The 113,498-nt window shown below is 73.1% G+C and carries 99 protein-coding genes and 1 pseudogene (1 of these 100 running past the window's edge); 55 read left to right on the top strand and 45 right to left on the bottom strand.

The features are described from left to right. Positions 1–476, top strand: the 3' end of a protein-coding gene (locus ACIO6U_RS34535) for an MFS transporter (protein WP_401725223.1). Its footprint begins 1,117 nt before the window's first position; the window shows 476 of its 1,593 coding nt (coding positions 1,118–1,593); its start codon lies beyond the left edge, outside the window; it ends in the stop codon at positions 474–476. A 243-nt stretch (positions 477–719) separates the two neighbouring features. Continuing rightward, a complete protein-coding gene (locus ACIO6U_RS34530) occupies positions 720–1,919 on the top strand; it encodes an acyl-CoA dehydrogenase family protein (RefSeq protein ID WP_401313503.1) in 1,200 nt (399 codons plus the stop codon). Between the two features lie 153 nt (positions 1,920–2,072). On the opposite strand, the gene ACIO6U_RS34525 is transcribed toward ACIO6U_RS34530, so the two are convergent. Then, positions 2,073–2,516 (bottom strand): cell division protein SepF, encoded by a 444-nt coding sequence (locus ACIO6U_RS34525; RefSeq protein ID WP_188283772.1) that lies wholly within the window; start codon positions 2,514–2,516, stop codon positions 2,073–2,075. Positions 2,517–2,974: 458 nt separating this feature from the next. Here ACIO6U_RS34525 and ACIO6U_RS34520 point away from each other — a divergent pair, with 458 nt between their 5' ends. The 5 genes from ACIO6U_RS34520 to ACIO6U_RS34500 all read left to right on the top strand — a co-directional run bounded on the left by ACIO6U_RS34520 (position 2,975) and on the right by ACIO6U_RS34500 (position 9,267). After that, the gene (locus ACIO6U_RS34520; RefSeq protein WP_401313505.1) at positions 2,975–4,216 is read left to right on the top strand and encodes a DUF5685 family protein; all 1,242 of its coding nucleotides are present in this window, start codon (positions 2,975–2,977) and stop codon (positions 4,214–4,216) included. Between the two features lie 588 nt (positions 4,217–4,804). Then, the gene (locus ACIO6U_RS34515; RefSeq protein ID WP_401725218.1) at positions 4,805–5,881 is read left to right on the top strand and encodes an FMNH2-dependent monooxygenase; all 1,077 of its coding nucleotides are present in this window, start codon (positions 4,805–4,807) and stop codon (positions 5,879–5,881) included. Positions 5,882–6,095: 214 nt separating this feature from the next. Beyond that, positions 6,096–6,839 (top strand): DUF1684 domain-containing protein, encoded by a 744-nt coding sequence (locus ACIO6U_RS34510; RefSeq protein WP_401725215.1) that lies wholly within the window; start codon positions 6,096–6,098, stop codon positions 6,837–6,839. 239 nt (positions 6,840–7,078) lie between these two features. Beyond that, positions 7,079–8,104, top strand: a complete 1,026-nt coding sequence (locus ACIO6U_RS34505; RefSeq protein ID WP_355333459.1) for an alpha-lytic protease prodomain-containing protein — start codon at positions 7,079–7,081, stop codon at positions 8,102–8,104. Positions 8,105–8,277: 173 nt separating this feature from the next. Further along, positions 8,278–9,267 carry a helix-turn-helix transcriptional regulator gene (locus ACIO6U_RS34500; protein WP_401725212.1) on the top strand — a complete coding sequence of 330 codons (990 nt, stop codon included), beginning with the start codon at positions 8,278–8,280 and terminating at the stop codon, positions 9,265–9,267. Between the two features lie 7 nt (positions 9,268–9,274). Here ACIO6U_RS34500 and ACIO6U_RS34495 read toward each other — a convergent pair whose 3' ends face one another. The 3 genes from ACIO6U_RS34495 to ACIO6U_RS34485 all read right to left on the bottom strand — a co-directional run bounded on the left by ACIO6U_RS34495 (position 9,275) and on the right by ACIO6U_RS34485 (position 11,436). After that, entirely contained in the window at positions 9,275–10,198 is a 924-nt protein-coding gene (locus ACIO6U_RS34495; RefSeq protein WP_401725209.1) for a transglutaminase family protein, read from the bottom strand. Positions 10,199–10,291: 93 nt separating this feature from the next. Further along, positions 10,292–10,759 (bottom strand): PPOX class F420-dependent oxidoreductase, encoded by a 468-nt coding sequence (locus ACIO6U_RS34490; RefSeq protein ID WP_401725206.1) that lies wholly within the window; start codon positions 10,757–10,759, stop codon positions 10,292–10,294. Further along, on the bottom strand, positions 10,759–11,436 hold the full coding sequence (locus ACIO6U_RS34485) for an ArsR/SmtB family transcription factor (RefSeq protein WP_401725203.1): 678 nt from the start codon (positions 11,434–11,436) through the stop codon (positions 10,759–10,761). The genes ACIO6U_RS34490 and ACIO6U_RS34485 overlap by 1 nt, the downstream gene beginning before the upstream one ends. Before the next feature lie 80 nt (positions 11,437–11,516). On the opposite strand from ACIO6U_RS34485, the gene ACIO6U_RS34480 reads away from it, so the two are divergent. Then, on the top strand, positions 11,517–12,893 hold the full coding sequence (locus ACIO6U_RS34480; protein WP_401725200.1) for an MFS transporter: 1,377 nt from the start codon (positions 11,517–11,519) through the stop codon (positions 12,891–12,893). Here the strand turns inward: ACIO6U_RS34480 and ACIO6U_RS34475 are convergent. The 4 genes from ACIO6U_RS34475 to ACIO6U_RS34460 form a co-directional block, all read right to left on the bottom strand. Beyond that, a complete protein-coding gene (locus ACIO6U_RS34475; RefSeq protein ID WP_401725197.1) occupies positions 12,777–13,340 on the bottom strand; it encodes a 2'-5' RNA ligase family protein in 564 nt (187 codons plus the stop codon). The genes ACIO6U_RS34480 and ACIO6U_RS34475 overlap by 117 nt on opposite strands. Before the next feature lie 90 nt (positions 13,341–13,430). Next, complete coding sequence (locus tag ACIO6U_RS34470; RefSeq protein ID WP_401725194.1) at positions 13,431–16,586, bottom strand: error-prone DNA polymerase; 3,156 nt, start codon at positions 16,584–16,586, stop codon at positions 13,431–13,433. Between the two features lie 136 nt (positions 16,587–16,722). Continuing rightward, positions 16,723–18,264: a DNA polymerase Y family protein gene (locus ACIO6U_RS34465; protein WP_391048551.1), complete on the bottom strand. Its 1,542-nt coding sequence runs from the start codon at positions 18,262–18,264 to the stop codon at positions 16,723–16,725. A gap of 6 nt (positions 18,265–18,270) precedes the next feature. After that, the gene (locus tag ACIO6U_RS34460) at positions 18,271–18,969 is read right to left on the bottom strand and encodes a hypothetical protein (protein ID WP_401725191.1); all 699 of its coding nucleotides are present in this window, start codon (positions 18,967–18,969) and stop codon (positions 18,271–18,273) included. 435 nt (positions 18,970–19,404) lie between these two features. On the opposite strand from ACIO6U_RS34460, the gene ACIO6U_RS34455 reads away from it, so the two are divergent. Beyond that, entirely contained in the window at positions 19,405–20,265 is an 861-nt protein-coding gene (locus ACIO6U_RS34455) for an esterase/lipase family protein (protein ID WP_401725188.1), read from the top strand. Here the strand turns inward: ACIO6U_RS34455 and ACIO6U_RS34450 are convergent. Further along, positions 20,258–20,632, bottom strand: a complete 375-nt coding sequence (locus ACIO6U_RS34450; RefSeq protein ID WP_391048546.1) for a cupin domain-containing protein — start codon at positions 20,630–20,632, stop codon at positions 20,258–20,260. The genes ACIO6U_RS34455 and ACIO6U_RS34450 overlap by 8 nt on opposite strands. Before the next feature lie 86 nt (positions 20,633–20,718). On the opposite strand from ACIO6U_RS34450, the gene ACIO6U_RS34445 reads away from it, so the two are divergent. The 4 genes from ACIO6U_RS34445 (at position 20,719) to ACIO6U_RS34430 (ending at position 24,429) form a co-directional block, all read left to right on the top strand. After that, positions 20,719–21,165, top strand: a complete 447-nt coding sequence (locus ACIO6U_RS34445; RefSeq protein ID WP_401725185.1) for a MarR family winged helix-turn-helix transcriptional regulator — start codon at positions 20,719–20,721, stop codon at positions 21,163–21,165. A 67-nt stretch (positions 21,166–21,232) separates the two neighbouring features. Further along, complete coding sequence (locus ACIO6U_RS34440) at positions 21,233–22,894, top strand: carboxyl transferase domain-containing protein (RefSeq protein ID WP_401725182.1); 1,662 nt, start codon at positions 21,233–21,235, stop codon at positions 22,892–22,894. A 36-nt stretch (positions 22,895–22,930) separates the two neighbouring features. After that, positions 22,931–24,061, top strand: a complete 1,131-nt coding sequence (locus ACIO6U_RS34435) for a methyltransferase domain-containing protein (protein ID WP_355333424.1) — start codon at positions 22,931–22,933, stop codon at positions 24,059–24,061. Continuing rightward, entirely contained in the window at positions 24,058–24,429 is a 372-nt protein-coding gene (locus tag ACIO6U_RS34430) for a GntR family transcriptional regulator (RefSeq protein ID WP_188283791.1), read from the top strand. Before ACIO6U_RS34435 ends, ACIO6U_RS34430 begins: the two co-directional genes overlap by 4 nt. Positions 24,430–25,152: 723 nt before the next feature. On the opposite strand, the gene ACIO6U_RS34425 is transcribed toward ACIO6U_RS34430, so the two are convergent. After that, positions 25,153–26,322, bottom strand: coding sequence for a DUF5925 domain-containing protein (locus ACIO6U_RS34425; RefSeq protein ID WP_355333418.1), 1,170 nt, complete (start codon positions 26,320–26,322; stop codon positions 25,153–25,155). Positions 26,323–26,712: 390 nt separating this feature from the next. Between ACIO6U_RS34425 and ACIO6U_RS34420 the strand changes: the two genes are divergently transcribed. Beyond that, a complete protein-coding gene (locus ACIO6U_RS34420) occupies positions 26,713–26,976 on the top strand; it encodes a hypothetical protein (protein WP_188283793.1) in 264 nt (87 codons plus the stop codon). Between the two features lie 277 nt (positions 26,977–27,253). Here the strand turns inward: ACIO6U_RS34420 and ACIO6U_RS34415 are convergent, their stop codons facing one another. The 5 genes from ACIO6U_RS34415 to ACIO6U_RS34395 form a co-directional block, all read right to left on the bottom strand. Then, entirely contained in the window at positions 27,254–28,522 is a 1,269-nt protein-coding gene (locus tag ACIO6U_RS34415; protein ID WP_401725178.1) for a type ISP restriction/modification enzyme, read from the bottom strand. A gap of 14 nt (positions 28,523–28,536) precedes the next feature. Next, a complete protein-coding gene (locus ACIO6U_RS34410) occupies positions 28,537–29,283 on the bottom strand; it encodes a GntR family transcriptional regulator (RefSeq protein ID WP_355333412.1) in 747 nt (248 codons plus the stop codon). Then, a complete protein-coding gene (gene hmgA, locus ACIO6U_RS34405; RefSeq protein WP_401725175.1) occupies positions 29,280–30,620 on the bottom strand; it encodes a homogentisate 1,2-dioxygenase in 1,341 nt (446 codons plus the stop codon). Before hmgA ends, ACIO6U_RS34410 begins: the two co-directional genes overlap by 4 nt. A gap of 67 nt (positions 30,621–30,687) precedes the next feature. Continuing rightward, on the bottom strand, positions 30,688–31,491 hold the full coding sequence (locus tag ACIO6U_RS34400; protein WP_401725172.1) for an SGNH/GDSL hydrolase family protein: 804 nt from the start codon (positions 31,489–31,491) through the stop codon (positions 30,688–30,690). Between the two features lies 1 nt (position 31,492). Further along, positions 31,493–32,908 carry a DHA2 family efflux MFS transporter permease subunit gene (locus ACIO6U_RS34395; protein ID WP_401725169.1) on the bottom strand — a complete coding sequence of 472 codons (1,416 nt, stop codon included), beginning with the start codon at positions 32,906–32,908 and terminating at the stop codon, positions 31,493–31,495. Positions 32,909–33,050: 142 nt separating this feature from the next. On the opposite strand from ACIO6U_RS34395, the gene ACIO6U_RS34390 reads away from it, so the two are divergent. From ACIO6U_RS34390 to ACIO6U_RS34370, 5 genes are all read left to right on the top strand, one after another. After that, on the top strand, positions 33,051–33,704 hold the full coding sequence (locus ACIO6U_RS34390; RefSeq protein ID WP_391048525.1) for a TetR family transcriptional regulator: 654 nt from the start codon (positions 33,051–33,053) through the stop codon (positions 33,702–33,704). Positions 33,705–33,711: 7 nt separating this feature from the next. Continuing rightward, a complete protein-coding gene (locus ACIO6U_RS34385; protein WP_401725166.1) occupies positions 33,712–34,317 on the top strand; it encodes a TetR/AcrR family transcriptional regulator in 606 nt (201 codons plus the stop codon). A 211-nt stretch (positions 34,318–34,528) separates the two neighbouring features. Further along, complete coding sequence (locus tag ACIO6U_RS34380) at positions 34,529–36,769, top strand: molybdopterin-dependent oxidoreductase (RefSeq protein WP_401725164.1); 2,241 nt, start codon at positions 34,529–34,531, stop codon at positions 36,767–36,769. 318 nt (positions 36,770–37,087) lie between these two features. Next, a complete protein-coding gene (locus ACIO6U_RS34375; protein WP_401725273.1) occupies positions 37,088–38,488 on the top strand; it encodes an aldehyde dehydrogenase family protein in 1,401 nt (466 codons plus the stop codon). A 266-nt stretch (positions 38,489–38,754) separates the two neighbouring features. Further along, the gene (locus tag ACIO6U_RS34370) at positions 38,755–39,837 is read left to right on the top strand and encodes a zinc-binding dehydrogenase (RefSeq protein ID WP_401725161.1); all 1,083 of its coding nucleotides are present in this window, start codon (positions 38,755–38,757) and stop codon (positions 39,835–39,837) included. A 97-nt stretch (positions 39,838–39,934) separates the two neighbouring features. On the opposite strand, the gene ACIO6U_RS34365 is transcribed toward ACIO6U_RS34370, so the two are convergent. Both ACIO6U_RS34365 and ACIO6U_RS34360 read right to left on the bottom strand, forming a co-directional pair. Continuing rightward, positions 39,935–40,480, bottom strand: a complete 546-nt coding sequence (locus ACIO6U_RS34365) for a DUF402 domain-containing protein (RefSeq protein WP_401725158.1) — start codon at positions 40,478–40,480, stop codon at positions 39,935–39,937. A 71-nt stretch (positions 40,481–40,551) separates the two neighbouring features. Next, complete coding sequence (locus ACIO6U_RS34360) at positions 40,552–41,205, bottom strand: TetR family transcriptional regulator (protein WP_391161271.1); 654 nt, start codon at positions 41,203–41,205, stop codon at positions 40,552–40,554. Positions 41,206–41,294: 89 nt separating this feature from the next. Here ACIO6U_RS34360 and ACIO6U_RS34355 point away from each other — a divergent pair, with 89 nt between their 5' ends. Continuing rightward, positions 41,295–42,449: an acyl-CoA dehydrogenase family protein gene (locus tag ACIO6U_RS34355; protein ID WP_391048517.1), complete on the top strand. Its 1,155-nt coding sequence runs from the start codon at positions 41,295–41,297 to the stop codon at positions 42,447–42,449. A gap of 186 nt (positions 42,450–42,635) precedes the next feature. Beyond that, positions 42,636–43,250, top strand: a complete 615-nt coding sequence (locus ACIO6U_RS34350; protein WP_391048514.1) for a TetR family transcriptional regulator — start codon at positions 42,636–42,638, stop codon at positions 43,248–43,250. A gap of 55 nt (positions 43,251–43,305) precedes the next feature. Here ACIO6U_RS34350 and ACIO6U_RS34345 read toward each other — a convergent pair whose 3' ends face one another. Both ACIO6U_RS34345 and ACIO6U_RS34340 read right to left on the bottom strand, forming a co-directional pair. Next, positions 43,306–43,767, bottom strand: coding sequence for a MaoC/PaaZ C-terminal domain-containing protein (locus tag ACIO6U_RS34345; RefSeq protein ID WP_391048511.1), 462 nt, complete (start codon positions 43,765–43,767; stop codon positions 43,306–43,308). Positions 43,768–43,960: 193 nt separating this feature from the next. Continuing rightward, positions 43,961–45,400: an amidase gene (locus tag ACIO6U_RS34340; RefSeq protein WP_401725154.1), complete on the bottom strand. Its 1,440-nt coding sequence runs from the start codon at positions 45,398–45,400 to the stop codon at positions 43,961–43,963. A gap of 338 nt (positions 45,401–45,738) precedes the next feature. Here ACIO6U_RS34340 and ACIO6U_RS34335 point away from each other — a divergent pair, with 338 nt between their 5' ends. Both ACIO6U_RS34335 and ACIO6U_RS34330 read left to right on the top strand, forming a co-directional pair. Then, entirely contained in the window at positions 45,739–46,482 is a 744-nt protein-coding gene (locus ACIO6U_RS34335) for a class I SAM-dependent methyltransferase (RefSeq protein WP_355333380.1), read from the top strand. A gap of 223 nt (positions 46,483–46,705) precedes the next feature. Next, on the top strand, positions 46,706–49,480 hold the full coding sequence (locus ACIO6U_RS34330; protein WP_401725151.1) for a penicillin acylase family protein: 2,775 nt from the start codon (positions 46,706–46,708) through the stop codon (positions 49,478–49,480). A 60-nt stretch (positions 49,481–49,540) separates the two neighbouring features. Here ACIO6U_RS34330 and ACIO6U_RS34325 read toward each other — a convergent pair whose 3' ends face one another. Next, the gene (locus tag ACIO6U_RS34325; protein WP_401725149.1) at positions 49,541–51,091 is read right to left on the bottom strand and encodes a serine-threonine protein kinase; all 1,551 of its coding nucleotides are present in this window, start codon (positions 51,089–51,091) and stop codon (positions 49,541–49,543) included. A gap of 210 nt (positions 51,092–51,301) precedes the next feature. Between ACIO6U_RS34325 and ACIO6U_RS34320 the strand changes: the two are divergent. The 4 genes and pseudogenes from ACIO6U_RS34320 to ACIO6U_RS34305 form a co-directional block, all read left to right on the top strand. Then, positions 51,302–52,063: pseudogene (locus ACIO6U_RS34320) on the top strand (SDR family oxidoreductase); the annotation flags it as partial. A gap of 158 nt (positions 52,064–52,221) precedes the next feature. After that, positions 52,222–53,886 (top strand): AMP-binding protein, encoded by a 1,665-nt coding sequence (locus ACIO6U_RS34315; protein ID WP_401725147.1) that lies wholly within the window; start codon positions 52,222–52,224, stop codon positions 53,884–53,886. A 112-nt stretch (positions 53,887–53,998) separates the two neighbouring features. Beyond that, positions 53,999–54,622, top strand: coding sequence for a TetR/AcrR family transcriptional regulator (locus ACIO6U_RS34310; RefSeq protein ID WP_355333369.1), 624 nt, complete (start codon positions 53,999–54,001; stop codon positions 54,620–54,622). Between the two features lie 18 nt (positions 54,623–54,640). After that, positions 54,641–55,624, top strand: coding sequence for an NADPH:quinone oxidoreductase family protein (locus ACIO6U_RS34305; protein WP_401725144.1), 984 nt, complete (start codon positions 54,641–54,643; stop codon positions 55,622–55,624). 108 nt (positions 55,625–55,732) lie between these two features. Here the strand turns inward: ACIO6U_RS34305 and ACIO6U_RS34300 are convergent, their stop codons facing one another. After that, positions 55,733–56,953, bottom strand: coding sequence for an acyl-CoA dehydrogenase family protein (locus ACIO6U_RS34300; RefSeq protein ID WP_391048496.1), 1,221 nt, complete (start codon positions 56,951–56,953; stop codon positions 55,733–55,735). Positions 56,954–56,959: 6 nt separating this feature from the next. Further along, the gene (locus tag ACIO6U_RS34295) at positions 56,960–58,039 is read right to left on the bottom strand and encodes a phosphotransferase family protein (protein ID WP_355333362.1); all 1,080 of its coding nucleotides are present in this window, start codon (positions 58,037–58,039) and stop codon (positions 56,960–56,962) included. 175 nt (positions 58,040–58,214) lie between these two features. Between ACIO6U_RS34295 and ACIO6U_RS34290 the strand changes: the two genes are divergently transcribed. Beyond that, the gene (locus ACIO6U_RS34290) at positions 58,215–59,522 is read left to right on the top strand and encodes a glucarate dehydratase family protein (protein WP_355333359.1); all 1,308 of its coding nucleotides are present in this window, start codon (positions 58,215–58,217) and stop codon (positions 59,520–59,522) included. 64 nt (positions 59,523–59,586) lie between these two features. Here the strand turns inward: ACIO6U_RS34290 and ACIO6U_RS34285 are convergent, their stop codons facing one another. Continuing rightward, positions 59,587–60,981 carry a gluconate:H+ symporter gene (locus ACIO6U_RS34285; RefSeq protein WP_401725139.1) on the bottom strand — a complete coding sequence of 465 codons (1,395 nt, stop codon included), beginning with the start codon at positions 60,979–60,981 and terminating at the stop codon, positions 59,587–59,589. A 74-nt stretch (positions 60,982–61,055) separates the two neighbouring features. Further along, positions 61,056–61,574, bottom strand: coding sequence for a gluconokinase (locus tag ACIO6U_RS34280; RefSeq protein ID WP_401725136.1), 519 nt, complete (start codon positions 61,572–61,574; stop codon positions 61,056–61,058). Positions 61,575–61,688: 114 nt separating this feature from the next. On the opposite strand from ACIO6U_RS34280, the gene ACIO6U_RS34275 reads away from it, so the two are divergent. Both ACIO6U_RS34275 and ACIO6U_RS34270 read left to right on the top strand, forming a co-directional pair. Further along, entirely contained in the window at positions 61,689–62,408 is a 720-nt protein-coding gene (locus ACIO6U_RS34275) for an FCD domain-containing protein (protein WP_355333351.1), read from the top strand. A 44-nt stretch (positions 62,409–62,452) separates the two neighbouring features. Then, positions 62,453–63,337, top strand: a complete 885-nt coding sequence (locus tag ACIO6U_RS34270) for a hypothetical protein (protein ID WP_401725133.1) — start codon at positions 62,453–62,455, stop codon at positions 63,335–63,337. Between the two features lie 77 nt (positions 63,338–63,414). On the opposite strand, the gene ACIO6U_RS34265 is transcribed toward ACIO6U_RS34270, so the two are convergent. The 4 genes from ACIO6U_RS34265 to ACIO6U_RS34250 form a co-directional block, all read right to left on the bottom strand. Further along, positions 63,415–63,774 (bottom strand): DUF202 domain-containing protein, encoded by a 360-nt coding sequence (locus ACIO6U_RS34265; RefSeq protein WP_401313565.1) that lies wholly within the window; start codon positions 63,772–63,774, stop codon positions 63,415–63,417. Further along, entirely contained in the window at positions 63,771–64,166 is a 396-nt protein-coding gene (locus tag ACIO6U_RS34260; RefSeq protein ID WP_188283850.1) for a YidH family protein, read from the bottom strand. The genes ACIO6U_RS34265 and ACIO6U_RS34260 overlap by 4 nt, the downstream gene beginning before the upstream one ends. A 74-nt stretch (positions 64,167–64,240) precedes the next feature. Continuing rightward, positions 64,241–64,378 carry a hypothetical protein gene (locus ACIO6U_RS34255; RefSeq protein WP_355333343.1) on the bottom strand — a complete coding sequence of 46 codons (138 nt, stop codon included), beginning with the start codon at positions 64,376–64,378 and terminating at the stop codon, positions 64,241–64,243. Beyond that, positions 64,365–65,525: a hypothetical protein gene (locus tag ACIO6U_RS34250; protein WP_401725130.1), complete on the bottom strand. Its 1,161-nt coding sequence runs from the start codon at positions 65,523–65,525 to the stop codon at positions 64,365–64,367. Before ACIO6U_RS34250 ends, ACIO6U_RS34255 begins: the two co-directional genes overlap by 14 nt. A 28-nt stretch (positions 65,526–65,553) precedes the next feature. On the opposite strand from ACIO6U_RS34250, the gene ACIO6U_RS34245 reads away from it, so the two are divergent. Then, a complete protein-coding gene (locus ACIO6U_RS34245) occupies positions 65,554–65,886 on the top strand; it encodes a hypothetical protein (protein WP_401725128.1) in 333 nt (110 codons plus the stop codon). A 12-nt stretch (positions 65,887–65,898) separates the two neighbouring features. Here ACIO6U_RS34245 and ACIO6U_RS34240 read toward each other — a convergent pair whose 3' ends face one another. Next, complete coding sequence (locus ACIO6U_RS34240) at positions 65,899–66,441, bottom strand: NUDIX hydrolase (protein ID WP_401725125.1); 543 nt, start codon at positions 66,439–66,441, stop codon at positions 65,899–65,901. A gap of 126 nt (positions 66,442–66,567) precedes the next feature. On the opposite strand from ACIO6U_RS34240, the gene ACIO6U_RS34235 reads away from it, so the two are divergent. The 3 genes from ACIO6U_RS34235 (at position 66,568) to ACIO6U_RS34225 (ending at position 69,840) form a co-directional block, all read left to right on the top strand. Further along, positions 66,568–68,490, top strand: coding sequence for an acyclic terpene utilization AtuA family protein (locus ACIO6U_RS34235; protein WP_355333335.1), 1,923 nt, complete (start codon positions 66,568–66,570; stop codon positions 68,488–68,490). Positions 68,491–68,559: 69 nt separating this feature from the next. After that, positions 68,560–68,751: a hypothetical protein gene (locus ACIO6U_RS34230; protein WP_188283824.1), complete on the top strand. Its 192-nt coding sequence runs from the start codon at positions 68,560–68,562 to the stop codon at positions 68,749–68,751. A 120-nt stretch (positions 68,752–68,871) separates the two neighbouring features. Further along, the gene (locus ACIO6U_RS34225) at positions 68,872–69,840 is read left to right on the top strand and encodes a pirin family protein (RefSeq protein WP_401725121.1); all 969 of its coding nucleotides are present in this window, start codon (positions 68,872–68,874) and stop codon (positions 69,838–69,840) included. A gap of 83 nt (positions 69,841–69,923) precedes the next feature. On the opposite strand, the gene ACIO6U_RS34220 is transcribed toward ACIO6U_RS34225, so the two are convergent. The 3 genes from ACIO6U_RS34220 to ACIO6U_RS34210 all read right to left on the bottom strand — a co-directional run bounded on the left by ACIO6U_RS34220 (position 69,924) and on the right by ACIO6U_RS34210 (position 72,916). Beyond that, complete coding sequence (locus ACIO6U_RS34220) at positions 69,924–70,985, bottom strand: ABC transporter substrate-binding protein (RefSeq protein WP_401725118.1); 1,062 nt, start codon at positions 70,983–70,985, stop codon at positions 69,924–69,926. Between the two features lie 172 nt (positions 70,986–71,157). After that, on the bottom strand, positions 71,158–72,063 hold the full coding sequence (locus ACIO6U_RS34215) for an ABC transporter permease subunit (protein ID WP_391048469.1): 906 nt from the start codon (positions 72,061–72,063) through the stop codon (positions 71,158–71,160). A gap of 28 nt (positions 72,064–72,091) precedes the next feature. Then, on the bottom strand, positions 72,092–72,916 hold the full coding sequence (locus ACIO6U_RS34210; protein WP_391048467.1) for an ATP-binding cassette domain-containing protein: 825 nt from the start codon (positions 72,914–72,916) through the stop codon (positions 72,092–72,094). A 271-nt stretch (positions 72,917–73,187) separates the two neighbouring features. On the opposite strand from ACIO6U_RS34210, the gene ACIO6U_RS34205 reads away from it, so the two are divergent. The 5 genes from ACIO6U_RS34205 to ACIO6U_RS34185 all read left to right on the top strand — a co-directional run bounded on the left by ACIO6U_RS34205 (position 73,188) and on the right by ACIO6U_RS34185 (position 79,350). After that, positions 73,188–74,402 carry a transposase domain-containing protein gene (locus ACIO6U_RS34205; protein WP_401725115.1) on the top strand — a complete coding sequence of 405 codons (1,215 nt, stop codon included), beginning with the start codon at positions 73,188–73,190 and terminating at the stop codon, positions 74,400–74,402. A 285-nt stretch (positions 74,403–74,687) separates the two neighbouring features. Next, positions 74,688–77,552 carry a nitrate- and nitrite sensing domain-containing protein gene (locus tag ACIO6U_RS34200; protein WP_401725112.1) on the top strand — a complete coding sequence of 955 codons (2,865 nt, stop codon included), beginning with the start codon at positions 74,688–74,690 and terminating at the stop codon, positions 77,550–77,552. A gap of 99 nt (positions 77,553–77,651) precedes the next feature. Further along, positions 77,652–78,074: a roadblock/LC7 domain-containing protein gene (locus tag ACIO6U_RS34195; RefSeq protein WP_355333321.1), complete on the top strand. Its 423-nt coding sequence runs from the start codon at positions 77,652–77,654 to the stop codon at positions 78,072–78,074. 49 nt (positions 78,075–78,123) lie between these two features. Further along, complete coding sequence (locus tag ACIO6U_RS34190) at positions 78,124–78,486, top strand: DUF742 domain-containing protein (protein ID WP_188283832.1); 363 nt, start codon at positions 78,124–78,126, stop codon at positions 78,484–78,486. 96 nt (positions 78,487–78,582) lie between these two features. Next, positions 78,583–79,350 carry a methyltransferase domain-containing protein gene (locus tag ACIO6U_RS34185; RefSeq protein ID WP_355333319.1) on the top strand — a complete coding sequence of 256 codons (768 nt, stop codon included), beginning with the start codon at positions 78,583–78,585 and terminating at the stop codon, positions 79,348–79,350. Positions 79,351–79,362: 12 nt separating this feature from the next. On the opposite strand, the gene ACIO6U_RS34180 is transcribed toward ACIO6U_RS34185, so the two are convergent. From ACIO6U_RS34180 to ACIO6U_RS34150, 7 genes are read right to left on the bottom strand one after another with little or no spacing between them, the layout of a single operon-like run. After that, positions 79,363–79,818: a carboxymuconolactone decarboxylase family protein gene (locus tag ACIO6U_RS34180; RefSeq protein ID WP_401725108.1), complete on the bottom strand. Its 456-nt coding sequence runs from the start codon at positions 79,816–79,818 to the stop codon at positions 79,363–79,365. Between the two features lie 11 nt (positions 79,819–79,829). Next, on the bottom strand, positions 79,830–80,384 hold the full coding sequence (locus tag ACIO6U_RS34175) for a DUF6917 domain-containing protein (RefSeq protein ID WP_401725105.1): 555 nt from the start codon (positions 80,382–80,384) through the stop codon (positions 79,830–79,832). Continuing rightward, positions 80,378–81,316 (bottom strand): Gfo/Idh/MocA family protein, encoded by a 939-nt coding sequence (locus tag ACIO6U_RS34170; RefSeq protein WP_401725102.1) that lies wholly within the window; start codon positions 81,314–81,316, stop codon positions 80,378–80,380. The genes ACIO6U_RS34175 and ACIO6U_RS34170 overlap by 7 nt, the downstream gene beginning before the upstream one ends. Continuing rightward, the gene (locus ACIO6U_RS34165; RefSeq protein ID WP_401725099.1) at positions 81,313–82,419 is read right to left on the bottom strand and encodes an Ldh family oxidoreductase; all 1,107 of its coding nucleotides are present in this window, start codon (positions 82,417–82,419) and stop codon (positions 81,313–81,315) included. The genes ACIO6U_RS34170 and ACIO6U_RS34165 overlap by 4 nt, the downstream gene beginning before the upstream one ends. Beyond that, positions 82,403–83,869: a M20/M25/M40 family metallo-hydrolase gene (locus tag ACIO6U_RS34160; protein WP_401725096.1), complete on the bottom strand. Its 1,467-nt coding sequence runs from the start codon at positions 83,867–83,869 to the stop codon at positions 82,403–82,405. Before ACIO6U_RS34160 ends, ACIO6U_RS34165 begins: the two co-directional genes overlap by 17 nt. Beyond that, a complete protein-coding gene (locus ACIO6U_RS34155) occupies positions 83,866–84,813 on the bottom strand; it encodes a sugar phosphate isomerase/epimerase family protein (protein ID WP_401725093.1) in 948 nt (315 codons plus the stop codon). The genes ACIO6U_RS34160 and ACIO6U_RS34155 overlap by 4 nt, the downstream gene beginning before the upstream one ends. Continuing rightward, positions 84,803–85,849: a Gfo/Idh/MocA family oxidoreductase gene (locus ACIO6U_RS34150; protein ID WP_401725090.1), complete on the bottom strand. Its 1,047-nt coding sequence runs from the start codon at positions 85,847–85,849 to the stop codon at positions 84,803–84,805. The genes ACIO6U_RS34155 and ACIO6U_RS34150 overlap by 11 nt, the downstream gene beginning before the upstream one ends. Before the next feature lie 410 nt (positions 85,850–86,259). Here ACIO6U_RS34150 and ACIO6U_RS34145 point away from each other — a divergent pair, with 410 nt between their 5' ends. Together ACIO6U_RS34145 and ACIO6U_RS34140 are read left to right on the top strand one after the other, a co-directional pair. After that, positions 86,260–87,462 (top strand): DegT/DnrJ/EryC1/StrS family aminotransferase, encoded by a 1,203-nt coding sequence (locus tag ACIO6U_RS34145; RefSeq protein WP_401725087.1) that lies wholly within the window; start codon positions 86,260–86,262, stop codon positions 87,460–87,462. Next, a complete protein-coding gene (locus ACIO6U_RS34140; RefSeq protein WP_401725084.1) occupies positions 87,459–88,718 on the top strand; it encodes a DegT/DnrJ/EryC1/StrS family aminotransferase in 1,260 nt (419 codons plus the stop codon). The genes ACIO6U_RS34145 and ACIO6U_RS34140 overlap by 4 nt, the downstream gene beginning before the upstream one ends. Positions 88,719–88,742: 24 nt before the next feature. On the opposite strand, the gene ACIO6U_RS34135 is transcribed toward ACIO6U_RS34140, so the two are convergent. Continuing rightward, the gene (locus tag ACIO6U_RS34135; RefSeq protein WP_401725081.1) at positions 88,743–89,993 is read right to left on the bottom strand and encodes a nucleotide sugar dehydrogenase; all 1,251 of its coding nucleotides are present in this window, start codon (positions 89,991–89,993) and stop codon (positions 88,743–88,745) included. A 364-nt stretch (positions 89,994–90,357) separates the two neighbouring features. On the opposite strand from ACIO6U_RS34135, the gene ACIO6U_RS34130 reads away from it, so the two are divergent. From ACIO6U_RS34130 to ACIO6U_RS34095, 8 genes are all read left to right on the top strand, one after another. Beyond that, positions 90,358–90,864, top strand: coding sequence for a hypothetical protein (locus ACIO6U_RS34130; RefSeq protein ID WP_355333292.1), 507 nt, complete (start codon positions 90,358–90,360; stop codon positions 90,862–90,864). A 77-nt stretch (positions 90,865–90,941) separates the two neighbouring features. Next, positions 90,942–91,781 (top strand): class I SAM-dependent methyltransferase, encoded by an 840-nt coding sequence (locus ACIO6U_RS34125; protein ID WP_401313601.1) that lies wholly within the window; start codon positions 90,942–90,944, stop codon positions 91,779–91,781. Then, the gene (locus ACIO6U_RS34120) at positions 91,778–93,394 is read left to right on the top strand and encodes a CoA transferase (RefSeq protein WP_401725078.1); all 1,617 of its coding nucleotides are present in this window, start codon (positions 91,778–91,780) and stop codon (positions 93,392–93,394) included. Before ACIO6U_RS34125 ends, ACIO6U_RS34120 begins: the two co-directional genes overlap by 4 nt. Further along, positions 93,391–95,142, top strand: coding sequence for a class I adenylate-forming enzyme family protein (locus tag ACIO6U_RS34115; RefSeq protein ID WP_401725076.1), 1,752 nt, complete (start codon positions 93,391–93,393; stop codon positions 95,140–95,142). Before ACIO6U_RS34120 ends, ACIO6U_RS34115 begins: the two co-directional genes overlap by 4 nt. 43 nt (positions 95,143–95,185) lie before the next feature. Further along, positions 95,186–96,229: a UbiA family prenyltransferase gene (locus ACIO6U_RS34110; protein WP_401725073.1), complete on the top strand. Its 1,044-nt coding sequence runs from the start codon at positions 95,186–95,188 to the stop codon at positions 96,227–96,229. Then, on the top strand, positions 96,226–97,857 hold the full coding sequence (locus ACIO6U_RS34105; protein WP_401725070.1) for an AMP-binding protein: 1,632 nt from the start codon (positions 96,226–96,228) through the stop codon (positions 97,855–97,857). Before ACIO6U_RS34110 ends, ACIO6U_RS34105 begins: the two co-directional genes overlap by 4 nt. Further along, positions 97,848–99,233: a protoporphyrinogen/coproporphyrinogen oxidase gene (locus tag ACIO6U_RS34100; RefSeq protein ID WP_401725067.1), complete on the top strand. Its 1,386-nt coding sequence runs from the start codon at positions 97,848–97,850 to the stop codon at positions 99,231–99,233. Before ACIO6U_RS34105 ends, ACIO6U_RS34100 begins: the two co-directional genes overlap by 10 nt. Positions 99,234–99,283: 50 nt before the next feature. Continuing rightward, entirely contained in the window at positions 99,284–99,601 is a 318-nt protein-coding gene (locus ACIO6U_RS34095; protein ID WP_401313612.1) for a hypothetical protein, read from the top strand. Between the two features lie 167 nt (positions 99,602–99,768). Here ACIO6U_RS34095 and ACIO6U_RS34090 read toward each other — a convergent pair whose 3' ends face one another. Beyond that, positions 99,769–100,743 (bottom strand): ABC transporter permease, encoded by a 975-nt coding sequence (locus tag ACIO6U_RS34090; protein WP_401313673.1) that lies wholly within the window; start codon positions 100,741–100,743, stop codon positions 99,769–99,771. A 398-nt stretch (positions 100,744–101,141) separates the two neighbouring features. Between ACIO6U_RS34090 and ACIO6U_RS34085 the strand changes: the two genes are divergently transcribed. Further along, positions 101,142–102,341, top strand: a complete 1,200-nt coding sequence (locus ACIO6U_RS34085; RefSeq protein ID WP_401725063.1) for an Ig-like domain-containing protein — start codon at positions 101,142–101,144, stop codon at positions 102,339–102,341. 172 nt (positions 102,342–102,513) lie between these two features. Here ACIO6U_RS34085 and ACIO6U_RS34080 read toward each other — a convergent pair whose 3' ends face one another. Further along, positions 102,514–103,428, bottom strand: a complete 915-nt coding sequence (locus tag ACIO6U_RS34080; RefSeq protein ID WP_401725060.1) for a DUF3152 domain-containing protein — start codon at positions 103,426–103,428, stop codon at positions 102,514–102,516. Positions 103,429–103,590: 162 nt separating this feature from the next. Here ACIO6U_RS34080 and ACIO6U_RS34075 point away from each other — a divergent pair, with 162 nt between their 5' ends. From ACIO6U_RS34075 to ACIO6U_RS34065, 3 genes are read left to right on the top strand one after another with little or no spacing between them, the layout of a single operon-like run. Further along, positions 103,591–104,310, top strand: coding sequence for a response regulator transcription factor (locus ACIO6U_RS34075; RefSeq protein WP_401725057.1), 720 nt, complete (start codon positions 103,591–103,593; stop codon positions 104,308–104,310). Continuing rightward, positions 104,307–105,896, top strand: a complete 1,590-nt coding sequence (locus tag ACIO6U_RS34070) for a sensor histidine kinase (RefSeq protein ID WP_401725054.1) — start codon at positions 104,307–104,309, stop codon at positions 105,894–105,896. The genes ACIO6U_RS34075 and ACIO6U_RS34070 overlap by 4 nt, the downstream gene beginning before the upstream one ends. Next, complete coding sequence (locus ACIO6U_RS34065; RefSeq protein ID WP_401725052.1) at positions 105,893–106,468, top strand: hypothetical protein; 576 nt, start codon at positions 105,893–105,895, stop codon at positions 106,466–106,468. The genes ACIO6U_RS34070 and ACIO6U_RS34065 overlap by 4 nt, the downstream gene beginning before the upstream one ends. A 135-nt stretch (positions 106,469–106,603) precedes the next feature. On the opposite strand, the gene glpK is transcribed toward ACIO6U_RS34065, so the two are convergent. From glpK to fahA, 3 genes are all read right to left on the bottom strand, one after another. Beyond that, positions 106,604–108,121, bottom strand: a complete 1,518-nt coding sequence (gene glpK, locus ACIO6U_RS34060; protein WP_355333263.1) for a glycerol kinase GlpK — start codon at positions 108,119–108,121, stop codon at positions 106,604–106,606. Positions 108,122–108,262: 141 nt separating this feature from the next. After that, the gene (locus ACIO6U_RS34055) at positions 108,263–109,117 is read right to left on the bottom strand and encodes an MIP family channel protein (protein ID WP_391048412.1); all 855 of its coding nucleotides are present in this window, start codon (positions 109,115–109,117) and stop codon (positions 108,263–108,265) included. A 256-nt stretch (positions 109,118–109,373) separates the two neighbouring features. Continuing rightward, positions 109,374–110,612, bottom strand: coding sequence for a fumarylacetoacetase (gene fahA, locus ACIO6U_RS34050; protein ID WP_401725049.1), 1,239 nt, complete (start codon positions 110,610–110,612; stop codon positions 109,374–109,376). Positions 110,613–110,919: 307 nt separating this feature from the next. Between fahA and ACIO6U_RS34045 the strand changes: the two genes are divergently transcribed. Both ACIO6U_RS34045 and ACIO6U_RS34040 read left to right on the top strand, forming a co-directional pair. Then, entirely contained in the window at positions 110,920–112,329 is a 1,410-nt protein-coding gene (locus ACIO6U_RS34045) for an SDR family NAD(P)-dependent oxidoreductase (protein ID WP_355333601.1), read from the top strand. An 814-nt stretch (positions 112,330–113,143) separates the two neighbouring features. Continuing rightward, positions 113,144–113,362, top strand: coding sequence for an MbtH family protein (locus ACIO6U_RS34040; protein WP_188285961.1), 219 nt, complete (start codon positions 113,144–113,146; stop codon positions 113,360–113,362). Positions 113,363–113,498: the final 136 nt, after the last annotated feature.

Here is a 113,498-nt window from a genome sequence, read left to right as displayed (position 1 = left end):
CCACCCTCTTCGGCGCCTACGAGTCCATGCTCAGCGAATCCCCCGCGCACCAGGCGGGCGGCGCGGCGGCGATCGGCGAGACCTCGTACCAACTGGGCGCCGGGATGGGCATCGCGCTGCTCGGCAGTGTGATGAACGCCGCCTACGCGCCGGGCGTCGCCCGCACCCCGGGAGTGAGCGCCGCCGACAGCACCGCCGCGGGCCACTCGCTCGGTGAGGCGTACGACGTCGCCGACCGGCTCGGCGGCGGCTCGGGCGCGGCGCTGCGGCACGCGGCCCGGCACTCCTTCGTCACCGGGCTGCACATGACCCTGCTGGTGAGCGCGGGGCTGCTGCTCACCGGGGCGCTGGCCGCGCTGCGGCTGCCGCGCGTCATGGAATGCGGCGCGGACAAGGGGCAGGCCACCTGCGATCTGGTGGTCCCGGCCCGCCAGGAGCCCGCGGCGGCCGTACGGTCCGGCGCGCCGGGGGAGTGAGCCCCGTCCGGCCCCCGGCGGCCGGGCCACGGGGGGCGTGAAGGTCCCGGCGCGCGGCTCCCACCCGCTGCCTTTGGCCATGAGATCGGGCTCCCGCCGGCCGGGACATCCGGCTCCCGACGCTCCCGGCGCGCGGCGGGCCGAGCGGTCTGGACGCGCGGCAGACTGAAACGTAACGTCGGCGCCGAGCCGTAGGTTACCGCCGCTAGTTTCCGTGTCCTTCTGTGCCGGAGGTCCCCCGTCATGCCCGGAGTCGCAACCCCGCCCTTCGACCCGTACGACCCGCTGGGCCTCGACGACCTGCTGACGCCCGAGGACCGCGCGGTCCGCGACACCGTACGGAAGTGGGCCGCCGACCGCGTGCTGCCGCATGTCGCCGACTGGTACGAGCGCGGCGAACTGCCCGTCATCAGGGAACTCGCCCGTGAGCTGGGCGCGATCGGCGCCCTCGGCATGCCGCTGACCGGCTACGGCTGCGCGGGCGCGAGCGCCGTCCAGTACGGCCTGGCCTGTCTGGAACTGGAGGCCGCCGACTCCGGCATCCGGTCGCTGGTCTCGGTCCAGGGCTCGCTCGCGATGTACGCCGTCCACCGCTACGGCTCCGAGGAACAGAAGCGGCGCTGGCTCCCGTCGATGGCCGCGGGCGAGGTGATCGGCTGCTTCGGCCTCACCGAACCCGACCACGGCTCCGACCCGGCCGCCATGACCACCCACGCCAGGCGGGACGGCTCCGACTGGGTGCTCAGCGGCCGCAAGATGTGGATCACCAACGGCTCGGTGGCCGGTGTCGCCGTCGTCTGGGCCCAGACGACCGACGCGCCCGGCGGCATCCGCGGCTTCGTCGTCCCCACCGACACCCCCGGCTTCTCCGCGCCGGAGATCCACCACAAGTGGAGCCTGCGCGCCTCGGTCACCAGCGAACTCGTCATGGACGACGTCCGGTTGCCCGCCGACGCTGTGCTTCCCGAGGTCACCGGCCTGCGCGGACCGCTGAGCTGCCTCAGTCACGCGCGCTACGGAATCGTCTGGGGCGCGATGGGCGCCGCGCGCAGCAGCTTCGAGGCCGCCTTGTCGTACGCGACGACGCGCGAGCAGTTCGGCAGGCCGATCGGTGGCTTCCAGCTCACCCAGGCCAAACTCGCCGACATGGCGGTCGAACTGCACAAGGGCATCCTGCTCGCCCACCACCTGGGACAGCGGATGGACGCCGGACGGCTGCGGCCGGAACAGGTGAGCTTCGGCAAGCTCAACAACGTCCGCGAGGCGATCGAGATCTGCCGCACCGCCCGGACGATCCTGGGCGCCAACGGGATCTCACTGGAGTACCCGGTGATGCGGCACGCCACCAACCTGGAGTCCGTGCTCACCTATGAGGGCACGGTCGAGATGCACCAGCTCGTCCTGGGCAAGGCGCTCACCGGACTCGACGCCTTCCGCGGATGACGCGGTGCGGCCGTACCGGCCCGGTGAGCGCCCTGCCCGGTCCTGATCGGGGGTTGTCCCCGGGGAGACAACCCCCGGCCCCCGGCAGGGGCGGGACCGGCGGGCGGGTGAGAGAGCGGCGGCCAGAATGTCGGTTCTGGTCGAACCAGAGTGTCAGTTCTGGTTGAAGAAGCCGTCGCCGCCGCGCTTGGCGTCGGCGTTCATGACCATGTAGTCGGCGGGAGTCAGCAGGAAGACCCTGGTGGCGACGCGCTCGATGGAGCCGCGCAGCCCGAACGTGAGACCGGCGGCGAAGTCGACGACGCGCTTGGCGTCGCTCGGCTCCATGCCGGTGAGGTTGACGATGACCGGGACGCCCTCGCGGAACAGCTCCCCGATGCCGCGCGCGTCCCGGAAACCGTCCGGGGTCACGGTGGCGATCCTGCGGCCCTGCTCTTCGGCGGTCTCGGTGGCGACCCGCACCCGCGGGTCGGTCACCCACGTGTCAGCCCGCTCGGAGCCCTCGCCGTAGTCGGCGTACTCCTCGTCGTAGTAACCCTCGCCGCCGTTGTCGTCAACGAGGCCCAGCCAAGCACTCGCCCGTCGAACCGATCCCATGGACGCCTCCTCTCTCACACGGTCAGTACCGTCCGCAGTCCTATGGTCGTCCATGATGTGGATGATGTGCCAAGCGGATTGCCGCCAGTCAGGCGTCTTGTGACGGTACTGGTGCACACGATAGTGGCGGATCGTCAGGCAGGCCCAGGGATATGGCCCCTGACACTTCGTTGGGAGCGCTCCCCACTTCCGGGTGACACGCGGGGCCGTCCGGCCGTACGCGCGCTCGTAGGCACGGCCGTACGTGTCGTCGTAAGTCCGCTCGTATCCGGCGCCGACCGGCCGGCCCCGAACCGTCGTACGCGATCCGCGCGTCGTGGTGAGCGGCCGACCGTGGGCCCGGACGGACCCGTACGGCTGCCGCCGACGACTGACCCCTGTCCCCGGCTGCGGATAATATGTCCGCCGGTCGCAGGGGTCGGCCCTGCGGGCGGGCCAGTTCAACGGGGGAGCACGCGATGTTCGGGATCATCAGGCCGTGTCGGCACCGCATGTCCGAGGGGCTCGCGGCCTCCTGGACGGCCCACTTGTGCGGCCTGTGTCTCGCGTTGCGGGACGGGCACGGCCAGTTCGCGAGAATCGCCACCAACTACGACGGACTCGTCGTGTCGGTGCTCGTCGAGGCGCAGACAGCCCTGTCCGGTGACGCCGACAGCCTGCGCCGCAAGGCCGGGCCGTGCCCGCTGCGCGGGATGCGGACGGCGCCGGTCGCCATGGGGGAGGGCGCGCGGCTGGCCGCGGCCGTCTCGCTGGTGCTCGCCTCGGCGAAGATGCGCGACCATGTGGAGGACGCCGACGGGGCGTTCGCCCGGCGGCCGGTCGCCGCGGCGGCCCGTACGGTCGCCCGCCGCTGGGACCGGGCCGGGGCGCGTACCGGCGACAGCCTGGGCTTCGACACCGCGGTGCTGCTCGACGCGGTCGGGCGGCAGGGCGGGATCGAGGCGGCGGCCGGACTCGGCACCTCGCTGCTGACCGTCACCGAGCCCACCGAGACGGCGACCGCCGCGGCCTTCGCGCACACCGCCGTACTCGCCGGGCGGCCCGCCAACCGGGAACCGCTGGCGGAGGCCGGACGGCTCTTCGGACGGCTCGCCCACCTCCTGGACGCGGTCGAGGACCTGGCCGAGGACACCCGCTCCGGCGCCTGGAACCCGCTCACCGCGACCGGCACCGACCTCGCCGAGGCGCGGCGGCTGTGCGACGACGCGCTGCACGGCATACGCCTCGCGCTCCGCGACACCGACTTCGCCGGGTCCGCCTCGGGCAAGCTCACCCATGTCCTGCTCGTCCACGAATTGGGACGGTCGGTGGACAGGGCCTTCGGCACCGGCGGTTGCGCGCACCAGGGCGCGGCGCCGTCCGCCGCCTCGCCCCCGCCGGGCAACCCCTACGCGCCGGGCGCGCCCGGCGGCACTCCGCACGGTCCGGGCCAGCGGCCGAACGCGCCCGGCGGCCCCGGTTTTCCCGGCGGCTTCCCGCCGCCCGAGCCGCCGCGCAGGCGCGGACTGATCATGGGCTGCCTGGTCTACGCCGGGATGTGCTGCACCTGTGAGCTGTGCTGCCGCGAGCACGACGACCCGTGGAGCGGGCAGCGCCGCGACTCCTGGTGCAGCAACTGCGACTGCGACTGCGACGGCTGCTCGGACTGCGGTGATTGTTGCGATTGCTGTGACTGCTGCGACTGCGGGTGCGACTGCTGAGGCTGTACGGCGGGGCGTGCGGATGAGCTGTTCGGGTGAGGTGTTCGGGTGAGCTGTACGAATGAGCTCTACGAATGAACTCTGCGAATGAGGTCGGGCCCGTAGCGGGAGCCCGGTGGGCGGGACGGCCTGCGGGGGTGACCTGCGAGGGGAGCGCCCGAGGGAGGGCGGCCAAACGGCGGGGCTGCGTGCGCGCGTGTGTGAGGACGGGACGATCCGTCGGAGAAAGGTCAGCTACAACAACACGACGCCGACCACACCCGACCGAAGTCGATGTGGCCGCGAGTGACGAGCCGACAGCTACGCATGCCCACAGTGCAGCAGCCCATCAGGGCATCCGTCAACCACGCTGAGACGCGTGGTCCAGCACCTGGACATGCTTGACAGCGGGTGACGGCGTCGGCATAGCCTCGTGTCAAGGCCCTTGACGGGCCCAGCCGCGTTGAGGGACGCGGCGGCCTGTGTGAAGACGACTCCCGTGCCCCTTCCGCGTGTCCACGGAGCCTTCGCATGCCTGCTGCCTTCTCCCCTTCTTCTCCCTCGCCTTCTTCCTCTTCTTCCCCTGCCTCCGCGTCGCCGGGTGCCTCCGTGACCGCCGCCGCTGCCGCCGCGCCGCCCGCACCCGCCGTCCGGCGTCGTACGCGCTCGCTGCATCTCGCCGCCGCGATCGACGTCCCCGACCGCTACGAGGTGGCCTCGTACGGGGAGTTGGCCCGGCTCGCGGAGGGCGGCGCGCTGGACTTCGTCACCCTGGACGGCGCGGCCGACGCCGATCCGCTCGCCGTACTCACCGCGGTGGCCGCCGAGACCGGCCGGATCGGGCTCGTCCCCGCGGTGCCCGTGACCCGCGCCGGGCCGCGTGGTGTCGCGGCGGCGGTCGGCGCCCTGGATTCGGCCAGCCGGGGCCGGGCCGGCTGGACGCCCCGGGCGGTGCCAGAGCCGGTGCCTGAGTCGGCGTCCGGTCCGGCGTCCGGTCGGAGGTCCGGTCCGGCGTCCGGTCGGAGGTCCGAGTCGAGGGCCGGGGGGACGGCCGACCTGAGATCCGGTCCGAGATCCGCGCTCACGCCGAAAGCGAGAGCCGAGGCGATGTGGCGGGAGACGGCGGCCGTCGCCGAGGCGGTCGCGCGGGAGTGGGACGGCGGCGCGCCCGGCCCGCGGGTGCGGCAGGGGCGGCCGGTCACGGCGGTGGACGCGACCGAGCCCGCCGCCCGCGCCGTCGCGGCCCGGTACGCCGACCTCGCCTTCGTCCGCGCCGCGGGTCCCGAGACAGCCGGGCTGGTACGGGACGAACTGCGGCGGCTGGCGGTCGGAGCGGGGCGGGACCCGGACCGGCTGCTGGTGCTCGCCGAACTCTCCGTCGACCTCGGCGGCGGCGAGATCGGCCCGGAGCCGGGCGCCGAGATCACCCTGGTGCCGGACGGCGCGGGCGGCGTGCTGTTCTGCGGCGGCCCCGTCGACCTGGCCGAGCTGATCGCCGCGTGGCAGCAGGCGGGCGCGGTCGACGGCTTCCGCGTCCGGCCGGTGGAGCCCCGACGCGATCTGGAGCGCTTCGTGAACGGGACCACCGCCCTGCTCCAGCACCGGGGTCTGTTCCGCTCCTTCCACCCCGGCGCGACGCTGCGCGAACACCTGGGCCTGCACCGCCCGTTACCGGACCTCCGGTGAACCGCCCGTCTCACCGGTCGGACGGCGGTGTGCCGCCGCGCGCCTCCTCCCGAGACTCCGCGCGCCTCCTTCCGACGCCTCACACGTCCTGTCCCATGACTCCGCGCGCCCTCTCCCGCGACACTCCCCGTACCCCCTCACGGCACACTCCCCGCAGGTCACCGCCGTGCGAGCGCGTCCGGCTCGCGCGGCCCGTATGGAAGGCTTGGTCGGCATGAGCGCAGAAACGGTTCTTGCTTGGAAGCGGTGGCACGAGCGGCGGGCCGAGACCGTCGCGGCGCCATACGGTCCGCTGGCCCTGATCGGTACGTACTGGCTCGACGACGTGGCCGGGGACGGGACGATCCCCGGACTGCCGGGCCGGTGGCGGCAGGACGGCCGGGCGGTGGTGCACGAGGCGGACGGCGTGTCGACCGTGCTGGAGGCCGAGGGCGAGCCGGTGTTCCTGCCGGACGGCAGGAAACTGCTGGCGATCGTCCGCGAGGGCCTGCTCGCCGTACGGGTCTGGGACCCGCGGTCGCCCGCCCGTCTGGCCTTCGCCGGGATCGCGGCCTTCGACCCCGACGAGCGCTGGGTGCTGCCCGCGGTCTTCCGCCCGTTCGAGGCCGACCGCACCGTCCGGGTACCGAACGCGGACGGCCGTGAGCGCGGTCTCGGCCTCGGCGGCGAGCTGGCGTTCACGGTGGACGGGACCGAGCACACGCTCGCTGTGACGGTCGAGGACGACGGCAGGCTGTGGGGCGTCATCGCGGACGCGACCAGCGGAACCAGCACATTCCGGTTCCGTTTCCTGCACGCGCCCGCGCCGGACGCCGACGGTTCGCTGACGCTGGACCTGAACCGTACGACGCTGCCGCCGTGTGCTTTCGCGGACGCCTTCATCTGCCCGTTCCCGCCGCCGGGCAACACCCTGGCCTTCGCGCTGGAAGCGGGGGAGCGGGCAGTTCTCACCAACTGAGACGGCGTCACATCCGGTTGCCCCGGCGGTTTTTGGACCGCCGGGGCAGCGCTGTGTCAGGCGCCGTACGGACATTCGGCCGAACTACCCGGCCGAAAGGCCCCCTTGTGTGTTGCCTGTGGGATCTGAATACTCCTGTGAGTGCTTGTCAGGCGTATGAGACGTTCGAATATCGGATCGAGTCTGACAGTACACCGACAAATCCCCCCGCAACCTCCCACCCCCACAGGAGGAAACGAGTGAAGACCACCCGGCGCATACAGCTTCTGGCCGTCACCTCCGGCCTGATCGCCGCCACCGCCATCGCACTCCCGTCGGCGAGCGCCACCCCCACCCCCAAGGCCACGCCCGACGCGGCCGCCACCCTCGCGACCCACCTCGGCGCGAACAGCACCGCGGGCACCTACTACGACGCGGCGAGCAAGACCACCGTCGTCAACGTCACCACCCAGGCCGCGGCCGACAGCGTCCGCGCCGCGGGCGCCACCCCGCGCCTGGTCACCCACAGCGCCGCGCAGCTCGCCAAGGCGGGCGACGCGACCAAGGCGGCCGACGTCGCGGGCACCGCCTGGTCCGTCGACCCGCGCAGCAACACCCTGGAAGTCAGCATCGACAGCCGGGTCACCGCCTCCCAGCTCGACCAGCTCAAGAAGTCCACGGCCGGCTTCGGCGACGCCGTGCGCATCAACCGGGTCGAGGGCACCTTCAACACGCTGCTCTCCGGCGGCGACGCGGTGCAGACCACCCAGTGGCGCTGCTCGGTGGGCTTCAACGTCCGCAGCGGCAGCACGTACTACTTCCTGACCGCGGGTCACTGCACCGAGGGCAAGCCCGCGTACTACACCACCTCCGGCACCTACATCGGCCCGACGACGGGCACCAGCTTCCCGACCAACGACTACGGCATCGTCCGCTACGACTCGACGGTCGCCCATGACGGCACCGTCGGCAGCCAGGACATCACCAGCGCCGCCAACGCCTACGTCGGCGAGTCCGTCACGCGTCGCGGCTCGACCACCGGCATCCACAGCGGCACCGTCCAGGCCCTCAACGCCACCGTCAACTACGGCAACGGCGAGATCGTCTACGGTCTGATCAAGACCAACGTCTGCGCCGAGCCCGGCGACAGCGGCGGCTCCCTCTACGACGGCACCAAGGCAATCGGCCTGACCTCCGGCGGCAGCGGCAACTGCTCCTCCGGCGGTACCACGTACTTCCAGCCCGTCACGGAGGCGCTGAGCGCGTACGGGGTCAGCGTCTACTGAGCCGTCCGCCGAAACCCGCGCGAGTAAGCGAGGCCCGCGCGAGTCGGCGTGAATCGGCCGAGCGGGCGGAAGCCTTGCGGGCAAAGGCACTTCACCCGCTCAACAGCTCCACCGTCCGACGCCCCCACCGCACCCCGCGCGGTGGGGGCGCCGGTTCGTACAGACTGGACGGCATGCTGGAAACCTCGGCGCGGCTGTTGCGCCTGCTCTCGCTGCTCCAGTCACGCCGCGACTGGACGGGGCCCGACCTCGCCGAGCGGCTGGACGTCACCGCGCGCACGATCCGCCGTGACGTCGAGCGGCTGCGGGCGCTCGGCTATCCCGTGCACGCGGCGCCCGGCACCGCGGGCGGCTACCGGCTGGGCGCGGGCGCCGCGCTGCCGCCGCTGCTGCTCGACGACGAGGAGGCGGTGGCGGTCGCGCTCTGCCTGCGCACCGGGGCGGGCAGCAGCGTCGAGGGGATCCAGGAGACGTCGGTACGCGCGCTGACCAAGCTGGAGCAGGTGCTGCCGTCCCGGCTGCGGCACCGCGTCCAGGCGATGCAGGCGGTCACCGTACGGCCGCGCGCCGCCGGTCCGACGGTCGGCCAGGAGGTGCTGACCGTGATCGGCGCCGCCTGCCGGGACCGGGAGTTGCTGCGCTTCGACTACCGCGACTACGCGGGCAAGGCCAGCCGCCGGGCCGTGGAACCGTACCGGCTCGTCCACCACGGATGGCGCTGGTACCTGCTCGCCTACGACGTCGACCGCGCGGACTGGCGGACCTTCCGCGTCGACCGGATGGAGCCCAAGCCGCCCACCGGCCCGCGCTTCACGCCCCGCGAACTGCCCGAGGACGCGGCGGAGTACGTGGCCAAGGGCGTCACCTCGCACGCGTACCGCTTCCAGGCGCGCGTGGTGCTGCACGCGCCCGCCTCGACCGTCCGGCAGATCTGGGCGGGTTTCGGAGCGGTCGACCCGATCGACGCCGACACCTGCGAACTGACCACCGGCTTCGAGTCGTTGGACGCGCTGGCGATGTTCGTCGGCATGCTCGGGGTGGACTTCGAGGTGCGGGAGCCGCCCGAACTCGCCGAGTATCTGCGGGTGGTGGCGGGGCGGCTGACGCGGGCGGCGGACCGCGGGGTGGCCGAAGGGACGGAGGCGTCCTCGGGGCCGGGGTGAGCAAGGCTCAGTCGGAAGCGACCGCTTGACGGAGCGTCACACTCCGTTCGCCCAGGTAGGTGGTGTGCGAGCTGACCACCGGCGGCACCCGCAGCGCCTCGTGCTCGCGCGGGAGACGGCGGATTCCGGTGAAGGGGCCGCCCGCGGCGCTGAGTTCGGCGACCGCGTCGAGCAGCGCCACGTCGTCGGCGCCGAGTGCGTCGAACGGCTGGTCCATCGGCGGGTCGGCCAGCCCCCAGCCGTCCCACACCAGCAGTTCGGTGCTGTTGAGCATCGCCAGGTCGAGCAGCAGATTGTGCTGCACGAACCACCACCCTTGCAGACCGAGGAGTTCGACCCCGTACGTCCGCGGGTCCGCCGCGCCCGACCGGCAGTCCTGCCACGCCCGGCCCGCCACCACGAACCGGTCGCGCGGCACGTCGAACGGATCGAAGTCGATGCCGTGCGCGCTGATCAGCTCGGGCGCGGCCATCTGCGCGTCGACCAGCCGCCAGCTCGCGCGGTCCGCGTCCCAGTACTCGGTGATCCAGTGGTCGTCGTGGAAACCCGGTGTGAAGTACGTGGCGTAGCCGCCGCGGACCCTGGCGGGGACGCCCTTCTCGCGCAGCGCGGAGCACAGCAGCAGCGCGAAGTCCCGGCAGGTACCGGCGAATCGCTCCTCCGGGCGGCGCGGGCGGTCGAGCGGCGCGTCGCACAGGCCGCGCGCCACCGCGAGGATGTCCGCGGCGTAACGGGTCTCCGCCTCGGCGTCCTTGCGGTCGCGCGGCAGCTCGTACCCGAACAGGTGCGTCTCCTCCCGGTGGACGAGCAGACTGCGCACCGTCTCGGCGAGGACCCCCGGGTCGGCGGGCAGCCCGGCGAAGACGTCCGTGCCGCCCGGGTCGCTGGCCACGCTCTGCGTCCGGTAGAAATCGAACTCATTTTCGTCCATGAGGGAACTCTGCCGGGAATTCCCGCCGGAATTCAACCTGTTCGGCCGTCCGTCCGTGGCAATCGGTGTCGCGGCGCCGGGCCTCAGGGGGCCTCAGGCCAACGGGCCGCTGGTGGCGCCCTCTTCGCGGCCCCAGCCATAGGCGCGGTCGGCACGCAGCTTGATCACCAGGCGGTGGTCGGCGACCATCGCGGCGCGGTACTCGTCCCAGTCCGGGTGCTCGCCCCGGAGCGCGCGGTACAGGTCGACCAGCTCCTCCACGGTCGCGTCGTGCGGATCGGCGGCCACCGGGGTGAGTTCGGCGTCGCCCTCGGCGACCAGGTACGCGCCGAGGTCGGGCGTGGAGACGTAGAAGCTGGCCCGCGGGTCGCGGCGCAGATTACGGGTCTTCGCGCGGTCGTCGGTCGCCGAGACGCGGATGGTGCGGGTCGAGTCGTCGTAGTGGAAAGTCACGTTGGACAACTGCGGCCGGCCGTCCCGCTTCAGCGTGACGAGGACGCCGTTGAGCTGTTGCTGGAGGAGGTCGAACAGCGGGTGGGCGGAGGTTTCCTGACGGCTCATCATCGCTCCGGTTCTGATCGTGGGGCTTCGGGGTGGTGGCCGGTGGCCGGTGCGGCCTCGGGCGCGGGTGCGTGGTCATGCTGGTGCTGGTGCTGGTGCTGGTGCTCGTCGTGGTCGCGCTCGCGGGCTGGCTCGTGCTTGTGGTCGGGCTGTGCGGGTCCCGGTCCGGCGTCGGGTTCAGTGAGGGGAAACGCCATCACCGTCGCGCCGATTCCGACCGTGCCCGGCGAATGCGGCGCTCGCGCCGCGTCGTGCAGCTCGTCGAAGAGCGCGGCCAGTCGGACACGGAAGGTGTCCCAGACCTCGGGCGCCACCCATAGCTCCGCGTCCGAGGTCACCCCCGCGGCGCCCGGCGCGCGGCGGCCCGCCCGGTCGCGCAGATTGTGGGCCAGCGCCTCGGCGATCAGCAGCGCCCCCTCGTCCCGCTGATCGGAGAGCGGGGAGCCGTGCACCGCGCGGTAACGGCGTTCCCTGCCGCCGCGGTTGGCGCGCACCTCGGCGAGTTCCACCAGGCCGACCGCGTCCAGCCTGCGCAGATGCTGACTGGCCAGGGCGTGCGAGACGCCCAGTTCGCGGGCGAGTTCCGCGGCGGACAGCGGCGCGTTCCAGACCAGGGACACGATGCGCAGCCGCACCGGGTGGGCGAGGGCTCTGAGGAGGGGATCGGTCGCCGTCATGTGCCCATTAGACCGTCCACGGCCGCGGGAAGCGGGCAGGCGGTTGCCGTCGCTGACTCCCAAGCAATATGTTGGGAGTCATGACGGTGCGCAAGGTCCTGGGGGACCGTGACGCGGCGACGTATCTGGGCGGTGTCCTGGTCTCCGGTTTCGGCGACTCGGCGATGCTGCTCGTCGCCGGTATCTGGGTGAAGACGCTGACCGGCTCCAGCAGCCTCGCGGCGGCCGTGACCTTCTGCGTGTGGGCGCCCGCCCTGGCCGGGCCGGTGCTCGGCACCCTCGCCGACCGGGTGCGCCGCCGCTCGCTGCTGATCTGGACCAACACGGCCCTGGCCGTCCTGCTCCCGGTCCTTCTCGCGGTACGGTCCGGCCGCGAGGCATGGCTGCTGTTCGTGGTCCTCGCGGTGGTCGGCGCCGCCTCCGTGCTGTCGGACGCCGCCGAGGCCGGTCTCGTCACCGCCGCCGTCCCCGTCGACCTGCGCGGCGACTTCAACGGCCTGCGGATGACCGTCAACGAGGCCATGAAGCTGCTCGCCCCGCTCGTCGGCGCGGGCCTCTTCCTGCGCTACGGCGGCGGCGCCGTCGCCGTCCTCGACGCCGTCACCTTCGTCCTCGCGGCGGCGGCCTTCGCGATGCTGCGCACCCGTGAACTCCCGCCGGCCCCACCGGCCGAGGGCTGGCGCGAACAGACCGCGGAGGGCATCCGCTGCCTGCGCGACCACCCCCTGCTGCGCCCGCTGGTGACCGTCGGAGCGGTCGCGATGGTGCTGTCCGGGCTCAGCAGCTCCGCGATCTACGAGATGACCGAGGCCGGGCTGCACCGTCCGCCCGCCTTCGTGGCGGTGCTCTACGTGGTGCAGGGCGCCGGGTCGATCGTCGCCGGAGTGGTCGCGGGCGCGGTCATGCGCCGCCTGCCGGAACGGGTCTTCGCCGCCGTCGGCCTGCTGCTCTTCACCACCGGCGCCGCCCTGCGCGCCGTCCCCTCACTGCCCGTCGTGCTCGTCGCGACCCTCGCCATCGGGGTCGGGCTGCCCTGGGTCATCGTCGCGGCCTTCACCGCCGTCCAGCAGCGCACCGCTCCCGAACTGGTCGGCCGGGTCGCGGCGACCGCGAGCACGGTGATCTTCGGACCCACGGCGCTGGCCGCCGCCCTCGGCGCGGGGCTGGTCGCCCTGGTCGACTTCCGGCTCCAACTCGCCTCCGTCGGCGTCCTCGGGCTGCTGGCCGCGTGGCTTCTGCTGCTGCGTGGCGGGGGCGCGGGTTCGGTGAGGGCTGCGGGTTTGGCGGATGCCGGTTCAGCGCAGTGCGTTCCGGCGGACGCCGTTTCAGTGGGCTCTGTTTCAGCGAGTCCCGCCGTGGGGGGCTCCGCCCAGGGGGAACACGGCGTCCTGCGTCCAGCGGACGCCGTCGAAGACCACCAGCCGGACCTCCGCGATCCGCGTCCGCAGCAGCGCTAGCGCCGGGACGCACTCCGCCTCCACCGCGGCGTACACCTCGTCCGACTGCCCCTGCGCGACGGTCAGATGGGGGGCCGGATCACCGAACGCGCCTCCGTACGGCGGGGCTTCCGGCCACCGGGCCGCCACCGCCGCGGTCAGCGCCCGCACGGGTCCTTCGGGCTCGGGCGCCAGCCACAGCAGATCCGGGAACCGCCCGAAGCGGGGGAAGCGCACCTCGAACGGCGGGTGGCCCGCGAAGAGTTCACCCAGCGCAGCCCGCACCCCCGTGTCGATCCGCTCGGCCGGAAGGAACGGATACAGCACCGTGAGGTGCGCGGGCACCCCCTCCGCCGCGGCCGGGTCGTACCGCTCCCGCGCCGCGCCCACCACTTTCTCCGCCTCCGGCACCACAGCCACCAACGCGGTCGTACCCGCCGCGCGCCCCGACGTTCCCTTCTGACCCATATCTGGCATCGTCCCCCGCCCGCCCCTCGCACCGCCACCCAACACCCACCGTCACCCGACACCCACCGTCCCCCAACACCCGTCGCGGTCCTACGCCTTCGGCTCGCCCTCGCCGAGGGGGCGGGCGGTGTGGACGACGAGGTTGGTGACGTCGTGTTCGCGTTCGATGTGGCCGTCGAGCAGGACGGCGGGGGCGTCGAGGATGGTGCGGCGGATGAGGGCCCAGACCGGTGGGGTGATGACGAGGTTGGCCATGGCGGTCTCGTCCTCGACGACGGCGAAGGCCATGCCGTTGGCGGTCGGGGGGCGTTGGAGGTATTTGACGATGCCGCCGACGCGGATGCGGCGCTGTGCGGGCCAGGTGCGGATGGCCTTGGTGGGCTGTGCGCCGAGGTGGTCGAGGTAGGGGCGCAGATGGTGGACGGGGTGCGGTCCCGCGGTGGCGCCGGTGGCGGTGAGGTCGGCCAGGGTGGTCTCGCCCGCGGTCATGGCGGGGAGTTCGGGGGCGTCGGGCAGGGCGTCGAAGCCGGGCAGGACCGGCTGCTGGTGCGCGGTGTGGGCGCCGGAGCGCCAGATCGCGGTGCGGCGGCCGGTGCCCAGGGACGCGAAGGCGCCGGCGGTGGCGAGCTGTTCGAGGAGCCGGGCGCCCAGGCCGCCGCGTCGGGCGACGTCGTCCAGGTCCCGGAACGGCCGCTCGGCGCGGGCCGTGAGGAGGGCCGTGGCGGCGTCCTGCGACAGTCCGCGGACGCTGGTGAGCCCGCGGCGGATCGCCGGGTGTCCGTCGGGCCGCGCGGAGTCGGGTTCGAGGGTGGCGTGCACGCCGGAGGCGTTGATGTCGACGCCCCGGACGGCGATGCCGTGGTGGCGGGCGTCCTGGATGAGGGTCTGGGAGTCGTAGAAGCCCATCGGCAGGTGGGCCATGATCCCGGCGATCAGGGCCGCGGGATAGTAGTGCTTGATCCAGGCGGACGCGTAGATGATGCCCGCCATGGACTGCGCGTGGGACTCGGGGAAGCCGTAACTGCTCAGCGACGAGATCATGGTGATGATCCGCTCCGCGGCGTCCGGGCCGATCCCGCGCCGCGCCATGCCGGTCAGCAGCCGGTCGCGCAGCCGGGCGACCTTCTCGGTGGCGTGTTTGGCGGCGAGGTCCTTGCGGAGCCGGTCGGCCTCGCCCGGGGTGAACCCGGCGCAGTCGGTGGCGAGCCGGATCGCCTGCTCCTGCCACAACACCACCCCCAGGGACTTCTTCAGCGCCGCTTCGGCCAGCGGGTGGGGGTAGGTGACGGGTTCCTCGCCCGCCCTGCGCCGCAGATACGGGTGCTTGCTCCCGGCCTGGATCGGCCCGGGGCGGATGATCGAGGCGGCGACGGTGAGGTCCTCGAAGCAGGCCGGTTTCAGCTGCGGCAGGGTGCTGATCTGGGCGCGGCTCTCGGCCTGGTAGACCCCTATGGTGTCGGCGCGGGCGATCATCGCGTACACCTGCGGGTCGTCCTGCGGGATCGTCGCCATGTCGAGGTGTACGCCGTGGTGTCCGGCGATCAGGTCACAGGCGGTGTGCAGGGCCGCGAGCATGCCGAGACCCAGCAGATCGATCTTGACCAGATGGGCGGCGGCGACGTCGTCCTTGTCGCCCTGGAGGACGGACCGGCCGGGCATGGTGGCCCATTCGACCGGCATGACCTCGCCGATCGGCTGCGCGGTCAGCACCATGCCGCCGGAGTGCACCCCCAGGTGCCGTGGCAGACCTTTGAGCTGAGCGGCCAGCTCGGTGACGTCGGCGGGGATGTCCGGATCGGCTGTCGTGCCCGTGCTCGTGTTTGTGGCCGTGCTCGTGGCCGTGTTTGTGTCGCTGCTCGCGCCGTCGGGGGTGTGGGGGCGGCCGGGCCGGTGGTGCAGGGACCGGGTCATGGCGTTGACGGCGGCGGCCGGGTAACCGAGCACTCGGGCCGCGTCCCTGACCGCCAGCTTCGGCTGGTAGCTGATGAGGTTGGCGACCTGCGCGGCGTGGTCACGGCCGTAGCGGGTGTAGACGTACTGGATGACCTCTTCGCGGCGGTGGTTCTCGAAGTCGATGTCGATGTCCGGCGGCCCCGACTTCTCCATCGACAGGAACCGTTCGAAGAGCAACCCGTGCTTGAGCGCGTCCACCGCCGTGATGCCCAGGGCGTAGCAGACCACGCTGCTGGCGGCGCTGCCCCGGCCCTGGCACCAGATGCCCTGCTCCTGCGAGAAGCGCACGATGTCGTGGACGATCAGGAAGTACCCGGCCATGCCCAGATCGCCGATCACCCCCAGTTCGTGGTCGAGCTGCCGCCACGCGGTCGCCGCCGCCGGATCGTCACGGGCCCCGTAGCGGGCGGCGCAGCCCCGCTCGGCCAGTCGCCGCAGCCAGGAGCTGTCGTCGTGACCGGGCGGTACGGGGAAGCGCGGCAGTTCGGGCCGCAGCTCGGCGAGGTCCAGGACGCACGACTGGCCCAGGGCGATGGTCGATTCGTACGCTCCGGGGTAGCGGGCCAGCCGCTCCTCCATCTCCGCCCCGGTCCGCAGGTGCGCGGTCGGCGCGGCCATCAGATGCCCGGTGGCCTGGTCGAGGGTCTCGATCCGTCGCAGTGCGGTGAGGGCCTGGGCGAGCCGGGCCTGCGCGGGCGCGGCGTAGTGGACGGCGTTGGTGGCGACCACGGGGGTGCCGGTGCGGTGAGCGGCCACCACCAGGGCGTCGGCGCGCACGCTGTCGACGGGAAGATTCCAGTCGATGAGTTCCGCGTGCACGCTGCCGCTGCCGAACACCTCGCCGAGCCGGTCGAGGTGGAAGGCGAGCTGTCCGATCTCCGTACCGTCCTCGCCCGCGTCGGCGGGCGGGCAGCCGGTCAGGACCGCCCAGTCGCCGCCGGCGGCGGCTCGGGCGAGCACGTCGAGGTCGTACACCGGACGGCCTTTGGACCCGGCGAGCTGGGCCGCGGTGATCGCCGCGGACAGGCGGTGGAACCCGTCGAGGTTCCGGGCGAGGACGACGGGGTGCCCGAGCCCGTGAGCGGTGAGGGTGAGTTCGGCGCCGAACACGGTCCGCAGCCCGGTACCGCGGGCGGCCTCGGCAACCCGCCGGGCCCCGTACAGCCCGTCCCGGTCGGTGAGCGCCAGCACCTCGATGCCCAGCCGCACGGCCTCCGTGACCAGCGCCCCCGGATCACTGGCCCCTTGGAGGAACGACAGCGAACTGTGCACATGCAGTTCCGCCCACGGCAACCGGCTCCGCTCTTCCCGGTATTCGGTGTGTGCCGCGTGTGCCGGGTCCGCCGGGTCCGCCGCGTGTGCCGGATTCGCTGGGCGCGCCGTGCGCGGAGCGGCGGCGGGCAGGCGCAGCAGACGACCGGTGCGGCGGTCAGCCATAGTGGGCCTCGGCCCACCACCGGCCCGCGGAGATCTGCAACAGCCATGCCCCGCCCGCGGCGGTGGTGATCTGCATCCGGGCGATCCGCCGCGCACGGTCCCGGTCCCACCACTGTTCCAGCGCGGGCCACGGCGCACTCCACGCGGTCACTTCCAGCACGCCGGGGAGCCCGTCCACGGTCAGCCGGACCGGAGGCGCGGAGACCGCCAGCCGTCCCGAGACGCTCACCACCTGCCCGGCGCCGTCCAGCAACCGGGCGGGCAGCAGCGGCTGGTACACCGTGGCCGGGTGCGGGGCGGGCAGCCTGCCGGGCCACGGCCCGCCACCGGCCGGGGGCGTGGCGATGTCGCCGACCGGGACCTTGCGGACCCGGTCGGCCGGGCCGCGGCCCCCGGTCAACTCCACCCGCGTGACCGCCCGGTGCCCGAGCAGCGCCTGCACCTGACCGGCCGCACGCTCCAGATCGTCCAGCGTGGCGCCCCCGCCGAACAGCACCGTCTGACGGCCGGTGGCCGCGCTGAGCTGCCGGGGCCGCAGCACCAGCTCCACCACTCCGACCGCGCCCCCGGCCCCGTCGGCGGCCGGGGCGAGATCCCCGGCATCGGTCCACGCCTGCACCTGCCAGCGCACCCGCTCCGCGACCGCCAACGACGACAGCCGTCCCTCATGCCGCCACGCCCGCCGCAACTTGCGGCCGTCGGCCAGGCCCACCTCCACCTCCACTCGTGCTCCGACGACGCCCGCCGACGTCAGCCGCTCCTGCAACCGTTCGGCCAGTGCCTTCCCCGCGAACGCCAACGGCTCGGTGCGTTCCTCGGCAGGGTCGAAGCCCCACCGCACCGCGTGGTCGGGCTCCGCGCCCGAGGCGTTCAGAAGCCGCGGCTCACGCCCGGACGCGGTGCGGTGCGCCGCCGCCCCGTCGGCGCCGAAACGGGCCGACACCTGGTCCGAGGGCAGCGCCGCGAAACCGCCCAGCGTGCCGATCCCGAGCCTGACCAGCAGTTCGGCCAGCCGGGGCCGACCGAGCACGCCCACCGGATAGGGGGCGAGTAAACCGGCCGTCTCCCCGGCCGGAACCAGGACCCCGGACCGGGCGCGGGCCGCCAGCGCTGCGGCGAACGTCGTATCCGCGGCCCCGCTCTGCACGGGGTGGCCGAGCCGGGAGAGCGCCGCGGCGACCCGCGCGGCCAGCTCCGCCTCGCCGCCCCAGTACCGCGCGGGACCGCGGGCCGGGGCGGCCACCATGCCCGGACGGATCACCTCCAGCCGCGGCATCACCTCCGCCTCCAACCGGCGTACCACCGGTTCGAACCCGCGCGTCTCGGCCGCCTGATCCCGTTCGGCGACCCGCAGCCCGGGGCAGCGGGACTGCGCCTGCCGTACCCGCATCCCCCGGCGTACCCCGGCCGCCCGCGCCGCGGCCGAACACGCCACCACCCGTCCGTCCCCCGACACGACCGCCACCGGCTCGCCGTCCGGCAGCCCCGTGGTGATCAGCGGCCAGTCCGGGACCCACGACACCAGCACTCGCACGCCCGCTCACCCCACCACGCGCAGCGCCCGGCCCCGGCCCGGCGCGGCCCCGGCCCGCACCTGATCCGCGGGCGGAGCGACCGGTTCGGGCTCCGTCACGGGCATCGCCATCCCGGTCGGGCCGGGCAGCAACAGCTCCGCCCGGCGCGGGGCACCGCCCGCGGCGCCGCGCCCGGACACCTCCACCACCACGCGGCGATGACGCAGCACACCGTGGCCCGCACCGAGCCCGTCCCACCGCGCCTCGGTCACCCGCAGCCGCAGATCGGCGCCGTCCCACGGACCGGCCACGAGCAACACGGCCCCGTGGGCCCGCACCTGTCCGGCCACCCGTCGCACCACTCGCCCCGGCGCCGACCCCGGCGCGCCGAGCAGGATCACCGGCACCGTCGACACCAGCAACGACACCACCTGAGCCCACCGGCCCCCCGGCGCGTCCACCCACAGGCCCGCCCCGGCGTCCAGCCCCGCGTCCCGCGCGGCCAGCGCCCCCAAGGACGGCAGCCCCACCACGGCCCAGCCGGCCCCCGGACGCCGTCCCACCGCCTGCGCCGCCAACGCCAGCAGCAGCCCCTTGTCCCCGCCGACAGCGGTCACCGTGCCCGCCCGCAGCCGCCCTTCGGGCAGCAGCGGACCCCACACGGACCCCGGTCCGGCGACCGTCCCGTGTCCCGCCCGACCGTCTGCCGCCAGCACTGCACCCATGCCCCCGACATTCGCACGCGCGTTCGAACAAGGCAAGTCGGCGCACCACCATCACTGCACGTGAGGGGTGTCGTACGGTCGATACGCATGTCCTTTGCATCCGCTCGACCGCAGCCGCTCGGCCCGCCCCTGGCCGCCCCGGCGGGGGCGGTCGCGACGCCGTTCTCGGCCCGCTCGGCCGTCGTCACTCCGGTGGCCGACGTCCGCCCGCCGCCTGCCGTACTCGTGGACGCCGGTGGAGGCCGTCACTTCCGCCGAGATGCCGTGGAGGGTCGTGGGTTTTGTGACCGGCGGATAACGACGCGCCGACTTTTTACTCACGCGTAACTAGCCGCCCGTACTTACTCGCGCGTAATTTAACGGGTGTTCAGCAACCTCGTGATCCGGATCACAGGGCCTGCGTGTGTCCATTTTCCCGAACTGCGAGGAGATCACATGAGGCTGCCCTGGCGACGGCTCTTGGCCGCGCTTTCGCTGGCTGCCGCGATGGTTGTGGCGCCCGCTGCCACCGCCTCCGCATCTGCCAACTCGGCACCGTCAAGCGGGTGGAACAACTTCTCCTGCCGCCCCTCGGCCCAACACCCCCGTCCTGTCGTCCTGGTCCACGGCACCTTCGGCAACGGCACCGACAACTGGCTCGCCTTCGCCCCCTATCTGGTGCAGCGCGGCTACTGCGTCTACTCGTTCGACTACGGGATGCTGCCCGGCGTGCCGTTGATCGGCGGCCTCGGTCCGATCGCGGACTCCGCGCAGCAGCTCTCCGACTTCACCGACCGGGTGCTCGCCGCCTCCGGCACCTCCAAGGTCGACATCGTCGGGCACTCGCAGGGCGGCATGATGCCGCGTTACTACCTGCGCTTCCTCGGCGGCGCGGCGAAGGTGAACGCCCTGGTCGCACTGGCCCCCGACAACCACGGGACCACGCTCGACGGACTCACCAAGCTGCTCCCGTACTTCCCCGGTGCGGCCGACGCGCTCCACGGGATCACCCCCGGACTCGCCGACCAGGTGGCCGGATCGCCCTTCCAGCAGCACCTGAACGCGGGCAGCGACACCGTGCCCGGCGTGCACTACACGGTGATCTCGACCATCTACGACGAGGTCGTCACGCCGTATACGACCCAGGCGCTGTCCGGGCCCGACGTGCACAACGTCGTGCTCCAGAACCTGTGCCCGGTCGACGTGTCCGAGCATGTGGCCATCGGCCTGACCGACCGCATCGCCTTCCACGAGGCGGCGAACGCGCTCGATCCGGCGCACGCGACCCCGACCACCTGTCTGTCGGCGTTCAGTTAGCCCATGGCGGTGATATGCGCGAGCCGTCGGCCAGCGTGGCTTGCAGGCCGATGCTCGTGGTGACCCACAAGGTGGCCGGCTCCTCCGTGCGGTTGGACAGACCTATGGAGGAGCCGGGCCGTGCGATGGCGGCATCTCCCGGTGTCAGGGAGCGCGTCTCCCCGTCGACGGACAGCTCCACCGACCCGGACAGGACCAGGAACACCTCCTCGCGAGTGATGGTGTGCGGAGGTCCCGACGTCCCGGCCGGGACCTCGCTGCGCCAGGCGCACAGTTCCTCGCTGCCGAGTGCGGGCGCCGCGTAGGACACGAAGCGCACCCCGTGGATCTCATGTGCGACGGCGTCGGCCGCGGTGATGAAAGGCATGACAACCTCCGGTGTTAGGCAAGTAATTTGCGTAAGCTCCTTGCCTATATGTTCAAGCAGCTTGCGCACTGTGTCAAGGTGTTCCTGTGAAGAATTCCGATGCCATGAGCCTGAGCGCGGCGCTCCTCGCCGCCACCGGCTCGCTCGTCGAGGACATCCACAACGGCGTCGTGGCCCTCGGCTACACCGACCTGCGCCCCACGCACGGCTTTGTCTTCTCCCGGCTGGCCCCGTCCGGCGCGACCGTCACCGAGATCGCCGAACACCTCGGCGTCACCCGCCAGGCGGGCAGTCAGATCGTGGACGAGTTGGAGCGCAAGGGGTACGTCGAACGCCGCCCGCACCCCGACGACGCGCGGGCCCGGCTGGTCGTGCTCACCCCGCAGGGGTGGCGGTGCACCCGCGCCGCCGAGGAGTCCGCCGCGGAAGCCGTCCAGCCCTGGATCGAACTCCTCGGCGAGGAGCGGCTGCTCGCGCTGCGCGACGAACTGGTCCGCCTCGCGCCCACCGGCCCCATCCGTCCGAGCTGGTAGCGCGGCACGCGGCCGACCGCCGGAGGAGAACGCGGCCCGGCCGCACCGGCCGTGGCAGGGTGGCGCCATGAGCGACCCAGACCGCCGGCCCACCGCCCTCCGGATCATCGGGACCGTCCTCGACCCCGGCACCTGGCGCCGCTGGGACGAACCGGTGACCGTGGCCGACCTGCCCGAAGCGGGCGACTACCGGGCGGATCTGCTCGCCGCCCGCGCCCGTACCGGCCTGGACGAGTCGGTGGTGACGGGGGAGGGGCGGATCCGGGGGCGCCGAGTGGCGCTGATGGCAGGGGAGTTCGGCTTCCTCGGCGGGTCCATCGGAGTCGCCGCGGGCACCCGGCTGGTCACGGCGGTCGAACGCGCCACCCGCGAACGGCTCCCGCTGCTGGCCACGCCCGCCTCCGGCGGCACCCGCATGCAGGAAGGGACCATCGCCTTCCTCCAGATGGTCAAGGTCACCGCCGCCATCGCCGACCACAAAGCCGCCGGACTCCCTTACCTGGTCCACCTGCGGCACCCCACGACCGGCGGGGTGCTCGCGTCCTGGGGATCGCTCGGCCATGTCACCTCGGCGGAACCCGGCGCGCTCATCGGCTTCCTGGGACCACGGGTGCACCAGGCGCTCTACGGCGAGGAGTTCCCCGCCGGAGTGCAGACCTCCGAGAATCTGCTCGCCCACGGTCTGATCGACGCGGTGCTGCCCGCGGGCGCGCTCGCCGCGGCGGCGGCCACGGCGCTCGACGTGCTCTGCGGCGAGCAGGGCCCGCTCTCGCACCGGCCCCTGACCGCGCCCCGGCACGTGCCCGCGCCTCCGTCCGTGTCCACGCCCGCGCCCGTATTTCCGCCCGCACTCCTATCTCCGCCCGCGCCCGCAGGGCAGGAAGAGAGAGGACAAGGAGAGGACGCGCCGCTACCCGTGGACGCGTCGCTTCCCACGAGCGCGTCACTTCCCGCCGACACCGCCGACACCGCCGACTCGCTGCGCCGCAGCCGCCGACCCGAACGCCCCGGACTGCACGACCTGTTGGCCCGTGCCACCGATGTGACACCGCTGAGCGGCACCGGCGCGGGAGAGCGCGACCCCGGTCTGCTGCTGGCACTCGCCCGCTTCGGACCCTCGCCGTGCGTGGTGCTCGGCCACGACCGCCGCCCCGCGGAAGCTGGACCCGCGCCGCTGGGACCCGCCGGGCTGCGCGAGGCACGGCGCGGGATGCGGATCGCCGCCGAACTCGGCCTGCCCCTCCTCACCGTTGTCGACACGGCGGGCGCCGCGCTCTCCCGCGAGGCGGAGGAAGGCGGTCTCGCCGCCGAGATCGCCCGCAGCCTCGCCGACCTCGTCACACTCCCCGCGCCCACGCTGTGCCTGCTCCTCGGCCAAGGGGCGGGCGGCGGCGCGCTCGCTCTGCTGCCCGCCGATCAGGTGCTCGTCGCCCGGCACGCCTGGCTGTCCCCGCTCCCGCCCGAAGGCGCCTCCGCGATCCTCCACCGCACGACGGACCGCGCCGTCGAACTCGCCGAACAGCAGGGCATCGGCTCGGCCGCGCTGCTCGCCCACGGCATCGCGGACGCCGTCGTCCCGGAGGACCCGGACGCCGCCGACGACCCGGACGCCTTCCTCACTCGTCTCGCCCACGTCCTCGGCGCGCGTCTCGCGGACCTCCGCGCGATGGACCCCGAGCGGCGAACAGCCGCCCGCAGAGCGCGTTATCGCAGGCTGGGCGGGGTCTGAGGGGCCATTGTCAGTGGTGGGTGGCAGGCTTTTCCCATGAGCACCGAGACGGACAACCGCGACTTCTGGGACGGCGAAGCCGACCGCTTCGACGACGAGCCCGACCACGGCCTGCGCGACCCGAGGGTCAGGGACGCCTGGGCCATACGGCTGCGCTCGTGGCTGCCCGGGACGCCGTCCGACGTGCTCGACCTCGGCTGCGGCACGGGAAGCCTCGCGTTGCTCGCGGCCGAGGCGGGACACCGGATCACCGCTGTTGACTCATCGACAAAGATGGTCGCGCGGGCCGAGGAGAAGCTGGCGGGTACGGGGGCGCGGGTGCTGGTCGGCGACGCCGCCCGGCCGCCGGTCGGCCCCGCCGGATTCGATGTCGTCCTCGTCCGGCACGTGCTGTGGACCCTGCCGGATCCGGCGGCCGTACTGCGGCACTGGGTGGGGTTGTTGCGGCCGGGCGGCAGGCTCGTACTGGTCGAAGGACGCTGGGGCGCGATCAGCCCGGTCGGCATCGGGGCCGCGGAACTCGTCGAGCTGACCGCACCGCTCGGCGGCCGACTGGTGATCGAACAGCTCGGGCACGACGCCGCGTTGTGGGGCCGTGAGGTCGAGGACGAGCGGTACGCGGCGGTGCTCCGGCCGCCCGCGCCCCAACGGCACAAGGAGATCGTCGACGTCCATCTGCTGCTGCTCCGCGGCGACGAGGTGCTGCTCGCCCGCCGCTCGGGCACCGGCTACGCGGACGGTCTGCTGAACGCGCCGTCCGGACACCTGGAGGACGGCGAGGACGTCAGAAGCGGCATGATCCGCGAGGCCCGCGAGGAGATCGGCATCGAGTTGGCGTCGGAGGAGCTGGCGGTCGCCCTGGTCATGCAGCACCGCGCACCGGACGGCGCGGCCAGGATCGGCTGGTTCTTCACGGCCGAATACGGCAGCGGCGGCGAGCCCGTCAACCGCGAGCCCGACAAGTGCTCCGAGCTGGGCTGGTACCCGCTGGACGCCCTGCCCGACGACATGGTCGCGTACTGCCGAGCGGGCATCGACGCCTACCGGGGCGGGCAGCCGTTCCTGCTCCACCTGCACGAGAGCGGGGACCCGATCGCCCACGACCCGGCCGGCAGCGGCCGAGCGGTGCCGCTGCCGCCGTCCGCTGTGCCAGGATCCCGGATATGAGCCTGAAGATCACCGTAGACGCGGACGCGGCCACCGCCCCGTACGAGCAACTGCGCGGGCAGATCGCGGAAGAGGCCCGCGAGGGACGCCTTCCGGTCGGCTACAAGCTGCCCACCGTAAGGGGACTCGCCGAGCAGTTGGGGCTTGCGGCCAACACGGTCGCCAAGGCGTACCGCGCGCTGGAGGCCGACGGGGTGATCGAGACCCGCGGCAGGCACGGCACCTATATCGCCGCCGCCGACGCCCGCGCACGGGAAGTGGCCGCCGCGGCGGCGGAGTACGTGGCACGCACGCGCCGCCTCGGGCTCGACCGGGACGCCGCGCGGGCCGCGGTGGACGAGGCGCTGCGCGCCGTCGACGAGACCTAGAGCCCCGGACCCCGGAGGTTCTCGCTCTCGGAGGGGCGCCAGCGTGGCGGGTCGGCGGCCGGGGGGCCGGGCGGGCGTGACCAGGTGGTGGGGGAGCCGTCGTAGTGGATCGGCGGGAGTGCGTAACGGAGCCGGCCCATGGGGGAGTCGGCTTCGGCGAGACGGGGGGTGATCGCGATGGTCCGCAGGTGGTGGAGGATCGGTCGCCGGAATGCCGTCGAGGAGCCAGGCGGCCGTGGTGGCGAGGGCCAGACGCAGACGGCATCCGGCGCCGGTGCCCGCGGTGAGCGCGCGCAGTACGGCGGCGGCGATCAGGTAGCCGGTGCCGTGGTCGAGGAACTGGGCGGGCAGTGCGGCGGGCGGCAGCGTGAGGCCGCGGGCCGACGCCGTGGCGGCCGGTCGGCGCTGGACGATCGGCTGGGCAGCCGCCGCCCGGCCGGGTTCGCTCGCCGCCCAGGCCGACGCGGTACGGACGGCCATGGCGAGACCGCCCGCCGCGTACACCGTCTGCTCGGAGCGTTCGCCAGGCGCTGCCGCGAGTTCCTCCGCCACTCGGGCCACGAGGGCGTCGGTGTCGTTGGAGGCATGGCAACAGCGGACGTCTCCAAGGCGGCGTCCGGCACTCGCGCGTCTCCTCGTGCGTCTTCTCACCCCCGGGCGGCGCGGTTCCCGGACGCCTCATCGGCCTTGGCGGCGTCCGGGGCGGGGAAACCGCCGGAGTTGCTAGAGGTAGAGGCCGTCCGACGCCTGGGCGGGGACGGGCAGGGCGGCCGTGCTGCCGCGGCGGAGCGCGTACAGCTCGGCGAGGGTGGCGCCTTCGCGGCCGATGCCCTCGGGAGTGCCCAGCCAGTTGACGGCCTCGTCACGGGTCAGCGGGCCGACCTCGATCCTGGCCAGGCAGCGGCCCGGCCGGACCACCGCGGGGTGCAGGCGTTCCAGATCCTCGTTGGTGGTGATGCCGACCAGCACATTGCGGCCCTGGCCGAGCAGCCCGTCCGTGAGATTGAGCAGCCGGGACAGCGCCTGGCCGGTCTGGTGCTTGGCCTGGCCCCGGATCAGCTCGTCGCAGTCCTCCAGCAGCAGGAGCCGCCAGCGACCGCCCGCCGTGCCGTCGTCCTCGCCGATGGCGATGTCCATCAGATAGCCGACGTCGTTGAAGAGCCGCTCGGGGTCGAGCACGCAGTCGACCTGGCACCAGTCGCGCCAGGACCGGGCCAGAGTGCGCAGCGCCGAGGTCTTGCCGGTGCCGGGCGGGCCGTGGAGCAGCAGCAGGCGGCCGGTGATGTCGTCGGCCGTGAGCTTCATCAGGCCGTCCATCGAGTCGGCGACCGGCGCGGTGTAGTTCCCGCGCAGCTCCTCCCACGTGGCGGCGGAGATCTGCCGGGTGGTGCGGTGCGGTCCGCGGCGCGGCGAGACGTACCAGAAGCCCATGGTGACGTTCTCGGGCTGCGGCTCCGGCTCGTCCTCGGCGTCGTCGACGGAGGACTTCAGCACCTGCTCGGCCAGTTCGTCCGTGACGGCGGCCACGGTGACGTCGGCGCCCCGGTTCCAGCGGGAGATGAGGACGGTCCAGCCGTCGCCCTCGGCGAGGGTGGCGCTGCGGTCCTTGTCGCGGGCCTGGCGCAGTACCACCGCGTCCGGCGGCAGCAGTGTGAGGCCGGACTTCACATTCTCCAGCGAGGCGCCGCGCGAGAACGGCTGCTCGCCCGAGGTGAACCGGCCCAGGAAGAGGGCGTCCACGACATCGGACGGGGAGTCGCTGTCGTCCAGTCGCAGATGGACGGGGAGCGCCTGGTGCGGGGCGGTGGCGGCGGTCGGCTTGGCGGCCGGTCCCTTGCCGGTTCCGGTGGTGGGCGGCACTTGCCTCCTCGGTTCACTGGGTGTCGCGGACATGCGGCCCATGATCCGGCACGCGGGCCCGATTCGCCCAGTCTTTTTCCATGCCGGGCCTCCCACCACGCCGTTGGTGGATTCATACCGTCTTGTCAGTATTTGGCGAGCGAGGTGTCGGGCGGCTTGAACTTCTCGTACAAGCGTACGTCCACGCTCGTGGGTGTCCCCGGCGGGGCGGCGGGGGAGACCCACGGGAACGGCACTGTTGCCAGGTCACAGCGGTCGCCGCCGATCGGGCGGCCGAGCTGGGCACATGCCCTTGGAATGTCAACGCCCTTGAGGAGAAGGTGAATACGGCGTCGCGAATGAGTCCAGGATGCGCACGTGACGTGGCGGGGCGATAGGGTTAGCCTGCCCGAGCCGGGTGCCCTCGTAAGGGTGGGGAGAGTAATGGAACAGATAGCGATGCACAGCAGGCCACGAGTGCCTGCCATCAACTGCGGTACAGGCGCGTCCAGTGCGCGCCTCGACCGGCACCTCGCGATACTGGCCGGGCCTGCCCTGCCCCAGCGCGACACAGAGGAAGCGACTGTGCTGATGCAGGAGCTGACCTCGCGCAACACCGTGCACACCAAGGCCAACCGCGGTGCGAGGGTGTCGCTCTTCGCGCCGCTGCGACGGCTGCGGAGATCGCTGTTCGGCAACCGAGGCTGAGTCCGCTCCGCCCTCTCCCAGGACTCGGACTCCCAGGTCCCGCCGTCCCCTGACCTCGGTCGGGGCCGCGGATCGGCCAGGTGCTCGGATCGTCCGGCGGCCACACCGTCCCGGCTCGGCGCTGCTTCGCGCGGCGCTTCGGTGTGTGCCCGCCGCGGCCGTCCCTCCCCACCGGACGGTCCGCCGCGACACCAGGTCGCGCGGACACCCTTCACCCGGCCGCAGCAGGACCGCTTACGGCAGTGTCGTTCACGGCACGGCTGGTCACCACGGCTGGTCACAGCAGGGCGAACTGCCCGTCCGGCCCTTCCTCGTGGTGTTCCAGCACGGAGGCGGGCCTGCGCCTGGCGGCGGGTACCGGCAGTACGCCGCCGGCCCGCAGTTCGGCCGTCGTGACCGTCTCGCCGCGCACCGCCAGGCGGCGCGCCAGACCCTCGCGGTCCGCGCGCAGACCGGCCAGCAGCGTCAGCACACTGATCAGTTCCAGCAGTTCCGACGTAGTGGCCCGTGTCCACGCGGCGGGTCGCAGCGCCTCCAGGGTCCCCGGCGCACCCGGCGCCGTACGCCGCTCGAACCACGCCTCGATCACCCGCACCCCACCCGCGGTGACCTCCCAGGCGGCCGGTGAGACCGGCGAGATCCGGCCGTCACCGATCAGCAGCGCCCGCTCGTCCGGGTCGTACGACAACTCCCCGGCGGCCGGGGTGTCCGGCAGCGGCGAGCGGACGTAAGGGCGGCTTCCTCCGGGCAGCCGGAGCCGACCGGCGTCGCGTCCCTCGACGGCATCGGCGAACCGCGCCCCGTGGGTCTGGAGCCACAGCGTCCGGCGCCCGAGCGCCAGCCCCTCCTGCCAGAGCGCGGGATCACGGGGCAGCGGTACGAGGGCGCCGCCGGGGCTCGGCCGCGCCGCCGCGCCGATCCAGGCCAGCACGTCCGCGGCGGCGACCCCGGTGCCCAGCCGCGCGGAGAGCAGGGCGGTCAGCCCCGGCGCGATGTTGGGGTCCCGGCCGCCCGGCTGCCGGAACAGCGGCCGTATCCAGCCCGGCCGCCCGGCAGGGGAGCGCCCGTCGGGCAGCAGCGCGCAGAACACCACGGCGGGCTCCGGCGCCCCGGACTCCGCCACCGACGCGGCCCGCGCCTGATACGCCTGTTCCAGTGCGAAGACCTGCCGGTCGTCGGCCGTCCGCCATATCTCGGCCCGCGCCACGTCGATCAGCCGGTGGTCGGGTATCAGCCACTGCCGGTCGTACGGGCCGTGCTGCACCCGCACCGGCTCGGGGCAGCGACCGGTCTCGCCGGCCAGCGCGGTGGTCGGGGTGCGGTGGCCCGGCAACTGCGCGACGGGCGTGTGCAGATTCCTGGCCCGCGTCGGATGCAGCAGCGCCGACCGGGCGTCCTGGTCCGCGGTGCCGGTGAACAGCGCCCACCGGGCACGCAGACAGGAAGGCTCCGCGGCCATCGGCCAGCCGCGGCCGATCCGCAACGGGCGTACGGACCACGGCATCACGTCGTGCAGCAAAGGCGCGTCATTGCTCACCGCACGCATGCTACTGACGACCCTCAGGGCGCCTCCATCGTCACCGTGAACGAGAAGCGGTCACCCCGGTAATGGATGCGCACCACGTCCACCGCCCGGCCCGACTCGTCGTAGGTCACCCCGGTGTAGTGCAATATCGGGCTCAGCAGCGGCACTTGCAGCAGCCGCGCCGTCTCGGGGTCGGCCAGCCGCGCCTCCACGGTGTCGGTGATCCGGCTGATCCGCACGCCGAGCACGTCCCGCAGCACCTTCGTCATCGGCCACCGCTCCAGGTCGGCGAGGTCGATCCGGGCGCCGAGTTCCGGACGTACGAAATTCTCCGCCCAGTTGGTGGGCTCACCGCTCTCGTCGCAGCGCAGCCTGCGGTAGGCCATGGCCCGGTCGAGGTCGGGGAAGTGCTCGGCGGCCCCCGGCGGGAGCGGCTCGGAACCGTAGCGCAGCACCGCCGTACGGCCGCCGGACTGCTGCGCCACGATCGCGTCCACCGAGCCGAGCAGCTTCACCGGCGCCCCGCGCAGCGCCGTCGGCTCGATGAAGGTGCCACGCCTGCGGTGCCGGCTGATCAGGCCCTCGTCCTCCAGCTCCTTGAGCGCCTGCCGCATGGTGAGGACGCTCACCCCGTAGTGCCCGGCCAGCTCGTCCTCGGTGGGCAGCCGCAGCGGGGCCTGCGCGTGGCGGCCCAGTATCGAGGCGCGCAACGACTGCGAGACCTGGTACCACAGCGGCAGCTTGCGGTTCAGGACGAGGGAGTCGGGGGCGAAGGACGTCACGGCCGGAAGTTTCTCGCAAGCCCCTCCCACACCCGGTCGTAGCCCCCCTGCCGGTGCTCCCCGTTCAGCGCGAACTCGGTGGGCACGACCGGCCAACGGGTCTCGAACATGAACGCCAGCCCGTCGTCCACGCGCTGCGGCGCCAGTTCGGCGGCGCTCGCCTTGTCGAAGGTGGCCCGGTCAGGTCCGTGCGCCGACATCATGTTGTGCAGCGAGGCCCCGCCGGGCACGAAGCCCTCGGCCTTGGCGTCGTACGCCCCCTCGATCAGGCCCATGAACTCGGTCATCACATTGCGGTGGAAGTACGGCGGCCTGAAGGTGTCCTCGCCGACCAGCCAGCGGGGGGCGAAGACCACGAAGTCCGCGCCCGCGAGCCCCGGCGTGTCCGAGGGCGAGGTGAGCACTGTGAAGATCGACGGGTCGGGGTGGTCGTAGCTGAGCGACCCCAGCACGTTGAAGCGGTGCAGGTCGTACACGTACGGCACATGGCTGCCGTGCCAGGCGACCACGTCGAGCGGCGAGTGGTCGTAGACCGCGGCCCACAGATTGCCGCCGAATTTGTTGACCACCTCCGTCTGCTCGTCCCGGTCCTCGTAGGCGGCGACCGGGGCGCGGAAGTCCCGCGCGTTGGCGAGTCCGTTCGCACCGATCGGGCCCAACTCCGGGAGCTGGAAGGGCTGGCCGTAGTTCTCGCAGACGTAGCCGCTCGCCGTGCCGTCCGGCAGCTCGACGCGGAAGCGGACGCCGCGCGGGATCAGCGCGACCTCGCCCGGATCGGCGCGGATCAGCCCCAACTCGGTCCGCAGCAGCAGGGCGCCCCGCTGCGGCACGATCAGGAACTCGCCGTCCGAGGAGGAGAACACCCGGTCGTGCATCGAGAGGTTGGCCGCGTACCAGTGGATGCCGATGCCCTCACGGCGCAGCACATCGCCGTTGCCACCGACCGTGACCAGGCCGGTTACGAAATCCGTCGGCTCCTGCGGCATCGGCAGCGGGCCCCAGCGCAGCCGGTTGGGGTCGGGCTCCACGTCCAGGAACGGGGCGCTGCGCACCTGGCCGTTGGGGACCCGGCGGAAGGGCGGATGGGCGGCCGAGGGCCGGATCCGGTAGAGCCAGCTCCGTCGGTTGCGGGCGCGCGGCTCGGTGAACGCGGTGCCGCTGAGCTGTTCCGCGTAGAGCCCGAAGGGGGCGCGCTGCGGTGAGTTGCGCCCCTCCGGGAGCGCGCCCGCCACGGCTTCGCTGCTGTGCTCGTTGCCGAAGCCCGAGGAGTACGGCAGGTCCTTGCCGTCCTCGGCGTCGGCGCCGCTCGGCCCGTTCACGGCGTTCGTGGCGTTCATGGTCTGCTCCCGGTGGGGTCTCGTCCGTGATTCCTATGCTGAACCATAGGAATCACGGCGGCAACCCTCAGCCCGAGCCTGTGGAAAACTCCGCTGCCAGGGCCCGGACGGTGGCCGCGGCCGAGACCGCGTGGCCGCGCGCCGAGGCGTGCACCAGGTCGGCGCTGTACAGGTCGCGGTCGGCGACGGCGGGATGGTCGTACATCTCGACGACCACCGCGCCGTAGCGCTCCGCGACCATCCGGGTCACCTGATTGAGGACGGCGACGCCGCTCTCCAGCGGGCCGCCGCGCAGTTCCGGCACGGCCGCCGCGACATTCATCAGCGCGTACGCGAACAGGGTCCTGCCGGGCGCGGCCAGCCGTGAGAAGAGCAGGTCGAGCTCCTTGTCCAGCACCTCGGGGGAGAAGCCGGGCAGCAGCAGGTCGTTGCCGCCGCAGACGATCGCGACCAGGTCGGGCGCGAAGCGCGCGGCGCGCTCGGCCTGGTCGGCGCGTACCTGGCCCGCGGTGAGACCGCGCATGCCGAGGTTGAGATACGTCAGCTCCGGCACGACCCGGCGCAGGGCCTCCGCGGTGCGGTCGGCCCAGGGCACGGTGCGGTAGCCGGGCACGGGGTCGCCCAGGCCCTCGGCGATGCTGTCGCCGACGACCGCGAAGCGCTTCCAGGGCGCGCCGCGCAGCAGCCGGTCGCTCTCCTCGGGTGACAGGCAGTGGGGGTCGGCGGCCTCCGCCGGGTGGTCGGCCGCATAGGTGGCGGAGAAGGCGCTGACCGCGCTGCGGACGGGACCGGGACCGGGAGCGGGGACGGGACTCTGAGCGGGATCGGGATCGGGATCGGGAGCGGGAACGGCGTCGCCGTACTGCGTCATCTCAGGACTCCTTGGCAAGGGTGCGGGTCAGGCCGAGGCCGACCACGGCGGCGACGGCGGCAAGCGCGGCGCAGACGAGGAACACCTCGCGGAACGCCCGCGTCCCGTCCAGGCCGTGGGCGGCGATGACCGAGGCGGTCGCGGCGACGCCGAGCGCGCCGCCCAACTGCCGCGCGGTGGTGGTCATGCCGACGCCCGAGGCGAACTGCCGGGGCGGCAGCGATGTCGCGGCGGCGGTGGACAGGGCGGTGAGCGTGGCCCCGAAGGCGGCGCCGCCGATCAGGCCCATGGGCAGCCACAGCGCCAGGAAACGGGTGTCGGCGCCGAGTTGGCACCAGGTCCAGACGCTCACCGCGGCGAAGGCGGCCATGGACACGGCCACGACGGCGGGCAGATGGTGCGGCCGGGCGCGCTTGCCGACCACCAGGGCGGCCACCGCGGAGGTGAGCGCGCCGGGTGTGAGGGCGAAGCCCGCCTTGAGGACCGAGTAGTGCCACACGGTGGTGAGGAACAGCGGTCCGCAGAGCATCCAGGCGAAGAGCGCGGCCCCGGCGAAAGCGGCTGCGGCGGAGGCGACGGCGAAGGCGCGGTCGCGGAACAGGCCGGTCTCGACGGCGGGCGTCACCTGGTGCGTGGAACGGACGAGCGCCACGACGAGCAGTGCCGCGCCGCACAATGTGCTGCCCACAGTGGCCGCGGACGCCCAGCCCCAGTCGCTGCCCTTGCTGAGGCCGAGCACCAGCAGGCCGATGCCCAGGGTGACGGCGAGCGTGCCCAGCGGGTCGGGCAACCGCCGTTCCGCGCCGACGCGTTCCGGCAGGCCGCGCAGTCCCGCGGCCACCAGGAGGATGCCCACCGGCACATTGATGAGGAAAACGGAGCGCCAGCCGAAGGCGTCGACCAGCAGACCGCCCAGGCTCGGCCCGGCGGCGCTGGCCATCGAGCCCGCGGCGCCCCAGACGCCGATCGCCGCCGCGAGCCCGGCGGGGGGCGTGGTGGCGAGCAGCAGCCCGAGCGCGGCCGGGATCATCCCGGCCGCGGCGGCGCCCTGGAGGGCGCGGGCGGCGATCAGCCAGGGCAGGCCGGGCGCGGCGGCGCACAATGCGGAGGCGACCGTGAAGCCGGTGAGTGACAGCAGGAAGACGCGCTTGCGGCCGAAGGCGTCGGCTATCCGTCCCGCGGGGGTGAGCAGCGCGGCGAAGAGCACCGCGTAGCTGCTCACGACCCACGACAGGTCGGACACGCGGTCGGCGGGGAAGCTCTCGGCCAGGTCGGGGAAAGCGACGTTGACCACGGTGGCGTCGAGGAACGCGATGAAGGTGGCGCCCGCGCTGAGCAGCAGGACGCGCCCCGGTCTGACGTCCGGGGTCCGTCCCGAGCCGGGCGGTGCGGGGAGGGTGGAAGCGGGGGAGGACATGGGCCGTCCTTGCCTTGGCAGCGAGAAACATACTGGGAGTACATACTGACGGTATGAAAATACATACCGAAGGTATGTGCGTGTCAAGAGTGGGCAGGCCCTAGGGTGGGGAGGGCATCGCGAACGACAGGAGGGCGCCGCTGTGGCAGCACCGCGCACAGGCACCGGAAGCGGGACGGGCACCGTCCCGGCCCGCAGGGCGGCGGCACGCCCCACGCAGCGCGAGCGGTCGGACGCCACCGTCGAGGACCTGCTCACCGCGGCCCGCGCGCTGTTCGCCGCCGAGGGCTACGCGGCCACCTCGCTGGACGCGGTCTGCGAGCGGGCGGGCGTCACCAAAGGCGCCCTGTACCACCACTTCTCCGGCAAGAGGCAGCTCTTCAGCGCCGTCTACACCCGCGAGCAGGAACGTCTCGCCCACCGGATCTCGACCGCGTATCTCCAGGTCGCCGACCCGTGGGAGGCGGTCTACGAGGGCAGCCGCGCCTATCTGGAGGCGTCCTTGGACCCCGAGGTGCAGCGCATCACGCTCTTCGACGCTCCGGGCGCGCTCGGCTGGGAGGCGATGCGCGACCTCGGCGTCAACTGCCGCCAACTCACCCTGCGCGGCGTGAAGTACGCCATCAAGGCGGGCGCGATCTCGCAGCGCCCCGCCGACCCGCTGACGTCGATGCTCTACGGCGGACTCAGCGAGAGCGCGATGGCGATCGTCAGGGCCGACGACCCGCCGGCCGCCCTGGCGGAAGCCCTCGCCGACCTGCGCAAGCTCTTCGACGCGCTCGCCGCGAAGGGCTGAGGGAGCCGTGCCACGGGCCGTGGGCGCCGACGGCGGACTGCGCCGCGCACCGGTGCAGCAGCGCAGCACCGAACGCCTGGAACGCATCCTCGACGCCTGCGCCCGGCTGTTGGACGAGGGCGGTTACGAGCGTCTCAGCACCCGCGCCGTCGCCGCCCGCGCGGGCGTCCCCATCGGGTCGGTCTACCGTTTCTTCTCCGACAAGCGCGCCCTCGCGGACGCCCTCGCCCACCGCAACCTCGACGAATTCCTCGACCGTACGGCCGCGCGTCTCGCGGAGCCCGGCACCGACCCCGACTGGCGCACGGCGGTGAACATCCTGGTCGACGAGTACACCGCCATGAAGCGCACCGCGCCCGGTTTCGCGCTGGTCGACTTCGGCGTGCCGGGCGAGACCAACCACGACCTCGCCGACCGGCTGCCCGCGCTGCTCGGGGAACGGCTCTCGGTCGACCCCTCGGAACCCCGGCTGCGGCTGGCCCTGGTGATCGCCGTCGAGACGGCGGACGCCGCGCTGCAACTCGCCTTCCGCACCGACCCGTCGGGCGACCCCGGGGTGATCTCCGAGACGAAGGAGCTGATCCGGGCCTATCTCGCGACCGTCCTGGACTGATCTCCCAGGCCCCCAGGCCCCCAGGCCCCCAGGTCCCCTGGCCTCCCCGCCCCCAGGCCCCCAGGTCCCCTGGCCTCCCCGCCCCTTCCCGGATCTCCCGCACCCGCCCTCGCGAGGCCCGATGCCCGCTCCAGGGGTCGTTGTCAGTACCGCCGGGTAATGTCGAAGACGACCGCGCGCCAACGTCGCCGCCCGTCCAGGGGAGTCCCCGATGACCCGAACCGCCCTGCGCATCTGTCCGCTCTGCGAGGCCACCTGCGGCCTCACGCTGTCCGTCGACGACGGACGGGTGACGCATGCCCGCGGCGACCGGGACGACGTGTTCAGCGCGGGCTTCATCTGCCCCAAGGGCGCCGCTTTCGGCGCGCTTGACGCCGACCCCGACCGGCTGCGGCGCCCCCTGGTGCGCCGCGAGGGCCGGCTGACCGAGGCGACGTGGGACGAGGCGTACGCGGCCGTCGCCGCCGGGATCGGCGCGGTCACCGGCGCGCACGGCGGTGACGCGGTCGGCGTCGTCCTCGGCAACCCCAATGTGCACACGATGGCGGGCGGCCTCTACCCCGCGCAGCTCATCGGCGCGCTGCGCACCCGCCGCGTCTTCACCGCGAGCACGCTCGACCAGATGCCCAAGCACGTGTCCTGCGGCTACCTCTTCGGCGACCCGAACGCGATCCCGGTGCCCGACCTGGACCGCACCGACCATCTGCTGCTCATCGGCGCGAACCCGCTGGTGTCCAACGGCAGTCTGGCCACCGCCGCCGACTTCCCCGGCAAGCTCAAGGCGCTGCGGCGGCGCGGCGGCAGACTCGTCGTCATCGACCCGCACCGCACCAGGACCGCCCGCGCCGCCGACCGCCATGTGGCGCCCAGGCCCGGCACCGACGCGGCCCTGCTGCTCGCCATGGTCAGGACACTGTTCGCCGAAGGGCTCGCGGACCCCGGCGAACTGACCCCGTGGCTCAGCGGCGTGGCCGAAGTACGCGACCTGGTGACGGATTTCGCGCCGGAGGCGGTCGCCGCGTATTGCGACGTCCCGGCCGACGACATCCGGGCCCTGGCACGCGAGTTGGCGGCGGCCGAGCGCGCCGTAGTCTACGGGCGGCTCGGCAGCACCGCCGTGGAATTCGGCACCCTGGCGAGCTGGGCGGTCGACGTGCTCAATGCGCTGACCGGCAATCTGGACCGGCCGGGCGGCGCCATGTTCCCGCTCGCGGCCACCGCGCGGGCGCCCCGACCGCCCGGCCCCGGCAAGGGATTCCGCGTCGGCCGCTGGCACAGCCGGGTCTCGGGACACCCCGAGGTCAAGGGCGAACTGCCCGCCGCCGCCCTCGCCGAGGAGATCGACACTCCCGGGGACGGCCGCCTGCGCGCCCTCGTCGTGGTCGCGGCCAACCCGGTGCTGTCCGCCCCCGACGGCCTGCGGCTCGACCGCGCCCTGGACGGCCTGGACTTCATGGTCAGCGTCGATCCGTATCTCAACGAGACCTCGCGCCACGCCGATGTGGTGCTGCCACCGCCCCCGCCCGCGCAGAGCGCGCACTACGACTTCGCCTTCAGCACGCTCGCGGTCCGCAACACCGTCCGCTACAGCCCGCCCGCGGTGCCGCTGGAGGACGGACTGCTGGACGAACCGGAGATCCACGCCCGGCTGATCCTCGCCGTCCTGGGACAGACCCGGGAGCAGGGAGCCGCCCCCGCGCTCGTGGACGAACAGGCGGTGGTCCGCAAGCTCACCGCCGAGACCGGCGACCCGCACTCGCCGGTCCACGGCCGGGACGTCGCGGAGCTGTCCGCCGCGCTCGGCGGGAGCACCGGATACGAGCGGCGGCTCGACATGATGCTGCGCCTCGGCCCGTACGGCGACGGCTTCGGCGCCGACCCCGACGGCCTCACTCTGGCGAGGGTCCTGGACCGGCCGCACGGCATCGACCTCGGCCCGCTGCGCCCGCGCGTGCCCGAGGTGCTGCGGACACCGTCCGGCACGGTCGAGCTGGCGCCCGAGGCCGTTGCCGCCGATCTGCCGCGGCTGCGGGCCGCGGTGACGCGCGGTGCGGACGGCGAAGGGCTGGTCCTCATCGGGCGCCGCCATCTGCGGTCCAACAACTCCTGGATGCACAATGTGCCCGCGCTCACCGGCGGCACCAACCGCTGCACGGCGCAGATACACCCCGTCGACGCGGCCCGGCTCGGGCTGGCCGACGGGGCGCTCGCCCTGATCAAGGGCGACGGCGGGGAGATCACCGCGGCCGTCGAGATCACCGACGCGCTGCGCCCCGGAGTGGTCAGCGTGCCGCACGGCTGGGGTCACGACCGCGAGGGCACCCGGCTGACCGAGGCGGACCGCGAGCCGGGCGTCAACGTCAATCAGTTGCTCGACGGCACGCGGCTCGACCCGCTCTCCGGCACGGCCGTGCTCAACGGATTCCCGATACGGATGGAGGCCGTCCGCTGACCCGCGCCGCGCCCGTGACACGGACCCGCCCGTGACACGGCCGGGTGACACGGCGCCGCCGAGTGGTGTGACACCCGGACAGCGGGGCACGGGACCCCTGGGCGCGGGTCGCCCGGGGAGGGCGGCCGGACGTCACGGGCCCGGCCCGGCCCCGCGCGGAGCCCGGGTCGTCGGGTGTTCCCGGCGCGACGTGACTGACGGCACGCGACACACCCTGGCCACAAAAAACTAACGGCGCTAGTTTGGGCGTCGGACGCAGAGCGGTGACCCCGGAGGGCAGCAACGGTGGACGGTACGGCAGAGGGCGCACAGGACCTGGTGACATCGCGCGACGCCCAGTACATCGGCGGGAAGTGGCGCCCCGCCGCGGGCGGCGGCCGGATCGACGTCGTCAACCCGGTGACCGAGAAGGTCATCGGACAGGTGCCCGCGGGCACCGCGGAGGACGTGGACGAGGCCGTACGCGCCGCGCGCGCCGCCCTGCCCGGCTGGGCGGCCACCCCGCCCGCGGAACGCGGCGCGATACTCGGCGCGGTACGCGACCTGATGGCGGCGCGCCGCGAGGAGATCGCCGCGACCGTCGCCGCCGAGCTGGGCGCCCCGCCCGCCTTCGCCGCCGCCGTCCACACCGACATGCCCACCGCTGTCATGGGCAGCTTCGCCGCGCTCGCCGCCGGGTACGGCTTCGAGGAACAGGTCGGCAACTCACGGGTGTTCCAGGAGCCGGTCGGCGTCGTCGGCGCGATCACGCCGTGGAACTACCCGCTGCACCAGGTCGTCGCCAAGGCCGCCCCCGCGCTGGCCGCGGGCTGCACCGTGGTGCTCAAGCCCGCGGAGGACACCCCGCTGGTCGCCCAGCTCTTCGCCGCGATCCTCGACGAGGCCGGGCTCCCCGCCGGAGTCTTCAACCTGGTCACCGGCCTCGGCCCGGTCGCCGGACAGGCGCTCGCCGAGCACCCAGGCGTGGACATGGTCTCCTTCACCGGTTCCACCGCGGTCGGACGGCAGATCGGCGCCACCGCGGGCGCCGCCGTCAAGCGCGTCGCGCTCGAACTGGGCGGAAAGTCCGCGAACGTCATCCTCCCCGGCGCCGACCTCGGCCGCGCCGTCAACGTCGGCATCGCCAACGTCTTCGCCAACTCCGGCCAGACGTGCAGCGCCTGGACCCGGATCCTCATCGACTCCGCGCGCTACGACGAAGCCGTCGAGGCGGCCACCGCGGCAGCCGCCAAGTACGTACCCGGCGAACGGCTCGGCCCGGTCGTCAACGCCAAGCAGCGCGAGCGGGTGCGCGGCTACATACGGCGCGGCGCCGCGGAAGGCGCGCGGATCGTCGTCGGCGGCCCCGACGCGCCGGACGGACTGGAGACCGGCTACTACGTACGCCCCACCGTCTTCGCCGACGTCGACCCCGGTATGACGATCGCCCAGGAGGAGATCTTCGGCCCGGTCGTCGCCCTGATCAGGTACGAGGACGAGGACGACGCCCTGCGCATCGCCAACGGCACGGTCTACGGGCTCGCGGGCGCGGTCTGGGGCGCCGACGACGCGGAGGCCGTCGCCTTCGCCCGCCGGATGGACACCGGACAGGTCGACATCAACGGCGGCCGGTTCAACCCGCTGGCGCCCTTCGGCGGTTACAAGCAGTCCGGAGTCGGCCGCGAACTGGGCGCGCACGGGCTGGCGGAGTACCTCCAGACCAAGTCCCTCCAGTTCTGACCCCGGGACCGCAGGACCGCAGGACCGCCCGACCCGCCTGAACCGCACGAACCGCCCGCCCCTCCCGACCTGTTCGGGCCGACTCGGTCGACCGGGATCACCCCGGCCGACCCGGTCCGACCGGCCCGTTGCCCCACCCCGCTCACGCCCGCTCGTCCGCACCCGCACCCGCGTCCGTCCGCATCCGCACCCGTCCGCATCCGCCAGCCCCCGACCGCATCCGTCCGCATCCGGATCCGCTCGCAGCCCCGCACCCAGGAGACCTCGTGGTACGCGCAGCCGTCCTGCCCGCCGTCAACGCGCCGCTGGCCGTCGCCGACATCGAGCTGCCCGACCCCGGACCCGGACAGGTCCGGGTCCGGCTGGCGGCGGCGGGCGTGTGCCACTCCGACCTGTCGCTGTCCAACGGGACGCTGCGCCAGCCGGTACCCGCCGTCCTCGGCCATGAGGGCGCGGGCACGGTGGTGGCGGTCGGAGACGGCGTCGGCCATCTCGCCCCCGGCGACCGCGTGGTCCTCAACTGGGCGCCCGCCTGCGGCGACTGCCACTTCTGCGGCCTCGCCGAGCCCTGGCTGTGCGCCAACTCCGCCACGGCAGCCGCCAGTCCGTACGCCACGCTGGCCGCCGACGGCAGCCCGCTCTACCCGGGCCTGGGCACCGCCGTCTTCGCCGAGGAGACCGTGGTCGCCGCGGGCGCGGTCCTGCCGCTCCCCGACGGCGTCCCGCTCACCGACGCCGCGCTGCTCGGCTGCGCCGTACTCACCGGCTACGGCGCGGTGCACCACTCGGCGCGGATCCGTACCGGCGAGAGCGTCGCTGTCTACGGGGTCGGCGGCGTGGGGCTCGCCGTGCTCCAGTCGGCGCGGATCGCGGGCGCCGAGCGGATCATCGCGGTCGATGTCGCGCCCGCCAAGGAGGAGCTGGCGCGGGCGGCCGGCGCCACTGACTTCGTCGTCTCCGGGGACGACACGGCCAAGCGGATCCGCAAGCTCACCGACGGCTTCGGCGCCGACGCGGCCATCGAGTGCGTGGGCCGCGCCGACACCATCCGCACCGCCTGGTCCTCCACGCGCCGCGGCGGCCGTACGACGGTGGTCGGCATCGGCGGCCAGGACCAGCAGGTCACCTTCACCGCGCTGGAACTCTTCTACTTCGGCCGCACGCTCTCCGGCTGCGTGTACGGAAACTGCGACCCGGCCGTGGATCTGCCGGTGCTCGCCGAGCACGTACGGGCGGGCCGCCTCGATCTGTCCGCCATGGTCACCGACCGCATCACGCTCGACGGCATCCCGGCGGCCTTCGAGGCGATGACCGCCGGGCGCGGCGGCCGGGCGCTGGTGGTCTTCTGACCGGTCGGTCGGGCCGGATTCCCGCGGGACCGCGCACCCGCCGCTGTCAGCGGGCGCGTCCCCAGGCGTACGTCTAGGCGTGCGTCTACGCGTACGCCTACGCCTGCGCGCCGTCGACCATCGCCAGCCAGTGCCGGTGGGTGCCGTCGAAGGGACCGTTGCCCTCCGCCACCGCCGTCATCAGCCACGCGGCGGCGGATTCGGCGGCGCCGATCACATCGGCGGGGTAGCCGTACCGCACCTGGTGCTCGGCGAATTCGTCCTCGTCGACCAGGATCGGCAGTTCGGCACCGCGCTTGAGCAGGACGTCCAGGTCGAGGTCGACCATGGTGACCTCGGCGGGGGACGGCCACCGCGGCGGGGTGGTGATGTCGCAGTAGATCTCGGTGCGGCGGGGCGCGGCGTTGAAGGTCGCCGTCCACCAGGCGTCGCGCGGGAAGAGGATGATGTGCGCCTCGGGGATCGGGACGTGGGGGTTGTGGCCCTTGCGCACCAGGCCGAAGCCGGGGAGGCCGAGCCATACGCCGTGCTCGTCCTCGCCGAGCCGCCGCATCCGCAGATTCCAGTGCAGAGTGCCGTCGTATTTGCGGTAGTTGACCTGGACGAAGTCGGGCTCGGGGCCCTGCGGGACCGATTCTGACATGGCGCCATCCTGTCAGCAGGCGCGGCCGGTCCGCCCCCGGATTTCCCGCCGGGAGGCCACCCTTGCCGGGCTCACGCCGGGGCGGTTCCCGGGCCCGCGAGAGCCTCGAACTGCACGGCCAGACCGTCGATCAGCGCGCGCAGCCCCGTCTCGAAGGCGCCGCTGTCGATCTGCCGCTGGTGCTTGGCGAGGAGGTGGGCCTGGCCGAGGTGCGGATAGTCGGCGGGGTCGTAGACGTCCGCGTCGCCGACGAAGCCGCCCGCGAAGGAGCCGAGCGCGGAGCCGGTGACGAAGTAGCGCATGAGGGCGCCGATCCGGGTGGCGTGGGCGGGCGGCCAGCCCGCCTCGACCATGCCGCCGAAGACGGCGTCGGCCATCCGGAGCCCGGCGGGCCGCAGGCCGGGCCCGACGGCGAGGAACGGCACGATGTGCGGGTGGTCGGTGAGGGCGGCGCGGTAGGAGCGGCCCCAGTCGAGCAGCGCCTGCCGCCAGTCCCTGCCGTCACCGAACATCGACAGGTCGACCTGGGTGACGACGGTGTCGGCCGCCGCGTCGAGGATGGCTTCCTTGGTGGCGAAGTGGTTGTAGAGGGAGGGCCCGCTCACGCCCAGTTCGGCCGCGAGCCGCCGGGTGGACAGGGCCGCCAGACCCTCCTCGTCGATGAGGGCGAGGGCCGCCGTGACGATCCGGTCGCGGCTGAGCAGGGGCTTGCGGGGGCGGGCCATGCGGCACATAGTAGAGCCTGCCGCCCGAAAACTAGCGGTGGTAGTTTCGAAGGATCGTCCGGACGATCGTGGGATGCGGTGACGACGCAGTGAACCTTGAGCTGACCGAGGAGCAGGCCGCCGTCAAGGAGCTGGCCAGGGACTTCACCGAGCGCGAGATCACGCCGAACGCGGTGGCGTGGGACCGCGCCGAGAGCGTGGACCGCGCCATCGTGAAGAAGCTCGGCGCGCTCGGTTTCCTGGGGCTGACCGTCGACGAGGAGTACGGCGGCTCCGGCGGCGACCACCTCGCCTACTGCCTGGTGACCGAGGAGCTGGGCCGCGGCGACTCCTCCGTGCGCGGCATCGTCTCGGTCTCGCTCGGCCTGGTCGCCAAGTCGATCGCGCGCTGGGGGAGCGAGGAGCACAAGCGCGCGTGGCTGCCCCGGCTCACCGCGGGCGACGCGGTCGGCTGCTTCGGGCTGACCGAGCCGGGCACCGGTTCGGACGCCGCGAATCTCACCACCCGCGCGGTACGGGACGGCGACTCGTACGTGATCACCGGCAGCAAGATGTTCATCACCAACGGCACCTGGGCCGATGTCGTCCTGCTCTTCGCCCGCACAGGTCGCGCCGACGAAGGGCACAAGGGCGTCAGCGCCTTCCTGGTGCCGACCGACACGGCGGGCCTGACCCGCCGCGAGATCCACGGCAAGCTCGGGCTGCGCGGGCAGGCGACGGCCGAGCTGGTCCTCGACGGCGTCCGCGTCCCGGCCTCCGCGATGCTCGCGCCCGAGGGCAAGGGCTTCTCCGTGGCGATGTCCGCGCTGGCCAAGGGCCGGATGTCGGTCGCGGCGGGCTGCGTCGGCATCGCCCAGGCGTGCCTGGACGCGGCGGTGGCGTACGCGGGGGAGCGCGAGCAGTTCGGCGCGCCGATCGCCGGACGCCAGCTCGTCCAGGAGCTGCTCGCCGACATCGCGGTGGACGTGGACGCGGCCCGGCTGCTCACCTGGCGGGTCGCCGACCTGATCGACCGCGGGCTGCCCTTCGCCACCGAGTCCTCGGTCGCCAAGCTCTACGCGAGCGAGGCCGCCGTGCGCTGTGCCAACAACGCCCTCCAGGTCTTCGGCGGCTACGGCTACATCGATGAGTACCCGGCGGGCAAGCTGCTGCGGGACGCGCGGGTCATGACGCTGTACGAAGGCACCAGCCAGATACACAAGCTGCTGATCGGACGGGCGCTGACCGGCGTATCGGCGTTCTGACCGCAGGCCGCGCACCCGTACGCACCCGCACCGCTTCCACGCACCGCGCCCCCGTACCGCTTCGACGTCCTGTCTCGACGTCCCCCTGCCCTGGTCACGACAAGTGACGAGCGACCGCTTAGTATCTAAGCGCTTGCTCAGCCCCGCGATAGGGTGGCGGCTGTGACCGGCGGTGAGGAGCGTGCGATGAGCGTCGAGGCGACAACCGGCGAGGCGTGGGGGGACATCAGCCCCGACGCCGCGAGGCGGCTGGTGATCGCGGCGGTGCAGGCGTTCGCCGAGCGCGGCTACCACGCCACGACCACCCGCGACATCGCCGGGCGCGCGGGCATGAGCCCCGCCGCGCTCTACATCCACTACAAGACCAAAGAGGAACTGCTCTACCAGATCAGCAAGGTCGGCCACCTGCGCTCGCTCGCCATGCTCTCCGAGGCCAGGGACGGCGACGGCAGCGCGGCCGAACGGCTGGAGAGCGCCGTACGCGCCTTCGTCCGCTGGCACGCCGAGCACCACACGACCGGGCGGGTCGTGCAGTACGAACTGGGCGCGCTCGCCCCCGAGCACCACGCGGAGATCGTGGCGCTGCGGCGGCAGAGCGAGGACGCGATCCGCACGATCATCAAGGACGGCGTGACGGCGGGCGAATTCGACGTCCCCGAGGTCTCCGGGACCACGCTCGCCGTGCTGTCGCTCTGCATCGACGTGGCCCGCTGGTTCAACCCCGAGGGCCGCAGGACCCCGGACGAGGTCGGCGCGCTCTACGCCGACCTCGTGCTGCGCATGGTGCGGCCCACGGCCTGAGGGCGCTACCCGCGCGAACGCCTCCACGGACAGCCGCCCGAACGCGTCCGCAGAGCTACAGATAGAAGCGGGCCACCGTCTCCGCCACGCACACCGGCTTGTCGCCGCCCTCGCGCTCGATGGTCACCTTCGTCACGAGCTGGATGCCGCCGCCCACCTCGGTGACCTCCGCGACCTCGGCGGTCGCGCGGAGCCGGGAGCCGACCGGTACGGGAGCGGGGAAACGCACCTTGTTCACGCCGTAGTTGACGCCCATCTTCACGCCCTCGACCAGCAGGAGCTGCGGGGTGAGGGACGGGATCAGGGAGAGCGTCAGATAGCCGTGCGCGATGGTCGTGCCGAACGGGCCGAGCGCCGCCTTCTCCGCGTCGACGTGGATCCACTGGTGGTCCCCGGTGGCCTCGGCGAACAGGTCGATCCGCTTCTGGTCGATCTCCTGCCACTCGGTCCAGCCGAGCTGTTCGCCGACGGCGGCGCGCAGTTCGTCCGGCGAAGCGAAGATGCGGGGCTGCGACATGGGGTGGCCTCCAGGGGCGGTCCGGTACGGCGCGCTACGGGTTTCTAAGCGCTTGCTCAGCGACTCTCAGCATGGTTCGGGGGCCGCCGGGTGTCAATCGCCGCCGCGCGGTCGGCCGCCCCTCGCGCCGCCCGGCCGCCGATCCCGTACCCCCGCCTCCCGCGCCGATCCCGTACCCCCGGCTCCCGCGCCGTTACCAGAGCTCCGGCCGTCGCCCCGCCCAGGGCCTGGCCCGTTCCAACTGCGCCGACAGCGACACCAGCGTCGCCTCGTCGCCGTACCGCCCGCCCAGCATCACGCCGATCGGCAGCCCCGCGTCCGTCCAGTGCAGCGGGACGCTGACCGCGGGCTGGCCCGTCGCGTTGTACAGCGGGGTGAAGGGCGTGAAGGCGGCCATCGCGTCGAATTCGGCCGTCGGGTCCGCGTCGTCGCGCATGCCCCCGACCAGGGCGGGCGGCTGCGCGAGCGTCGGCGTCAGGATCACGTCGTACGACGTCAGGAGCGCGTCCGCGATGAGCTGGCCGAGCATGCGGAAGACGTAGAGGGCGCCCGCGAAGTCCAGCCCCGACACCTTGCCGCCCGCCGCCCGCAGATGCCGGGTCAGCGGCATCAGCAAGTGCTCGTCGCCCGGCGCGACCGGCCGGGCCGCGGCCATCACCGACCAGACCGCGTTGAACGCCTGCCGCACCGAGTCGTCCACCGGCAGCGCCATCTCGTCCACGTCGTGGCCCAGTTCGCGCAGCAGCCCCGCCGCGCCGTCGAGCGCGGCCCGGCAGTCGGGGTGCAGCGCGACGCCGGGCACCGGCGGATCGGCGAGCGCCACCACGCGCAGCGGCCCCGGCTCGCGGCGGGCGTGGGAGAGGAAGGTCTCGCCGGGCGGCAGCGAGGGCGCCCCGTACGGGGCGCCGGGCTCGGGGCCCGCGAGGATGTCGAGCAGCGCCGCCGCGTCGGCGACGGTACGGGCGATCGGGCCCGACGTACTGAGCCCGCTCACGTCGTGCAGGACGGGACCGCCGCTCACCCGGCCGCGGCTCGGTTTTATGCCGAACAGCCCGCAAACCGAGGACGGGATACGGATCGAGCCGCCGCCGTCGCTGCCCTGCGCGACCGGCGCGAGGCCGCCCGCCACCGCCGCCCCGGCGCCACCGCTCGAACCGCCCGCCGACCGCTCCAGGTCCCAGGGCGTGCGGGCGGGCGGCGCCAGCCGGTTCTCGGTGTAGCAGGGCAGCCCGAACTCGGGGGTGTTGGTCTTGCCGAGCAGGATCGTGCCCGCCTTGCGCAGCCGGGCCGCCACATGGTCCTCGGCGTCGGGTACGTACTCCGCGAAGGCCGCGGAACCGAAGGTGCAGCGCACACCCGCCACCAGATTCAGGTCCTTGACCGGCACCGGGACGCCGTGCAGCACGGGCAGTTCGTCGGCCGCGCCCTCGCGCCGCGCGGCCAGCGCCCACGCCTCGGCCTCCGCCGCCTGCTTGCGGGCGACCTCCGGCGTCACGGTGATGAACGCGCCGAGCGTCGCGTCGAGCCGGTCGATCCGCTCCAGATAGTGCTCGGTCAACTCGACCGGCGACACCGCCCCCTCACGTACCGCAGCCGCCTGCTCCACCGCCGTCAGATCGTGCAACTGGGCCATGCCCGCTCCCGCCTTCCGCCGCTCGTACCGCCGTGCGCCACGCGTCGTGCGCCGCGATCCTCGCATTACCGGCGGGTACCGACCAGCCCCTCGGCGGACCCGGTCACCGCCCGGGACCCGTCACGCCTGATGACCACGGCCCCGTGGCGGTGACGCCCGTCGGCCGGTGACGCCCGCGGGCCGGTGACGCCCGCCGACCGGTGACGGCCGTCGCCCCGCCGTCGGCCACTATGGAGCCGAGCCGACGGGCCAAAACGAGTGGCACCCGCCATCCCGATCGGGGACCATCGCGAACGCCCGAGCCCGCCTGTGAACGACCAGCACCGCCAAGGAGCCACATGAGCCTGCGCCACCACGAGATCGCCGAGGCGGACAACCGCATCCTCAACCCCCTCAGCCAGGAGAAGCTGCGGCTGCTCGGTGAGATCTGCCGGTTGAAGGAGGGGCAGCGGCACCTCGACCTCGCCTGCGGGAAGGGCGAGATGCTGGCCGGCTGGGCGAAGCGGTACGGCACGGGCGGTGTCGGCGTCGACCTCAGCGAGGTCTTCCTGACGGCGGCGCGCGAGCGGGCCGCGGAATTCGGCGTTTCGGAGAGCGTGACCTTCGAGCGCGGCGACGCCGGGAAATACCAGCCGGAGCCCGCCGCCTTCGACATCGCCTCGTGCCTCGGCGCCACCTGGATCGGGGACGGCCTCGCGGGCACGATCGAGCTGCTGCGGCCCGCCCTGCGCCCCGGCGGACTCATGCTGATCGGCGAGCCGTACTGGCACGAGACACCTCCGGAGGAGGCGTACGAGGCCCTCGGCACCGAGCCGGACGACTTCGTGTCGCTCAGCGGCACCCTGGACCGCTTCGAGGCGGCGGGCGTCGACCTGGTCGAAATGGTGCTGGCCGACGGCGACAACTGGGACCGCTACTACGCGCCCCAGTGGTTCGCGATCTCCGAATGGCTCCGCCGCACCCCCGCCGACCACCCCGACGTACCGGCCATGCGCGAATTCCTCGACCACCAGCGGCGCGGCCATCTCACCTACGGCAAGCGCTACTTCGGCTGGGGCGTCTTCGTCCTGCGCCCCCGCTGACCGCGACGCGCGCCGCTGATCCCGGCGTGCCCCCGCTGACCGCGACGCGTGCCCGCCGACCCCAACGCGCCCCCACTCACCCCAACGCGCCCCCACCCCCCCCGCGGCTGCGGGAGTCGGGGGCGGCGGGATGTGGGGGAAGTGAAAAGCTGACGCATGTTCATCTTCCGGGAAGGAGGTACCGGCGGTAACGTCCGGGGACTGGTATCCGGAAGGAGCAGACATGCCGCTGCGGACCCCACGACGGATCGGCAAGCTGGGCAGGATCGGCAAGTGGAGAACGGCGACAGCCGCGGCGCTGCTGGCGCTCGGGGCCACCTTGGTGGCCCCGTTGCCGCTGGCGGCGCACGCCGCGGACACCTCGGGCGACTACTGCGCGGGACAGTGCTCGGACATTCTGCCGCCCGGCGAGAACGGCAACGCCACGCTCGCGGACATTCTGGCGAACAAGGTGCTCGGGACACGCCCCGCGCACACCTCTGACCAGCTCGGACCGTATTCGTCGCTCGCCGACGGATACCCAGGGCTGACCGACGCGACCATCAGCAACTTCTTCAACAGCTCGTCCTTCGGCGTCCCTTCGGGCCAGGTCGCCTCGGTGATCAGCCCGCGCTCGGACGTGACGATCACCCGTGACAAGGCGACGGGCGTCCCCCACATCAAGGGCACGACCAGGCAGGGCACGGAGTACGGCGCCGGATACGCGGCGGCGCAGGACCGGCTGTGGCTGATGGACCTCTTCCGGCACGTCGGACGCGGCGAACTGTCGTCGTTCGCGGGCGGCGCGGCGGCCAACCGCGGCCTGGAGCAGGAGTTCTGGCGGCAGGCCCCGTACACCGAGGCCGACCTCCAGGACCAGGTCACCCGGCTGGCGAACAGCGGCGGCGCCCGCGGCCAGCAGGCGCTCGCCGACGCGCAGGCGTACGTCGACGGCATCAACGCCTACATCACGCAGTCCAAGAACGGCCGTTACTTCCCCGGCGAGTACGTCCTCACCGGGCACATGGACGCGATCACCAACGCGGGCACGATCGACCCGTTCCAGCTCACCGACATGATCGCGCTCGCCTCGGTGATCGGCGCGTTGTTCGGCACCGGCGGCGGCGGAGAGGTGGAGTCCGCGCTGTCGCTGCTGGCGGCGCAGCAGAAGTACGGGGTCGCCGAGGGCACCAAGGTCTGGGAGTCCTTCCGCGAGCGGGACGACCCCGAGGCCACGCCCACCGTGCACGACGGCAGCAGCTTCCCGTACGCCGGCAAGCCCGCGCAGGCCAAGGGCCAGGCGCTGCCCGACGCCGGCTCGGTCGTACCGGAACCGCTGGTCTACGACGCGACCGGCGGCGCCAAGCAGGCCACCACCAAGAGCCCCGGAGTGCTGCCGAGCAACCTCTTCTCCGGCGACGCCACGAAGAAGGGAATGTCCAACGCTCTCGTGGTCAGTGGCGCGCACACCGCCAGCGGCCACCCGGTCGCCGTCTTCGGTCCGCAAACCGGCTATTTCGCGCCACAGTTGCTGATGCTCCAGGAGTTGCAGGGCCCCGGCATCAGCGCGCGCGGCGCGTCCTTCGCGGGCCTGGGCATGTACGTGGAACTCGGCCGGGGCCAGGACTACGCCTGGAGCGCGACCTCCGCGAGCCAGGACGTCACCGACACCTACGCCGTGGAGCTGTGCCAGGACTCCACGCACTATGTGCTGCACGGCGCGTGCGTGCCGATGGAGAAGCTGGAACGCACCAACTCCTGGTCGCCGACCGTCGCCGACTCCACGGCGGCGGGCTCGTACCGCATGCAGGTCTGGCGCACGGCGTACGGCCCGGTGCAGTACCGGGCGACCGTCGGCGGCAAGGCCGTCGCCTATACGGCGCTGCGCAGTTCGTACCGGCACGAGGCCGACTCGATCCTGGGCTTCCAGGAGCTGAACGACCCCGGATTCGTGCACGACGCCGCCTCGTTCCAACGGGCGACGCAGGACATCAACTACACCTTCAACTGGTTCTACGCGGACTCCCAGCACACCGCGTACTACAACAGCGGCACCAACCCGGTCAGGGCGGACGGCGTGGACCCGTCGTTCCCGGTGTGGGCGCAGGCCGCCTACGACTGGCGCGGCTGGGACCCGGTGACCAACACCGCCTCCTACACCCCGCCCGCGCAGCATCCGCAGTCCGTCGACCAGGACTACTACGTGTCGTGGAACAACAAGCAGGCCAAGGGGTACACCTCGGCGGGCTTCGGCAACGGCTCCGTGCACCGCGCCGACCTGCTGGAGGACCGGGTGAAGGCGCTCACCCAGGCGGGCGGCGTCACCCGCGCCGCGCTCACCAAGGCCATGGCGGACGCGGCGCTCACCGACCTGCGCGGTGAGGACGTCCTGCCCGACCTGCTCCAGGTGATCCACAGCGCACCGGTCACCGATCCCCAGGAGGCCACCGCCGTACAGCAGTTGGAGGCGTGGAGCACGGCGGGCACCAAGCGGCACGAGACCTCGCCCGGCTCGCACACGTACGCCAACGCCGACGCGGTACGGGTGATGGACGCGTGGTGGCCGCTGCTGATCGCGGGCGAGTTCCAGCCCGGCCTCGGCAGCGACCTCTACAACGCGCTGGCCGCGAACCTCGCGATCGACGAGTCGCCGTCCGCGGGACACGGGCCGACCGGCTCGCACGCGGGCAGCGCCTTCCAGTACGGCTGGTGGTCGTACGCCGACAAGGATCTGCGCAAGGTGCTCGGCAAGCCGGTGCAGGGCGCTCTCGACCAGACGTACTGCGGCGGCGGCCAACTGGCCGCCTGCCGCGACATGTTGCTGTCCACGCTGAAGCAGGCGGCGGCCGTCCCGGCGGCCACCGTCTACCCGGCCGACGACAGCGGCTGCTCCGCCGGTGACCAGTGGTGCGCCGACTCGATCGTCCAGCGTCCGCTGGGCGGAGTCACGGACGACCGGATCGCGTGGCAGAACCGGCCCACCTTCCAGCAGGTGGTGGAATTCCCGTCACACAGGTGACGCGTTCCGCTCAGGGGTGAGCCCTTGAGCGGTGCGCGGTGACAGTCGCGGGCCGGGTCCTCAGCCGGGGACCCGGCCCGCGGCGCGCAGCACCAGGCGGGCCAGCTCCTCGTGGCAGATGTCGCTGTGCGCGCCGGACGGCGGCCCGCCCGAGCACACCACCGAGGACGCGTCCACGCTGACGCAGCCGGTCCTCGGCAGCTCACCGGCCAGGGCCCGCTCCAGGGTCAACTCCGGTGCGCCGTCCAGAGCTTGGAAGCCGTCGTGGCCCAGCGCGCCCCAGCGTTCGTCGAAGCCGAGCAGATCCGCTCCCGCGTGGGCGATGTCGCCGAGCAGCGACTCGTCCTCACCCGCGAGCCGCGAGGCCAGCGGGTAGAACACGCCGAGCGCCTGGTCGTGCCGCGAATGGCAGGCCACCAGGGGCCCGGTGACCCGCTGTTGTCTGCCGTGCAGCGCCCCGCCCCGCGCGTCGAAGGGCTGCGGGCCGCTGAACGCGTAGTGCGAGAGGGCCCCTTGGAGCAGGGTCACCGACGAGACCCGGACGGTGGACGGCATGCCGTCCAGCGCGAAGGACACCAGCCGCGCGCCGAAGCTGTGCCCGATCAGGTGAACCCGGACCGAGGGCGCCCGGCGCGCCAGCACCCCGAGCAGCGGCCCGAGCCCGCGCTGCCCGACGGTCCCCGCGCGCCGCTTCATCGCGTAGTACGTGGCCTGCCGCAGCAACTCCTTGGCGCCGTCCCACACGCGCCGGCCGAGCCCGCCGAACAGCGCCTCGCCGGAGGCCGGTTGGGCCGGGGCGACCTCGGCGCCCGCTGTCGCCAGGGCGTCGGCCAGTGAGAGGCAGGTGGTGACGGGGTCCTGGGTGAAGAGGAGTGGCTCGGCGCCCGGCGCGGTGCCCATGTCCTCGGCGAGGAGGCTCTGGGCGGCGACGCCTTGTGCGGCGGGACCTGAGGCGGTGGGACCTGAGGCGGCGGGACCCCGTGCGCCGGGAATCCGTGCGGCGGCGCCCGGACTCGGCGGCAGTCCGGTGAGCGTACGGACCAGCGCGGCGAATTCGGCCAGCCGCTCGGGCGCTTCCGGCCGCTCGGCCAGCAGTTCCGCGATCCGGTCGAGCGTCGGTCCGCGGCCGGGGAAGACCTCGCCGAGCGCCGCCCTGGTCAGGGGGTCGAGCGCGGCGCCCGACGCGGCGGCGCCGTCCGCCAAGGGCGCAGCGAGCGTTGGGGAGGTGCGCGGGAAATCGGGGATGGGCTCGTCGCTGAAGCGCATCGACGGCCAGTGCACGCCGACGTAGCCGAAGCGGAGGTCCGGCGCGGCGGCCAGCAGGCCGGGGAAGTGGCCGAAGAAGCCGTCGTAGAGCGCGGTCGCGGTGGCGATGTCGTTGTTCCAGCCGTGCGAGAAGACCACCACATCGGTCCGGTCCCCGACCGCCTCCAGCAGCGCGTCCCGCTGCCGGGGGTCGGGGTCGCCGTCCGCGTCGAAGGTCAGGTCCCAGTACGGCCGGACGCTGGTCACTGAGGTGCTGGTCACTGAGGTGCCGGTCACTGAGGTGCCGGTCACGGCCATGGTGCCCCCCTGGAAATACGCCGTGATGGTGTGGTTCGCCCGCATCATCCCGACAGGGTCCGGCGTCGTCCATCCCCCGGACGGCTGAATACGCACCGGCTACGTACGCGGCGGCACCGGCTCCGTACACGGCGCGCGGCCGGACCCCAGGCCCCGGCGTCCGGGGCCCGCCCCCCGGCCCGGCACTACCGGATTGTGTGACCGACCGCTTAGTATGCGAAGGAGCCGAGTCGAGTCGAAGGAGACACGATCGTGGTCGTGGAAGCAGTGCGCGGCGCCCGGGTGGTCGTCACCGGGGCGGGCGGCGGCATCGGAGCCGCCCTCGCCCGCAGATTCGCCGCCGAGGGCGCCCGGGTCGTGGTGAACGACCTGGACGCCGACGCCGCCCGCGCGGTCGCCGACGAGATCGGCGCGGCCGTCGTCCCCGGCGACGCCTCCGGCATCGTGCCCGCCGCCCGCACCGCGCTCGGCGGCGGCGTCGACATCTTCTGCGCCAACGCCGGGGTCGGCACCGGCGGCGGCCCCGAGGCGGACGACGCCGCCTGGGAGCTGGCCTGGGACGTCAACGTCATGAGCCACGTCCGCGCCGCCCGCGCGCTGCTCCCCGAATGGCTGGAGCGCGGGCAGGGGCGCTTCGTGTCCACCGTCTCGGCCGCCGGGCTGCTGACGATGATCGGCGCGGCCCCGTACTCGGTCACCAAACACGGCGCGCTCGCCTTCGCCGAATGGCTCTCGCTCACCTACCGGCACCGCGGCGTCCACGTGCACGCGGTGTGCCCGCAGGGCGTGCGCACCGCGATGCTCCGCTCCACCGGGGTCGCGGGCGACCTCGTGCTCGCGCCGAACGCCATCGAGCCCGAGGACGTCGCCCAGGCGGTGCTCGACGGCATCGCGGCCGACCGCTTCCTGATCCTGCCGCACCCCGAGGTCGCCGGTTATTACGCGGCCCGCGCCGCGGAACCCGACCGCTGGCTCCGCGGCATGAACAAACTCCAGCGCACCTACGAGGAGTTGCGGGCGAAGGAAGCCGGACAGGCCGAGGGCGCGGGGAAGGCCGGGAAAGCCGAGGACGCCGTGAAAGCCGAGGGCGCGGGGAAGGCCGGGAAAGCCGAGGACACAGGGAGAGCCGGGCAGACCACGGAATCCGCCAACGCCCCCGCGCGGGAAGGGGAACCGGCATGACCACCTACGCCGACCAGCCCTGGCTCAAGCACTTCACCGACGAGCAGCGCGAGGACGTCGAGCACCCGCCGTCCGTCCTGCACACCTTCCTCGACGTCGCTGCGCGGATACCCGACCACCGCGCGCTCGCCTACTTCGACGGCGCGCTGAGCTACCGCGAACTCGACGCCCTCTCCGACGGGTTGGCCCGGCATCTGGCCGCGCGCGGCTTCGCCCCCGGCGACCGCCTCGCGGTCATGCTGCAAAATGTGCCGCAGTTCGTCGTCGGCCTGCTCGCCGCGTGGAAGGCGGGCGGCACCGTCATCCCGGTCAACCCCATGTACAAGCAGGGCGAGTTGGCGCACATCCTGACCGACGCCGGGGCCGCCGCGATCCTCTGCTCGGAGCGCGCCTGGCAGGGATACGTCCGCGCCACCGTCGTCGACTCGCCGGTCCGTATCGCGCTGACCGCCAGCGAATTCGACCTCCAGACGCGCGACGACAGCCGCGTACTGACCGGGGAACGGCCGCCCGCGCAGGCCGGTGAGGGCGCGGACGACGTGCTCACCGCCGCCCGCGCCGCGGCCGGACCGCGCCCCGACGTCCCCCTGCCCACCGCCCGCGACATCGCGCTGATCAGCTACACCTCGGGCACCAGCGGCAAGCCCAAGGGGGCGCTCAACACACACGGCAACATCTCCTTCAACGCCCACCGGCAGGTACGCGTCCAAGGCTTCGCCGACGACGCCGTCATCTTCGCGCTCGCGCCGCTCTTCCACATCACCGGCATGGTCTGCCAGCTCTCGGCGGGGCTGGCGGGCGGACACACCGTCGTCCTCGCGTACCGCTTCGAGCCCGGCGTGGTGCTCGACGCCTTCCGCGAGCACCGCCCGACGTACACCGTCGGCCCGTCCACCGCCTTCATGGCGCTGCTGGCCAGGCCCGACGCCGACGCCGCGGACTTCGCGTCCTTCCGGCTGATCTCCTCGGGCGGTGCGCCGCTGCCGCCCGCCGTGGTGGAGGGCTTCCGCGCCCGCTCCGGCGGCCTCTACCTCGCCAACGGCTACGGCCTCACCGAGTGCACGGCCCCCTGCGCCAGTGTCCCGCCCGGCACCGAGGCCCCCGTCGACCCCGCGTCCGGCACCCTCGCCGTCGGCGTTCCGGGACCCGGCACGATGGTCCGGATCCTGGACGACACGGGCGCCGAGGTGCCGTTCGGCGAATCCGGCGAGATCGCCGTCACCGGACCGATGGTCGTACCGGGCTACTGGAACCGGCCGGAGGAATCCGCGGCGGCCCTGCCCGGCGGCGAGCTGCTGACCGGCGACATCGGCTTCATGGACGAGGACGGCTGGCTCTATGTCGTCGACCGCAAGAAGGACATGATCAACGCGTCCGGCTTCAAGGTCTGGCCGCGCGAGGTCGAGGACGTCCTCTACACCCACCCCGCGGTCCGCGAGGCGGCCGTCGTCGGCGTCCCCGACGCCTACCGCGGCGAGAGCGTCAAGGCGTACGTCAGTCTGCGGCCCGGCGCCACCGCGGGACCCGAGGAGATCGTCGCCTACTGCAAGGACCGGCTCGCCGCCTTCAAATACCCGCGCGAGGTCGAGGTGCTCGGCGACCTCCCCAAGACGGCCACCGGGAAGATCCTCCGGCGCGAACTCAAGGTCCGGGCCGGATAGGGTTCCCTACCGGCCGGAACGCGCGTCGCTTTGTCGGTACGGCGCCACATCGGTTCACCGGCAGGTCGGTACGGGGATACGTGGGCACGTGGGTACGGAAAGAGGTCAGGCCATGGCACGCAATGCGACGGGCGGCGGCAGCGGCGGCTCCGGCGAGGGCGGCACCGCCGCGGTACCCGAGCGGCTGCTCGCCGAGGCCACCCGGCTCTTCGCCGAGCGCGGCTACGACCGCACCTCCGTCCAGGAGATCGTGGAGGCCGCCGGAGTCACCAAGGGCGCGCTTTACCACTACTTCGGCTCCAAGGACGATCTGCTGCACGAGATCTACGGCCGGGTGCTGCGGCTCCAGACCGAACGTCTCGACGCCATCGCCGCCCGCGACACCGCCGTGCCCGACCGGCTCGCCGAGGCCGCCGCCGACGTCGTCGTCACCAGCATCCAGAACCTGGACGACACCAAGATCTTCTTCCGCTCCATCCACCAGCTCGCCCCGGAGAAGCAGAAGGCGGTACGTGCCGAGCGCCGCCGCTACCACGAGAAGTTCCGCTCCCTGATCGAGGAGGGTCAGCGCGGCGGCCACTTCCGCGCCGACCTGCGGCCCGACCTCGTGGTCGACTTCTTCTTCGGCTCCGTGCACCACCTCGGCACCTGGTACCACGCGGAGGGCCCGCTCTCCGCCGAGCAGGTCGCCACCGAATTCTCCGACCTGCTGCTGCACTCGGTGCGGCGGCACTGACCCGCTGGGAGCTTTGACGTGAAGGCATGGCGCGTGCACGAGAACGGCGAGCCGCGCGAGGCGATGCGCCTCGACGAGGTCCCCACCCCCGAGCCGGGTCCCGGCGAGGTGCTGCTGCGGGTACGCGCCGCCGGGGTCAACTTCCCCGACGCGATGCTCTGCCGGGGCACCTACCAGATCCGGCCGCCGCTGCCGTTCACGCCCGGCGTGGAATTCTGCGGCGAGGTCGTCGCCGTCGGTGAAGGGGTCACGGACCTGGACACCGGCGCCCGCGTCATCACGCCCGCCGCCCTGCCGCGCGGCGCCTTCGCCGAATACGCCGTCGTCCCCGCCGCCGGGGTGCTGCCCGCGCCCGAGGCCCTGGACGACGCCGAGGCCGCCGCCCTCCACATCGGCTACCAGACCGGCTGGTTCGCCCTGCACCGCCGCGCCGCCCTCAGGCCCGGCGAGACCCTGCTCGTGCACGCCGCCGCGGGCGGTGTCGGCAGCGCCGCCGTCCAGCTCGGCAAGGCCGCGGGCGCCACCGTCATCGGTGTCGTCGGCGGCCCCGACAAGGCCGAGGCCGCCCGTGAGCTCGGCGCCGACATCGTCGTGGACCGGCACGCGGAGGACTTCGTCGCGGTCGTCAAGGAAGCCACCGCCGGGCGCGGTGCCAACGTGGTCTTCGACCCCGTCGGCGGCGACTCCTACACCAAGTCCACCAAGTGCGTCGCCTTCGAAGGGCGCATCGTCGTCGTCGGCTTCGCCGGCGGCACCGTCCCCGCGCCCGCGCTCAGCCACGCCCTCGTCAAGAACTACGCCATCCTCGGTCTCCACTGGGGGCTCTACAACACCCACGATCCGGTGGCGGTCCGCCAGGCCCACGAGGCGCTCTGCGAGCTGGCGGCTTCCGGGGCCGTCCGTCCCCTCGTGAGCGAGCAGGTGGCTTTCGACGGCGCCGCCGAGGCCGTTCAACGCGTCGCGGACGGCACGACGATCGGCCGGCTGGTCGTCCAGCCGTAACGCCCTCAGCGCCCCTGAAAAGACCGGCGCGCCGCCCACCGCGGAGGTACCCCTCCGCGGTGGGCCGCTCAAGACACCGGCGTATCGCCCCGCGCGGGCGCGGTCCCCCTACGGGGTCAGGTACTTCTTCAGCTCGCGGCGGGCGAGCGAGCGCTTGTGGACCTCGTCGGGTCCGTCCGCGAGCCGCAGGCTACGGGCGGCGGCGAAGAGTTGGGACAGGGGGAAGTCCTGGCTGACGCCGCCGGCGCCGTGGACCTGGATGGCGCGGTCGACGATGCGCTGGACGGCGACGGGGGTGGCGATCTTGATGGACTGGATCTCGGTGTGGGCGCCCTGGTTGCCGACGGTGTCCATGAGCCAGGCCGTCTTGAGGACGAGGAGCCGCAACTGCTCGATCTCGACGCGGGCTTCGGCGATCCACTCCTGGACCACGCCCTGGGCGGCGAGCGGCTTGCCGAAGGCGACACGGGAGGCGGCGCGGCGGCACATGAGTTCAAGCGCGCGCTCGGCCATGCCGATCAGCCGCATGCAGTGGTGGATGCGGCCGGGGCCGAGCCGGGCCTGGGCGATGGCGAAGCCGCCGCCCTCCTCGCCGATCAGATTCCCGGCGGGCACGCGCACGTCGTGGAAGACGATCTCGGCGTGACCGCCGTGGTCGCCGTCGTCGAAACCGAACACCCGCATGCCGCGCCGTACTTCGATGCCGGGGGTGTCGCGCGGCACGAGGATCTGGCTCTGCTGGCGGTGCCGTTCGGCGTCCGGGTCGGTCTTGCCCATGACGATGAAGACCGCGCACTTGGGGTTCATCGCCCCGGAGATGTACCACTTGCGGCCGTTGATCACGTACGAGTCGCCGTCCCGTACGATCCGCGTCTCGATGTTGGTGGCGTCGGAGGAGGCGACGTCCGGCTCGGTCATCGCGAAGGCGGACCTGATCTCCCCGGCGAGCAGCGGCTCCAGCCACTCCTTGCGCTGGGCGGGGGTGCCGAATTCGCTGAGGACTTCCATGTTGCCGGTGTCGGGAGCGGCGCAGTTGAGGGCGGGCGGGGCCAAGTGGGGGCTGCGGCCGGTGAGTTCGGCGAGCGGCGCGTACTGGAGATTGGTCAGTCCCGCGCCGTGCTCGCCGGGCAGGAAGAGATTCCACAGGCCCTGCCGCCTGGCCTCGGCCTTGAGGTCCTCCACCACGGGCGGCGCGGTCCACCGGTCGTCCCCCGTGGCCTCGGCGCGCTGCTCGGCGAAGACCGGCTCGGCGGGGTAGACGTGCTCGTCGAGGAACGCGGTCAGCCGCGACCGCAGCTCCTCGGTACGGGTGTCGAAGGCGAATTCCATGGCTGCTCAGCCTTCCTTCCGGGGGGAGTCCTGCGAGGGGCGCGGCCGGCCCTGCCGCTCGGCGTGCCGCCGGAGCCGGTCGAGGCCGCGTTCGACGAAGTGGGGGACGATGCCGCCGATCCGGTCGAATCCGGCGCCGATCGTCTGCCCGAGGGTATAGCGGTAGTGGATGCCCTCGGAGATGACGGCGAGCTTGTAGCAGGCGAAGGCCGTGTACCAGTCGACGGTCGACACGTCGCGGCCGGACCGCTCGGCGTACCGCTGGAGGAGTTCCGCCTCCGAGGGGTGGCCGGGCGCGCCGCCCGCCGCCTGGATGGGGAAGTCGGACGCGATCTGCGGCTCGCTGTAGACCAGCAGCAGCCCGAGGTCGGTGAGCGGGTCGCCGAGGGTGGACATCTCCCAGTCCAGCACGGCGGTGAGCCGGTCGGCGGTGTCCACCAGGACGTTGTCCAGCTTGTAGTCGCCGTGGATGACGGCGCCGCCGGGGGAGTCGGGCAGGGCCGCGCCGAGCGCGGCGTGCAGCGCGTCGATGCCGGGCAGTTCACGGCTGCGGGAGGCGTCGAGCTGCTTGCCCCAGCGGCGCAACTGCCGTTCCAGATAGCCCTCGGGGCGGCCGAAGTCGCCGAGGCCGACCGCCGCCGGGTCCACCGCGTGCAGGTCGACCAGCGTGTCGACCAGCGCGAACACGACCTCGCGGGTCCGCTCGGCGCCCAGCTCCCTGAGCTGGCTCTCGGTGCGGAAGGGGGTGCCCTCGACGAATTCCATGACGTAGAACGGCGCGCCGATCACCTCGCCGTCCTCGCACAGCAGCACCGTGCCCGGCACCGGCACCGGGGTGGCGGCGAGCGCGCTGATCACCCGGTGCTCGCGCGTCATGTCGTGCGCGGTGGCCAGGACGTGCCCGAGCGGCGGCCTGCGGACGACCCATTCGGTGCCGCCGTCGGTGACCCAGTACGTGAGGTTGGACCGGCCGCCCTCGATGAGCTTGCCGCGCAGGCCGCCGCCGACCAGCCCCGGCCGCTCCCGGTCGAGATGGGCGCGCAGCCGGCCCAGATCGAGACCCGGGGGGTTGTCGGTATCGCTCATGCCGTCTCCTCGTCACCGTCGTGGCTTCAGAAATCGTACCGACCAGTCGGTATGTCGTCCAGCTCTTCGCTCTCCCCGTCGCGTCCCGTCCGTCACATCCGCGCTCGGGAGGCCGCATTGACGGCCGTGGTCACCGCACCTACGCTCTGGACTTATGGGTGAACGTAATTCACATATGCAGACAGCAGATCGCTCCGCCGGACTCGTGATCACCGAGGTGCGGCTGACCCCCATCCTCATCGCCGATCCGCCGCTGCTCAACACCCAGGGTGTCCACCAGCCCTACACGCCCCGCCTCATCATCGAGGTCGTCACCGCCGACGGTACGGCCGGGGTGGGCGAGACCTACGGCGACACCCGCTATCTCGACCTCGCCGCGCCCCTGGCCCGCGCGCTGCCCGGCCACACGGTCAGCGATCTGAACGGGCTGTTCACCCTCGCGGAAGAGGTCTGCGGCGACCCCGCCGACGTCTCCGACTCCGTCGACGTCGGCGGGCTGCGCGGTGTGCAGACCGCCGACAAGCTGCGGCTGTCGGTCATCTCCGGCTTCGAGGTGGCCTGCCTCGACGCCCTCGGCAAGCACCTCGGCCTGCCGGTGCACGCGCTGCTCGGCGGCAAGGTCCGCGACGCCGTCGACTACAGCGCCTACCTCTTCTACCGGCTCGCCGCCCACCCCGAGGGGCAGGGCGAGGCCGACGACTGGGGTCCCGCCCTCGACCCGGAAGGCGTCGTCGCCCAGGCCCGCCGCTTCGCCGACACGTACGGCTTCGGCTCCTTCAAACTCAAGGGCGGTGTCTTCCCGCCCGACGAGGAGATCGCCGCCGTACGCGCCCTGGCCGCCGCCTTCCCCGGCCGGCCGCTGCGCCTCGACCCCAACGGCGCCTGGTCGGTGGAGACCTCGCTGTACGTGGCCCGCGAGCTGGGCGAGGTGCTGGAGTACCTGGAGGACCCGGCCAGCACCACCGACCGCATGGCCCGGGTCGCCAGCGGCACCTCCGTGCCGCTGGCGACCAACATGTGCGTGACGACCTTCGCCGAGATCCAGGACGCCTTCACGCGCGGCGCCGTCCAGGTGGTGCTCTCCGACCACCACTACTGGGGCGGCCTGCGCAACACGCAGCAACTCGCCGCGATCTGCCGCACGTTCGGCGTGGGCCTGTCCATGCACTCCAACACCCACCTCGGCATCAGCCTCGCCGCCATGACCCATGTCGCGGCCACCGTGCCCAACCTCGACTACGCCTGCGACTCGCACTACCCGTGGCAGACCGAGGACGTCATCACCCGCCGCCATGTCTTCGAGGACGGCCGCCTCGCCGTCAGCGACCTCCCCGGCCTCGGCGTCGAACTCGACCAGGACGCGCTCAAGGCGCTGCACCAGCGCTGGCTCGACGACGACGGGGCCATGCGCGACCGCGACGACGCCGCCGCGATGCGCAAGGCGGACCCGGACTGGCGGACGCCGCCCGTGCCGCGCTGGTGACACACGCGTGTGGGGCGGCGGACCGTACGGCCCGCCGCCCCACACGCCTCACGACGTCAGCGCCTCACAGCACCAGCGACAGCAGCATGACGAAGCCCAGCGCCACCACCGAGATCACCGTCTCCATCACCGACCAGGTCTTGAGGGTCTGCGGGACGTCCATCCCGAAGTACTCCTTCACCAGCCAGAATCCGGCGTCGTTGACGTGCGAGAAGAACAGCGAACCGGCGCCCACCGACAGCACCAGCAGCGCGGTGTGCGAGGACGACATGCCCTCGGCGAGCGGCGCGACGAGACCGGCGGCCGAGATGATCGCCACCGTCGCGGAACCGGTCGCGACCCGGATCAGCACCGCGATCAGCCAGGCGAGCAGCAGCGCCGAGATGTGCCAGCTCTTGGACCAGTCGAGGATCATCTGACCGACCCCGCAGTCGATCAGGGTCTGCTTGAAGCCGCCGCCCGCGCCGACGATCAGCAGGATGCCCGCGATCGGGCCGAGCGAGGCGTCCACGGTCGAGGAGACGCGGTCCTTGCTGAAGCCCGCGGCCCGCCCGAGGGTGAACATCGCCACGATCACCGCGGCCAGCAGCGCCACCAGCGGCGTACCGATGACGTCGAAGATCCGGTACGTCAGGCTGCTCTGGTCGTCCACGATCACGTCGACCAGGGCCTTGGCCAGCATCAGCACCACCGGCAGCAGCATCGTGCAGGTCGTCGCGGCGAAGCTCGGCCGCCGCTCCAGGTCGTCGGAGGCGCGCGCGGGCGTCATCCGCTCCGGCGGCGTCACGTCCACCCAGCCCGCGGCCACCCGGCCGAAGAGCGGACCCGCGATGGCGAGCGTGGGTATCGCGACCAGCACGCCGAGCGCGAGCGTGATGCCCATGTCGGCGTGGATGGCGCCGATCGCGGCCAGCGGGCCGGGGTGCGGCGGCACCAGACCGTGCATCACCGACAGACCGGCCAGCGCCGGGATGCCCAGCCGGATCAGCGACTGGCCGCTGCGCTTGGCGACCAGCAGCACCACCGGGATGAGGATCACGATGCCGATCTCGAAGAAGAGCGGCAGGCCGACCAGACCCGCGATCAGGGCCATCGCCCACGGCAGCCGTTTCTCGCTGGTACGGGCCAGGATCGTGTCGACGATCTGGTCCGCGCCGCCGGAGTCGGCGAGCAGTTTGCCGAGTATCGCGCCGAGCGCGATCAGGGTGCCGACGCTCGCCACGGTCGAGCCGAGGCCGGTCGAGAAACTGGTGATCGTCTTGGCCAGCGGCGCGCCCGCGACGGAGCCGAGCACACCGGAGCCGATGGTCAGGGCGAGGAAGGCGTGCACCTTCCAGCGGGTGATCAGCAGCACGATGACGGCGATACCGGCCAGGGCGGCCAGTGCCAGGCGGGTGTTGCCCGCGTCGGTGATCGGGGACGGATCGGCGGCCAGCAGCTCCACGCTGAGTGCGGACACGGAGGACTCCAGGGGGAAGGACGGGGACAGGGGGGAGGGGGTTCGAACGGGTGGGGCGGGTCAGTCCTGCGACGTCAGCGGGGTACGGCGGCGAGCGCGCGGTCCGCGATCTCCCGCGGGCCGCCCTCGATCGTCACGACCGCGCCCGCCTCGTCCGGCTCCAGCGGCTCCAGCGTCGCGAACTGCGAGCGCAGCAACTCGGACGGCATGAAGTGCTGCATCCGCGCGGCCAGTCGGGAGGCGATCAGCTCGGGGGACCCGTCCAGGTGCAGGAAGAACAGGTCGGGCGCGCTCTGACGCAGGTGGTCGCGGTAGCGGCGGCGCAGGGCGGAACAGCTCACCACCCCGCCCTTGCCCCCGCGTTGCGCGATCCACGCGCCGATGGCGTCGAGCCACGGCGCCCGGTCGGCGTCGTCCAGCGGGTGACCGGCCGACATCTTGGCGATGTTGGCCGCCGGGTGGAAGTCGTCGGCCTCGGCGTACGGGACGCCCAGCCGATCCGCCAGCAGGCCGCCGACGGTCGACTTGCCCGAACCGGAGACCCCCATCACGACGACGACGGGGGAGTGCGGTGGGCGCGGGGAGCTGGTCATGCGCTCGAACCTCCTTGTGCAAGCGGTCGGGGACACTCAACGCCATAGGTACTACTTATTCAAGAGTCTGTGATGTAAAAGTCACATGACTGTGCTGCCGCATAAGCTGTCCTCATGCCTCAGCAGGAAGCACCGCGGGACGACGCCGGGGGTCTGCACGCCCGTGTTCTGGCCGAACTCGGCCCCGCCATCGCCTCGGGCGACTACCCGCCGGGGACGGTTCTGCGCATCGACGAACTGGAAACGCGCTACGGCGTCTCGCGCACCGTCGTCCGCGAGGCGGTCCGGGTGCTGGAGGCGATGCACCTCGTGGAGTCCCGCCGCCGCGTCGGCGTCACCGTGCTGCGCAGCGAGGAGTGGAACGTCTTCGACCCGGCCGTCATCCGCTGGCGCCTGGCCGGCGCCGACCGCCCCCGCCAACTGCGCTCCCTCACCACCTTGCGCACCGCCGTCGAACCGGTCGCCGCGGGACTCGCCGCGACCGCCGCCGGTCCCGCCCAGTGCCGCGAACTCACCGTGCTGGCCGCCGAGATGGCCGCCGCCGCCCGCGCCGCCGACCTCGACGCGTACCTCGTGCACGACGTCGCCTTCCACCGCGTCGTCCTCGACGCCTCGGGCAACGAGATGTTCGCCCGCCTCGGGGATGTCGTCGCCGAAGTCCTCACCGGCCGCACCGAACACCATGTGATGTTCGCCGAGCCCGACCCCGCCGCCGTCACCCTCCACGTCCGCGTCGCCGAGGCGATCCGCTCCCGCGAGGCCGCCGCCGCCGAGGACCTGATGCGCGAGATCTGCGTGGGCGCCCTGCACGAGCTGGACATCCTGGCGCCCTGAAAATCCGTTTACCCGCACGGCCCGGCAGTGCTGCACTGTTACGCGTGACCGCTCGTCAACCCGCCCCGCCGCAGCCCTTCCGCTGGGCGCTGTCCTCGTACGAGGGCCGCCCGCCGGACCGCCTCGGCACGCTCGCGGACGGCTCGGAACCCGTACGGCTGTGGCACCTTCCGGCGCTCACACAGTGCACGGGCAAGGTGCTGGCCCGCTCCCGCGCCGCCGACCTCCGCTTCGTCGGCCGCTCGCTGGACAGCATGTACGACCTGCTCACCGGCGCGCTGGAACACGCGGACCGCCCTGGCGGACTCCTGCGGCTCCCCCTGTCGATCCGCCGGTCCGCCCGCCTCCCGCAGCCCCAGCGGGAGCGCTTGCGCGAGCACCTGGCCGCGGCGGGCCTGGAACCGCGCGCCCTGGCCCGCCGCAAGCGCCCGCTGGCCGTGGTCGACGTGGTCCACAGCGGCTCCACCTTCGACGCGCTCCACCGCGAACTGGCCGCGTGGATCGCCGAGAGCCGCGAACCCTGGCCGGTGATCCGCCGCAAGCTGCGCTACGTCGGGGTGACGCCCCGCGGCAAGAGCGGCCCGAACGCCGACCGCTGGCAGCAGTCGCCCGATTCCGCCCGCTGGGTGCGGACGCTGCCCGCGGGACACGTGGTCAACGTGTCGCTGCCCTGGCCCGAATGGGGCTGGTACGGCAATGCGCAGCCCAAGCTCAACGGCACCTTTCCGCCGAGCCGCTGGTTCGACGAGGACGCGGACACACCCTGGTACCACCAGGCGCTCCCGCAGGCGCTGGCCGAGTCGCTGGCGCTGGTGGAGGCCGGCCGAAGCCGTACCGTGCGGGACGGACTCGTGCGGACCGTCGCGGGCGAGCCGGGCTTCGCCGACCGGGAGGTCCGGGCGCTGGTGAGCGTGCTGCGACGACGCTGAGGGGCGCGGCGGGCGCGCCTCACCACAGCTGGGCGCTTCACCACACGAGGGCGCGCGTCACCACAGCTGGGCGCGCCTCACCACACCAGCGCCGCGCCGAACACCGCGAGCGCCACCGTGCAGCCCACCACCGCGACGGCGGCGCCCGGCGCCATCACCGCCGGGTGCGGCGCGCCGCCGAGCTGCTGAATCCTGCGGTGCGCCAGCCGGAGGAAGGCCAGGAACGCGAGCGCGGTCAGACCGATGGCCACCGCGGGGAGCGCTCCGCCCTCGTGGTGCAGCACCTGCCGCCCGGCCAGCACGGCCGTCACCGCGCAGGACAGCGTCGTACGCCGCCACGCCAGCCGCGTTCGCTCCGGCTGGAGCCCCGGATCCCGGTCGTCACCGGGTCGGCCGCCGACTCCCGGCGGGCCGCCGTCCTGGCGGTCGTGGCTCATCCGGCCCAGCCGAAGAGCACCACGCACACCATCGCGACGGCGATCACCGCGATGGCGACCGCGAGCAGCGCGGGGAAGCGGGAGACGGGCAGGTCGGCGCCGCGGCGCATGGCGCGTTCGCAGCGGGCCCAGTGGTTGACCGCGCGCAGCGTGCAGGCGACGCCACCGGCCAGCAGGACGAGCGCCAGCGAGACCCGTACCCAGTGCGCGAGGTGGTCGGTGAGGAACTGGTCGACGGCGAAACCGCCGCCGATCAGGGCGAGCGCGGTGCGGATCCAGGCGAGGAAGGTCCGCTCGTTGGCCAGCGAGAAGCGGTAGTCGGGGGTCGTGCCCTCGTCCCGCACGCGGGCGGGGGCGAACCACAGACGTACGGAATCCCGCGCGGCACGCAGCCGCGCGGGCAGCTCCTGGGCGAAAGCGCTCACGCGTCCACACTAACGACCAGGTCGGAAGCGGGCGCGGGCGGTCACTTCCGGCGGGAGACCGCCGCGATGATCACGGCGAGCACCGCGGCCAGCAGCACCACGCCGACCACGGCGATCACCACATGGCCTGCGGAGCCGCCGCCACCGTCCTGCGGCGGCGCGACGTCAGCGAGCAGCATCGGAGGACTCCTTCCTTCCGTCGGTCGGACGCGCGTCGGTCGCGCTCTCTTCGGTCGCGCCCATTGCGGGCGGGCTCTTCTCGGGCGGCCTCTCTTCGGTCGCGCTCGTCCCGGTCGGCCTCGTCCCGGTCAGGTCCGCCCCGGCCGCCCGGCCCCGCTCCCCGAGCCCCAGCACCAGCATCAGCAGCACCGGGAACTCCAGATACGCGTGGTAGCTGGCCACCGCCGCGTACAGCGACCTGCCCCGCGTGTAGTCGCTGACGAACAGCACCGACAGGGCCGCCGCCCCGCCGAGCCCCAGCGCCCAGGCCCGCACACCGCGCAGCACGGGCGCGCGCCGCTCGAACGCCTCGGTCGCGTCCCGCGCGTACCGCGGCATGAACCACACCCACACCACGTAATGCATGGTCTGGAGGAAGGCGAAGACCGCGACGAAGCGCAGCCCGGCGTGCGTGTGCTGCCAGGCGGGCGGGGTGTACGACAGCGCCAGCCGGTCCGTCCAGCCCGAGCCCGCGCCGAGCAGACCGTCGAGGGCGCCGGACAGCAGCAGCGCGGGGATCACCAGCACCCACCCGCATTGCACCGCCCGGAAGGCGGCACGACCGCGCGGCATGGCGCGCGACCACTCCCACAAGAAGAGCAGCGGCACCACATTGTGCAGATGGGCCAGCACCACGAAGTGGTAGGCGGGGAAGGCCAGCGACGCCATGGCGGCGCCCGCCAGCAGCGCGCAGGAGGCGGCCAGCGGTACGGGCCTGGTCCGCAGCGCGTGCACGCAGGCCGCGGCGAGCAGCACGTACGCGAGCAGGATCTCGGCGGTACGGGTGCCCGAGGACGGCGGCAGCAGGCGGCACACGACGATGCCGGTGATGAGCGCGCCCAGCAGCCGCAGGAACGGGCCGTGCAGGACGCCTTCGAACCGGCCGGTCACGTACCGCAGTTCGAGCACATTGTGCAGAATGCCGAAGACCGCGAGGCCCACCACGGCCGTGCCCGCGGGCAGCCGCAGCGAGACGGCGAGCGCCACCGCCGCCGCCAGGACGAAACCGGCGACCGGCAGCGTACGCCCCGCGCGTTCCGTATCGGCCGTGCCCGTATCGCCCTTGCCCGCACCGCCCGCCAGGGGCGCCCCCACCGCGCTGGCCACTCGTCCCCTCCCGTGGCACGATCCGTCCGTGCCGTATCCGCTGGCCCTCGCCCTCACCCTGCTCGTCGAGGTGCCCTGCTACGTCGCGGCGGTCACCGCGGCGTCCGCCGTCCGACCGCCGCGGACCGCTCTCGCGGCCGTCATGGTCAACTGTGTGACGCACCCGCCGCTGTGGTGGTTCCTGCGGCAGACGCACGGCGCCGCGTACTGGCCCGCCTTCGCCGTCGCGGAGAGCGCGGTCTGCCTCGTGGAGGGTCTGCTGCTCGGCCGACTGCTGCGGCTGCGGGGCCCGTTGCCGTACGCGGCCTCGGTCGCCGCCAACTGCGCCTCGGTCATGGCCGGTCTCCTGGTGGCCGGTTGAGCCGCCGGGCGGTCAACTCCCGTACGTCGCACGCCATTCGAGCAGCCTGCGGTAGCCGTCGAGGCCGTCCGGCACCCACTCCCACTCGGTGAGCCTGGCGGCCAGTTCCTCCTCGGTGAGGAAGGTGTGCCAAGCCACCTCCTCGGCCTGCGGGGCGACCGGCAGTGTGCACCGCACCTGGTAGACCGACGACCACCACGTCCGCGGCCCGTCCTCGTAGAGGAATCGGAACAGCGGCTCGGGGCGCGGCAGTCCGCTCACTCCCAGCTCCTCCTCCGCCTCGCGCAGCGCCGCCTCCTCGTAGGACTCGCCCGCGCCGACGACACCGCCGACGAACATGTCGTAGAGGGAGGGGAAGACCAGCTTCTCCGCGGTGCGGCGGTGCACGAAGATCCGGTCCTCGGCGTCCCTGGCCAGGATGAAGACGCAGCGGTGCCGCAGGCCCTTGGCGTACGCCTCGCCGCGCGGCGACCTGCCGACGACCCGGTCGTGCTCGTCCACGATGTCGATGATCTCGTCGGCGGACAGCGGGGGTCGCGGTGTGGGCTCGTTCATGGAGCCGATTCAACCACCGGCCGCCGGACCCGCCCCGGGCGCGCCCCCTGGTGGTCTTGCGCGGCGCGGACACCGGCAAGATGATCGTCCCGGTTCGGTGAGACGGGGGAGTGACGGGAGTGTGGGATGACGGCACACCAGGCGCCCCAGGTACCGCAGGCGCCCCAGACGCGACAGGACCGGCGGGCACCGCGGGCGCAGCGGGAGCGCGGGGCGCCGCTGCGGATCGCGAACTGCTCCGGCTACTACGGTGACCGGCTGTCGGCCGCCCGCGAGATGGTCGAGGGCGGCCCCATCGACGTCCTCACCGGCGACTACCTGGCCGAACTGACCATGCTGCTGCTGTGGAAGGCGCGGCAGCGCGACCCGGACGGCGGCTACGCGGTCTCCTTCCTCGCCCAGATGCGCGAGGTGCTCGGCACCTGCCTGGAGCGCGGCATCAAGATCGTCGTCAACGCGGGCGGCCTCAACCCGGCGGGACTGGCCGCCAAACTCGCCGAGTTGGCCGCGGTCGGCGGCCTGCACCCGTCCGTGGCGTACGTCGAGGGCGACGACCTGCTGGACCGGCTGCCCGAACTCCAGTCCCGCGGCCACGACTTCGCGCACCTGGCCACCGGCCGCCCGCTGGCGGGCTCCGGCGTCGAGCCGGTCACCGCCAACGCGTACCTCGGCGGCTGGGGCATCGCGCAGGCGCTGCGCGGCGGCGCCGACGTGGTGATCTGCGGCCGGGTCACCGACGCCTCGCTGGTCGTCGGGCCCGCCGCCTGGGCCTTCGAGTGGGCGCTCGACGACTGGGACCGGCTGGCGGGCGCCGTCACCGCGGGCCACATCATCGAGTGCGGCACCCAGGCCACCGGCGGCAACTACTCCTTCTTCACCGAGATCCCCGACCCGGTGCACCCCGGCTTCCCGATCGCCGAGATCCACGCCGACGGCTCCAGCGTCATCACCAAGCACCCCGGCACCGGCGGCGCCGTCACCATCGGCACCGTCACCGCCCAACTCCTGTACGAGATCGGCGGACCCGGCTACCTCAACACCGACGTCGTGGCCCGCTTCGACACCGTCCGGCTCATCCAGCAGGGCCCCGACCGGGTCTCCGTCGGCCCGGTCGCGGGCGAGCCCGCGCCCGACACCCTCAAGGTCTGCCTCAACCACCGCGGCGGCTACCGCAATTCCGCGACCTTCGTGCTCACCGGCCTCGACCTCGACGCGAAGGCGGACTTCGCCGAGGCCACCCTGCGCGACGCGACCGGCGGGCCGGGCCGCTTCGCCGGGTACGACCTGCGGCGCGAACACGGCGGCGAGGCCGACCGGTTGACGCTCACCGTCAAGGACCCGGACCTCGACACCGTCGGCCGCGGCTTCTTCACCGACGTCGCGGGCTCCGCGCTGGCCGGCTACCCCGGGCTCTACCTGGAGCACGCCTCGCCGCGCCCCACCGAGTACGGCGTGTACTGGCCCGCGCTGGTGGCCGCCGACGAGGTCACCGCCGTGACCGTGCTCGCCGACGGCACCCGGCTGCCCGTACCGCGCCCGCCGCACGGCGCCACCGACCTCCGCGAGGGACGGCCGGGTCCGGTGCCCGACTCCGGTCCCGTACCGCCGCCGCTGGTGTCGCCGGTCACCGGACCCGCGCCGCGCCAGGCGCGGACCGGGCCGCCCGAGCCCTTCGGCCGGACGGTACGGCTGCCGCTCGGGACCGTCGTCGGGGCGCGCTCGGGGGACAAGGGCGGCGACGCGAACGTCGGGCTGTGGGCGCGGGACGACGAGGGGTACGCGTGGCTGCGCGCGTATCTGGACGTACCCCGGCTGCGGGCCCTGCTGCCGGAGACCGCGACGCTGCCGGTGAGCCGCTGGGAACTGCCGAATCTGCGCGCGGTGAACTTCGTCGTGCACGGGCTGCTCGGCGACGGCGTCGCCGCTTCCACCAGGGCCGATCCGCAGGCCAAGGCGCTGGGGGAGCGGCTTCGGGGATGCCTCGCGGACGTGCCGGAAAAGCTGGTGGATCTTTTGCAGAGCCAGTACACGCCGTTGCCCAAGAGGTGACATTCGTGGAGTCATGATGGGAATCGTCCGAGGGCGACGGGCCCGCGGGGGTAGTGAAGGGCGGTCCCCATGGACGGCGACATCCTGCGCAAGGCGATCTTTCTGCTGCGTGAGTGCCACGAGTCGGAGCAGCAGGTCGTGACCAGGCTCAAGGACTACTTCCCCGGCCTGACGCTCGGCGACCGGGAGATGTACGTCAGCGAGGCCCGCGACCTCGTGCACGGCATCCACCCCGCCCACTCCGCGCCGCCCGCCCGGTAACCGCCCGCCCGGCCCCTGGCCTCGGGATTCCTGCCGCCCGGGGCCGACGGACCCCCTGACCCGCGCGACCGCCCGGTCCCCTCCTCGCTTCGGGCGGTCGCGCGCGGCATGATCGGCACCATGAGCAATCTCGACACGACGCCCGCCGCCACCCGCTGCGGCGGGCGCGCCGACGTCTCCGCCGCCCCGGTCCGCGACCTGCTCGCCGGCCGCACCGTCCAGCTCGGCGAGAGCACCGAGGTACGGCGGCTGCTCCCCAACCTCGGACGGCGCATGGTCGGCGCTTGGTGCTTTGTTGACCATTACGGGCCCGACGACATCGCCGACGAGCCCGGCATGCAGGTGCCGCCCCATCCGCACATGGGCTTGCAGACCGTCAGCTGGCTGCACGACGGCGAGGTGCTGCACCGCGACAGCCTCGGCAGCCTCCAGACGGTGCGCCCCCGCGAGCTGGGCCTGATGACCTCGGGCCGGGCCATCGCCCACTCCGAGGAATCACCGCGCGACCACGCCCGCTACCTGCACGGTGCCCAGCTCTGGGTCGCCCTGCCCGACGCCACCCGCGACACCGCGCCCTCCTTCGAGCACCACCCCGTACTCCCCGAGGTCACCGGCGGCGGCGGACTCCACGCCACCGTCATCCTCGGCGACCTCGACGGCGCCTCCTCGCCCGGCACGATCCACACCCCGCTCGTCGGCGCCGACCTCACCCTCGCCGCCGGTACCGACGCCCGGCTCCCGCTCGACCCCGACTTCGAGTACGCCGTCCTCACCATGTCCGGCGAATCCCACGTCGACGGCGTCCCCCTCACCCCCGGCTCCCTGCTCTACCTCGGCTGTGGCCGCCGCGAACTCCCCCTGCGCGCCGACACCCCCGCCTCCCTCATGCTGCTGGGCGGCGAGCCCTTCGCCGAACGCATCATCATGTGGTGGAACTTCGTCGCCCGCACCAGCGAGGAGATCACCGAGGCCCGCACCGCCTGGCAGTCCGCCACCCGCTTCGGCGACGTCCACGGCTACGACGGCGAGCGCCTGTCCGCCCCCGACCTCCCGCCGGGCCCGCTGAAAGCGCGCGGCCGGGAGCGCTGACCGGGCGGAGGCGCGGCGGGGAACGTCACAGGGCCCCTGGGCGGCGGGGGCGCGCCGGGCAGGGGCCCTGGGGGGAGCGGGGGTCAGGACGCGGAGTGGTCCTGTGCCGCCTTCTGGACGTACTCGTCGGTGTACGTCTTCGACAGGTCGATCGTCTTGCCCTTCACGGTCGGGTCGACCGCGGTCAGGACGCGGAGCACCGTCTGCGGGGCGTCGGCCGGCATCTGGCCGGTCGGGTTGTACATGCCCATCTCGTTGGCCAGCGCCTGGACGTACTGGTCCTTGCCGCTGCCGGCGTAGAAGTCGGCCGGGACCTGCTCGGTGATCTCCGCGGCCGAGTGGGCCTCCATCCACTGGAGCGTCTGGTAGACGGCGTTGACCATCTTCTGGACGGTCTCCTTGTGGCTGTCGGCCCACGCCGTCTGGACGGTCAGCGCGGTGCCGGGGTACGGGCCGCCGAGCGCGGCCTTGGTGCCCGCCGCGGTGCGCATGTCCGCGATGATCGTCCCGAGCTGCTTCTTGAGCAGCGTCGAAATGGTCGGCTCGGTGGTGACACCCGCGTCGATCCGGTTGTGCTCGAAGGCCGCCACGAAGGTGGCACCGGCCGCCACCGCCACCAGGTGGGTGTCGGCCACCGCGATGTTGTTGTGGATCGCGAGGTACGAGGCGATGGTGGAACTGGCGGAACCGAGCGAGGTGACGCCGACGTTCTTGCCCTTGAGGTCCGCGGGCGACTTGATCGACGGCGCGTTCGTACGGGCCATCTCGACCATGCCGGGCGCCTGGAGGAGCTGGACGACCGCCTGGGTGTTCTTGCCCTTGAGCTGGAGCTTGAGGTTCGAGTCGTAGAAGCCGATCATGCCCTGGGCGTCACCCTTGAGCAGCGCGTCGGAGACCTGCGGCGTGCCCTGGAGGTTGGCGATCTTCACGTTCAGACCCTGCTTCGTGAAGTAGCCCATCCGCTGCGCCAGGATCAGCGGGAGGTAACTCTGGTTCGCCTGGTTCGACAGGGCGATCGTCACCGTCTCCAGCGACCCCGCGCTCGCCGCGTCGGTGGTCTTGTCGGACTTGCTGTCCGAGCAGGCCGTCACGCCTGTCGCCAGGACTACCGTCGCGGCTGCGAGAACGATCTTCTTGTGCCACATGTGCGTTGTCTTCTCCTCGGAAGCGGGTGGGTCGTGCGCCGTCTCGGGTCGTGCCGCGGGCCGCGAGTCGCCGCGGGGCGGTTGACCGTCGGGGGGATGGCGGAATGGGCGGGGATGGCGGGAGTGCCGGAGGCGGCCCCGGTCCCGGCGGTGCTGTCGCCGGTCACGGCGGTCACGCCTGCGCTCCGGACTTCTGCGGACGCGGCTGCCAGCTCAGCAGCCACCGCTCCAGCAGCGAGATCAGTCCCTCGGCCGCCAGCGCGAACGCGGCGGTGATGACGAGTCCCGCGTAGACCCCGTTGGGATCGAAGTTGGCCTGCGCCTGGAAGATGAGCAGCCCGAGGCCCTGCTGCGCCCCGAGCAGTTCGCCCACGATCGCGCCGGTGATGGCGAAACCGAAGGCCACGTGCAGGCTGGTGGTGATCCAGCTCAGCGCGGACGGGACGACCACGTGCAAGGTCACCCGGGTGTTGCTCGCGCCGAGGATGCGGGCGTTGGCGAGGAGATTGCGGTCCACCTCGCGGGCGCCCTGGAAGGCGTTGAAGAACACGCCGAAGAAGACCAGAACGGCGGCCAGCATGACCTTGGAGCTGATGCCGAGACCGAACCAGATCGCGAACACCGAGCCCAGCAGGATGCGCGGGATCGAGTTCAGGGTCTTGATGTAGGGGGCGAAGACATCGGCCAGGAAGCGCAGCCGGCCCAGCACGATGCCGAGGACGACACCCAGGGTGACCCCGATGCCGAAGCCCATCAGGGTCTCCTGCAACGTCACCCACACCTGGTCCCACAGCGGTCCCTGCGACGTACCGTCGCGCACCCAGCCCCACAGCTTCGAGCAGATGCCCGACGGCTTGCCGGAATAGAACGGGTCGACGACCTCCGTCGAGGCGAGCACCTGCCACAGGCCGATGAACGCGGCGAGGACGGCGGCCCTGACAACGTTGACCCACACGCGGCGCCTGGCCCGTTGTCGCCTGGCCAGCGCGGCGCGGGCCGCTCCGGCGTCGCTCTTCGGCGGTTCGGGTCGCGCGAGGATCTCGTCGGTCGCCGACCCGGTCGCGGTGTCGGTCTTCATAGGCTCATGCCTCTTCCGTACGGATGGTTCAGGCCGCCGATTCGGGCGCCACGGTCTCGGCCGACACGGTCTCGGGCCGCGCGGCCGTGCGGGAGTACGCGAGCTGCACCTCGTCCCGCAACGCCTGCCAGACCCGTTCGTGGAGCTTGACGAATTCGGGAGTGTGCCGGATCTCGCGGGGATTGCGCGGCCGGGGGAGATCGATCTCGAACTCCTCCTTCACGGTGGCCGGTCCCGCCGTCAGCACCACGACCTTGTCGGCGAGCGAGATCGCCTCCTCCAGGTCGTGCGTGACGAACACGACCGAGGGCCGGGTCAGGTCCCAGAGCGAGAGCAGTTCGTCGGACATGATCTGACGGGTCTGCACATCGAGCCCCGAGAAGGGCTCGTCCATCAGCAGCACCCGCGGCTCGTTGATCATCGTCTGCGCGAGCGCCACCCTCTTGCGCATTCCGCCGGAGAGCTGGTGCGGGTGGTACCGCTCGAACCCGGCGAGGCCCACCCGGCGGATCCACTCGGCCGCGGCGGCGTGCGCCTCCTTGCGGGACGCGCCCCGGAAGCGCGGACCCGCCGCGACGTTGCCGATGACGGTCTTCCAGGGGAACACCGCGTCCGTCTGGAAGACGAACCCGACGTCCTTGCCAATGCCCTCCACCGGGCGCCCGTCGACGAGCACCTCACCGCTGTCCGGACGTTCCATGCCGGAGATCAACGAGAGAGTCGTCGATTTCCCGCATCCGGTGGGACCCACGACCGCGGTGAACTCTCCGGGCCTGACGGTGAAATCGATGTTGCGCAGGACGTCATGATTTCCGCCCTGCGGGGTACTGAAGGACTTGCACACGTCGCGCATCGCGATAGGCGATGTCGTCGGTTGCGGCGATTTGACTAGACCATTGCTGTGCCCGTGCTGGGATTCGCTTGCCACGCGAGTGAGGCTGCCAGAACCGACGGGCAGACACCAACCTCGTCGAACAAGGGTGCATTGACTTAAGCGTCCGGAGGCCGCTGACCTCACTCTCCGTCGACGTCGTTGTCCGGAGAAATTCCGTCTAGTGCCTCTTTCTCCCGACTATCCATAGTGGGTTAGACGCGGAGGGTTCTCCGGGGGTAGCTTCTGGCGAATGACGTTTCGCCATCTCGACATATCGCCTGAAACGCATCTTCCCGACCGGCTCGCACTGCGCATGCTCGTGGAGACTTTCCGGCCGGATGTGATGGACCGGCTCGTGGACAAAACCGAGCGCCGAGAGCGCCGCAGGCGTCTCCTGCCCGCACAGCTCATGATGTATTTCGTTCTGGCGATGTGGCTCTTCGGGGCCTCCTCTTATGAGGAGGTGCTCGCCAAACTCACCGGCGGTCTGCCCGAGATGTTCCCGGGCGCAGGCGTCGGCGGATCGGGCGACGTGGCCAGCGCGGCCGCCATCGCGCGGGCCCGCATGCGGCTCGGCGTCGAACCCCTCAAGGCGCTCTGCGGCCACCTCGCCGACGCCGCGGGCCACGGGACCCGGCTGGACGGCGAGCGGGTCTTCGTCTACGAGAGCGTCGCGATGGAAGTGCCGGACACCCCCGCGAACAGGGCAGGTTACGGCTCCCCCGACACCACGGTGCCCCGGTTGGACAAGCACCGGTCGCTCGACGTGTGGGTGTCCTCGCTCACCGACTGCCGGCTGCGCGTCTCGGCGGTCGCGGCCATCACGCCCCGGGCCGAGGAAGGCGCCGAGGGCCTGCTCGCGCAGTGGCCGGAAGACCTTCTCGACAAGCGGGCGCTGGTGGTCGGCGACGAGGAACTGATCCCGGTCGCGCTGTGGTCGGCGCTGGCCGAGACCGGCGCCGACCAGATCTGGCGCTCCGGCGGCCTCGGACCCGCCCCGTACTCACTGCCGGTGATGCGCGAACTCCCCGACGGCTCCTACCTGTCGGAACTGGCGGCGGACGCCGGTCCCGGCGAAGGTCCGGGGCCGGGGACCGCGGTCCGGGTGGTGCCGTGCGGCGACCGCACGGCCGCGCGAGCCGCCGCCGCGGGACCGGTGCTGGGCGCTCCGCTGCTGGTCACCTCGGTACTCGACAGCACGGTGCCGGCCGACGAGATCAGGGCCCGCTACGAACAGGCGGCCGTCGCGAGCGGTGACGGGGTCGCCCACTTCGTCGAGCAGATCACCGGGCCACGGGTGCTATTACGGTCGAAAAGCCCTGAACTCGTGCAGCAGGAAATATATGCCCTCCTGTGCACCTATCATGCCGTCGGACACCTCGTATCGCCGCCGCTTTCGGTGGGTCCGATTTCGACCGATCCGACCACTGGACTGGGGGAGTGGGCGGCGGTGAGGCCGCGTTAAGTCAGTAGCGCAACCCTTTGCTCCTGCGGGCACGCGTGTGCTGCAATAAAGTTCCCGCAGAGGGCGTGGAAGTGAACAGACACAAAGAGCCTCCGACCTGGTACGCAGTGGTATGCGGTCGGAGCCGAACGTCTCATCGCGGTGAACCGGATAATCAAGCGTCGCCGCGCCATGCGGCGGCGTTATGAGGGTTAAGGGTTAGTGAATGGAAGACCAGCGGTCTCACGGAGCCGGCAATCCGTTGACATGCGGGGACCGCTTGACACAGCACGATGCGGCGACGGCATGACGAGCGCGCGGAGACGGGGTCGCGCGCCCGCACCGAAATGGATCTCCCCCCTCACCGGGCTCGGCTCCAGGCTCTGGACCAAACGCAAGCTCGGTGACTGGCGGCTGCGCAATCGCATGCTGCTCCTCGTGCTCGTCCCGCTGATCGCGATCATTCCGCTGGCGGGCGTGCGCGTGTTCTCCGCGGTCGGCAACCTCCGGAGCGCGGCCCATATCCAAGGGCAGGCGCAACTCGCCCGGCAGGTGTCCACGCTGGTCAGCGCGCTCGACGACGAACGCGACCTCACCCAGTTGGCACTCACCGGGTCGGGTACCGCCAAGGACGACAAGCTCGCGGCGGCGCAACAGGCCACCAACGCGCAGGTGAAGGCGTTCGGCCAGAGCCTGGACGAACACCGGAGCAGCGTCGACGCGCTGCCCGCCGCCGTACGCCTGATCGGCGTGCGCGCCGAGGCCCGGCTCGGTGACCTGACCCCGCTGCGCGCCTCGACCAAGGGCCTCGCCCACGGCGCCAACACGCCGACCTTCAGCGCCTACAGCACGATCATCGGCAATCTGCTGGACTTCAGCCAGCAGCTCGCGGCGGTCGGCTCCGACCACACGCTCGGCAGCCTGGTCACCACGCTCGCCTCGATCGAGCAGATCGAGCAGCAGACGTCGAGCGAACGCGGCTTCATCGTCGACGCGCTCGACCGCGGCTTCACACTGGAGCTCAAGGAGAACATCGAGCAGGCGCACTTCGAGACCGCCAACGGCACCTTCACGAACAACGCGTCGACCTCGCTGCTCAACCTGTACCAGTCGACGGTCAGCGGCGACAAAGTCGGCGCGGCCGACGGCACCATCCAGGTGGTCGCCACCGCCGCGCAGGAGGACATCCCGCTCGACAGCCTCGGCATCACCAAGGCCACCGCGTTCCAGCAGATCACCGACAAGCTCGACGCCGTACGCACCGTCGAACGGCAGACCGTGGCGGACCTCAACGACCGGTCCTCGCACCTGCTGTCGGCCGTGCGCACCCAGCTCTACCAGAACATCGCCATCATCGTCGCCGTGGTCGCGCTGTCCTTCCTCGGCGCGCTGATCCTGGCCAGGTCCGTGGTCCGGCCGCTGCGCCAACTGCGGGTGTCCGCACTGGACGTGGCCGACAACCGGCTGCCGGGCGCGGTCCGCCGACTGCGCGACGTGAACCCCTCGGAGACGGACCGGCCGGTACGGGTCGAGCCGATCGAGGTGCAGTCGCAGGACGAGGTCGGCCAGGTCGCGCGCGCCTTCGACCGCGTGCACTTCGAGGCGGTCCGGCTCGCCACCGAGCAGGCGCGGATGCGCTCCAACGTCAACGCGATCTTCACCAACCTCTCGCGGCGCAGTGAGAGCCTGGTGCTGCGCCAACTCCAGCTCATCGACGACCTGGAGAACAGCGAGCAGGACCCCGGTCAGCTCACCGCCCTGTTCCAGCTCGACCACCTCGCCACCCGCATGCGCCGCAACAACGAGAACCTGCTGGTGCTCGCGGGCGAGGAGCAGAGCCGCCGCTGGGACCAGCCGGTGTCGCTGTTCGACCTGGTCCGCGCCGCGACCGCCGAGGTCGAGCAGTACGAGCGCGTGGTGCTCTACGAACTGCCCGACGTGGCGGTGGTCGGACATGCCGCCACCGACGTCGTCCACCTGATGGCCGAGATCATCGAGAACGCCACGACGTTCTCCGGCCCCGAGACCCAGGTGCTGGTGGGCGCCAAGATGCTCACCGCGGGCGATGTGGTCCTGGACATCGCGGACGCGGGCATCGGCATCCGGCCCGAGGAGCTGGAGCGGATCAACCGGCGGCTCGCCGAGCCCCCGGTCCTCGATGTCGCGATTTCCCGCCGCATGGGCCTGTTCGTGGTCGGCCGGCTGGCGGCCAAGTACGGCATCCAGGTGCGGCTGACCAGTACGGGCAGGACCGGCCTGAACGCGCTCATCCGGATCCCACTGACTTTGCTGGTGTCCGCGAGCGAGTTGGAGGTGGACGGCCCGCAGGTCTTCGACCAGTCGGCGCTGCGGCCCGGACCGTACGACACCGGCGAGACGGCCGGGCTGCCGGGCGGCGGGGTCGCGGCCGGACAGGCGGGCGACCCGCGCTTCGACGGCCCCTACGGGCCCGCGGGCACGCCCTCGCGCGGCCGGTCGTACGACGACGTTCCTGCGGGCCGCCACTCCGGTCAGCCCGACGGCGGCTTCCCGTGGTTCCACGACCAGGAGGAGGGCGGCGGCCCCGACGGCGACTTCTCGTGGTTCGCCTCGGAAGAGGAGGAGGCCGAGGCGGTCGCGCGCCTGGAAGGGCACGGGTCCGACCGGTTACCGATCTTCGACGCGATGAGGTCGCAGTGGCCGGCCGGGCAGGGACCGCAGGAGGCGCGGCCCCCACAGGGGCACGTACGTCCGCAGGTCCCGCCGCAGCCGCAGGCGCTGCCCCACCAGCGGGTCCAGCCGCCGGCCCAGCGTCCGCAGCCCCTGCCGCAGGCGCAACCCCAGGCGCAGCTCCGGCCGCAGGCGCAACCCCGCCCGCCGGCCCAGCCGCCGGGCAACCCCGGTCACCCGTCGCCCTCGTGGGCCCGACCGGGACCCGAGGACGCGGGCGGCCAGGCGACCGGAGGCACGACCGCCCAGGGGCTGCCCCGGCGGGTGCCCCTGAACAACCTCTCCGCCGAGGCGCGCCCGCGCGGCCCGGTGCCGCAGCCGAACGCGGCGCCCACCGCCCCGCGCGCGGCGAACCTGATGAGGGATCGGCTGTCGAACTTCCACCAAGGGGTCAGACAGGGTAAGGATGGGTCCGACCGCGAGGGGCCCGGCCGGACGCCGGGCGGATCGGGTCCGCTATGAGCGGACTCACAGCTCCCACGACCTCCGTGTTTCCCGTGTTTCCCCTGTCCGTAGCGCCGTCGGACGACGTCCTCGGCAGCATAGGAAGCAGCTACACCCATGAGCGATCTGAGCAACGAAGCACAGAACCTGAACTGGCTCATCGCCAACTTCGTGAAGCAGGTGCCGGGAGTCGCGCACGCGGTCGTGATCTCCTCGGACGGCGTTCAACTCCTGGCCTCCGCGTCCCTGCCCAGGGACCGCGGCGAGCAACTCGCCGCGATGGCCTCGGGCCTGGCGAGTCTGACGCAGGGCGCGGCCCTGCTCTTCGAGGCCGGGGTGGTCACGCAGACCGTCGTCGACATGGAGAACGGATTCCTCTTCCTGATGTCGGTCAGCGACGGCTCCGTGCTGGTGGTGCTGGCCTCGCCGACCTGCGACATGAAGGTCGTCGGTTACGAGATGGCGTTGCTGGTCGAGCGGACCGGCGACGTCCTCACGCCCGACGTGCGCAGGGAACTGCAGAACGCGCTGGCCGGCTGAGGGCCGGCGCGATGGGCCGTCCGAATCACACCCGGAAGGATGTGCGTTCGTGAGTGGAGACCGAGACCGAAGGCGCAACTCGCCGTTCGTCCGTCCGTACGCCGTCACCCGCGGCCGGACGACGGCGCGGACCGACTTCGCGCTGGAGGCCCTGGTCGGTACGACCGCTCTCGCCTGGGAGAGCGGTGTGCGGTTCTTCCCCGAGCAGCAGGCGATCTGCCGCCTGTGCATGAACCTCACATCGGTGGCCGAGATCTCCGCGCTGATGAACATCCCGCTCGGCGTGACCCGCGTCCTGGTGGGCGACCTCGCCGAGAGCGGCTTCGTCATCGTCCAGCAGCCCACGTACGCCGAGGGCCGGCCGGACGTCACGCTGCTGGAGCGGGTGCTCACCGGGCTGCGCGGCCTCTGAGGCCGCGCGGTCGCGGTACCCGAGGTCCGGTCCCGCGACCGGTCCTGCCCTGTTCCCGGCCGTACGACGGCCGCGCCCGACGACCTACGGAGTGCCGTGCCCGAACTGTCCAGCCTCGCCCTGTCCTTCGGGGCCGCGGCACGGGACTACGACCGCTACCGAGTGGGTCCCTCGGCCCGGATGCTCGACTGGCTGCTGCCCGCGGACTGCCCCTCGGTGCTCGACCTGGGCGCCGGGACCGGTCTGCTGACCCGGTGGCTCGCCGAACGGGTCGAGGACGTCGTGGCGGTCGAACCCGACGCGCGCATGCGGCGGGTGCTGACCGGTGTCTGCCCGCGGGCGACGGTGCTCCACGGGTTCGGCGAACGCATTCCGCTGCCGGACGCGCGGGTCGCCGCGGTCACGGTGTCCTCGGCGTGGCACTGGATGGACCCGGCCCTCACGCTCCCCGAGATCGCCCGGGTGCTCACCCCGGGCGGCTCGCTCGGCATCCTCTACACCCGCCGCGACCGGCGGGTGCCCTGGGTGGACGTGCTGGACGCCTACGTCCACGACGAGATGGGCAACGACGACTGGATCGGCGACCTGATCCAGCGCATGTCCGACGGACCGTGGCTCCCCGACGGTGTCCCCTTCGCGCCGCCGCAGGCTCATGTCGTCACCTGGACGGCCGAGTTGACCGTCGAGGAGGTCGTCGCGATGTTCGCCACCTACAGCAGGTACATCGCCCTGCCGGACGGCCAGAAGCGCGAACTCGCAGACCTGATCGGGGCGAAGGTCCGCGAGACGGCCGAGATGCGGGACGGCCTGGTCGTGATGCCCATGATCTGCCACGGCTGGCGCACCCGCCTGACCGCCTCCTGATCCGTCGGGCGGTCAGTTCGCGCGGGGTTCCTCGGCCTCCGTCGGCCGGGTCGCGGTGGCGATGCCGATCCGGTTCCAGGCGTTGGTCGCCGCGACGGTCCAGATCAGGCGGGCCGTGGCTTCGGGGCCGAGGAGGGTGGTGACCTCGGCGTGGACGGCGGCCGGGACGGCGCCGTCGGCGGGGCGGGTGAGGTGCCGCGCCAGGTCGAGGGCGGCGCGCTCGGCGGGCGTGAAGTCGGGGGAGTCGGGCCACTGGGGGAGAGCGGCGAGCTTGAGCGGAGGGTGGCCCGCCGCGAGGGCGGCGTCGTGGTGCAGGGCGGTGCAGTAGGCGCAGCCGTTCGTCTGTGAGACGTGCAGGCTGACCAGTTCGGCGATCTCGGGAGCCAGGCCCTCGGCGGAGATCCGGGTCAGCTCGGTGAGCGCCTGGAGGGCGTCGGGGGCGGCGGCGGTGGGGTTGACCTGCGGCATGGGCGTGGCTCTCAGGGGTGTGGGGGCGGGGTCTGTTCGAAGCTGACCGGTGTCTCGGGGGTGAGCTCCAGGTCGGCGCCGGTCACCGGGGCGTCGGCGTGGATGAGGATGTTGTAGTGGTTGGGGAAGTGGCAGGCGTCAAAGCCGAGGACCGTGCCGACGGTCCGTCCGCCGATACGGACGGTGTCGCCGCGGTCGATGACGCCGCCGCGGTCCAGTTCGACGAAGCCGAGGAAGCCCACGCGGTCGATCCGCGCCCCCGGCGCGCTGTCGGTGTGGTCGGTGGTGACCAGCTCATGGACCTCGCCCGCACGCACGCAGCGGCTGGCGTGGGGTTCCAGGGCCATGCCGCGGTCGTCGCGGCGGTGGATCAGGACCTTGACCAGACAGCCGTGGACGGTGCGCTTGAGCCCGTCCTCGCGCGGGGCGGCAGCCCTTTCGGGGGTCGGCTCTTGAACGGTGGGCTCTTGAGCGGTGGGTTCTTGAACGGCGGGTTCTTGAACGGCGGGTTCTTGAGCGGTGGGCTCGTGCGTGGCGGGCTCTCGCGCCGCGGGCGGGGTCAGCACGCCGTCACCTCCGTACGCCGGTACGCGGCCTCGACCAGCTCCAGGGCCGCCGTACCGCCGTGGTCGACGCGGTACGGACCGCGGAGCCGGGCGGTGAAGTCCGCGAGGATCGCCGCGTACTCGTGCCGGAGCGAGGACTTGAAGCCCTGGTGCCCGGCCAGCATGTCGGCGTGGTGCACGGACCCGTCGGCCAGCGTGACCGTCACGTCCTTCAACTCGCCCGGATACGACCAGTCCAGCTCGACCGTGGCACGCGCGGCGCCGGAAACGGAGCGCAGCCCGATCGTCGCGGTGCGGTCGAGCCCCGTCCCGTCGTAGCCGATCCGGGCGGTCTCGACGGTCACCTCGCCCAGCAACAGCCGCACCAGGTCGAACGCGTTGGGCCCGTTGTCGGCGACGCAGCCGCCACCGCACCGGGCCGGGTCCAGATACCAGCGGTCCCGCCCGATGTGCTCCTCGATCCGCTCGAAGTACCGGACCGTGACCCGCTCGACCGGCACGTCCCGCGGCAGCCCGGCGGCCAGCGCCCCGACCGCCGCGTTGTAGCGCCGGTGGAAGGCGGTGAACAGCGGCACCCCGGACGCCTGCGCGAGCGCGGTCAGTTCGGCGCCCTCCGCGCCGGTGAGGGCCAGCGGCTTCTCCACGCACACCGGTACGCCCGCGCGCAGGAAGTCGGCGCAGAGCGCCGCGTGGGCGTCGTTCGGGACGGTGATCACCACGCCGTCGAGCGGCGGCCCGGCGGCGAGGAGTTCGCGGTGGTCGCGGTAGGCGGGTACGGCCCCGGACGCGTCCTGTCCGCCCCTGGCGGCGAGCGCGGCCGGGTCGCGGTCGCAGACGGCGGCGAGGCGGGCCGCCGGGGAGGCGTCGAGGGCGGCCAGGTAGAAGCGGGAGATGACGCCCAGGCCGACGACGGCGATCGAGTGCCGGGTCATCGGCGAAGGCCCCCGTCCAGCGGGGCGGGCGCGGTCAGGCCGAACCGCCCTGCCACATCGCCGAGTTCGCGGTACTGCCCGGCGGTGACCGGCACACCGTCCGCACGGTGGGCGTCGGCCGTCGCGCCCTCGGTCCAGCCGGGGTAGCGGACGGGGGAGGCCGGGTCGACCGGCGGGCAGGCGAGCAGGCTGCCGAACAGCGAGTCGGCGTCCGAGGCGACGTCCTCCCGCGGGCGGAGCATGGCGGGGGCGATGGCGGCGACCAGAGTCCCGATGTCGTCGTCGCGGCCCGAGGGGCGCCCGTCCCCGTCCAGCGCCTCGGGGGCCGGGCCCAGGCCGGAGCCGCTGACCAGACCGGCCAGCACCTCCACCGCGAGCCCGAGCCCGTAGCCCTTGTACGCGCCGGTCGCCGGTGCGCCGCCGAGCCAGCCCAGGTACGCCTGGCCGCGGTCGAAGGCCGCCGGGTCGGTGACCGGAAGCCCGGCCTCGTCGGTCAGCCAGCCCTCGGGCACCGCCCGGCCCGCGCGGGCGGCGGCGCGCACGCGTCCGGTGGGGACGACGGTGGTGCTCATGTCGAGCACGAACGGGTGGCGCGGCCCGGCGGGGGCCGCGACGGCGAGCGGGTTCGTGCCGAGCATCGTGACCCGGCCGCCCGGCGGGCGGGCGATGCGCTGACGGCCGCAGTTGGAGGCCACCAGGCCGACCATGCCGCGGTGCGCCGCGCGGGCCGCGTGGTACCCGGCGCAGCCCAGATGGGTGGCGTTGTGGACGCTGACCAGGCCGACGCCGAAGCGCTCCGCGCGCTCGACGGCCAGGTCCATCGCGTCGGCCGCGGCCCACAGGCCGAGCGCGCGCCGGGCGTCCAGGCGGACCGCGGCGCCGAGATCCACGGTACGGTCCGGCTCGGCCGCCGGGTCGGCGCGGCGCTCCTCGAACAGCGGCAGATACAGCCGGGTCAGATTCGTCACGCCATGGGAGCTCATCCCGGCCAGATCGCCGTAACACAGCGCCTCGGCCGCCGTGGCCGCCCGCTCCCCGGCGAGACCGCACCGCGTGAAGACGCCGGTGACGAAGGTCAGCAACTCCTCATACGCGAGGCGCACGGTACGGTCCGGCGCCCGCGCCGGAAGGGTCGACTGCGGCGGGCTCGACAACGGCATGGGGCTCGTTCCTCCTGCTGACGGGCGTGGACGGCGCAAGTGGCGTGGACGGCGCGGGAAGTGACGGCGGCGCGGACGGCGCGAGCGGTACGGCGGGCGCGGGCACGGCAGGCGACACGGCCGCGTCGAAGGCGGCCAGGAGGCGCGGGACCGTGGCCGCGAAGGCGTCCAGGTCGGCCAGATCGGCGAACTCACCCGCGGCGTGGGCGCGGTTGGCGTCCAGGCTGCCGGGGCCCAGGACCACGGTGTGGGCGTCGGGCACGCCGGACATCCAGATCGCGTCGCAGGTGAAGGCGGGTTCGGCGGCGGGCCACCGCGGCACCTCGGCGCGGTCGAGCAGCGGACCGAGCCACGACGGGTCGCCGTCGAGCGCGGGCAGGCCGCGCTTGAGCCAGTCCAGCCGCAGGATGTCCGCCGCGTCGGCCGCGGTGCGGGCGAACCGCCGGCTGTGCCGGAAGGCGGCGCCGAAGGACTCCAGCCCCTCGGCGACGACGTCGCCCAGCAGCCGCTCCAGCCGCCGTCCGGTGGCGGCCGAGCCGTAGGAGAGGTTGAGCAGCAGGTCGCCGCTGCCGTAGACGCGGTTGTGCAGGTCGCCGGTGCGCAGGCCCGCCACGCACACCTGCCCGTCGGCCGGGTCGAGTCGCGGGTCGAGCGCGGCGGCGAGGTGCTGGGCGAGATGGCCGAGCAGGACGGTGGCGTTGTGCCCCGCCTCGGGCCGGTCGTCGATCGCGTCACGGCCGCGGACGCTCAGCCGCGCGGTCATGGCCGCGGTGCTGCGGGTCAGGGCCCGGCCGCCGGTGGGTTCGCAGAAGACGTTGAGCCGCCCGTGGTGCCCGGCGTCCACGAGCGGACGGGTGCCGAAGGCGCCGAGCGCGCCGCCCTCCTCGCCGGAGACGGCCTGCACCAGAATCCGGGTGTCGCGGGGGAGTTCGGGCCGCTCCCGCAGGGCGCGCCGCAGTCCGGCCAGCAGCGCGACGGCCGGGCCCTTCGCGTCGATCGCGCCCCTGCCGTGGAAGCGGTCACCGTCGAACGAGACCGGTTCGAGGCCCGCGACGGTGTCGAGGTGGACGTTGAACATCACCGTACGGTCGCGCGGTGCCCCGGCCGGGCCGAGGGCGAGCACCAGGCTGGGCTGGCAGGCCAGGAACTCCGGCCGCTCGGCGGCGGCTTGACGTACCAGGAGCGGTACGTCGTCGCGGTCGACGCAGGCGGGCGGCGGGGCCGCGTGGTGCAGGACGGTGAAACCGAGTTCGGCGGCGGCCCCCGCGTAACGGCGCTGCGCCTCCCACAGCGCGGGTGCGGGCGCGTCGGGGCCGCACTCGAGCGGGCCGGCCGTCGGCAGGGCGAGCAGGTCGAGCAGCAGGGCGCGGTCGGCGGGGCTGAGCGGGCTCACTGAACGGGCTCCCGCAACGCCGCCCCGTCCGGCGGGGTGTGCGCGATGGTGCCGCCGGGCACCCGCGCGCACGCGTCCAGCAGATTCCGCAGCGCCACCCCGCTCCTGACGAAGGCGGCGTGGCACCGCTCCTCCGGATCGCGGTGGTCCTCGTGCGGCCGTACGGCGATGTGCGGTTCGATCGACAGCGCGCCCCGGTAGCCGTGGGCCAGCAGGGCGCGCAGACAGTCGGCGATCCGCAGGTCGCCGGTGCCCGGCTCGCAGTAGGCGGGGCGGCCGTCGGGGGCGATGACGGCGTCCTTGACGTGGACGTGCAGGATTCGGTCGGCGTACGGCAGCAGTTCGGTCAGCAGCCGGTGGCCGTCGTAGCCGTACGCGGGGCCGTTGCCGGTGTCGAAGAGCAGGGCGAGCCCCGGGCCCGCGGTCTCCAGGAGGCGGACCGTACGGGTCGCGTCGGCGCCCGCCCAGCCGGAGCAGTTCTCGTGCAGCAGCGTCAGGCCCGACTCGGCGGCGCGGTGGGCGAGTTCGCGGACGCGGCGCAGCGCCTCACGCTCCCAGGCGTCGGCGTCGAGCCCGTCGTTCGGGAAGGACATCACGCGGACGAAGCGGGTGCCGAGCCGGGCGCATCGCTGTTCCAGGACCGCGAGTTCGGCCAGGTCGGCGGCGAAGTCACCGGTCACCGGGCGGGCCCAGCCGCCGATCCTCGCGTCCACCGCGGCGACCGACACCCCGGCGTCCGCGAGCGTCCCCGCGACCCGGTCGAAGGCGGTAGGGGACAGGTCTGCGACCGGCGTGCCGTCCACGGTCCGCAGCTCGACCGACCGCCAGCCCAAGGCGCTGACGGCCGCGATCTGGCCCTCCACGCCGAGCGCGGCCTCGTCGCCGATCCCGGTGAGGCGCAACGGCTCGTCCGCCCGTACGGTGGTCTGCTGTTCAGCGGGCACCGGCCAACTCCCTTCGTGGGCCCGAGGCGTCGGGCGGGGCCGCCAGATTCTTGGCGTCGGTGAGCAGGCCGACCACGCGCGCCTGCCGCGCGAAGTCCGTGGGGCAGGGGCCGTCGTCCCCGGCGAAGTCGGCGTAGGCGCGGAGCATGAACGCGGTCAGGGCGTCGTCGCGGAACACCTCGCGGTCCCCGGCCGGGCATTCCGGTGTGGTCAGGCGCAGTTGGGCGTAGTGGTCGCCGGCGTCGGCCGGGTAGTGGCCGACGGCGGTGCCGCCGTCGAATCCGAGCGTGATCCGGCGCTCGCGCACCGGTGAGGTGAGGTCGGAGCGGATGTCGCCGAGCACGCCGTCGCGGTGGGCCAGGCGCACCTCGGCGCCGCCGAGCCGGGGCAGCCGCCGTCCGTCCACGTCCAGGTCGGTGCACGAGGCGCCGACCACCTCGGCGTCCCCGGCCAGCCGCAGCAGGACGCCGAGCGCGTGCGGGATCTCGATGTCGAACGCCGTGGGGTGCCCCGAGGTGGCGAGCGTGCGCTGGAAGCGCGGCTTGTCCTGCACGACCGAGATCTGCCGCAGCGCGCCGAGACCGGGCCGCTCCTCCACGAGGGCGATCAGCCGGTCGGTGAGCGTGCTCGCCAACCAGGGCGCCACGACGGCGGCTTGGACGCCGGGCCGCCCCACCAGCTCCACCAGCCGCGCGAGATCGCGCGGCCCCGCCGCGAGCGGCTTCTCCAAGAGCAGCCTGCGGAAGCCGAGTCGGAGCAGTTCGGCCACGACCTCGGCGCGGGCGAGCGGCGGGGTGCAGATGTGCACGACCGTGCGCTCCGGGTCCAGCGACTCCCGCGCCCGCGCGAGCGAGTCCACGACGCTCAGACCGGTGTCGCCCGCCGCCCTGGCCCGTTCGGCCGGGTCGCGGTCGAAGGCGATCACCGGCTCCGGCGCGAAGAGCCGGGGCCGCAGGTCCCGCGCCTTGGCGAGGACCGGCAGGTGGAGACCCGCCCCCGCGCGGCCGAGGCCGAGGACCATCGTGCGCAGCGGCATCTCCTGCGTCAGCCTTCCGTCGACTTCGGTGGGGGCGGGGGAAACGAAGCGGAACAGGGCGGTACGGGACAGCGGGGGGAAAGCGCCGGGCGCCGGGGGGAGTTGCGGAAAAAAGAGGGCAGGGCGCGACGACGTCGGTTAGCCTGCTCGCCCGAACCGGGCGAAGTCAAACAAACGCGCCGATAGCGCCCTTTTGTGTGAATCCCCCCGTCGGCCGCGCCGCCGACCCCCGTCCGGCCGAGGGCCTGGCATAGCGTCGGCCTCCAGCGCGTCCGGGACGCCCGGTCCGTCCGGCACGACCGGGCGAACCGCCGCGTCGGGACGAACGACAGAGTCCGGACGAACGACCGCGTCCGGATGGACCAGCGCATTCGGCGTACCCGGCGTATCCGGGCAGCAGAGAGGCGGAGATGGACCTCCAGCACACCGTCGACCCGCGCGAACCGGCCCCCGCCGACGTGCCGTTCTTCACCCAGGCCGAGTCCTTCTCCGCCCTCTGGCCGCGGATCGAGCGGCACCTGTCGGAGATGTTCGAGGACGGGAAGTTCTCCCACGGCACCAAGGTGGCGGAGCTGGAACGGGCGCTCGCCGCCTACACCGGCGCCCGGCACGTCATCGGGGTCAACAGCGGCACCGACGCCCTGGTCCTGCTGCTGCGCGCGGCCGGCCTGCGGCCGGGGGACGAGGTCGTCGTCCCGGCCTTCAGCTTCGTGGCCTCCGCCTCCTCGGTCGTCCTGGCGGGCGGGCGGCCGGTGTTCGCGGACATCGACCCGGTCACGTACGCCCTCGACCCCGCCTCGGTGGAGCGCGTGCTCACCCCGCGCTGCCGCTTCCTGATGCCGGTCCACCTCTTCTGCCAGCTCGCGGACGTGGAACGGCTCGGCGAACTGGCCGGGCGGCACGGGCTCACCGTGGTCGAGGACAGCGCCGAGGCGATCGGCATGCGCCGCGAGGGCGTCCACGCGGGGCTGTTCGGCGCCGGAGGGGTGCTGTCGTTCTTCCCGACCAAGACCCTGGGCGCGGTCGGGGACGCGGGGGCGGTGCTCACCGACGACGACGAGATCGCCCGTACCGTGGACGCGCTGCGCCACCACGGCCGGTTCGGGCGCACCATCGCGGACTTCACCACCATCAACACCAGCAGTTCGCTGCCGGGCTGCAACAGCAAGATGGACGACGTGCAGGCGTCCGTACTGCTCGCGAAGCTCACCCGGCTGGACGGGGACATCGCCCGCAGGGAAGCGCTCGCCGACGCGTACAGCCGGCGGCTGGCCGGAACGCCGGGAATCCTGCGGCTGCCGACGGTCGTGGCCCGCGGCGGCACGGCCGATCCGGTCTTCTACGTCTATCTGATCGAGGCCGAGCGCCGTGACGAGCTGGCCGGGCACCTGGCCGCGCACGGCGTGAGCACCGAGACGTACTACCCGAGCCCGCTGCACCTCCAGCCCTGCTTCGCCGAACTCGGCCACCAGCCAGGCGACTTTCCCGTGGCCGAGGCCGCCTGCGCGCGCACCCTCGCGCTGCCGCTCTACCCCGATCTGACCACCGAGGCCGTGGACCGGGTCTGCGATCTGGTCCAGGACTTCTTCTCCGGAGCCGGAGCCCGCCCATGACGCCCGCGACCACGCCGACGCCCGCGACCACGCCGATGCCCGGGACCACGCCGGTGCCCGCGACCGCTCCCGTGCCTCCGACGCCCACCACCGTGCCCCCGCCCCCCGCGCCCGCGACGGCCCGGGGCGACCGCCCGCGGCTGCCGTTCTTCCCCCCCGACCTGTTCGAGGCCGACCGCGAGCACCTGCTGCGCGTCGTGCGCGAGACCGGCACCGGACCGGCCCAGAAGTTCATCCTCGGCGAGCACACGGCCCGCTTCGAGCAGGCCCTGCGCGAACAGCTCGGCGCCGCCGACGTCGTCGCCTGCGGCAGCGGCACCAGCGCGCTGACCCTGGTGCTGGCCGCGATGGACGTCGGCGCGGGCGACGAGGTCGTGGTCCCGGCCTTCGGCTGCGCGCCGCTGGCCGGTTCGGTCGTGGCGCTCGGCGCGACACCGGTCTTCGCCGACATCGACCCGTGGACCATGGTGGTCGACCCCGACGACATGGAACGCCGGATCACCCCGCGCACCAAGGCCCTGATGCCCGCTCACCTGTTCTCGGTGATGGCGGACATGCCGCGCCTGACCGCGCTCGCGCGGGACCGCGGGCTGCGGCTGGTCGAGGACTCCGCCGTCGCGCAGGGCGGCGTCCAGGGCGGGGTTCCCGCGGGGCTGGCGGGCGAGGCGGGGGTCTACTCCTTCGTCCAGGTGAAGACCTTCGGCACGGCGGGGGAGGGCGGCGCGGTCGTCACCCGCGACGCGGAACTGGGCCGTACGGTACGGATGCTGCGCAACCACGGGCAGGACGGCGTCCACCGCTTCGTCCACCACCGGATCGGCTGGAACAGCCGGTTCGACGAGGTGCTCGCCGCCTTCCAGCTCCACCGCCTGCCGGGGCTGGCCGCCCGTCTGGAGCGCCGCGCCCGGATCGCCGGTCACTACACCGAGCGCTTCGCCGACCTCGCCGAGCGCGGTGTCCTCGCCCCGCCGCCCGGCCGCGACGGCCGCTGCTATTACGTCTACACGCTCCAGTGCGACCGGCGCGACGCGCTCAAGGCGCACCTGGCCGAGCGCGGTGTCGACTCGCACGTCTACTACCCGCTGCCGCTGCCCCGCCAGCCCGCCTTCTCCGGCTTCGCCGCCCCCGGCGACAGCTGGCCCGCCGCGGAACGCGCGGGCGAGCGGATCCTCTCCCTGCCCGTCTACCCGCACCTGAGCGACGCGCAGGTGGAGTACATCGCCGACGCCGTCAGGGAGTTCGCCCTGGCCCCCTGACGCCCGCGGTCCGCCGGACAGGTGCTAGAGCCGTACGACGCGCTCCCCTGACAGCCGGCCCGTCGTGTCGAAGAGCAGCCGGGCCGTCTTGGTGATCGCGCCCAGGTCGTAGGCGCGGTGGGCCTGGAGCAGGACGACCAGGTCCGCCTCGGCCGCGGCCGACAGCGCGTCGTCGTACCGCCGCAGCCGGGGGTCCGCCAGCGGCAGGTCCGCCGCGTGCGGGTCGTGCCAGCCGACCCGCGCGCCGAGGTCGAGCAGCCCGCTCGCCACCTCGAGCGCGGGCGACTCGCGCAGGTCGTCGGTGTCGGGCTTGTACGCGGCGCCGAGCAGCGCGACGCGGGCGCCCGGCAGCGGCACCCCGCGGTCCTGGAGCAACCGCGAGGCGCGCGCGACGACATGGCCCGGCATGACGCGGTTCGCGCGCAGGGCGGCCCGTACGACCTGGAACGCGTCGGCGGGCGCGCCTTGCAGCAGGTAGACCGGGTCGACCGGGATGCAGTGCCCGCCGACGCCGGGGCCGGGGCGGAACGACTGGAAGCCGAAGGGCTTCGTCGCCGCGCACGCCACCACGTCCCACACGTCCGCGCCCACGTCGTGGCAGTAGCGGGCGAATTCGTTGACCAGGGCGATGTTGACGCTGCGGTAGGTGTTCTCCAGCAGCTTCGCCAGCTCCGCCTCGCGCGTGCCGCGGGCCACGATCACCCGGTCCACGAACCGCTCGTACAGCGCCGCGCACTGCTTGGCGCACACCTGCGTCACCCCGGAGACCACCTTGGGCGTGTTGCCGATGCCGAAGAACTGGTTGGCCGGATCGACGCGTTCGGGGGAGTAGCCGAGGTGGAAGTCCCTCCCCGCGACCAGCCCCGACGCCTCCAGCAGCGGTCTGGCCAACTCCTCGGTGGTGCCGGGGAACGAGGTCGATTCGACGACGACCAGCGTTCCCGGCCGCAGATGCGCGGCGACCGTACGACAGGCGGCGGTGAGCGGGCCGAGGTCGGGGCCTCCTTCGCGGGTCAGGCCGGTGGGGACGCAGATCGCGACGGCCTGGGCCCGCGTGAGCGGCGCGGGGTCGGTGTCGACGGCGAAACCGGCGGCGAGCATCCGGCTTACGTCCGCGTCGGTGACGTCACGGACCGGGGACCGCCCGCCGCGCAGCGCGGCGACGGTCGACGGCGCGATGTCGTATCCGGCCACCGCGAGCCCGGCGTCGGCGGCGGCGCGGGCGAGGGGCAGACCCACGTATCCCAGGCCCACCACCAGCAGATCGAAGGACATGACCGAGACTCCCCGGGGACGGTGGGCGCTGCGCGACGGGCGGTCCGGGAAGGCGCCCCGGGGCCCGCTCACCGCGATCTTGAACCAGTCCCCGCCCGGCCCGTGCGTGTGGCGGCCGGGCGGCGGTCATGAGGGTGAATTCTTCACCCTGTCGGCGCTGGTCCGGCCTTCGCGGGAGCCGGGAGCGGCCGGTGACGACCCGCGTCCGGCGCCGACGAGCAGCGGGCCGGGCCACGATCGGGCCATCGGGCTCCCCGCGACACGGCGACGGCGGCACATCCCGCAGTCATATGCGAACCTTCTTCCGATATGGTCCACTTCGTGCGAACCCGGACATTCGGTCCGGACCGTTCGAGGAGAGTTCATGACCCGTTTTGTCACGGCGAAGCGTGCCGCTGTCGCAGCCACCGCCACCGGCGCCGCAGCCCTCGCCCTGGTGGCCGGTTCCTCCGCCACCGCCACCGCGACCGCCACGCAGGTACGCGCCACCCCGCCGTCGCTGACGCTGGACTTCAGCGGCAACAACAGCGCGGGCGCCGCCGCCAGCACCGTGGGCGCGGGCTTCGGCGGCAGCGCCACGGTCAAGGACTCCTCCGGGAAGCCGGTCGGCACCGCCTACGACATGTGCGACAAGGACGCCATCTCCGCCAAGGAGGTGACCGCGTTCTGCCACGCGAACATCGTCTTCAACGGCGGTGACCAGGTCGCCCTCTCGGTGGTCTTCCCGATCCAGAACCCGCTCACCGCGACCTACCCGAAGTCCTTCGACGGCGTCGTCGTCGGCGGCACGGGCGCCTACAAGGGCCTCACCGGCGCGGCCCACTTCACCAACACCGCGCTCGCGGTCTACACCGTGAGCTGGGACGCCTGAGGGATCTGAAGTCCTTTCCGGTGGGCCGCCGTCCGGACGGCGGCCCACCGCCACCCCGCCCACGCACCGGAGAGTCCATGCCAGCCGCGAGTCCCGGCACGACCACCGCCACGGCGGCGACGGCCGACCGCCCCGAAGGCGACTACGCCTTCGACAACGACAGCCCGTACGCCACCGAGCAGCACCGCTGCCTGGCCGCCGCGCACGACGCGATCACCACCGCGCGGCTGGCGGAGACCGGCGTCGGCCCCGGCTGGGACTGCCTGGAGGCGGGAGCGGGCGGCGGCAGCGTCGCCCTGTGGCTGGCCGACCGCACCGCGCCCGGCGGCAGCGTGCTGGCCACCGACATCAAGCCCGAGCACATCCCCGCCCGCCCCGGTCTCGAACAGCGCCGCCACGACATCGTGCGCGACCCGCTCCCCGACGCGGCCTTCGACCTCGTCCACTCCCGCCTGGTGCTCACCCACCTGCCCCAGCGGCGGGCCGTGCTCGGCCGGCTGCTGCGCGCCCTGCGGCCCGGCGGGCACCTCCAGTTGGAGGAGTTCGACATCGACTACGCGCCGGTGCTCCTCGCCCCCGACGAGCGCACCCGCGCGGGCTACGAGGCGTTCCGGGCGGCCAAGGGCCGCGTGCTGCGGGCCGCGGGAGCCGACCCCGCGTGGGGCCGCACCTGCGCCGCCGACCTGCGGGCCGCCGGATTCACCGGCATCGAACCCGTACCGCACCTCGTGCCCTGGACGGCGGACTCCCCGGGACTGCGGCTGCAACTGCACCACACCTACCACCTGCGGGACGCGCTCCTGGAGCACGGGATGACGGAGGACGAACTGCTCGCGGCGCGCGACGCGATGCGCCACCCGGACTTCCGCGCCGCCTCCTGCGTCCTGTACTGCGTCCAGGCGAGGCGACCGGAGTGACGGCCACCGCGGCCGGCCCCCGTACCACCGCGGCGCCGCGTATCGGCACGGCGCCGGTTTCCGCGCGCGACGGCGCGCCCGCCACGGCCGTCCGGCTCGCCGTCGCCCACCTGCGGGCGCTCGGCTGCGGCACCGAGCACGGCAGGTCGGGAGCGTTCACCGCGCACTACGGCCGGGTCCGCGCGCGCTGCGAGGTGAGCTGGGCCGGGCCCGTGGACCTCCCGCTGACCAGCGAGGCCGACGTACAGGCCGCGTGCGGTCTGACGCAGGTGCACGGCCGCCGCTACGGAGGACCGACCCCGCTCGGCGTCGACTACGCCTCCTGCGTCGCGGGCGCGCTCGCCGCCACCGGCACCCTCGCCGCGCTGGCCGCCGGGCCCGCCGACGACGGCGGCGAGACCCGCGTCACCACCTCGGTCGCCCAGGCGGCGCTGCTCTCGGTCGGCCAGTACCTGGCCGCCGCGACCGCGGCCGACGACTGGCCGGAACGCCACGCCCCCGGCGGCCCGCCCTTCGCCGCCGCCGACGGCGTCCGGTTCGAACTGGAGACCCTGGACCCCGAGGCGTGGCGCGGCTTCTGGTCCGCGCTCGGCGTGGACCGCGCGGACGCCGCGCGCGGCTGGCTCCCCTTCCAGCAGCGGTACGCCACCGCGGTCTGCCCGCTCCCGCCCGCCCTCCACGAGGCCGTCGCCCGGCTGCCCTTCCCCGAACTCGGCCGCCTCGCCGACGCGATCGGCGTGGATCTGACCCCGGTCGCCGCGGGGCCGCCTCCGTGGGCGGACGGCGACGAGCGGCCCTGGCGGCTGCGCCCCACCGGCCCGCCGGCCGCGCCGCAGGCCGCGCCCGGCACCGGGGCGCCGCTGGACGGGGTGACCGTCGTCGAGGTGTGCCGCCGCGTCCAGGGCCCGCTCGCCGGGCACCTGCTGCGGCTGCTCGGAGCGCGCGTCGTCCGCGTCGAGCCGCCGGGCGGCGACCCGATGCGGGGCGTGCCGCCCATGGCGGGCGGCACATCGGCCCGCTTCACGGCCCTGAACGACGGCAAGGAGACGGTGGAGGCGGATCTCACCACCGCGTCCGGCCGCGCCGCGGTCCGCGAACTCCTCGCGGGGGCCGAGGTGTTCCTGCACAGCCTGGCCCCCGGCAAGGACCGGCGGTTCGGGCTCGACGCCGACACCCTGACCGCCCACCGCCCCGGCCTGGTGCACGCCGCCGCCTCCGGCTGGGGCGACGAGCGCGGCTCCCGGCCTCCGGTCGGCACCGACTTCCCCGTACAGGCGTGGACGGGCCTCGCCGCCCTGGTCACCCCGCCGGGACTGCCGCCGACACCGTCCCTGCTCACCCTCACCGACGTGCTCGGCGGCGTGATCTGCGCGGAAGGCGCCGTCGCGGGGCTGCTCGCGGCCCGGCGGACCGGGCGCGGACAGGCCGTCACCTCCTCGCTGCTGTCCGCCGCCCGGCTGCTGTGCGGGCCGCGGTTCCGCTCGGCTCCCGCGCGGACGACGGTCCCCGACCGCGCCGACCTGACCGACCTCGCGGCGGACCCCCGCCTCGCGCCCGCCCTCGACCGCGACCTGTGCACGCGGGCCGCAAACCCCTGGGAGTTCCACCGATGACCACTCCGGTGGAGACGCCGACCGACGCGACACCTCCCGTACGGGCGGCGGCCGGACGCACATGGCGGTCCCGCAACGGCCTCGTGCTGCGCGACACGGTCCCGGCCCCGCTGCGGCGGCGCTGGGCCCGGCGTGAGGAGTGTCCCGACACGGGGCTGTACGCGGCCTTCGCCGAGCACGTACGCGACCACGGCGACCGGACGGCCGTACGCACTCCCGGCCTCGCGCTGACCTACCGCGAACTCGACGTGCGGGTACGCGGGATGGCGTCGGCGCTGGGCGCGCTCGGCGCGGGCCCCGGCGATGTGGTCGGCATCCGGCTGAACGGCGGCTGGCCCGCGCTGGCCACGGACCTCGCCGTCGCCGCCGTCGGCGCGGTCGCCCTTCCCTGGCCCACGGGGCAGGGCACCCGCGAGAGCCACGCCCTGCTGGAGCTGTCCCGCGCCCGCTACATGGTGAGCGACACCCCACTGGACCACCGGCACGGCCCGCTCCCGTACCTGGAACGCCTCACCACGGTCGGGGAACTCCTCTACGGCGACCCCGACGGATGCGTCCCCGCCGTCGTGGACCCCGAGGACCCGGCCCGCGTCCTGGTCTCCTCGGGCTCCGAGGCCGCGCCCAAGATGACCGCCTACAGCCACAACGCGCTGCTCGGCGGACGCGGCAGTTACGTGGACGCGGTGCTGCGCGGCGGGGGCGCCGGACACGACACGGCCACCCGCACCGGCCAGGACACGCCAGGCGGCGACCCCGGCACCGGCGAAAGCGCCGAGGACGGCGTCCCGGCCGCGCTCGTCCTGGTCCCGCTCGCCTCCTCCTTCGGCTCCTTCGGACTGGTCGCCCTCGCCCGCTGCGGCGCGACCCTCCACCTGCTGGACCGCTTCGACCCCGGCGCCGCCCTGCGCGCCGTCACCGACTGGCGGCCCACCCACGTCGTCGCCGTACCCACCATGCTGGGCCGGATCGCCGACCACCCCACCGTGCCCGGCGAGGACCTGGGCTCGCTGCGGGCCGTCGTCTCCAGCGGCGCCCCGCTCACCTCCACCGTCCTCGCCGCCGCGCTGCGCCGCTTCGGCCGCCCGGTCACCAACGTCTACGGGTCGAGCGACGGCGTGAACTGCCGTATCACCTGGACCGGTTCTGACGGCGACGTCCGCCGCGTCGGACACCCGGACCCGCGCGTCACCGACCTGCGCGTCTGCGGCGCCGACGACCGGCCGCTGCCCGCGGGGCACAGCGGCGAGATCCAGGCCCGCGGCCCGATGAGCCCGCTGGCCTACGTCGGCGCGCCCGACCTCGACCTGCGCTACCGCACCGACGACGGCTGGATCAGGACCGGTGACCTCGGAGTCTTCGACGCCGACGGTTCGCTGCGCGTCCTGGACCGGATCAGGCAGACCGTGATCCGCGGCGGCTGGACGATCAGCCCCGCCGAGGTCGAGGAGGAGCTGCACACCCACCCGCACGTCGCCGAGGCCGCCTGCGTACCCGTCCCCGACCCGGATCTCGGCGAGCGGCTGTGCGCCTTCCTGGTCCAGCGCCCGGGCACGGAGCCGTTGACCGTCGCGGCGCTGTCCGCGTATCTGACCGGCGAGCGCGGTCTGGCCCGGCGCAAGCTGCCCGAACTCGTGCTGCACCTGGACCGGTTGCCGCTCGGGGCCACCGGCAAGGTCTGCCGCCGCACCCTCGCCGCCGCGGCCCTCGCCCGCCCGCCAGAAGACCCGGTACGCGCCCCCCGGCGCTGAGCAGCGCCTGAGCCACACCGCACCGCAGGAGGAGCACCCGCCCATGGAACCCGCGCCCGTACTCGACACCGCGGCCAGGCCCCCCGTCGGCGCCGTTCCCGCCGCCGACACCTCGCCGATCGCGCCCGGCAGTTGGCGCGCCTACGCCAAGCTGGCCAAGCTGGACATCCTCGACTACTACCTGAGCATCCCGCTGGCCGCCGCGATGCTCGTCCCGTTCGGCGTCGTCACCGGGGCCGGGCTCGTCACCGGGGCCGGGCTCCGGCCCGAGACCACGGGACGCGCCGCGCTCGTGCTGGTCCTGTTCTTCCTGGGCGAACTGACCATGGTGGCCGGGATGGTCGCCTTCGACGACGTGACCGGCTACCGCGACGGCAGCGACGCGGCCAACTACGGCCCGGACGCCGCCGCCCGCCGCCTCGCCCGTAAACCGCTGGTCGCCGGGACGCTCACCGAGCGGCAGGCGATCCGGTTCGGCTGGGCGGCGGTCGCGCTGTGCGCGCTGTTCTGGGGCGCGGCCGTCCTCGCCGCTCCCGCCCGGCCGCTGTGGGCGGTGCTCGGCACGGCGGCCTGCGCGCTCTTCGGGTTCCAGTACTCCTGGTGGCTGAAGTTCAGCTACCGCGGCGGCCAGGAGATCTTCCTGGCCGCGCTCGGCTGGGGCTATGTGCTGCCGCTCTTCGGCCTGCTGAACGGCGGCGCACCCGGCTTCGTCGTCGTGCAGGCGCTGATCTTCGGGCTCGGCCCCGTGCTGTTCGGCGTCTACTCCAACATCAACGACCGGGACGGGGACCAAGCGGTCGGGCGGCTGACCGTGGCCGCCGTCGCCTCCGAGCGCGGCAACTCCGCCTTCATCGCCGGGGTTTCCGGGCTGGAGGCCCTGCTGATCGTCGTCCCCGCCGTCGCCGGGATCGCGCCGTGGTGGTTCCCGCCGCTCATGTCGCCCGTCCTCGTGCTGCGCGCCCGCCAGTGGGTACGCGGCAATCGGCGCGGTGACGTTCTGGGGGCCCGCACCCGCGGCATCCGGCTGCACCGCCTCGCCACCGCGCTGATGATCGCGGCCGACCTGCTGCTGGCGGTGACCCGGTGACCAAGCCCCTCGACCCCGGCATCGTCTTCGACGCGCTCGCCCGCCGCGGCTCGGCGACCGTCGTCCACCTCAGCCGCCCCCTCGACCTCGCGCCCGAGGAGGGCACCCGGTGGACGGTGCCCCAACTGGCCGGCCTGGTACGGGACACCGCCGCCCGGCTCGCCGCGGCGGGAGCGGGCCCCGGCGACCACGTGGCCGTCGTCAAGCGCAACCACTGGGACTACGTCCTGCTCGCCTGCGCCGCCGTCCGGATCGGCGCCGTCCCCGCGCTGCTCTCCGACCACCTCGCCCCCGAGGTGCTCGACACCCTGCTCGAACGGCTGCGCCCCGCCGTCCTGGTCACCCAGACGCACCTGCTGCGCAAGGCCGCCAGAGCCGATGTCGAGCTGGCGCGCCACAGCGCGTGCACGCTGACCCTGGACAGCGCGAGCCTGCACGACTCGGTACCGGACGACACCCGGCCGCCCCAGCCGGTCCGCTCCTTCCACGACCTGCCCGCACGGCCGCTCGCCCCGATCCACCGCCGCGGTGACGGCGAGCCGCTGGCCGTGCACCACACCTCGGGGACCACCGGCGTGCCCAAGCTGGTCGTCCACTCCACCACGACGCTCATCCGGCGGCTCGCCGGATTCGAGGCCAGGCGCTGGCCCGTGGTCACCCCGCGCGCCGGCGACACCGTCGCCAGCGCCATCTCCTTCGCGCACGGCCGCGCGCTCGCCTGGACCGTCAGCGCGCTGTGGCACCAGCCCCGCGAGGCCGTGATCGTCGCCGACTCCGATCCCGACGCGGCCCGCCGCACCCTGACCGCGCACCCGCCCACCGTCCTGGAAGCGCTGCCCTCCACGTATGTGCGCTGGCAGCGCCTGGCCGCCGAGCCCGACAGTCCCTTCCGGCACGTGCGCATGTACATCTCCACCTTCGACGCCGTCCACCCGCCGACCGTGCGGGTCTTCCTCGACGCCAGCCGGCGCGCCCGGCCGCTGTGGATGCAGGGCTGGGGCCAGACCGAGACCGGGCCGCTCACCTTCCGCTTCCTCACCCGAGGGGCGCTGGCCCGGCGCGCGGAGCGCCACCCCACCACCCGCGACCTCGGCCGCCCGGTCCCCGGCTGGGTCGGCCTGCGGGTGGTGGACCCGCGGACCTTCCAGCCCGTGCCGCGCGGACAGGTCGGCCTCGTCCTCACCCGGACCAAGGCCCGCTGCCTCGGCTACCTCGGCGAACAGGACCGCTGGGACGAGAAGGCGCACGGGCCCTGGTTCAACACCGGAGACCTCGCGGTCCGCACGCGCGGCGGCTCGCTGATCCTGCTGGACCGGGAGGTCGACATGATCCCGGGGCTGAGCTGCGTGGAGCTGGAGGACGTCCTGCACGACCGGCTGCCCGAGGTCGAGGAGGCCGTCGTCCTCGGCGTCGTGGACCGCGACCCGCAGACCGTCCTGGTCGTCAACGCGCCCATCGACCCGGCCCGTTGGCGGCACGCCGTACGCGACCTGCCCGCGCTCGCCGAACCCCTCACGGTGGACTGGGACGCCGTCCCGCGCACCGCCACCGGCAAGGTCCGCCGCCACGAGCTGCGCGACCGCTACCTCGCCGGCACCGCCACCCACGGAACCGGGAGATGGACGTGACGGACCTCGACGTCGCGGTCGTCGGCGGCGGCATCGGCGGCCTCGCCGCCGCCTACCGGCTGCAACGGGCGGGCCGCTCCGTGCGGGTCTTCGAGGCCGCCCCGCGCGTCGGCGGACGCATGGCCAGCTCCCTCGTCGACGGCTGCCTCGTCGACGAGGGAGCGGAGACCATCGCCACCCGCGGCTACCAGGCCACCTGGCGCCTCATCGACGAACTCGCCGTGCCGCCCGCACACCTCACCCCGGTGCGGGCCGGATTCGCCCTCTGGCACGAGGGCCGCGCCCACGCCCGGCTCGGCCACCCGGCGGGGCTGCTCACCGGCGCGGGCATGTCCTGGCGCGGGCGGCTGGACTGGCTGCGCTTCACCGCCCGACTGCTGCGCCGCCGCGGGGACTTCGACGCCGACCGGCCCGAACTCGCGCCGCCCGGCACGGCCACCCTCGCCGAGTACGCCCGCGCCTACCACCCCGACGTGCACGACCGCCTGCTCCAGCCGCTGTCGGGCCACTGCTTCGGCTGGCACTCGGAACGCTCGGCCGCCGCCCCCATGCTCGCCACGCTGCTCGCGGTCGGCGGCGCGGGAGCCCGCTGGACCACTTACACCACCGGCATGGACACCCTCCCGCGCGCCCTGGCCGAACGGGTCCCCGTACAACTCGGCAGCTCGGTCACGGCCGTTGAGCGGACCGGCGCGGACGAGGCACGGCTGCACCTCGCCGACGGCGGGATCTTGACGGTGCGTCAGATCCTGATCGCCGTACCGGCACCGGTCGCGCTGTCCCTGTACGCCGACCCGTCGCCCGACGAACGCGCCTATCTGGCGGCCTGTTCCTTCACCCCCATGCTCAAGGCCGTCTGCCTCCTCGACCGACCGCTGCCCAGCCCGACCCGCGCCCCCAGCTACGCCCTGTCCGTTCCCGCGACCGAGAGCCGGATCTGCGGCGGGCTGCTCCTCGACCACCTCAAGGCCGAGGGGCGCGTCCCGCCGGGCCGCGGGATGGTCAGCCTCTTCGCCTCGCCCGCGATCGGCCCGCGCCTGCTGGACGCCGACGACGCCGAGGTCACCCGTACGCTCGTCGGCGAGGCCGAACGCTTTCTGCCGGGGCTCGGCGAGGCCACCACCCGCACGCTCGTGCACCGCTTCCGGTACGGCCTGCCCGAAGCCACCCCCGCCGCGCTGGGCCTGCGCGCGGCCTTCGCCGCCCGGCCCGCGGGGCCCGTCGACTACGTCGGCGACTGGACTCTCCTGCGGCCCAGCAGCGAGGGCGCGGTCCGCTCGGCGGAATTGGCCGCGCGACGCGTCGCCGCGCGCACGGCCCACCCCTCTCGTCCGAAGCGCGCGGTGAGCCCGGCACCCACCGGTCGACCCGCGTGATTCGGCGCACATGTCCCACCCGCGAATCACGTGCACTGGAGGCACCTGTCATGCGTCGAAGCACCACCATGATCGCGATGGCCGCGGCGGCCGTCGTCGGCCTCGCGGCCACTCCCGCCCAGGCCGCCACCGGCCAGGTCGTCGTCTTCTCCGTCGAGGGCCAGCCGCTCAAGGTCTACCAGGACCCCACCGGCTGTCAGCGACTCCCGTTGACGGCGCATGTGCTGGACAACCTCACCGACCAGCCGGTCAAGGTCTTCGCCGACCCCTTCTGCACGGTCCCGGCGACCCTTCCCACCACCGGCGTCGGCGTCCTCCCGGCCGGCTACGGCACTCACGTCACCGGAGTCGGCAGCTTCTCCGCCTGACCACCGGTCGCGGCACGCGCGCCCGCCGTACCACCGCCGTCGGGGTGCGGTGGTACGGCGGGGCGGCCGGCCCGGTGAGGGCGTGAGGCGGTTCGGCCTTCGGAACAGGAACATGGTCCCGCGGAGCGAGTCCAGGCCGAGTATCGCCATGAGGACGCGGCCGAGGGTCAGACCGTCGCCGGGAGGGGCATGGGGGTGGGGCGGCGACGGTCGCGCAGGGCGGCGGACAGCACCGACACGACGATGCCGCCGAAGGCCCAGGCGCCCAGGATCCACAGGGACCTGGTGATGTCGTGCCCGTCGAAGTAGACGGTGTTGCGGACCACGGTCGTCCCGGCGCCCGGCGGCAGGATCTGGCCGATGGCCCGCCAGAAGGGCGGCAGGAGAGCGGCCGGATAGACCCCGCCGGAGCTGGGATTGCCCAGGACGGTGAAGATCAGGATGGTCAGGCCGAGGCCGATGGTGCCCGCCACCGACTGGAGGGCGACGCCCACCGCGCCCGAGGCGAACACGATCAGGGTGCCGATGCCGACCAGGTCCCAGAAGGCGCCGGGCAGGCAGTGCAGGACGGGACCGACGATCACCGCGCCGCCGATGCCGGAGACGAAGGCGTAGGGCAGCATCGCGGTCAGCCGCACCAGGACGCGGCGCAGGGTGGGGCGCGCCGACCCGGCCGCCATGTTCAGCGCGGACGCGGCCAGATAGCCGCCGATCGTCCAGCTCAGGACGAGGTAGAAGGACGACAGGCCGCGCGAGTCGCCCTTCACCGGCGGGCGGATGTCGCGTACGACGACCTCACGGTGCTGCGCCTGTCCCGCCAGCCGCACGACCTGGGTCGCCGCGTCCGAGGCGGAGGGGCCGCCCGCGGACGCGACCAGGACCGTGTCCGTCGTCCCGCGCGGGTCGACGACGACGGCGGCGTCGGTGCGCCGGTCCAGCAGCCGGGCCCTGGCCTCGGCGCGGTCGGCGACCGCGACGGCGTGCACCGGCTCACCGGGAAGGGCGTTGAGCCGGGCCACCGCGTCCCGCGCCGCGGCCTGCGGTGCGACCACGACGATCGGCACCCGGTGGGGCTTGGGCGAGTGGAAGGCGCCCATGTAGGACAGCGCGAAGCCCAGTTGCAGCAGGAGCACGCCCAGCATGACCAGGACGGCCCTGAATGTGATCGCGTCCCGCAACTCCTCCACGATGCCGTGCCTGCCCGGCCTGTCGAGTACCACCCGACTGCTCCCCGTGCCCGTCAACGCTGTCCGCCCTTCTGGTACGCCGGGGCCATGAGCCCGGCCGAAGTCGTCAAATCCTCGGCTCCGCGTCGGCGTCCGTCGCCGGGGCGCGCCCACGGCGCCCGTCCCCGCAACCCGTTCGGCGTACGCCCGACCGCCGCCTAAGGGTTGGGTATCAGTCATGCGGCACCTGCAACCGCTGGGGCGGTCGTACTCTCCTATAGTGCGACCGGCGAGATGGGGAGACTCGATTGATCACGGCAACGGCGGTTGACACCGCCGCTCAGGGCTCGCGTAAGCGGCGGGTGGCGAAGGGGATGTTGGCGTTGGCGCTCGGCGCCGTCCTGCTGGGGGCGACCGCCTGCAGCGGGAGCGCGGGCGCGTCGACCGACAAGGGAAAGCAGGACGGCAAGGGTTCGGCGTCGGGCGGTGCCACGACGACGCCTGCCTCGCAGGTGGCGCTGAGCATCGTGCCCAAGGACGGCGCGACAGGGGTGGACACCACGGGCGCGCTCAAGATCACGGCCGCCAAGGGCAAGTTGGTGAAGATCGCGGTGACCGACGCGGCCGACCACCGGCCGGTCGACGGCGCGATATCGGCGGACGGCACCAGTTGGAAGCCGTCCGGGATTCTGCGCACCGCGACCAAGTACACCGTGAACGCGGAGGCGGTGGACTCGGCCGGGCGCAGCACCGTACAGCGGTCGTCGTTCACCACGCTGAAGCCGCAGGCCGTCAACTACGGCGTGTTCAACGTGGATCCGGGCTCGACGTACGGCGTGGGCATGGAGGTGTCGATCCGCTTCAACAAGCCGGTCGCCGACCAGGCCGCGACGCACAAGGGGATCACCGTCACGGCGGACCCGCAGGTGCCCGTCGAGGGCCACTGGTTCGGCAATCAGCGGATCGACTTCCGGCCGGAGAGGTACTGGGCGCCCGGCACCAAGGTCACGCTGCACATGAACCTCAACGGTGTGCAGATGTCGCCCGGTGTCTACGGCCAGCAGTCGAAGGACGTGAGCTTCACCATCGGCCGCTCGCAGACCTCGGTGGCCGACAACACCGCGAAGACGCTGAAGATCTACCGGGGCGGGAAGCTGTACAAGACGTACCCGGCGAGCCTCGGTGACCCCCAGCACACCACGTACAACGGCAAGATGGTGATCGAGGAGAAGGACCCGGTGGTGGACATGGACTCCCGCACCGTGGGCCTCGGCAACTCGTACCACATCAAGGACGTGCCGCACGGCATGCGGCTGTCCGACTCGGGGACCTTCGCGCACGGCAACTACTGGCGCCCGGTGTCGGTGTTCGGACACGAGAACACCAGCCACGGCTGCGTGGGCCTGCACGACGTGAAGGGCGGCGGCGACCCGGACACCCCGGCCGCCTGGTTCTACAGCCACTCGCTCATCGGTGACGTCGTCGAGGTCGTGCACTCGCCCGACAAGGTCATCGACCCGAGCAACGGCATCAACGGCTGGAACATGTCCTGGGCCACCTGGGTGGCCAACTGACCCTCGGACCACGGCCCCCGACCGTCCGGACACGCGTCCCGGGCGGCCCGGGGAACGGGTCCCGGGCGGTTGACGAACGGGTCCCGGGTGGTTGACGAACGGATCGCGGCCCCGGAACGCTCAGGCGTTCCGGGGCCGTTCCGTGCGCGACACACCGGTGCGGACATCGATGTCAGGGCATCGGCGGTCCCGCCAGATACGTGCCGTGCGCGTCGTACGGCCACGCGTTCGCCACACAGCCGTGCAGTCCGTCGATCTGCTGCATCATCGCGGGCGCCGGACGCCCGGCGCCGGGACACCCCTCGTGGCCGTGCCCGATGCGGTGGCCCACCTCGTGATTGACGATCAGGGCGCGGTACTCGTGGAGCGGCCCGGGGAACTGCGGCGAACCGGTCCGCCAGCGCTTGAGGTTCACCACCACCTGGTCGCCGACATCGCAGTTGACCTCGCCGCGGGTGTGCAGCCCGGCCGCCCCGCAGATCCGGTCCACGGTGTCCGGGCTGGCGATCTTCACCTCGAAGTCGTATTGGCCGCCGGAGACGAGCTGGAAGGCGTCGTGGCCGTCGGCGATCCAGCTCCGCCGGTCGCCGAGGATGCTCTCGATCTCGCGCGCCGCGTCGGCGGCTCTGATGCCCGTGCCCTGCTCGACCTGCACCTTGTAGCGGCGCAGCGTGCCGGTGCCGACCGACGTCCCCGACGCCTGGGCGGTGTCGAAGATGCCGTTGCCTCCGGTGCCGGACGACGGCGCGGACGACGGCGCGGATGACGGCGCGGACGACGGCGTGGACGCGGGCGCCCGCCCGGCGGGTGACGTGGAAGGCGCCGCCGGCGTTTTCGCCGGTTCGGTGGCGGCGGGCGGCGAACCCGCCGTAGCCCCGTCCGCCGCGTGCCCGTCCTTCCCGTCCTTCCCGTCCTTCCCGCCGTGCGCGGCGACCAGCAGCGCCCCGGCCACCCCGACCGCCGCCAGCGTGCCGAGCGTGTACGTCGTCCGCCGTCGCCTGCGCCGCCGTAGGGTCGCCAGGGAACGCCGCGTACGGGCGCCGCCCCCCGCCCGCCCCGCCGATTTCCGTTTCTTCTCCCGGTGCATGGCTGTTCACACTGCGGTCCGCGTGTGATGGCCCCTGGCCCAGAAGATCACGAAAGCGTAACCACGGCGGCGGACGGCCGCTGTATGACCCCTTCGTAACAGCTGCCCGGCCGAGCCCCTCTCACGGCCCTGCCCGCCCGGACCTCACGCATACTGACCTGCATGCCCCGCGTTCTGCTCGTCGAAGACGACCCCGCGGTCCGCAAGGGCGTGCAGCTGGCCCTGCGCCACCAGGGACACGACGTCCTCGCCGCCGCGACCGGTGAGGAGGGCCTGAGCCACCTGCGCCCCTTCCGGCCCGACGTCGTCGTGCTCGACCTCATGCTCCCCGGCATCGCCGGACTCGACGTCTGTCGTCGCATACGCGAGCACGACCAGGTCCCGATCATCATCGTGACCGCGCGCGGCGACGACGTGGACGTGGTGGTCGGCCTGGAGGCCGGAGCGGACGACTACGTGGTCAAGCCGGTACAGGCCCGCGTCCTCGAAGCCCGCATACGCGCGGTGCTGCGCCGGATCGCCGCACCCGGCGCCGACGGCACCAGGCCCCGGCAGGAGTCGCACGGCGACCTGTCCATCGACCGCGCCGGGCTGCGGGTCTCCCTGCGCGGCGAGCCCGTACCGCTGGCCCCCTCGGAACTGCGGCTGCTGCTGACCCTGTCGGCCTCGCCGGGACAGGTGCTCAGCCGCCAGCAACTCCTGGAAGCGGTCTGGGAGCACAGCTACCACGGCGACATCCGGCTGGTCGACGCCTGCGTGAAGCGGCTGCGCGGCAAGCTCGGCGGCGGACCGGGCGCCGGGTCCGGCTACATCGAGACCGTACGGGGCTTCGGCTACCGCTTCCGCTCGCCGTACGCGCGGCCGCTCCAGCCGACCCCATGAGGTCCGCCGTCTCCAGGGCCCTGCTCGCGCTGCGCGGGCTGCGCACCCGGCTGGTGGTCGCCTTCGTGCTGGTCGCGGTCGTCAGCGCGCTGAGCACCGGGGCCCTCGCCTTCAGGGAGGCGCGGACCGGCGTGCTCCAGCAGAGCCAGGACGCGGTCATCCGGCAGTTCCGCGACAGCGTCGACGCGCTGGCCCCCGCGATCCCCGCGGAGCCCGACCAGGCGGCGATGGACTCGCTGGTCATCCAGGTCGCGAGGGCCCACCAGTCGCAGCGCTGGCAGGTCCTTGCCACGTACGGGGAGCGCCGCGCCGGATCCGCGCCGGAGAACGCCTTCGAGCGGCTGACCCCCGAACTCCTCGGGTCGGTGCGCGACCAGGCCGCCGCGGTCTTCCAACGGGTGAGCACCGACGACGGCCCGGTCCTCGTCGTCGGCCTGCCGGTCGCGTACCGCGCCGCCGAGAACCAGTCGCTGACGCTCTCCGGCCTCGTCATGTACCTGGTCGTGCCGCAGGACACCGAGCAGGCGTACGTCCAGGCCATGATCACCGCCATCAAGGATGCCGCGCTGTGGGCCGTGGTCCTCGCGGTCGTCCTGGCGCTCTTCGCCGCGCGCGGCGTGCTGCGCCCGGTACGTGCCCTGCGCCGCGCGACCCGGCGGATGGCGGAGGGCCACCTCGACGTACGGCTGGCCGTCAACGGCTCCGACGAACTCGCCGACCTCTCCCGGTCCTTCAACGACACGGCCGCCGCCCTGGAGCGCTCGGTGACCGAACTGCGGCGGCTGGAGGCGCAGGCCCGGCGGTTCGTCGCCGACGTCTCGCACGAACTGCGCACACCGCTGGCCGCGATGTCCTCGGTCACCGACGTGCTGGACGAGGGCGCGGGCCGCCTCGACCCCGAGACGGCCACCGCGGTCGGCCTGATCAGCGAGGAGACGGTACGGCTCGCCCGGCTCGTGGAGGACCTGATGGAGGTGTCGCGCTTCGACGCGGGCGCCGCGCGGCTCAACCTGGACGAGATCGACCTGGCCGAGTCGGTGCGCCGCACCCTCGTCTCGCGCGGCTGGCTGGCGGAGGTCGACACCCGGCTGCCCGCGCCCGGCGCCCTGCGCGCCCGCGTCGACCCGCGCCGCCTGGACGTGGTGGTGGCCAACCTCGTCGGCAACGCGCTGCGGCACGGCGCGCCGCCCGTGGTGCTGTCCCTGGGCGCGGTCGGCGGGCGGTCCGCCGGGGGAGCGTGGGCGGTGATCGAGGTACGGGACGCCGGTCCCGGCATCCCGGAGGCGGCCCTGCCGCACATCTTCGAGCGCTTCTACAAGGCGGACACCTCGCGCAGCCGCAGTGAGAGCAGCGGCCTCGGCCTGGCCATCACGGCCGAGAACGTACGGCTGCACGGCGGCCGGATCACCGCCCGCAACGCGGACGGCGGCGGCTCCGTCCTCACCGTCGAACTGCCGCTGCGCCGCGACTCGGCCGCGGGCACCGCCGACGCCGGGGACCGCGCCGGTTCCGTCGGTTCCGTCGGTTCTGCTGATTCCGCTGATTCCGCTGATTCCGCCGCCTTCGGAAGCGAGGACGTCCGATGAGGCGCGCCGCCGGTCCGCTGGCCTGCCTGGCGTCCGCCGCCGCGCTCACGGCCTGCGGCGTCCCGCCGACCAGCGTCATCCAGGCCGGGGAGCCCGCGGTGGGCATGACCCCCGGCGTCAGCGTCTACTTCCTCTCCGACGACACCTTGCGGGCGGTTCCCCGCCGCGCGCCCGACGGCGCCGGTCCGGTCGTCGCGCTGCGGCTGCTGTTCGCGGGTCCCGGCGACGCCGACCCGACGACGCTCACCACGCGACTGCCGTCCCTGCCGCGCCCGCCCGTGATCGCCTTCGACGGCGTCACCACCGTCGTGCGCCTGCCCGCGGGCGTCGACCGCCTCTCGCCGCTGGCCATGGACCAGGTGGTGTGCACGGTGGCGGCCAATCCGGGGGGCCCGCAGCGCACCGCGCCGCCCGGCGGGGCCGGCGCCGTCCCCACCGCCGTCCCCGACGTCCCCACCACCGTCCCCGACGTCCCGACCGCCGGGACCCCGCGGTCGGCGTCGCCCAGCCCCGACGTCCGCGTCATCGGCGCGGGCTGGGCGCTGTCCCGGCTCGTGGAGAGCTGTCCGTAGCGACCGGCGGGCGACCGTACCGCCCGCTGGGCCGGTGCGGCGGGGCCGCGGACACGCGGACGCCCCGCCGGTGGTGGGACCGGCGGGGCGTACGGGGGACGGCTGCGGAGAGCCGGGGGCCGCCCGGGCGCCGGACTACTCGACGTCGACCCAGTCCAGGGTCCGGTCCACGGCCTTCTTCCAGCCCTTGTAGCCCGTGGCGCGCTGCTCCTCGCTCCACTGGGGCTCCCAGCGGCGCGACTCGTGCCAGTGCTCGCGCAGTTCGTCGGTGTCGCGCCAGAAGCCGGTGGCGAGACCGGCCGCGTAGGCCGCGCCCAGCGCGGTGGTCTCGGCGACCACCGGACGGCTGACCGGGACGCCCAGGACGTCGGCCTGGGTCTGCATGCACAGGTCGTTGGCCGTGACACCGCCGTCGACCTTGAGCACGTCCAGGTGCACACCGGAGTCCTGCTCCATCGCCTCGACCACGTCGCGGCTCTGGTAGCACATGGACTCCAGCGTGGCCCGCGCCAGGTGGCCGTTGGTGTGGAAGCGGGCGAGGCCGACGATGGCGCCGCGCGCGTCGGACCGCCAGTACGGCGCGAACAGCCCGGAGAAGGCGGGCACGAAGTAGATCCCGTCGCTGCTCTCGACGGTCTTCGCCAGCCGCTCGCTCTCCGCGGCCTCGCTGATCAGGTGCATCTGGTCGCGCAGCCACTGCACCGCGGAACCGGTCACCGCGATGGAGCCCTCCAGCGCGTACACCGCCGGGGCGTCACCGAACTTGTACGCCACGGTCGTCAGCAGGCCGTGCTCGGAGCGGACCGCCTCCGTACCGGTGTTGAGCAGCAGGAAGTTACCGGTGCCGTAGGTGTTCTTCGCCTCGCCCGGCGCGAAGCAGACCTGGCCGACGGTGGCCGCCTGCTGGTCGCCGAGCACACCCGTGATGGGGATCGGCGCGCTCAGCGGGCGCGAGGTGCGGGTGGTGCCGAACGCCTCGGGGTGCGACGACGCGTGGATCGTCGGCAGCATCGCGCGCGGGATGTTGAAGATGCCGAGCAGCTCCTCGTCCCAGTCCAGCGTCTCCAGGTCCATCAGCATCGTGCGGCTGGCGTTGGTGACGTCGGTGGCGTGGATGCCGCCGTTCGGACCGCCGGTGAGGTTCCACAGGATCCAGGAGTCCGTGGTGCCGAAGAGCGCGTGCCCCTGCTCGGCGGCCTGGCGGACCCCGTCGACGTTCTCCAGGATCCACTTGATCTTGCCGCCGGAGAAGTACGTCGCGGGCGGCAGGCCCGCCCGGCGCCGGATCAGGTCGCCGTGGCCGTCGCGCTCCAGCGCCTTGGCGATCGAGTCGGTCCTGGTGTCCTGCCAGACGATCGCGTTGCCGTACGGGCGACCGGTGCGCGGGTCCCAGACGACGGTGGTCTCACGCTGGTTGGTGATGCCGATCGCCGCGAGGTCGGAGGCCGAGATACCGGCCGACCGCACCGCGTTCTGGATCGCGACGTTGGTCCGCTCCCAGATCTCCACCGGGTCGTGCTCCACCCAGCCCGGCTTCGGCAGGTACTGGGTGTGCTCCAACTGGTGCTTGGCCACTTCGTTTCCGTCGTGGTCGAAGATCATGAAGCGGCTGCTGGTGGTTCCCTGATCCACCGCGCCGACGAAGTCCGCCATGGGTGCTTCCTGCCTTTCGTGGGTGTACCGGACCGCGGTGTACGTGACCGCGGTGTGCGTGACCGCCGTCCGCACGGCCGCCGTGTACGTGACCCCCGCGTACGGACCGCGGGGGTGTACGGACCTCGTGGACCCGCGGGCTCAGACCTCGGCGGCGGCCTCGGAGGCGGGGGCGCGTCCCGGGGGCTCCGGCGGGGCCTCGGGCAGGAAGCGGCCGACGAAGATCTTGTAGATCGCGCCGCCGAGGACGCCGCCGATCAGCGGTCCGACGATCGGCACCCAGAAGTAGAGATTCCCCCACTGGTCGCGCCACGCCGTGCTGTAGCCCGTGATGTAGCTGGCCAGCCGCGGGCCGAGGTCACGCGCCGGGTTGATCGCGTAACCGGCGTTGGCGCCGTACGCCATGCCGATCGCGACCACGATCAGGCCGACGATGAACGGGCCGAGATTCGCGCGGGGCGCGGTGTTGAGCACATCGGTGACCGCCAGGATCAGGATCAGCAGGATCGCCGTGCCGATCACCTGGTCGCGGAAGGCGCCCCACTCGTGGACACCGGCCGTCAGCGAGCCGTTGCCCGGCAGGGTGGCGAAGACCGTCTGCGTCTTGATGGTGTGGCCCGGGTCGGCGTGGCCCAGGATCTCGGAGTAGTTCCAGCGCACCAGCAGCGCGGCGACGAAGGCGCCCGCGGTCTGCGCCAGCGCGTAGGGCGCGACCTTCTTCCAGTCGAAGCCCTTGAACACCGCCAGGGTCAGCGTCACCGCCGGGTTGAGGTGCGCGCCGCTGAGTCGCGCGGCGACGTAGACACCGAGGGTGACGCCGAGTCCCCAGGCCCAGGCGATGCTGTCATGGTCGCCGAGACCGCCCTTCGGATCGGTCAGCGCGCCGCCGCCGACGACTTGGGCCACGACGCCGACACCGATCAGAATGAGGATCATCGTCCCGACGAACTCCGCCGACAGTTCGCCCAGAAGTCCTGAGCGTGCACGTGTCGCCATGGATTCCCGCTTCCCGCCGGCCGCCGTATGGACCGGCTGTAGCTCGTCCCGCTCTTGGCCATGCGTCTTCTGCTCTCCGCATGCTCCTTCACACGGAAGCACGTGTGAACCGGCTGTGCCGGATGGGATTGCGCCGTACGGGGGAGAGTGGTGAGAGAGGTGAGGCGGACACGGGAGTGGCGGCGGCGGAAGCGGCGACCGGTCTGTTAGAGGCGCGGCCGGTCCGGGGGCGCGGTCAGCTGAAGGCGGGTGTGCGTCAGGGGCGGGCGGGCTCGACGCGGCCGACGACCTCGCCGAGGCCGATCCGCGCACCGCCGGGGCCGGGCGCGGTGGCGCTGATCACCACCTCGTCGCCGTCCTCCAGGAACGACCGGCGCGTCCCGTCCGGCAGCTCCAGCGGCTCCTCGCCGTTCCAGGCCAGCTCCATCAGCGCGCCCCTGGTCTCCCTGTCGGGACCGCTGACCGTGCCCGAGGCGAAGAAGTCCCCGGTCCGCAGGCTCGCGCCGTTCACCGTCATGTGCGCCAGCATCTGCGCGTACGTCCAGTACATGGCGGCGAACGGCGGCCGGGACACCAGATGCCCGTTGAGCCGTACCTCCAGGGCGATGTCGAGGCCGTACGGCGGTCGCGCCGCGCGGTCGTCGAGATACGGCAGCGGCTCGGTGTCGCGGACCGGCGGGTCGGTACGGGCCTGCGCGAGCGCGGCCAGCGGCACCACCCACGGCGACACCGACGTGGCGAAGGACTTGCCGAGGAAGGGGCCGAGCGGGACGTACTCCCACGCCTGGAGGTCGCGCGCCGACCAGTCGTTGACCAGGCACACCCCGAAGACGTGCGCGTCCGCGTCGGCCAGCGCCACCCGGCCGCCGAGCGGCGAGGGCGCGCCCACGACGAAGCCCAGCTCCGCCTCGATGTCCAGCTTCCGCGAGGGGCCGAAGTCCGGCGCCGGATCGGCCGCCGCCTTGCGCTGCCCGCACGGCCTGACCACCGGCGTGCCGGAGACCACGACGGTGCCCGCCCGTCCGTGGTAACCGATCGGCAGATGCTTCCAGTTCGGGGTCAGCGGCTCGGACCCCGGCCGGAAGATCCGGCCGATGTTCGCGGCGTGGTGCTCCGAGGCGTAGAAGTCCACGTAGTCCGCCACCTCGAACGGCAGGCGCATCGTCAGCTCCGCGCGCGGCAGCAGGCACGGCTCGACGGCGTCGGCGTAGGTGTCCTCGGTCAGCCACGCGGTCAGCGCCGCCCTGACCCGCGTCCACAGCGGACGGCCCGCGGCCAGCAGCGGGTTGAGCGAGTCCGCGCCGAGCGCGGCGGCCAGATCGGCGGGAGCCCCGGCCGCCCGCGCGGCGGCCCCCGCGTCCAGGACGTGATCGCCGTACGCCACCCCGATCCGCCGCGCGGCGGGCTCGTCGGCGGTGCTGAACACCCCGTACGGCAGATTGCGCACCCCGAAGGGCGCGTCGTACGGGACGGCGAGCGGGCTGCTGGCGCTCAACGGACCTCCAGGTGCGGCTCCTGCGCGGCGGAAACGACCCGAGGGTACCGCCGGGTCCGGCGGCCGGGTTTGGAGCTGCTACCGGTGCAAACGTAAAGTTCGGCCGGGGCGGGGCACGCGGGGGCATCGCATGGGCACATACGGAGAGAGCAGCGGCGGGATGACGGCGACAACGCAGGACCTTCACGGCCACGGGGCCTACGAGGAACCGATCGGTGATGCCGAGGACGCGGACGGCGCGGAGGCCGTGGACGCTGCGGAGGCCGTGGAGGGCTTCGCCGACGTGCCCGGCATCGATCCCGCGCGGATGGCGGTCTGCCTCGCCGTACTCGGCGAACTCGACACGCTGCCCGTCGACCACCCCGACGCCATCGCCGTACGCCGGGCCACCGCGGGCATTTACCGGTCGGTGAAGCAGCGCCGCCGCCAGGAGCGCCGGGCGGCCAAGACCGCCAACGACAAGGCCGTCACCGAGGCCACCGCGACCGGCGCCGCCGACCGGATCGACGACGAGACCCTCGGCATCCAGCTCACCACCTCCGTCAGCACGGAGATCGCGGGCATCCTGGAGCGGCCCCGCTCCTGCTACGTCTGCAAGACCCGCTACGTCGAGGTCGACGCCTTCTACCACCAGCTCTGCCCGTCGTGCGCCGCCGAGAACCGGGCCCGCCGCGACGCGCGCACCGACCTCACCGGGCGCCGCGCGCTGCTCACCGGCGGACGCGCCAAGATCGGCATGTACATCGCGCTGCGGCTGCTCCGCGACGGCGCGCACACGACGATCACCACCCGCTTCCCCAACGACGCCGTCCGCCGCTTCAAGGCCATGCCCGACAGCGACGAGTGGATCCACCGGCTCAAGATCGTCGGCATCGACCTGCGCGACCCCGCCCAGGTCGTCGCCCTCGCCGACTCGGTCGCGGCGGCGGGCCCGCTCGACATCCTGATCAACAACGCCGCCCAGACCGTACGCCGTTCCCCGGACGCCTACCGCGAGCTGGTCGCCGCCGAGTCCGCGCCGCTGCCCGCGGGCGAACTGCCCGCCTCCGAGGTCTTCGGCGCCTTCGGCAGCGGCGCGCAGACCGCGGCCGCCCTCCCGGCCCCGCGCCGCGAGGACGCCCTCACCGCGCAGGACGTCACCGGCCTCGCGCTCGTCAGCGGCTCCGCCTCGCTCGCCAGGATCGAAGCGGGCACCGCCATCGACGCGGGCGGGCTCGTGCCCGACCTCGACCCCACCAACACCTGGGTGCAGACCGTCGGCGAGGTCGACCCCGTCGAACTCCTCGAAGTCCAGCTCTGCAACGTCACCGCGCCGTTCGTCCTCGTCAGCCGGCTCAGGCCCGCCATGGCCGCCGCCGCGGCGCGCCGCAAGTACGTCGTCAACGTCTCCGCCATGGAGGGGCAGTTCAGCCGCGGCTACAAGGGCCCCGGCCACCCCCACACCAACATGGCCAAGGCCGCGCTCAACATGCTCACCCGCACCAGCGCCCAGGAGATGCTCGACACCGACGGCATCCTCATGACCGCCGTCGACACCGGCTGGATCACCGACGAACGGCCCCACCCCGACAAGGTCCGGCTCGCCGCCGAGGGCTTTCACGCCCCCCTCGACCTCGTCGACGGCGCCGCCCGCGTCTACGACCCCGTCGTCCGGGGCGAACGCGGCGAGGATCTGTACGGCTGCTTCCTGAAGGACTACGCCCCCTCCGCCTGGTGACACCGCGCGGGCGGTGACGCTCATCCGCTGCCGCTGCCGCTGCCACTGCCGCCGACGACCCATCGGACCGGACCGGGCCGCACCGGGCCGTCCGGCCGGTCCGGCGGTCACGCGTCGCCGCGCGTACCAGGAATGCTGAGCAGTCCGCCTACGCGCGTCCGCGTCGCCGTACGCGCAAGGTCGTAGATCTCAGCTCCCACGCCCCTCACACGCCCCTCCCGTGCCCCGAGTGCAACCGGCGCGCGGGGGGCGCGCGGCACCCGGCGCCCGCACGGCGCATTTCCTGGCGCGCACCTGTGACGTGCGAATTCCCCGCGGAGCGGAATCACCGAATCCGGTGGCCTATGCCAGCCGCTCTTGCCGAATAATCCGTGATGCCGCCCGGTCGATTACCGATGTACGGATTTGGCCATTAACGAGCGCCGCCGATTCCGCGCCGTCGTTTCGGGCGCCAAGGCGGCGAGCTTTAGGTGATGCGATGCCCTGGCATTTATCTACGGCCCGGCCGGTCCGCTCCGCCGCCGCCGAAGAAGACGCAGTTCGGGGCGGGGTGCACCCGATAATCGAAAATATGTCCGTCGCCGCCGGGGCCTATATACCCCGGTTCTTCGATCTGAATCAGATGAGGAGGAAGTTCGTACCCCCAACAGGTGAAACCGGCCAATCGTCGGCCTCCCGGCAGTCTTTCCGTCCGAAGAAGTCGGCTGTTGTACTCTGACGATGATGCGAATAGGGACAGGGCTGTGCCGCCCCGCGCTTTACCGGGGCCCGTACGGCGAGAAGAAACGGAAAACTGAGGGAAGGTGGAGCGGCCATGGTTAATCCTTTCGACGACGACTCGGCTCGGTTCGTCGTATTGGTGAACGACGAGGGACAGCACTCCCTGTGGCCCGCACATCTCGACCAACCCGGCGGCTGGCACGCGGACGGCCCGGAGAGATCCCGTCAGGAGTGCCTGGACGCGATCGAGAAGTCCTGGATCGACATGCGGCCCACGAGCCTGGTGCGCGCGATGGAGGCGGACGTCCGGTAGGCGGAATCCCGGGGGGGGGGGGGGGGGGCGGGGGGGGGGGGGGGGGGCCCGGGGGGGGGGGGGGGGGGGGGGGGGGGGGGGGGGGGGGGGGGGGTTGGGGGGGGGGGGGCCTTGCGGAGGCGGGAGCGGGTGGGGG

It is taken from the genome of Streptomyces sp. NPDC087422 (genome assembly GCF_044744145.1).
Classification (GTDB): domain Bacteria; phylum Actinomycetota; class Actinomycetes; order Streptomycetales; family Streptomycetaceae; genus Actinacidiphila.
Note: the sequence above shows the minus strand (reverse complement) of the source record. Positions and strands in the feature narration are given on the sequence as shown.

Bases quoted from the DNA above. Each gene is read 5' to 3' on its own strand.
- ACIO6U_RS34475 (WP_401725197.1), bottom strand. From the start codon at position 13,340: ATGGGTCAGAAGGGAACGTCGGGGCGCGCGGCGGGTACGACCGCGTTG.
- ACIO6U_RS34490 (WP_401725206.1), bottom strand. From the start codon at position 10,759: ATGAGCCGTCAGGAAACCTCCGCCCACCCGCTGTTCGACCTCCTCCAG.
- ACIO6U_RS34450 (WP_391048546.1), bottom strand. From the start codon at position 20,632: ATGCCTTTCATCACCGCGGCCGACGCCGTCGCACATGAGATCCACGGG.
- ACIO6U_RS34220 (WP_401725118.1), bottom strand. From the start codon at position 70,985: ATGTGGCACAAGAAGATCGTTCTCGCAGCCGCGACGGTAGTCCTGGCG.
- ACIO6U_RS34255 (WP_355333343.1), bottom strand. From the start codon at position 64,378: ATGCTGCTCGCTGACGTCGCGCCGCCGCAGGACGGTGGCGGCGGCTCC.
- ACIO6U_RS34365 (WP_401725158.1), bottom strand. From the start codon at position 40,480: ATGTCAGAATCGGTCCCGCAGGGCCCCGAGCCCGACTTCGTCCAGGTC.
- ACIO6U_RS34200 (WP_401725112.1), top strand. From the start codon at position 74,688: ATGACGAGCGCGCGGAGACGGGGTCGCGCGCCCGCACCGAAATGGATC.
- ACIO6U_RS34135 (WP_401725081.1), bottom strand. From the start codon at position 89,993: ATGTCCTTCGATCTGCTGGTGGTGGGCCTGGGATACGTGGGTCTGCCC.
- ACIO6U_RS34040 (WP_188285961.1), top strand. From the start codon at position 113,144: ATGGTTAATCCTTTCGACGACGACTCGGCTCGGTTCGTCGTATTGGTG.
- ACIO6U_RS34275 (WP_355333351.1), top strand. From the start codon at position 61,689: ATGCCTCAGCAGGAAGCACCGCGGGACGACGCCGGGGGTCTGCACGCC.
- ACIO6U_RS34095 (WP_401313612.1), top strand. From the start codon at position 99,284: ATGCGTCGAAGCACCACCATGATCGCGATGGCCGCGGCGGCCGTCGTC.
- ACIO6U_RS34150 (WP_401725090.1), bottom strand. From the start codon at position 85,849: ATGCCGCTGCGCACGATGGTCCTCGGCCTCGGCCGCGCGGGGGCGGGT.
- ACIO6U_RS34075 (WP_401725057.1), top strand. From the start codon at position 103,591: ATGCCCCGCGTTCTGCTCGTCGAAGACGACCCCGCGGTCCGCAAGGGC.
- ACIO6U_RS34530 (WP_401313503.1), top strand. From the start codon at position 720: ATGCCCGGAGTCGCAACCCCGCCCTTCGACCCGTACGACCCGCTGGGC.
- ACIO6U_RS34080 (WP_401725060.1), bottom strand. From the start codon at position 103,428: ATGCACCGGGAGAAGAAACGGAAATCGGCGGGGCGGGCGGGGGGCGGC.
- ACIO6U_RS34310 (WP_355333369.1), top strand. From the start codon at position 53,999: ATGGCACGCAATGCGACGGGCGGCGGCAGCGGCGGCTCCGGCGAGGGC.
- ACIO6U_RS34395 (WP_401725169.1), bottom strand. From the start codon at position 32,908: ATGTCCTCCCCCGCTTCCACCCTCCCCGCACCGCCCGGCTCGGGACGG.
- ACIO6U_RS34235 (WP_355333335.1), top strand. From the start codon at position 66,568: ATGACGGCACACCAGGCGCCCCAGGTACCGCAGGCGCCCCAGACGCGA.
- ACIO6U_RS34455 (WP_401725188.1), top strand. From the start codon at position 19,405: ATGAGGCTGCCCTGGCGACGGCTCTTGGCCGCGCTTTCGCTGGCTGCC.
- ACIO6U_RS34205 (WP_401725115.1), top strand. From the start codon at position 73,188: ATGACGTTTCGCCATCTCGACATATCGCCTGAAACGCATCTTCCCGAC.
- ACIO6U_RS34360 (WP_391161271.1), bottom strand. From the start codon at position 41,205: ATGGCCCGCCCCCGCAAGCCCCTGCTCAGCCGCGACCGGATCGTCACG.
- ACIO6U_RS34065 (WP_401725052.1), top strand. From the start codon at position 105,893: ATGAGGCGCGCCGCCGGTCCGCTGGCCTGCCTGGCGTCCGCCGCCGCG.
- ACIO6U_RS34495 (WP_401725209.1), bottom strand. From the start codon at position 10,198: ATGGACGAAAATGAGTTCGATTTCTACCGGACGCAGAGCGTGGCCAGC.
- ACIO6U_RS34110 (WP_401725073.1), top strand. From the start codon at position 95,186: ATGGAACCCGCGCCCGTACTCGACACCGCGGCCAGGCCCCCCGTCGGC.
- ACIO6U_RS34215 (WP_391048469.1), bottom strand. From the start codon at position 72,063: ATGAAGACCGACACCGCGACCGGGTCGGCGACCGACGAGATCCTCGCG.
- ACIO6U_RS34525 (WP_188283772.1), bottom strand. From the start codon at position 2,516: ATGGGATCGGTTCGACGGGCGAGTGCTTGGCTGGGCCTCGTTGACGAC.
- ACIO6U_RS34230 (WP_188283824.1), top strand. From the start codon at position 68,560: ATGGACGGCGACATCCTGCGCAAGGCGATCTTTCTGCTGCGTGAGTGC.
- ACIO6U_RS34115 (WP_401725076.1), top strand. From the start codon at position 93,391: ATGACCACTCCGGTGGAGACGCCGACCGACGCGACACCTCCCGTACGG.
- ACIO6U_RS34440 (WP_401725182.1), top strand. From the start codon at position 21,233: ATGAGCGACCCAGACCGCCGGCCCACCGCCCTCCGGATCATCGGGACC.
- ACIO6U_RS34300 (WP_391048496.1), bottom strand. From the start codon at position 56,953: ATGGAATTCGCCTTCGACACCCGTACCGAGGAGCTGCGGTCGCGGCTG.
- ACIO6U_RS34430 (WP_188283791.1), top strand. From the start codon at position 24,058: ATGAGCCTGAAGATCACCGTAGACGCGGACGCGGCCACCGCCCCGTAC.
- ACIO6U_RS34295 (WP_355333362.1), bottom strand. From the start codon at position 58,039: ATGAGCGATACCGACAACCCCCCGGGTCTCGATCTGGGCCGGCTGCGC.
- ACIO6U_RS34070 (WP_401725054.1), top strand. From the start codon at position 104,307: ATGAGGTCCGCCGTCTCCAGGGCCCTGCTCGCGCTGCGCGGGCTGCGC.
- ACIO6U_RS34435 (WP_355333424.1), top strand. From the start codon at position 22,931: ATGAGCACCGAGACGGACAACCGCGACTTCTGGGACGGCGAAGCCGAC.
- ACIO6U_RS34280 (WP_401725136.1), bottom strand. From the start codon at position 61,574: ATGACCAGCTCCCCGCGCCCACCGCACTCCCCCGTCGTCGTCGTGATG.
- ACIO6U_RS34225 (WP_401725121.1), top strand. From the start codon at position 68,872: ATGAGCAATCTCGACACGACGCCCGCCGCCACCCGCTGCGGCGGGCGC.
- ACIO6U_RS34340 (WP_401725154.1), bottom strand. From the start codon at position 45,400: ATGGCCCAGTTGCACGATCTGACGGCGGTGGAGCAGGCGGCTGCGGTA.
- ACIO6U_RS34170 (WP_401725102.1), bottom strand. From the start codon at position 81,316: ATGACCCGGCACTCGATCGCCGTCGTCGGCCTGGGCGTCATCTCCCGC.
- ACIO6U_RS34180 (WP_401725108.1), bottom strand. From the start codon at position 79,818: ATGCCGCAGGTCAACCCCACCGCCGCCGCCCCCGACGCCCTCCAGGCG.
- ACIO6U_RS34045 (WP_355333601.1), top strand. From the start codon at position 110,920: ATGGCGGTCTGCCTCGCCGTACTCGGCGAACTCGACACGCTGCCCGTC.
- hmgA (WP_401725175.1), bottom strand. From the start codon at position 30,620: ATGAACGCCACGAACGCCGTGAACGGGCCGAGCGGCGCCGACGCCGAG.
- ACIO6U_RS34480 (WP_401725200.1), top strand. From the start codon at position 11,517: ATGACGGTGCGCAAGGTCCTGGGGGACCGTGACGCGGCGACGTATCTG.
- ACIO6U_RS34400 (WP_401725172.1), bottom strand. From the start codon at position 31,491: ATGACGCAGTACGGCGACGCCGTTCCCGCTCCCGATCCCGATCCCGAT.
- ACIO6U_RS34520 (WP_401313505.1), top strand. From the start codon at position 2,975: ATGTTCGGGATCATCAGGCCGTGTCGGCACCGCATGTCCGAGGGGCTC.
- ACIO6U_RS34290 (WP_355333359.1), top strand. From the start codon at position 58,215: ATGCAGACAGCAGATCGCTCCGCCGGACTCGTGATCACCGAGGTGCGG.
- ACIO6U_RS34345 (WP_391048511.1), bottom strand. From the start codon at position 43,767: ATGTCGCAGCCCCGCATCTTCGCTTCGCCGGACGAACTGCGCGCCGCC.
- ACIO6U_RS34350 (WP_391048514.1), top strand. From the start codon at position 42,636: ATGAGCGTCGAGGCGACAACCGGCGAGGCGTGGGGGGACATCAGCCCC.
- ACIO6U_RS34510 (WP_401725215.1), top strand. From the start codon at position 6,096: ATGAGCGCAGAAACGGTTCTTGCTTGGAAGCGGTGGCACGAGCGGCGG.
- ACIO6U_RS34210 (WP_391048467.1), bottom strand. From the start codon at position 72,916: ATGCGCGACGTGTGCAAGTCCTTCAGTACCCCGCAGGGCGGAAATCAT.
- ACIO6U_RS34380 (WP_401725164.1), top strand. From the start codon at position 34,529: ATGACCCGAACCGCCCTGCGCATCTGTCCGCTCTGCGAGGCCACCTGC.
- ACIO6U_RS34125 (WP_401313601.1), top strand. From the start codon at position 90,942: ATGCCAGCCGCGAGTCCCGGCACGACCACCGCCACGGCGGCGACGGCC.
- ACIO6U_RS34425 (WP_355333418.1), bottom strand. From the start codon at position 26,322: ATGTCCGCGACACCCAGTGAACCGAGGAGGCAAGTGCCGCCCACCACC.
- ACIO6U_RS34130 (WP_355333292.1), top strand. From the start codon at position 90,358: ATGACCCGTTTTGTCACGGCGAAGCGTGCCGCTGTCGCAGCCACCGCC.
- ACIO6U_RS34100 (WP_401725067.1), top strand. From the start codon at position 97,848: ATGGACGTGACGGACCTCGACGTCGCGGTCGTCGGCGGCGGCATCGGC.
- ACIO6U_RS34415 (WP_401725178.1), bottom strand. From the start codon at position 28,522: ATGCGTGCGGTGAGCAATGACGCGCCTTTGCTGCACGACGTGATGCCG.
- ACIO6U_RS34330 (WP_401725151.1), top strand. From the start codon at position 46,706: ATGCCGCTGCGGACCCCACGACGGATCGGCAAGCTGGGCAGGATCGGC.
- ACIO6U_RS34140 (WP_401725084.1), top strand. From the start codon at position 87,459: ATGACGCCCGCGACCACGCCGACGCCCGCGACCACGCCGATGCCCGGG.
- ACIO6U_RS34500 (WP_401725212.1), top strand. From the start codon at position 8,278: ATGCTGGAAACCTCGGCGCGGCTGTTGCGCCTGCTCTCGCTGCTCCAG.
- ACIO6U_RS34485 (WP_401725203.1), bottom strand. From the start codon at position 11,436: ATGACGGCGACCGATCCCCTCCTCAGAGCCCTCGCCCACCCGGTGCGG.
- ACIO6U_RS34315 (WP_401725147.1), top strand. From the start codon at position 52,222: ATGACCACCTACGCCGACCAGCCCTGGCTCAAGCACTTCACCGACGAG.
- ACIO6U_RS34055 (WP_391048412.1), bottom strand. From the start codon at position 109,117: ATGGCGACACGTGCACGCTCAGGACTTCTGGGCGAACTGTCGGCGGAG.
- glpK (WP_355333263.1), bottom strand. From the start codon at position 108,121: ATGGCGGACTTCGTCGGCGCGGTGGATCAGGGAACCACCAGCAGCCGC.
- ACIO6U_RS34420 (WP_188283793.1), top strand. From the start codon at position 26,713: ATGGAACAGATAGCGATGCACAGCAGGCCACGAGTGCCTGCCATCAAC.
- ACIO6U_RS34085 (WP_401725063.1), top strand. From the start codon at position 101,142: ATGTTGGCGTTGGCGCTCGGCGCCGTCCTGCTGGGGGCGACCGCCTGC.
- ACIO6U_RS34325 (WP_401725149.1), bottom strand. From the start codon at position 51,091: ATGATGCGGGCGAACCACACCATCACGGCGTATTTCCAGGGGGGCACC.
- ACIO6U_RS34195 (WP_355333321.1), top strand. From the start codon at position 77,652: ATGAGCGATCTGAGCAACGAAGCACAGAACCTGAACTGGCTCATCGCC.
- ACIO6U_RS34265 (WP_401313565.1), bottom strand. From the start codon at position 63,774: ATGAGCCACGACCGCCAGGACGGCGGCCCGCCGGGAGTCGGCGGCCGA.
- ACIO6U_RS34145 (WP_401725087.1), top strand. From the start codon at position 86,260: ATGGACCTCCAGCACACCGTCGACCCGCGCGAACCGGCCCCCGCCGAC.
- ACIO6U_RS34090 (WP_401313673.1), bottom strand. From the start codon at position 100,743: ATGCTGGGCGTGCTCCTGCTGCAACTGGGCTTCGCGCTGTCCTACATG.
- ACIO6U_RS34460 (WP_401725191.1), bottom strand. From the start codon at position 18,969: ATGGGTGCAGTGCTGGCGGCAGACGGTCGGGCGGGACACGGGACGGTC.
- ACIO6U_RS34335 (WP_355333380.1), top strand. From the start codon at position 45,739: ATGAGCCTGCGCCACCACGAGATCGCCGAGGCGGACAACCGCATCCTC.
- ACIO6U_RS34240 (WP_401725125.1), bottom strand. From the start codon at position 66,441: ATGAACGAGCCCACACCGCGACCCCCGCTGTCCGCCGACGAGATCATC.